The sequence below is a fragment of the Thermococcus camini genome, assembly GCF_904067545.1.
GTDB lineage: Archaea > Methanobacteriota_B > Thermococci > Thermococcales > Thermococcaceae > Thermococcus > Thermococcus camini.
This window is the reverse complement of the sequence record NZ_LR881183.1, coordinates 1-112,038: the sequence shown is the minus strand read 5'-3', so window position 1 is coordinate 112,038 and position 112,038 is coordinate 1. Positions and strand designations below refer to the sequence as shown.

The window sequence follows — 112,038 nt, the reverse complement described above, 5'->3', positions numbered from 1 at the left end:
AAGGTCGAACTGAGGAAGATCGAAGGGAGGTACTACCTCCTGATTCCCATGGACTCAAAGCTGGACTTTCTGGCCAGGAGGCTCCACGGGGAGTACAGGAGGATAGAGCTGGACGAGATAGGAGCATACACGTGGGAACTGTGCGACGGCAGGAGAACAGTGAAAGAGATAGGGAAGGCTCTGAAGGCCCGCTTTGGGGACGAAATTGAACCCCTCTACGAGCGCCTGGTGACGTTTCTTTTCGAGCTGGCGAAGAGATATTTGATTGAGTTTAAAAGAACGAATGAATTAGAATAGGGTGGTGGTAGCTATGAGCGAAGCCCTTGAGAAGGTCTCGCAGGAGATTGAGAAGCTCCAGGACGAGATGGTGGAAACCCTCGTCGAACTGATTAAAATCCCAGCCATAAGCCCGGACTACGGCTACGAGGGGGAATACGACAAGGCCCAGAAGCTGCTTGAGACAATCAGAGACTGGCCCTTTGACAAGGTTGAAGTCTACAACGCGCCCGATGAGAGGGCGAAAAATGGAGTCAGACCGAGCATTCTCGCCTACTACTACGGCCAGGACGGCGATAAAAGCCCTAGGATATGGATTCTCACCCATATAGACGTCGTTCCGCCCGGAGACCTGAGCAAGTGGACGGTCACGGAGCCATTCAAGCCGATCGTCAAGGATGGAAAGGTCTACGGGCGCGGAAGCGAGGACAACGGACAGAGCCTCGTCGCGAGCCTCTACGCTGTAAGGGCCATGATGAACCTCGGAATAAGGCCGAAGAGAACGGTCATTTTAGCTTTCGTCAGCGACGAGGAGACGGGCAGCAAGTACGGCGTCGAGTGGCTCATGAGGGAGCATCCGGAGCTGTTCAGGAAGGACGACCTGGTCCTCGTCCCGGACGGCGGAAACGAGGAAGGGACTTTCATCGAGGTGGCCGAGAAGAGCATCCTCTGGCTCAGGGTGAAGGTCAGGGGCAGGCAGGTTCACGCCAGCATGCCGGACAAGGGACTAAACGCCCACCGTGTAGCGCTCGACTTCGCCTACCACCTCGACAAACTCCTCCACGAGAAGTACGGCGAGAGGGACGAGCTCTTCGAGCCAGCGGAGAGCACCTTCGAGCCGACGATGGTTCACGGTCCGGCAGACAGTCCGAACATAGCACCGGGCGAGCATGAGGTGGTTTTCGACTGCAGGATTCTGCCGAGGTACAGTGTAGATGATATCCTCGCTGACGCAAAGGCCCTCGCCGAGGAGATTAAAGAGAAGTACAGAAAGGAGTTCGACGGCGAAGTTCTGCCTGAGATAGAGTTCGAGGTTCTCCAGCGCATGGACGCTCCAGAGCCAACTGATCCCAACAGCGAGATAGTGGTTCTTCTCAAAGAGGCCCTGAGGAAGCTCCGAGGAAAAGAAGCTAAGGTCGGGGGAATAGGCGGCGGAACCTTCGCGGCATACTTCAGGAAGCTCGGGATTCCCGCGGTTGTCTGGGCGACGCTCGACGAGATGGCCCACCAGCCCAACGAGTACGCCTGGATAAAGAACATGGTCGAAGATGCGAAGGTCATGGCGGCTTTAGCACTTCTCTGAGCGAAACTCTTTTCTTTTCCACACTTAATTTTCTCCATGCCAGCCTGGAAGGACGGAAAGCTGGGACTGCCGGTAAAGGAAGCCGTGAAGCTGTTTCCGGAGCTGAAGGACTACCTCGACGAGCGCGGAAGGCTCGACTTCTCGGACAGGGAAGCGAGGATACTCTACAACAGGGCGATAGCGAAAGCGGTCTTCGGGCTGGAGATAGAGTACCATCCCGGAGGGCTTGTGACCACCCCCGTCTCGCGCTACCTCTTTCTGAAGACATTCCTGCGCGGGGGAGAGAGGGTTCTGGAAATCGGAACCGGACACACTGCAATGATGGCCCTTCTGGCTGAGAAGCTCTTCAACTGCGACGTTACCGCGACGGAGCTCGACGAAGAGTTCTTTGAGTACGCGAGACGAAACATCAAGCGGAACCTCGCTAAGGTAAAGCTAATCAGGAGCAACGGTGGGATAATCAGGGGGGTAATTCCTGAGGGCGAGAAGTTTGATGTCGTGTTTTCAGCACCGCCTTACTATGAGAGACCAACGAAAGGAGTTTTAACCGAGCGTGAAGGGCTTGGTGGAGGAGAACACGGCGAGGCCTTTTCGGTGAGGCTCATTGAGGAGGCACGGGACTACCTGAACCCCAAGGGAAAGGTCGCCCTATTCCTGCCCGACAAGGAGCCTCTGATAGAGGCCATAACGGAAAAGGGAGAAGAACTGGGCTACTCCGTGAGGGACGTGAGGTTTCGGGTCGGAACGCGGTGGAGGCACAGCCTGATACTAAACCAGCCCTAAGAAGGCCCACCATGGAATCATCAGGAGGTTTTCCCTGGCATCGAACTCCCTTCCTATAACTATCCCAAATTCAGCCCCCGTTCTCTCCATGCTCCTTCTAACCTGAGCATAATCCTCCTTTCCAAGGCCAACCTCAACGACGTATCGTTTTCCCTTCCTCGTGAGAACGAAGTCAGCACCGCCCTTCCCAGGCTCGTACTCCAGGAGCCCTTCACCAGAAAGGTAGAGGGCAACCATGTCCTCGAGCAGGGAGGCGAGTTCAACTACCTCGAACTTCGAAAGGAGCGCGGCCCTCATAGAAGGTGCCGAGAACTTGAGCTTCGGACTTCTGCGAATTTTCTTTGAGAGACTCCCAATGGAGGGTATCTCAATAAGCAGCCCACTGGCAATGAAGGCCCTTACAAGTTCCATGACGGTGCTCTTTGATATTCCCAGCGCCTTCGAGAGCTTCTCGTAGCTGAAGCGCTCCGCCTTTGGGCCGGCGATTATTGTTAGAAGCCTCAGAGCGGAATCGAGGGTTGAGGCATCGAAGTTTCTGAACTCGGGAAGGTCCCGGTAGACTATCCTTTCGACGAGGGAAAACAGAGATTCGTAGGCCTCTCTCCCGTCAAGCTCAAGGGAAAGGGGAAGCGAACCAAGCTCAAGGTATTTCTCCGCGGTTTTAGCAAAATGAACAGTCCTTGAGAGTGCCCTTTCCAGCCCATCAACGTCGAATTCAAACAGCGCATCAAGACCCACCGGCTCGATGTCTTCCCCGATGAGGTGAAAGTATTCAATGAAGCTGAGCGGCTTCACCTCAACGTGGATAGCCCTCCTCGCGAGGTCGGGGCTTTCCTTCAGCTTTAAAGCGGATGAGCCTGTGGCGATCACAAGGGCCTTTCTCCTGTCGTGGAGAACCTTCAACGTCAGATCCCAGTTGGGGTCGTATTGAACCTCGTCGAGTAGAAGAACAGGCCTCTTCGGCCTGAAAACATCGAAATACCTCTCGATGACCTCATGAAGGGAAAATCCGAGGAGGTGAGCTTCATCAGCTGATATGTAAATCACATCGGAGGTCTTTGAAAGTGTGTGAAAGTATAGCTGACCGAGGAGGGTGGTTTTTCCAGTCCCCCTCAGGCCAGGGAGGAGGACGGTTTTTGGACTTTCACTCTCGATATAGTCATCGACGAGCCCGGAAAGTTTCTCAAAAAGGAAGCGCTTCCTCAGTCCTCTCGCGTAATCGAACCTCGATGGTAGCTCCGCGGAGAGTTTTAATAAGTAGTCCGTTAGCTCGACCATACATCCACCCATTTTGGTCGTTTGAACAACCAAATAGAAAAGAGTTTCGGTCGGTGGAGCGACCGGACTGGGACTCGGACCCTTTTTCTCATCATTCAGCTGCCGGGTTCAGTGGAGGTGCATTTTCGTCATCGTCCCATGCCGGGAGGAACGTGAACATCACTTAATATCCTCCACGTAGAGGAAGAGCGCCTTGAGGTACTCGGTGTCCTTCGAGGCCATCAGTATCGGGTGGTCCGGCGCCTGCGTCCTGTACGGCTCAAGGAGCTTAAGGAACTTGCCCGCCTTGGCCGCGGCCGCTATCACCATGTCCTTGAAGGCCTGCATGTCAACGTGCTGGGAGCACGATGCCGTGACGAGTATGCCCCCTTCCCTCACCAGCTGTAAACCCGCGTAGTTCACGTTGAAGTAAGCGCGGAGGCCTCTCTTCAGGTCCTTCTCGTGCTGAACGAAGGCCGGCGGATCGAGGATTACAACGTCGAACTTCTCGCCCCTCTTTATCATGTCCTCCATGACCTGGAACGCGCTCCCCACGACGTACTTCATCCTATCCTCAACCCCGTTGAGCTTGGCGTTCTCCTTCACCATGTTTATGGCCCAGGGGGACTTGTCCACTGCAACAACCTCGTCGGCGCCAGCCACTGCCGCGTGTATCGCGAAGCCGCCGGTGTAGGTGAAGACATCAAGAACCCTCATCCCGGGTTTGACGTACTTCTCAAGGGCTATTCTGTTCTCCCTCTGGTCGAGGAAGAAGCCCGTTTTTTGTCCCCTCATATCAACTATGAACTTGGCTTTGCCCTCCTCGATTACCGTCCTGTACTTCTCCCTGCCAAGCAAAACTCTCTCTATCTCGGGCAGCCCCTCCCTGCGCCTGCTCCGTCCGGTGTTCTTCTCGAAGACGGTCTCAATCTCGGGCTCGGCCTCCATTATGGCCTCGGCAACGTCGAACTTGAACCTCTCCATGCCGATGCTCGAAATCTGAAGCGAGGCAATCTCGTTGAAGCGGTCAACTATGAGGCCGGGCAGATAGTCCGCCTCGCCGTACACCATGCGGTATGCCTTGTCGTAGCCGAGAACCTTCTTGCGGTACTCGTTGGCCCTCCTGATCCTCTCGCGGAAGAGTTCCTTGTTAACCTCCGTGTGCTCGTCCTGGGTTATGAGCCTGACCATGATGTTGGAGTTCGGGTTGATGAATCCCCTGCCCAGAAACTTGCCCCCGCGCGTGTAGACCTCCGCTATGTCACCTGGTCTTATCTCTCCCTCGGTTCTCACGACTCCCTTCTTGAAAACTATCATCGCACCCTTGCCTATCGCTCTCGCAGCCTGAGCGTCAACTATAACCTTCGCCATCTCTCACCACCGGTGGAAGTTCGGCGATAGGTATATAACCCTTAGCGTCCTATACTATGCTGGTGATTCTATGCACTTCGAGGTAGTGAAGGAGTTTCTTGAGGAAACCGGGGCGGACTGGATAGAGATTGACGGCGAAATTCACCTCGAGCCGGAGGTCTTTTACGAGGTCTGGAAATACGTCGGCCAGCCGGACCTCGAAACGTACGTCATCGAGGACGAGGTCGTCGAGCCTGGTTCTTACGATCCGCCCGAGATGAAATACACCGACATGAAAAAGGTGAAGGTCAAAAAGGCCTACTTCACCACCCTCGACGGCAAGAAAATCGTGACCGACTACGTCGAGCTCCAGAGGATTCTGAAGGAGAAATCCGTCTGAACCTCCTTCCCCTTCTTATCCGATTATTATTGAGAGCATCAGCACCCCCATGCAGTTCGTTCTCTTGACCCCGAGCACCGCCGCCAGCAGTCCGATCATCACGCCTCCCAGGAGAAAGACCAAACCCGTGACACCATCAAAGAGATACGAAAGAACCACGAGAATCCCGGCAACCGCGGAGTTGAGCGCCCTGTAAGGAACCCGCCCGAGCAGACGGAGTATGAGAACGGCTAGGGGCTCGGCATAGAGGAGAACCGCCATCGAAACGAATAGAGCCACCAAGAGGTAGAAGTAGATATCACTCTCCGCAGCGGGCGCCATCAGGGCAACGATACCGTTTCGCCTCCTTCCAGTTGAGAGGAAATTGGCAAAGGAGAACATGAAGTTGGCCGTGTTCACTGAGAACACGATGGTCAGGAAGGAACGCTCGTCTTTCGAAAGGAAGGAACCGAGGAGAGCCGCCTGGGATGCCGTGAAGGCGGGAACCAGCGAAGCCGCCATACCCAGCGCCGTTCCCAGGGCCGAGAAGCCCAGGAAGCGGCCTTTATCCAGGCGAACCTCCCCGTCTCCGGCCCCTATCGGGCGCGTCCTCCCTTCCAGGGCCGAGAGCAGGATAACCGGAACCCCAAACAGGCCCGTGAAGAGGTGGTAGAAAGGCTGCGAGAGGCCGAGCCGGAAGGTCAGCATTCCAAGAATCCCGGAGAGAAAGAACACGAGAAGGGCGGAAAGCTTCTTCAGTCCTGGCTCCGTCAGCACCAGAAAAACCGCGAGCAGAAAAACGAGGAAGCGACCGGCGCCCGGGCGGTACAGCGGCGCGAGACGGAAGTACAGGGGCATCGATGGAATCGCCATCAGAACGGCCAGAAAACTCGCCCACAGAGCAATTCTAACAACCTCCATTGTCCGTCCCCTGAGAACGAGCCGGTGGGCTGGGAGGACACCAAGCGCAGTACCCTCGTCAGGAACCCCCAGGAAGGCGGAGGGGATGACGTCCAGGAAAGTGTGGGTCAGACCCATGGCGAAGAGGACGAGGTTATCGCGGATCCCGGCGCTCGAAAGAAACGCCGCCAGGGTATTGACGTGGATTCCAGGTGAAACGCCGCTGAGCGTTCCACCTGCTATACCCGTCAGCAGTTCCCGGAGCACACGTCATCACCCGAGGCAACCTCAAAGGCGAGCATGCCGCGATAGGTCGTGAAGAAGCCGTAGGCGGTGACTGTATCGTTTTCATCCAGCCTTATTCCCAGGGACTTCCTCAGCTTGAGGAGCACCCAGCAGTCCCCGGCAGTAATGTTGGCCAGGCCGAAGCCGTTTCTGTAAACCTTAACCCAGGAGACGTTTCCACTTATTCTGGCGAACATTCCTTCCGAAAAGGAGCAGATGCCATTTGGGAGCTCTTCCCTGGGCATGATAACAGAACAGTTAAGGCAGAGGAGGGAGGAACGGCGCCGCAGGGCCTCCATATGGATCACGTCGCCAACCCTGGCGGAGAAGCCGTAGAGCCTCAGGTCGGCGCAGTCAAGTTTGAGGGAGCGGCCCGTTCCGAGGACGGTGCAGTTGCCGACGGCCATATCTCCTATCGCCGCGTCCTGGAGGGGTCTTCTCTCCGCGAGCCCGAGCACCAGGATATCGTCCCGGGAATCAACAAAGAGAGAGATCCTGGAGTAGAGCCTGACGATTCCAAGAACACGGATCCTCAGGCCGGGCTCGAGTTCGACGCCGTAGGGAGGATAGACCGCTATCTCCTCGCTGCCGTTCCAGATGAGCGTCTGCCTGCCTGAGTAGATGACGGTTCCCTCCACCTCCCAGGGCATCCCATCAACGGGACCTTCATGGAGGCCAAGCCGCCGATAGTTGAGGGGGTAAAACTTTCCACCGTGCCAGAGACCCTCGACGCTGACCATCTCCCCCTTGGCGGCGTCTATCGGGAGTGCAAGCCGTATCTTTGCAGGTGTGAGGAGGTAGTATCCCCGCGAGGGCCAGTAAGCTCCGGTCAACGAGTCGATGGGGAACGTCGGTTCCGCGGGCTCCACCCTCTCGGGTCTCATCCTGAGGCCGGAGGTGGAGCTGTACAGGACGCCCGTAACCCGGTAGACCCGTCCAACGTCGAGTGAGGCATAGACCCCGACGCTCTCCGTGCCGTTGGTCAGGATGGAGAAGCCATCCCCTGAATAGACGCAGAGGCCGACGAACGCGCTGGATTGCTGCCGGCTTTCACCCATGGCCGCCAGCACAGTTAATACAATCACCAATCCGGCCATCAATACAACCGAAATTTTTTTGTTTGTAACCATGATTAAAGGTAATAACTGGACCTTAAAAACCTTACCCTATCCAGTGGTGCTACAGAAAAGAGGAAAGTTAGTAGACTTCGCCGCTCGGATAGACCACGATGCCCTTCTCGTTGATCTCGAAGGGGTACTTCTTCATCGAGTGCTTGGTCTCGCGCATCTTCCTTATCAGGAGGTAGCGCTTCAGCTCAACTTCCTTCTCAACGAAGTCGAGGAGGATGACACCCCTGGCTATGTACTCCTCTATGCCGTAGCGGCTTATCTTGCCCCTGCCCGGTTCTGGGGCCTCGGTGGTAAGTATCGAGGTAACCCCCATCTCAAGGAGAATCGTGTTGAGCTGAAGAAGAACCTCCCTGATTTCATTCTCCTTCCTGAGCCTGAACGCGATGGAAGGAATCGAGTCTATCACGAGCCTCTTGGCATCGATGGCCTTGACAACGCGGTATATGTAGCGGAGGAAGTCCTCTGCGTTGAGGTTGCCCTCAAGAACGTACTGCTCCTCGGAGGGAAGACCTACAACCGCGCTCACGCCGTCCACGATGGCTATCTTTCTCTCCCTCTCGTACTTCTCAAAGTCCCATCCAAAGGCGAGCATCTCCTTCCTGAGGTCCTGAGCCCTCTCCTCAAGGGTGACGATAACTCCAGGCTCATTGTAGAGCTCGGCACCTTTATAGACGAACTGGACACCAAAAGTAGTCTTGCCGCTTCCGGTAGGGCCGGTAACCAGAACCGTGGTTCCGCTGGGAAAGCCGCCCTCGATTAAATCATCAAAGCCAGGAATGCCACTTTTCAATCTTTCAACTGTGTATTTCGTGACCATACAGACCACCCTCTGGAGTTCTTTACGAACCCGCCGTTCTCCCTGGTATAACATGTAGCACCAAGAAGATATAAAACTTTTGGGGAAATTCCGTGCTTTCGCACCGGAATCGAAATGTATCCTGACGATAGCACCGGAAGAGTTCCAGATAAGACCAAATTTCCCGATGCACCTCGGAGCCTTTCCAAGGGGAAAACTGTTTTATGCTCAAACCAGCATCTATGTCTGAGAGGTGAAGCCATGCTGGATCCATTCGGGCCCGAGGCCAGGCGGCTCGTTAAAGATGAGTTCGGTGGAATAACCGAGCTGCTCATGATAATACCGTCGTACGTTGAGGTTGATGCCGCCCTCGAGAGGGTTAGCTGGATAAAGTCCGGTGAAATACCCGGGGACATCCTTGAGCTGGGCGGAATACGGGATCTGCTCACATTCTACGCACTCCTGGGAGCACTGGCCTTCTCACCGTACGGCCTTGAGAGGGAGGTCGTCAGGGAGGCCAACCTGAGGATATACCACAGGAGGATACTGCAGAAAGGAACGCTCGTGGGGGTTTCCACACCCCTCGAGGCGATTTCCGGCGGCGAAATCCCCGAGAGGGACAGAACCATACTCGAGAGAACCCACCACACGGAGCTGTCCCCCGACGAGAGGAGGAAGCTGCGGCTGGGATACAGGATACACCTGTCAAAGTTCCTGGAGCTTGGGGAGGGCTCCCTCAAAGAGGTCTACGTGCGGAACGGATACGCGTACCTTACGGAGGAAGGGGCCATTGAGCTGTGGAAGCGCTCCTTCGAGAGGAACTTCGACAGGGCCGTGAACCTGCTCTACGAGATAAGGGACGAGTTGCCCGACTACTACCTCAGGATCTACGAGAAGCTCGGCGAGATAGCGCGGGAGCACTACAAGGAGAGGCTGGAGCGGATGAGCTCCGCCAAGGCAGGGCCGCTGCGCTTCGACCTGTTCCCGCCGTGCGTCAAGATTGCCCTGGGCGGCGTTCCCTCGGGCCTCAGGAACTACGCTATAACCGTTCTCCTGACGAGCTTCCTGAGCTACGCCAGGCTCTGTCCCAATCCCCCCAGGAAGGACGTGAGGATAAGGGACTGCGTGAGCGACCTGGGCGTTGTGGAGAAGGAAATACTGCCCGTGATCATCGAGGCCGGCAACCGCTGTTCGCCGCCCCTCTTCGAGGACCAGCCCCACGAGGTAAAGAACATCTGGTACCACCTCGGCTTCGGCCTCACGGACAACCCTACCATTGAGGACAGCGGGAACTCGACCTGGTACTTCCCGCCCAACTGCTCCAAGATACGGGCCAACGCGCCAGAACTTTGCCGGCCGGACAGGGACTGCAGGAACATCAAGAACCCCCTGACGTACTACCTCAGGAAGCTTTACCTCGAAAACCGGCGGAAGGGAGAAGGCGAGAGCGGAGAAACGGACGGCGGTGAGGAAAATGGGTGAGCTCCTCAGGGAGATGACGAAGGAGGAGAGGGCGCTCTACTACAGACGGGAATGGAGCGCGAAGAGGCTGCCGGATTTCATCGTCAGAACCCTCGAGAACAGGGAGTTCGGATTCGACCACACCGGTGAGGGGCCGAGCGACAGGAAGAACGTCTTCCTCGACGTCCGCGACCTGGAGGACTACGTGAAGACAACCGCTCCCTACGCAATTTATTCCTCCGTCGCCCTCTACGAGGAGCCCAAGGAGATGGAGGGCTGGCTCGGGGCAGAGCTCGTTTTCGACATAGACGCGAAGGACCTGCCCCTGCGGAGGTGCTCCCACCTCCACGAGCACGGTCGGGTGTGCCCGATATGCCTCGAGGACGCGAAGGAGCTGGCGAGGGACACCCTCGTGGTTCTCAAGGAGGACTTCGGTTTTGAGAACGTCCACGTTATCTATTCCGGCAGGGGTTACCACATCCGCGTTCTGGATGACTGGGCGTTAAAGCTCGACAGCAAGGCCAGGGAAAAGGTTCTGGCCTACATCAGTGCCGCGGAGGAGATAACGTTCGATGATATCCAGAGCAGGAGGATAATGCTTTCCTCGGGCTATTACAGGGTCTTCCGGCTTAGATTCGGGTACTTTGTAAGGAGGGTGAACGAGAACCACCTGTTCAACATAGGCCTAAAAAAGGGCCAGGTTGAGAAGCTCCTGGATGGAAAGGAGGAAATATACGAGGGCTTCGTGCGGAAGGGACTCCTGACCGCGTTCCCTCAGGGGATAGGGTACAAAACCCTGACAAGGCTGTTTTCCCTTTCGAGTACGTTTTCAAAGGCATACTTTGACGGGAGGGTCACAGTTGACGTTAAAAGAATCCTCCGCCTGCCCTCGAGCCTGCACTCAAAGGTTGGACTCGTGACGACCTACATCGGCTCGAATGAAAGAAAGCTCGAAAGGTTCAACCCCTTCGAGGATGCCGTTCCCGGGTTCAGGAAGGGGGAGGTCAGGGAAGCCTACGAGGAATGGCTGGAAGAGCACGGGGATGTACTGTGAACGGAAGGATAAAAATCGCCACGGCGATGCTGATATGGGGCAGTGTGGGGATATTCGCACGCTTCTCAAACCTATCCGGGCTAGGAGTAGCATTCTTCAGGGTGTCCCTCGGCGCCCTCCTGCTCCTTGCCATCCTTGCGGGAAAGGATGAATGGCTTCAATCGCTCCCCCCACTCCTGAGGGCCAGATGGAAGCCCCTCCTGGCACTGGGCGTTTCCCTCGCCCTGAACTGGGTTTTCCTCTTCACGGCGTTCAACTACACCACCATAGCCAACGCGGTTCTCGTTTATTACATAGCGCCGATAATAGCGACGGTTATCTCGTGGCGCTTCCTCGGTGAGAGACTGAGCCTGAAGAGCTGGCTCCTCATAGGAACCGCATTCTCCGGGCTTATACTGATTATGAGCGGCCAGAAGGTCGATTTGGGCAACAGAGACTTCGTCGGAATCCTACTCGCACTGACGGCGGCCTTCTTCTACGCCCTAATACCGAACCTCGGGAGGTTCCTGCGTGGAATCGACGGCAAAACTCTGACTTTCCTCCAGCTCGCGATAGCATCTCTCGCCCTCGCCCCGTTTATGACGGTTTCAGGTGTTGGGGAACCCGTCTGGTGGGCGGTTCTCGTCCTCGTCGGGGTTCACACCGTTCTGGCGCTGTTCCTCTACATGGACGGGCTCAAGGAGGTGGAGGTCAACGAGGCGGCCCTACTGAGCTATCTGGACCCAATGAGCGCGGTGGTGTACGCGTTTCTGGTATTCGGAGAGGTTCCAGGGGCCAGAACAGCACTCGGAGGGGCCCTGATACTCCTCGCATCCCTGCTGGATATTAAGGCGAGGGGGCCGTAGCCCGCCTTCTGTCTCAAGGGGACATTCGACTGAGCGGCCTACCACGGGGCTCGCACCGGGACTTCATCGCCCCTCCCTCGGCCTTGCACCCCGCGGGACGGCCGTTTCACCGGTCCCCGACGGGTCGTCTGCGGGTTAGCTCGGGCACCGTCGCCGGGCCCTTCGCCGCTTTCATCCCCATATCCGCCGGGACGTGTCGTTTCTGCGCCGTTGCCCTCCCTCTCGAGAGGTGCCTCGCGGCACCGCGGCCCCGGTGAGGTGGGCGGAACTTCCTCGGGAGCACCCCGAGAGTCCCCGACCCCCTCGCCGTGGGAAGTTTAAACAACCGGAATAAAAAGGTTGGCATTTGGGCAATGAACGAAACAAAAAAGGAAGTGAAGGCTCACTTCTTCCTGGGAAGCTCCTTGTTCTCCTTAAACTCCGGCTTCTTGGGCCTCTTGAACCTGCCCAGGGGGGAGCGCCTCTTAGGTTTTGGTCTGACGCGCTTCTTCCGGGCCCCCTCCGCGCGGTTCAGGTAGTAGAAGGCACCCGCTGCCAGGAGGATGAAAGCCACCGCCACGAGGCCGATCCAGAGTCCCCTGGAGCCACCGCCACCGCCGATGGTAGTGGTGTTCGAGGGCGCGGTGGATGAGGTCGTGGTCGTGGGGGACGAAGTCGTGGTCGTCGGCGCAGGGGGCTCCAGGTAGAGCTCTCCCTTCGCGGTGCTCGTCTCCCCCGCCGCGGTGAGGGCAAACTCGTAATAGACGGTCTTCCCCACCGGAACCTCAAACTTCACCGTTATCTCGCTGGTCCCAGGGGGTATAGCTACCACCATGGAGTCCTTGTACAGTACCCCATCGTCCGAGGATATCCTGTAGGTGAGAACACCGTCCACACTCCCGTCACCGGGGTTTTCGACGGCGAGCTTGAAGAGCACCTCATCGTTGGCAGTCCTCTCATAGGAGACGTTTGCGAGCACTGGAGGAGCTGAAACGGTGTAGGTAACGTTGCCTTCCCCGATCAGGCGTTCGCCGAAGGTCAGTTTTATGACGGCCGTGATGGAGCCCGACACGTTCGTTGGGAGGGGAACTTCAAGAACCGTTGTACCCCCTCCAATCTCCTTTGGCTCCACGGCCCTCGATATAAGCTCCCCGTCACGGTACGCCTCGACCGTAAGGTTCATGCCGATGGACCTCTCGGAGAGAACCGTCACGTACGCCCTGTTGTCCTCGTTCACCTTCACCTCGTCGGATTTCAGGGAGACTCCAACCAGCGTGACCCCGAACTTTACGGGGAAGTCCTTGGAGTACCTGTAGGCGCCCCCATCGTACTGGAGGAGATAGTTGAGCCGGTACGTTCCTGGGGGAAGGTCGTATCCAATGGGAACCTCAAACCGGACGAGATTGTCCCCCGGAACGAAGGTCAGTGTCCTGTTCTCGAAGAAGTAGGTCTTTCCATCCTTGATCAGGGAGACCTGCCCCACCGCGGAGACGTTCCCGTGACCGATGTTGGTGACGTGGGAGAAGACGACTATGGTCTCCCCGTTCAGAACGTAGGATGAGCCGGGCCTGCCCTGAACGTAGGCCTCGGCAACGCCGAAGTTGAGGGGCTCGGAGATCACGTGAAGGGGTATCCTGGCGTAGAGTATGTACATAGAGCCATCGGACGTGAAGGCCAGGAACCTCATGAAGAGCGTGTAGGTGCCTCCCGAGACGTTGGAGGGACAGGTGATGTTATACGAGAAGGAATACCTGCCCTTAGGGGTCCAGTCGCTGAAGACATGGGGAGAGATGTTGAACGTGAAACCATCAATCCTATTCCCGGAGGAATCCTCGACCCAGAAACGCTGGTAGCTGACGACCTTGTAAGTGAACCCCCCTGCGTTTGTGAGCCAGATCGTTCCGGAACCGTAGTCCCCCCTGAGAACGGTTATTTCATCGCTTGTTTCGAGCTGATCAAACTGTGCGGAAGCCCCGGGAATTACTGAGACAAGCATCAGGAGCACGATAAACGCTATCACCATGTTCCGCATCCTTTTCACCACCAGTAATTGTACTTTTTTCAATATAAACCCTACCCCCCGTAGAACAGTATGATGATGCCTATCCCAATCAAACCCACGAAAAAAGCCATCATAAGCCGGTAGAGGGCACTGCCCGAGACGTGCGGGCGTATAATGAGGCCCAGTATCGTGAGCATGATTCCGTAAGCCACGGCAAAAAGCCCAAGGGCAACGTTAATCGGAACCCCCAGGATCATCATGACGCCCAAAATGGCCCCCGCCAGCACGGTGACGTGGGGCACCGTGAAGATCAGATAATCCTTGAGAACCTTGGTGTCCTCGTCCATGGTCATCACTCCGCTATGAACGCGTATGTTGTGGTGGTCGGGAGAACGCGTCTGATCCTCGGGAGCAGGTAGCGGGGATAAAGCTCCTCGTCCTTCTCCTCCAGGATGCTGTAGGTGCCCAGGATTTTATCTATGACCTTGACCTCCACGCGCCCCCTGACTCTGAAGTAGCCCCTGTGGAGGGTACTTATCTCCAGAACTATGGGCACTTTGAGGCGCTCGGGCTCATCATCGTCCACCAGGTCTCGCAGGTACTCAAGCTCGGAGCGCCGAAAGTAGTGATAGCTACCGTCGCGGAGTTTAACGCTCGGCTCTTCCTCCGCCAGGAGCTGGGAAAGGGTGGGACGGAGCGCAGGGAGGTGAAGGTTCACCCTCGCGATCTCCCGGTTCAGTATATCCTCCGCATTTGTCATGTTCATGGCTACGGCCGATGCACAAAAAGCTTTGTTTAACATTAAAATGTAAATTTCAGATGATTTTGACAATGGAATGGACATTTTGCTGTCAAAAGGTGGAAGTCCCGCATGCCCAGTCGTCATAGTGACAAAAATCCAGTGAAAAGACTTTTATTAGATTAATCGTTCAGTAATCTGGCATAAAAATTGAACGTTAAAACATTTAATGGTGATAAAAATGAACGAAATTTCCACGGTTGGAATTGGCCATAGGGCCGGGTCGCCGGGGTTCGTCCAGCTGGTCTTCGTCGACATCAACGGGGTCCCAAAGGGAATGGAGATACCTGGGGATAGATACGAAGACGCACTGACGGAGGGAATAGCCTTTGACGGCTCGTCCATATCAGGTTTCCAGAGGATAGAGGACAGCGACCTCGTTCTGAAGCCGGATCCGGCCACCTACACCGAGGTTCCGTGGGAGGGAATAGCGAGGGTCTACGGGTACATCTACAAAGACGGAAGCCCCTACGGTGCGGATCCGCGGGGGGTGCTCAGAGAGGCGATCGAGAGGCTCGAAAAAGAGGGCTTCAGGGCATACATCGGCCCGGAGCCGGAGTTCTACCTCTTCAAAAAGAACGGTTCCTGGGAGCTCCAGATACCAGACAGCGGCGGTTATTTCGACCTCGTCACCCTCGACAGGGCCCGCACCCTGCGGAGGGAGATAGCACTCTACATGCCCTCCTTCGGCCTCGTCCCGGAGGTCCTTCACCACGAGGTCGGGAAGTCCCAGCACGAGATAGACTTCCGCTACGATGATGCCCTCAAAACGGCGGACAACGTAGTCAGCTTCAAATACATCGTCAAGGCAGTGGCTGAAATGCGCGGTTTATACGCGACCTTCATGCCCAAGCCCATCCACGGATTTCCCGGGAACGGGATGCACCTCCACATAAGCCTCTGGAGGGACGGAGAGAACGCGTTCATCGGGGAGGATGGCCTCAGTGAGACCGCACTGCACTTTATAGCCGGGATACTGAAGCATGCGAAGGCTTTAGCTGCCGTTACCAACCCAACGGTGAACAGCTACAAGCGCCTCGTCCCCGGCTATGAGGCCCCGGTTTACATCAGCTGGGGCTACCGCAACAGGAGTACGCTTATAAGGGTCCCCGCGTTCTGGGGCAACGGGGCCAGGATAGAGTACCGCTGTCCTGACCCAAGCGCAAACCCCTACCTGGCGTTCGCGGCGGTTCTAATGGCAGGACTCGACGGAATAAAAAGAAGGCTGGAGCCGGAGGCATACACCGAGGCAAACGTCTACGAGATGAGCAGTGAGGAGAGGGCCAGACTCGGGATAGGTACCCTGCCCGGAAGCCTCGGGGAGGCCCTTGACGAGCTGAAGAGGGACCGGGTCGTCAGGGAGGCCCTGGGCGGTGCCTACGGGAACTTCGTGGAGTACAAAGAACGCGAGTGGGAGGACTACCTCGAGTACCTGGCCTCACGGGACATCCCCATGGAAACAAAGAAGGTGACGGAGTGGGAACTCGAGAGGTACTTCCACGTCTAGTGAGCTTCCTCCGGCCTCTCCTTCTCCCCCATGTGCACTATCATTGAGCCCCCTATGATCAGGGCGGCGCCGGCGAGCTGTGCCGCACTCAGCCTCTCGCCAAAGAGAACGAACGCCAGGACTATGGCAACCACGGGTTCTATGGTGGCAACTATGCTGGCCCTGCTGACCTCAACCTCCTTTAGCGCGTGGTTGTAGAGGATGTATCCGAGAAACGTCGGGAAGAGTGCCAGCGCGAAGAGATATGGAACCGCCCCAGCTGGAACGCTGAAATCCGTGAAGGGAAGGAGGAACAGGAGTCCAAACAGGAGGGTGTAGAAGAGGGCCTTCTCGGGCTCCTCCTTCCTCACCGCAAGCTTGGCCAGAACTCCGTAGAGGGCGTAGGTCAGTCCGGTCAGGAGGCCGAAGAGGAGCGCCCTGGTCGAGAACCCGGCCCCCGAACCGTTGACGAGAACCACCCCTGCCATGACCATGACGAGGGCGATGAGCTTCTCCCTCCTCAGGGGCTCTTTGAAGATCAACCTGCCCAGAACTATCGAGTACACGGGGGCGGTGTAGAGGAGTAGAACCGCGAAGGAGACCGATGAGATGGTCACGGTGTAGAAGTAGAGGGTGTAAAAGAGGAAGATGCTGAAGAATCCGTAGAGGGCGTAGAACTTCAGCCTCTCCCTTTCCAGGGACAGCCCAATTCCCCTGAGCTCAAGGTACGCACCGAGGAGCATCAGCGCGAAGAGAACGCGGTAAAAGACCATCGTGAACGGGCTGAGGCCGAAGCCGTCGAGGTACTTGGCGAATATGCCCAGCGTCCCCCACATGGAGGCGGCTAGAAAAACTAAGAGGTATCCCCTCCTCATGGGCTCACCTCAGAGGGTGGGGCCAACCGGTAAGCGACGCTTGTGCTCGCTGCTCCTCACAAGTCTCTCGACGTATTTGACCCTCTCGACGCTTATTCCAAGTTCCCTCGCTATTTCATCCTTCTCCATTCCAAGGTCAGCCATGCGCCAGAGTATCTCGTCGAGGAGGCGGTAGCTTATCCCGAGCTCGGCCTCGTCCGTCTGCCCCTCCCACAGCCCTGCTGAGGGCTTCTTTTCGATTATCCTCTCCGGAACTCCAAGGAGCTTCGCCACCTCCCAGACCTCGGTCTTGTAGAGGTTTATGAGTGGGGCGTAGTCGCTGGCACCGTCGCCCCATTTGGTGAAGTATCCCGTGAGAACCTCGCTCCTGTTGCTGGTTCCGAGGACGAGACGGTTCATGGCGTTGGCGTGGGCGTACAGCAGAACCATCCTCGTCCTGGCCATGATGTTCCCCCTGCTCCTGGTGTCGAGTCCTCCAACGGCCCTCTCGAACTCATCGACGATGGGCCTTATGTTGACCACCTTGTAGTCAATCCCCAGGCTTTCGCATACCAGCCGGGCGTCGTCAAGGTCGCGGTTCTCGTAGTAGGGCATTATCAGGCCGAGAACCCTCTCCTTTCCGAGGGCCTTCGCGGCGAGATATGCAACTGTGGCGCTGTCTATGCCCCCACTTATACCAACGACGACGCCCTCGGCGCCGGCCCCATCAACGCTCTCCCTTATGAACCCGGTTATCCTCTCAATGACGGCGCTGTAATCAAGCTCCCTCATCTCCTACCCTCCTTCACATCCCTCAGCAGCTGGGAGTAGCCCATGAAGGCCATAACGACCCCTACAAGCATCAGCACGAAGGCCACCACAGAGTAGATGGCGTAGGGGTAGTCAACGGCCGTCGCGCTGTAAGTATAGTTCACGCTCCCGTTAAAAACATATATCACAGGCCTCTCGCCCGGGTGGAGCGTTATCTCGCGGTTCACAAGCGTGTAGTTGGTCATTTCAGTCCCTTGAATCAGGGAGAGGTTGGCACCCGAAGAGGAGAGGATCAGCGTTCTGTTGTGGTACAGGTACTCGGTCTCGAACTTATCATCGCCCAGGTAGTGCATTCCCTCCCCCAGGGTTCCACTGGAGGAATAGACCTTGCCAACGCGGTAAAAACCAGCGGCGGATATAACGAGGGCAAGGACGAGCATTATCAGGCCGACCTTGAGAAGAGGGTACTCCATGGCATCCCTGAACGTTCCCATCGGCATCACCCAGAGTAAAGAAAAGAAGGGGGTCAGTACTTGCCGACGAGATGACACTCGGCGAAGTGGTTGTGCTCGTACTCGACGAGCTGCGGGTGTTTGGTGTCGCAGAGTCCCTTCTGGGCGTAGATGCACCTCGGGTGGAACCTACAGCCGGGCGGTATGTCAACGGCGTTGGGAACCTCACCCTTAATGGGCAGCTCCTTGATAACGTTCCTGCGCTCCGGTTTGGGCTCCGGAACGGCCGCTAAGAGGGCCCTTGTGTACGGGTGGAGCGGGTTGTCGATGACCTTCTCGACCGGCCCCATCTCGACTATTCTTCCGAGGTACATGACCGCCATCCAGTCGGCGAAGTACCTGGCGGTGGACATGTCGTGGGTGATGTAGAGGTAGGTGACGCCCATCTTCTCCTTGAGCTCCTTCATCAGCTCGAGGACCTCTGCACGGATGGACACGTCAAGCATCGAGACAGGCTCGTCGGCGACGACGAAGGTCGGGTTGAGGATGAGGGCCCTGGCTATAGCCACACGCTGCCTCTGACCGCCGGAGAGCATGTGCGGGAACCTGCCGACGTAGTCCTCCGGCGGGGTTATCTTGACCATCTCGAGGGCCTTGTAGATGAGTTCCTCGCGCTCGGCCTTGGTCTCACCGATGCCGTGTATGAGCAGCGGCTCCTCAAGGATGTCGAATATCCTGAACCTCGGGTTCATCGAGCTGAATGGGTCCTGGAATATCATCTGCACGTGCCTGCGGTAGTTGAGTATCTCCTCCTTGGTCTTGACGTGGGTGACGTCGTTGCCCTCGAGGTATATCCTTCCGTCCGTTGGCTCGAGGAGCTTGACGATGAGCTTTCCGGTGGTTGATTTACCACAGCCGCTCTCACCGACAAGGGCGAAGACCTGCTGCTTGTATATCTCGAAGCTTATGCCGTCAACGGCGTGAACCTTTTTCTGCGGGGCACCCTTGATCGTGTCTATGAATCCCCTCTTGATGGGGAAGTACTTCTTGAGGTTTTCAACTTTAAGTACCGGCTCGGCCATTTCTCACACCTCACAGCAGCCAGCATGCGGCGTAGTGGTCCTTATCAACTTCCTTCAGCTCGGGCTCCTGCTCCTTGCAGACCTGCATAACGTAGGGGCACCTCGGGTTGAAGCGGCATCCCTTCGGCGGGTTGATGAGGTTAGGCGGCTGTCCCGGAATGAACTCAAGCCTCTCAATGTCCTCGTGGAGCCTCGGTATGGCTGAGAGGAGCTTCTGGGTGTACGGGTGGGCCGGCTCGTAGTAGATCTTCTCGCTGTCTCCAATCTCAACGATCTTACCGGCGTACATGATGGCAACGCGGTCGCTGATCTCGGCGAGGATGCTGAGGTCGTGGGTGATGAATATCATGGAGAGACCGAGCTCCTTCTTGAGCTTCTTCAGAAGGTTGATGATCTGGGCCTGGACAACGACATCTAAAGCAGTTGTCGGCTCATCGGCTATGACCACCTCTGGCTCAAGCAGGAGGGCCGAGGCTATGATGACACGCTGCTTCATACCTCCAGAGAGCTCGTGGGGGTAGCGGTAGACGATCTCGGGGTCGAGACCCACGAGCTCGAGGTACTTCTGGGCCCTGTCAAGAGCATCGTCCTTGCTCATGCCCTTGTGAAGAAGGAGCGGCTCGATCATCTGGTGACCGACGGTGTAAACCGGGTTGAGGGCGTTCATGGCACCCTGGAATATCATGGCTATCTTCTGCCAGCGAACCTCCTTCCTGAGGACGTCCTCGGGAAGACCGACTATCTCCCTTCCATCGATCTTGATGCTGCCCCCGACTATCTTACCCGGTGCGGTGGGCATTCCCATAAGGGTAAAACCGAGGGAGGACTTGCCGCATCCGCTCTCACCGGCAAGCCCCAGCACCTCGCCCTTCTTGAGGTTAAAGGTGAGGTCATCGACGGCCTTGACGACACCCTTGTTAGTGAAGTAATACATCTTGAGGTTCTTAACTTCAAGTACGTTCTTGGCCATTTATACCACCTCACAGCTTCCTGAGCCTCGGGTTGAGTATCTTATCGAGGGCCGTACCTATGAGGACGAAGGTCAGGCCGACGACAGCTATACCGAGCCCGGGCGGGAGGACCCACCACCAGTAACCCTTGGTCGTCGCTGCCTGCGCCTGAGCCGCGTTGAGTATCTGTCCCCACGTAACAGCCGTCGGGTCTCCGATACCGAGGAAGCTCAGGGAAGCCTCCGCTATAACAGCACCCGGAACGCTGAGGGCTATGACGGCGAACGCGTAGGGCAGGAGCTGTGGCAGTATGTGCTTGAAGATTATCCTTCCGTTGCCGGCACCCAGGGCTTTGGCAGCCTCAACGTAGGTCTGCTCCTTGATCTGGAGGGCCATACTTCTCGCAATCCTCGCTATTCCCATCCATCCGAAGATGACCAGCAGTAGGACTATGAACATTAGGGTCACGTGTCCCACAGTGGCACCGATGAGGATGAGTATCGGAAGGCTCGGTATTGAGGCGAATATCTCGTTGATACGCATCATGAACTCGTCGGCGTTTCCACCGAGATACGCACTGGTAACTCCGTAGATGAGACCTATGACGGTGCTGAGGACGGAGACGAGTATGCCTATGACGAGTGAGACCCTGCTACCCCAGATGATGCCTGCCCAGAGGTCCCTGCCGAGGTAGTCGGTACCCATGGTTCCGTAGCTCCTTCCGAGGAAGGTGACCTTTATGTCATCGATAATGACCTTGTTCTGGTCTGGAGCAGGGTTGTCGATCTTGAGGACGAGTTTGTAGTCGCCCCAGAGCGGCTCGGGGTTGTTTATGATGTCCTGAGCCTTCATTCCGGGCTCGACCTTGGCGAAGGCCGTGGACACGAGGGTGTTGATGTTCATGATGACTATCGGGTCCATCTGCGCCTGGAGCGGGTCGAGCTCCCTGCCCTCAGTAACATTGACGAGCCAGACGTAGATGTTGGCTGAAATTGCCGCGTCCCTACCAACGGCTATGGTGGTGGAACTCGTGAGGGGCTTGTTGTCCACGAGGGAAACGGTCTTTCCGTCGGGCCTCTCAAGGTAAAGGCTGTACGTCGGGGCCTTGGAGGGCAGGTTCAGGGTCACGTTTATGTTCCTGATTATGATTCCCTGCGGGCCGAGGTAGTAACCATCCTTAAAGGTGTAGGGGGCCTCAATCAGGATCTCGGTGTTGTTCGGGTGGGTTATGGAGAGTTCATCGCTGTAGTAGGCCACCTGGGGAACGAGTTTCTGGGAGGTGAACATGTTGTACCAGGTTGGCGGAACGTTCTTGGGGTTGTCCTCCCAGTAAGCGGAGCTCCTCCACTTATCGGGGAGGTCAGGTATTGTTGTGTACGGGGCTGTAAGAGCGACGAGGACGAGGAGGATGAGGAGAACGACACCGGCTATGCCGGTCTTCTCCCTCTTAAACTCGTCAAGGAATTCCTTAAATCCTTCTTTGACGTCGACCCATCTCATCGTGAATCACCTCACATCTTGGCGGAAGCACCGACCTTGACACGCGGGTCGAGGAATCCGTAGATCATGTCCGCGATGACGACTCCCGCAAGGTAGAGCACCGTGAAGAAGTACGTCAGACCTATGAGGAGGTTGGTCTCGTTCTGCTGGAGGGCGACCCAGTAAAGCCTGCCCATTCCCGGGTAGTTGAAGACGAGCTCACTGATGATGGCACCGCCGAGGGAGCCAAGGAGGGCAAAGATGATCATGGTGACTATCGGCGGCGCTGCCGCGCGGAGGGCATGACCGTAGATGATCTTGTGCTCGGGGACACCCTTGGCCCTCGCCGCCATGATGAAGTCCTCCTGGAGGGTGCCTATCATGATGTTCCTGGTCGTCCAGGCCCAGCCACCGAAGGCGACGAAGACATAGGTGAGTACCGGGAGGGTAAGCTTGTAGAGAACATCCTTAACGTGCGCCCAGCCGGTGAGCTGCGGGTCAAACATCGAGCTGAGCGGGAACCAGCCGAGCTTGAAGGCGAAGATCAGGAGGAACATCATTCCGGTCCACCACATCGGCAGACTGTAGGTGAGCAGCGCGAAGATGGAGAGACCCCTGTCGAAGACGCTGCCGGCGTGCCTGGCGGCCCTGACTCCAAGGAAGATACCCAGAATGATGACTATTATCGTCGCGGTCGTGAAGAGCAGGATGCTCCTCGGAACGGCAACCTTGATGATGTCCGAGACGTTGTTGGTTCCGAAGATGGGCGTGGTGGTGGTTCCGAAATCAAGCTTCAGCGTGCGTACGGCTTTATTGTAAACCTTATGCCAGTACGGTAGGTTGAGTTCGTACTTCTCCCTCAGGAACTGCTCATGCTCGGCTTTCGCCTTCTCATAGGCGTCCTGACCCTGGGTTCTCAGGATATTCTGACCTGTGGTCCTGTCCCATTGCATCATCTCATCGTTCATCTTTGCCAGGTTGCTCTGTTCCGCGACCTTCACGAAGAGGGCCGCGATGATAAACGTCACAATCAGCAGAACGAGGATAGCGTTCAGAATCCTAAACACCAGATATTTTAGATACCCCATTTTTTCACCCCCACGTAGGTTGCTCGTGTTTAATGTATCTTTTTCAACATTGTAAAACTGGCTTTATATATCTTACTGCATTAATGTACACATTTTTCGAGAACGTCCACAAGAGAGCATTCCGATGAAAAAGTCACCACATGAGAACATAGAGGTCTTTATGGATAGAAAAATTCAAACAAAAAGGAAAGAAAACATGCCCCTTCACTTCTTCTTGGTGAAGTACCAGGCGGCCGCGGCGATGATGATTATCACCAGGCCGACGACAACGTAGGTGGTGGTGTTGCCTCCACCGCCACCAGTGGTGGTCGTGGTGGTCGGAGCGGTAGTAGTCGGACCGGTCTCGGTGGTGGTCGTGGTGCTGGTTATGTCGTCCCAGGTGAGGCCGGAGATCTTGAGGATGACCTTGGCGAGGTCATCGACGTGCTGCTTGGTGAGGAGGTCGAGCTGGAGGAGTCCCTCACCGCTGCTGCTGAAGGAGTACTTGCTGCTGGCGTCGTAGGCGTCGCCGTTGGCGACGAGCTCACCCATGGCCCAGTACATCTCCCACGGCATGCTCGGGTAGATGACGTAGTTGCCCGCGGTAATGTCGTCCGCGAACGGGTGGACGTAGTTACCGTAAACCACGTAACCGTTGTCGTTGAACTGGAAGCCGAGGTAGGTCTGGTAGGTGGCGGCAGTGTCACTGAGGGAGCTGTCGTAATACGGGTCGTCCGGAGTGTCCTTGTAAGCCCAGGTGTAGATGAAAGCTATGAAGTACTTGATGTCGTCAACGGTCATCTTCACGCCGTTCTGCCACTCACCCATGTCACAGGTGACGGTGACCTTAACCTTGGCCTTCTCGCCAGCGTGGGCGGCAATCCAGCCCTGGGTCTGGTTGTAGACGACCGCATCGTCCGGAACGGTGAACTCACCCTTCTCAAGGGTCCACTTGCACCTGTACGGGACGTAGAGACCGTCGAAGTTGATGGTTCCACCGGTGTCATGGATGAGGTTCCAGAGCCTGGTGCTGTAAACGTCGGTGATACCTCCAACCGGGTTGATAGCGCTCATGAAGAGGGCACCGGTTGAGGCGAACTGGGCGACCTTGAGGTGCTTGTCCGGGGTCTTGGCGCTCATTATGCTCCACCTGCTGGCGATACCAACGCTGTCATCACTAATGATGTCGGTGACCCTCTGCTTGTTGGTTGGATAGAACTCCCAGTTCTCAACGAGGAAGATCCTGACACTGTCCATGATACCAATGGTAATGCCGATCTTCTGGAGGTCCCAGTACTGGTCGGCGTTGTTGAGGACTATGGTGGTGTTGGTGGTCGGGTCGGTGTACTGGGTCATGAGCAGGAGGTAACCGATCTCCTTGGTGGTCCACTTGAGTATCGGGCCGAGGCTCTCCTCGCTGGTGTAGTACTTGGTCTGGAGCTTCTGGAGACCAGCGGTAACGCTGCCGTCGCCTATGAACTTGAGGGCGTCCTCAACGGTGACGTCCGGCTGGTGCCTGGGGTCCTGGAAGTTCGGGTAGTAGCCGAGCGGTGAGTACCAGTAGTAAATCTGCCAGTCAGGGTACATGCTTCCAAGACCACCAGCACCCCAACCACCAGTGTAGAGATTCCACTCGTAATTGCTAATCGGCTTCCTGAAAACAATCTCACTCGCCTTCTGCCTGTCAAGAAGCATCCTATCAACCTTGAAACCAACCTTCTTCTCGAGAAGGTCGGAGATGTAAAGGCCTATGTCCTTCCTCTCGTCCTCAGTACGGATAACGAACTTAACCTCAACCGGCTGACCGTCAAAGTACCAGAAACCATCGTCCCTCTTCTCAAGGGTGTGGCCGGCGGCAGCAACCTGCTGGGCAGCCTTCTGCATGGCGTCGCTTATCATCTTGAGGGCGAGGTCCTCGTTGCCGTCGGCGGTGAGGTGAAGGGCGTCGTAGACTGGGCCAAAGTACTTGGCGGCGGGGTCGCTCGGGGTGATGCCGCTGAGGGCGGCGGCACCGCTACCCTGGTAGATGTTCTGGATGATGTAGTTCCTGCTGATGAGCCAGTTCATGGCGAACCTAACTTCCCTGATGGCGAACGGGTTGAAGTAAACGTTGTCACCGACGGTGACGATCGGAAGGTCCTGATCCGGGTCCTTGTACGGGTTGATGCTCAGCTCGACGGAGGAGCTGGCGCTCTTGTAGAGGTTGAGGTTGGCGAGAACGTCGCTTCCGAGGCCCTGGTACTTGTTGGCGCCGAAGGCGAAGAGTCCAATGTCGAACTCACCCTTGGCGACCTGGAGGATTATGGTCTCCTCGTTCTGGACACCCTGGTACTCGATAACATCGGCATAACCATCCTTCGGGAGCTTGGGATCATCGTTGAAGATGTTCCTCTTACCATTGAACTTCTCAAGCTTGAGGTAGAGGTTCTCCGGGGAGTACATGTCAAGAATGTACGGACCGTTGCTGATAACGAAGTGGCCGTACTTGAGGTACCACTGGAGGTCGGCCTTGAACCTGTCCTTTGCCTCCTGGCTGTCCAGCGGTATGTCCTTCGGCGTGTAGTCCGCCGCACTGACGGAGTGGACGGCAAACAAACTAAACAACATCAAGCCCATAACAAACAATCCCAAAGCCTTCTTCATACTCCACTGCCTCCTTCACTTTTTGGCAATGTTGCCATATGTGGTGTATAATGGCATGGAGATATACATTGGAAGCCTATTTAAGGGTTACGTTCTTGTAAAAGTAACGTCAATGAAAACAAGGGGACATACGGCTAATCGTCTTCAATAAAGCTATCATATGGTCCCAGGCCAATTGTGCCACCGCACGCCAGCCTATTGCCACCAAAAAATAGTAAACCCAATAAAATTTCCAAAAAAGAGCACACAAACGTGGGGAAAGTCCAAAAAATCGTTAGCGGACTTTTTGATGGACTCCCTCTCATCGAGCGAAGCAAAAAACTTAAAATGGCAACGTATCCACCCCCAAGCGGGCACTATGTACGACCTGGTTCTGAAAGGGAAGCTCCTGACGGGTGAGAAACTGATAGGAGGAAGCATAGGGGTTTCTGACGGCAAGATTCTGCGCGTCTCAAAGGGCGAGCTGAGGGGAGAAGAAACCATTCAAATTGGTCGTGGAAAGGCCATACTCCCGGGCTTGATAGACGTACACGTCCATCTAAGGGATTTTGACCAGAGAAAAAAAGAGACCGTTGAAACCGGCACGATGGCAGCCCTACACGGGGGAATAACCACGGTCTTCGACATGCCCAACACCCAGCCGCCCATTTTGAACGCTGAGACGTTTGAACGGAGGAAAGCGCTGTTTGAAGGGAGAGCCTACGCCGACTACGCCCTGAGCTTTCTGATAAGAAACAACTGCGGGGATGCGGTGAAGGCCGGTGCGGACTTCTACAAAATCTTCATGGGGGCCTCAACGGGAGGAGTTTTTTCGGAGGATTTTAAAGGGGATTACTCCTGCACCCCCGGAATCGTAAGCGTCCACGCGGAGGACGCCGAAATTATCGCCCAAAATCCCGAAAGACCACCGGAAGCCGAAATCAGGGCAATAAACAGGGCATTGAACGCGGCGGAAAAGCTGGGGAAGCCCCTCAACATCTGCCATGTATCGACTGCCGATGGAATTTGGGCGATACTGGGGAGAAACCTTCCGTGGGTAAGCTTCGAGGTTACACCCCACCATCTTTTCCTGACGAAGAAGAACTACGAGAGGAACTCGCTCCTCAAGGTCTATCCCCCGCTGAGGGACGAAGAAGACCGGAGGGCACTCTGGAGGAACTTTTCCCGCATTCCACTCATAGCCAGCGACCACGCACCTCACACGCTTGAAGATAAGGAATCAGGGGCAGCAGGGATACCAGGACTGGAAACTGAGGTGGCACTTCTCCTCGACGCGGTGAACAGGGGGATGCTTGAGCTTTCCGACATCGTGGAGAAGATGCATGATAATCCTATTAGGATATTTGAAATAACGAACAAGGGGTTCGAGGTGGGAAAGGACGCGGACTTCACCGTGGTGGACCTCAAGAGGGAGTGGAAGGTTAAGCCGGAGGAGTTCTACACGAAGGCAAAATGGAGCCCCTGGGATGGCAGAAGACTGAGGGGAAAGGTGGTGATGACGATTCTTCGCGGAAAAGTCGTCATGGAGGAAGATGAAATCGTGGGAAAGCCGGAGGGGGTCAGGATAAATGCTGGAAAGGGTAGCGCTTAGGGAAGTTTGGGAGGTATCAAAGGACGTCAAGGCCTTCCGCTTCGATAAGAAGCTCGAATTCAATGCCGGACAGTTCATAATGGCATGGCTTCCGGGGGTTGGTGAGAAACCCTTCAGCCTGGCCTGGGGGGATTTGATAGTCGTCAAGAGGGTCGGCCCCTTCACCTCAAGGCTCTTCGAGCTGGCTGAGGGCGACTACCTCTGGATCCGCGGGCCGTACGGCAGGGGCTTCGAGCCGAAGGGGAAACGAGCGGTCCTCATCGGCGGCGGCATAGGGATTCCCCCGCTCTATGCCTTCGCGAGGCAGAACAGTGGGAGGTTCGAGGGGGTAACCCTAATCTACGGCGCCCGCTCGAAGGAAGAGCTGGCCCTGATGGACATTGAAGAATACGTGAACGAGGTGGTAATCACCACCGACGACGGCTCGGCCGGGAGGAAAGGCTTTCCAACCGATGTGCTGGCGGAGAGAAAGAACGAGTTCGACCAGGCCTACACCTGCGGCCCGGAGCCTATGCTGAAAGCGGTACTCAGAGTCATGAATTACGAAAACGTCCAGATATCGGCTGAGCGCTACATGAAGTGCGGAATCGGCGTCTGCGGCTCCTGCAACCTCGGGAAGTATCTCGTCTGCAGGGACGGGCCCGTTTTCGATGGTTTCCAGCTGAAGGGACTGCTCTGACCAATCACCTTTTTAAACCCCTTTTCTCTGCCTCCCCCGGTGAGAGAATGAAACGGATGAGCTGGGAGGAGTTCGCAAGGAGCATGGGTGTGGAGCCCCATATTCTTGAGAACGAGGAGGCGAGGCTGTTAAAGAAGTTCGTGATGGATTTGAAGTTCCCCACCCACTGTCAGGGCTGTCAGGGGCTCGATTTGAGCAACCCAAATCCCGTTCACCACCCGAGCTACGAGCTAACCCCAGCCTGCAACCACGACTGCATATTCTGCTACTCAAACGTTGCAGTAAAGCTCGGAAAGGCCCCAAAGCCCGGCTACTACGGCTGGGAGAGGCCATACGCCATAACCGTTTCACAGTACGGCGAGCCGCTCATAAGCCCGCGCATAGTTGAAGTAAACAGGATGCTCCGCGAGAGGTTTCCGGAGGCGAGGCTCGACCTGCAGACCAACGGCTCGCTTTTGACGGAGGAACTCTGGGAGAAGCTCGACTTCGACCTCGTGATGATAAGCCTCGACGCGGCAAGCAGGGAGAAGCACCTCAAAATCACCAACGCCGACACCTTCGATGCCGTCGTGAACGCCCTTAGAATAGTCGGCTCAGATAAAAGCGTCCGCTCGGTTGTAAGGACTATATTCATGCCCGGCATCAATGATGAGGAGGTACCGAGGATAGCCGAGTTGGCGGCTTCCCTCGGGATTGACGAGATGATGCTCCAGCCACTGACGATTCACGAGCTGAACGTTGAGAGGCTTAAGAAAGCCGGGCTGGATTTTGACAGGGCCGAGAGCATAAGGGAGTATCTGAAGGTGGCGATGGAGGCGAAGAAATACATAGATGTCCGCATAAGCGGCTGCCAGCTCGCAATCTACAGGACGATGGACCCGCTGACGCTCTTCAGCGCGAGGCGCGTTGCCAGGGACGTCGCACCGGCGATGAAGAGGGAGAGAGCCTAACCCCAATCACCATTTTTTACATCAAAATGTCCGAACACACCCAAATTTTTCAGTTTATTCACAGATGGAAAGCTTTTTAAGTGGGGAGAGTACTTTACCACGGTGCTCCAGGAATGAGATTCATTGGTAAAGTCCTGGAGAACGTAACACTGCTAATAATTGTTCTCATCATCACGGGCGTTCTAATCGCCCAGGCCGAGCACAAGATAAACTCGATCGAGATGAAGGAGCTCGGCGTTCCTGTGGAAGGGAAGATGGGGATAAGAGAAAGCCTGGAAAAAACCTACGAGTACGCCAACTTTTCGTTCGCCATCTTCAGCAGAAAGAACGGGACGGTCATCATCGTGAAGCAGGGTGACATGGAGGCCAGGCTATACAACCCCAGCCCCAGGGAGAGTTTCGAGGAGGCCTTCATGACGACGCCGGAAAAGGCTATCCTGACGACCTTCACCGTTCTCCTCCTGACTATGACCCTGGTGTTCCTGCTGGGCCTCTACTGGGGCTTGAAGGCTGGCTATCAGGGAGGCCAGTGGGACAAAGTTCTTTCCACCCTAGCACCGATATTCTCCGCAATTCCCGGCTGGTTCTGGGCAATATTTCTCCTGTGGACGCTCTGGTGGCGGCTGGATCTTTCCACGATAGACTACACGAGCTACATCGCCCGTGCCAAGGCTACCGGGGAAGTTAGCGTTTTTACCTATTTGAACGCCCTTCTCCTCCCGGTCCTGACGCTGACCTTCGCCAACGTCGTCATATACGCTTTCAACGTGAGAACCCTGGTGAGGAGGGAAACCCACGAGGAGCACTTCTTCGCGGACGTGCTCAAAGGCCTTCCCGACAAAAGGATAATGAAAAAGCTCCTCAGAACAGTCCTTCCATCTTTCCTAACCTTTACAAGCTACAACTTCCTCAGCCTCCTGATAAACGCGATGGCCGTCGAAAAGCTCTTCAACGTCAACGGCATAGGCTACGTTTTCGCCCGCTCCGCGGGAAAGAACTACTACCCATCACCCGGCGGCGAGATAACACAGACGTTCACCTTCAACGGCAGGTACATATTCTTCGTCGCCCTTGTCATGGTCCTGCTATACTTCATCAACTCGACGGTCATGGAGGCCCTCTACCTGAAGCTCGACCCCAGGGTGAGGCGGAATGTTTGAGAGAAACATCTCGACCCCGGCAGCAGTGGCGATAATCGTCTCCTTCCTCATCGTCTCCATCATCGGCCCCCTCACCCTGAACCGCGAGGACGTTGAGAACTGGGATAACCTGAGCTACTGGCGTCTTAACCCGACAGGCGTTCCCCCGGAATGGTACGGCGAGCTTGCAGGATTGCCGAGGACGGAGTGGCTCCAGGGGGAGCGTCAGGCTGGAGAGTTCGTCTTCACGTACGACTTCCACTACTCCTCAGCCCCATCAGACATCGTCCTTATCCCCAACTCCACTGGCGTCATGAGGGTAACCGTAATCGGACCAGACGGGCGGGAATACGTCCTCTGGGACGGCTACGTTTTCGGTGAGATACAATTCTCCAAGAACCCCAGCGTGTTCGTCAGAATAGCAGAGGAGAAGTGCAACGTAATGCCCGACGGCGGGAACCTGCTGTTCCACGACGCCTTTAACATAATATTCTCTAAGCCCACCGATGACTGCCTGGACCACCCGGAATTCCTGAAGGGAGAGTACAGGATAGTGATCGAAGGCCCGGAGAAAGAGCCGAAGATAAGGGTGCTCGGAAAGAGCTACGGTCTCCTGGGGACCGACACCGTCGGAAGAGACGTCTGGACGGGGTTCATATGGGGAATGAGAGAAACCATAACCATAGCTATCCTCGGCTCCCTCGCAACGGTTGGCCTAGCCCTGATTCTAGGAACGCTGAGCGTCCTCTCCAGCTGGGTGGGTAAGATAGCGGATTTCACCTCACGGCTCGTGACGGTAACCCCGGTTCTTCCGGTGGCGGTGTCCGCGGTGGTCCTGGTGGCGGCGATAGACAAGAACTACGTCATCAAAGCCAGCCCCCTAGCAATAGCCCTTATCGTAGGAGTTCTCATGATGGGGAACGTCTCGCGGAACGTCCGCTCGATGGTCGAGGAGGAGCTCAGAAAGGAGTACGTCGAATCGGCCAAAGCCTTGGGCGGTAGTTCCCTCTGGATTCTCCGGAAGCACGTCTCAAGGGTTCTGGTGCCCTACGCCATCTACCAGTTCGCCCTGGCCGTCCCCGGGACGATAGCATTTATAACCCTCCTGGGCTTCTTCAACATCGTGCCGGGCTTCAACTGGGGCACCATAATGAGCCAGACGATAAGGGAGGGAGCAACCTACAGGCTGGCGTGGTGGCAGGTGGTTCCGGTGGGCGTTTCCATAGGCCTTCTGGCGCTCTCCTTCGTGTCGCTGAGCAGGAAGATAGAGGAAGAGTTCCTGAAGCGCTGAGAGGAAGCGTTAAATAAGTGCTGAGCAAAATAAAACCAGAGGGACAGGGGGGATACCCCGTGCTGCGGGAGCTCTTTGCATTTCTCTTCCTGACGGCGTTTCTCTTCATCAACCTGTCCATGATGCTGATGAGGGCCTTTGGAAGCCTGACCGGAATGGCCTGGAGGAAGGTTTTCCGCCTCGAGGTTCCAGAGAACGAGAAGAAGGGCATCGAGAGGATTTACACGCTCGTCTGGATGGCTGTGGGAGCCTGGGCGTTCTGGAAGCTCTGGGGAACCAGCTGGAGCGCGGCACTCTTTGCCTTCCTCGCCTTCAGGAGCGGGGCAAACATCACGAGAACCCTCGTCTACGGCCTCCACGACCAGAGAATCATAGAGGAGTACACCGAGGACAGCACGGTTCTGGGAATAATCGGAATGGCGACCAAGCTGTCAATACTGCTCGAAACTATCTTCGTCGTCGCTTTTGCACTGGCGTACAAGGCGTTCTCGGTAACCCTCAGCCCCAACGGAATGAGCGCTAACACCTTCATTCTCTCCCTCTGGCTGGCGGGTCTAGCGTTTGGCCTGCTCTTTGGCTGGTTCATAGCCAGGAACAACCGTGGAATACTTCTGAGGAACGCCATAGCTACGGTGGGCTTTTTCGTCACCCGGAAGGGCAAGAAGAAGACAGACGAGACCGTGAAGAAGGCGAAGGAAACCACGAGGAAGCTCAAGTCCAAGGTGCCAAAACTGCCCAGATAAAGCTTTTAAGAGCTTTCCATTCCTTCCAATCATGCTCAAGTGCTCAATCTGCATTCACGACGAGAGGACGGCAAAGATAGACGTCATCGACGGGAAGCCCGTGTGCAGGGAGTGCCAGGTCTACATGAAGCACCCGGTAGACGCGGAGAAAATAAGGAGGGAACTCGAGGAGCTTATGAGGAACGTGGACCGGGCCATAGTAGCGTACTCCGGGGGAAAGGACAGCGTTGTTGCTCTCTACCTGGCGAAGGAGGTTTATAAGATTCCCAGCCTGGAGGCGGTCATGATAGACCACGGTCTCATGGCCGAGGAGGCCATAGAAAACGCCGCGAGGATCGCCGAGGCCCTCGGGGTTCCCTTTAAGATTCTCCGCTACGACTACTCCGACATCTTCCGCGAGGCCCTTTTGAAGGCCGAATCCCCCTGCAGACGCTGCTCCAGGAGAACGATGGAGAAGCTGAGGAAGTACGCCCTCAAAAACGGCTATAAGTACATCATCACCGGCCACGAGCTTCCCTTCGGCCACCATCCGTACAGGCTCATGAGCGGCGGGGTGACCCAGATAAGGCTCCTGTCCATGATGACCGAGAGGGAGAGGCTCGAAATTCTGAGAAAGCTCCCCTTCGAGTTTCCTGAGTTGCCTGGCTACACCACCAACTGCCTCGTCCTTGGTCCGGCCCTGGAGCGCTACTGGGAGGTTCACGGCCACAGCTTCGAGCACCGCAGAATAGCCGCCCTGGTTCGCTACGGCCTTATGGACCGGGAGAAGGCTGAGAGGGAGGTCTCAAAGCCAACGGTACTCGAGGAACAGAAAAGGCTCGTATACCGGAAACTGGGACTTGATACGCTCTTCCCGGAGTGATGGTTTAATTTCCCGGGAACCGTTGATTTATATTTCCTTCTTCTACCGGACGAAAATTACTCAAGTCCATAAATGTTTTAAATAGTACACCGACGTCAATCCAGGTGGGAACATGGCTAAAGCCGGAGCCGTTGCCAGGATAATCACGAGGAATCTTTTAATCCTGTTCCTCGCCCTTCTCGTGGTCGGAACCATTATAGCGGGTGGAGAACTGCGGATTGAAAGGAACGACCTCGGAAAGGTCTACAAGTTCTACCCGAAAAACGAGAGTAGCCTGCCCGACACTATAAGCAGCTACTTCTCCGCCACATGGAAGTTCCTGAGGGACCCGCCGGAGGTGAGGGGGGAGAGCTTGGATACCTTCGTCGTCAAGAGCTTCGCCCTCCTCGTGCTGACCGAGGTCTTTCTCCTTGCGATAGGGCTTTTCCTGGGGCTGAGGGCAGGCTACTACCGGGGGTGGGCGGATAAAGCCGTCTCAATCCTGGCCCCAACCTTCTCGGCCATGCCCTCCTGGTTCATAGGCGTGGTGTTCCTGTTCCTCTTCTACTGGAAGCTCTCCCTGTTCCCCATCAACTTCGAGGGCACCATCAACTGGGCGGAGGTGCATGGAACCCTATCCACGAGCACCTACCTCAGGGCCCTGGCCCTTCCGGTGCTCACGCTGGTGTTCTCGAGCCTGTGGGAGTACGCGTTCAACGTCAGGAACATGATAGTGAACGAACGCAACAATTCCTACGTGCTCTACGACGTCGCGAGGGGACTGCCGGAGGGGAGGATAATGCACAAACTCCTCAAGACGGCGCTCCCGGCGTTCCTAACCTTCACGACGTACAACTTCCTGGAGATACTGACAGGAATGATGCTCATCGAGGTTATATTCAACATACACGGCCTCGGCTATCTGATGGCGATTTCATTCGGGCTGACCCGCATTGGGGACGGGTTCGGTTTTGCCTACGCACCGGAACTCCTGTTCTTTGCGACGGCGGTTATGATGCTGTTCTACTTCATCAACGCCGTAGTCATGGAGGGCCTGTACCTCTACCTGGACCCGCGCTCGGGAGGGGAGATGCAATGAGAACCAACAAGCTCAGACTGGGAGTGGCTATCATAGTGATATACACCATCGCAGCGTTCCTAGCGCCTTACTTCGTGAACGAGGAGAAGATAGAGAACTGGTACAACGGCCTCTACTGGAAGGACAACCCTAAGCTCGTCCCGCCATCCTGGGTGAACCTCTTCGGAAAGAGCCTGCCTCCAACGGAGGAACTGGCCCCTGTAAAGAGTCAGCCGGGCCTTCAGGTCTTTGAGTACGACTTCAGGTACTCAAAGCCACCCCAGGACATAATAGTGAAGTTCAACAGAACCGAGGGAAGGCCCGTGACGGTAACGGTGACGACGCCCTCAGGGGAGAGCTACCAGTTCTACAGGGGGGCCTCCGATGAAGTCTCCCTCGCCTATCAGTGGCAGGTGCTGATGGAGATAGCTGAAGAGGGGGGAATGGAGTTCAGAATGGAGGACACGGCCTTTAGAATGGGACTCAAACCATTGTTCTTCGTGAACCGGAGCGGTGAAGTGGTTCCGGAGCACGGGGTTTACACGATAACCGTGAAAGGAGCGGCCAACTCAACGGTCAAAATAGTAGGCGCCACCTACGGTATCCTGGGAACCGACACCTACGGCAGGGACGTCGGTGCGGCGTTCCTCTGGGGTGCGAGGCAGACGGTGGTGCTTGTATACCTCACGGCCGTCGTGGCGGTCGTCCTGGGAACGCTCGCCGGCCTCGCCGCCTCACTGAGGGGAAAAGCCGGAACGGCCGTGGATTCCATATCGAAGCTCTCCACAATAATCCCCGTCATACCCTTCATGATAGCCCTCATACCCCTGACCGGGAGCGTGTCCTACAACGCCAGGATAACGATACCCATGTGGGCCTTCGTGCCGGCGCTGGCGTTTCTGCTCTTCGGGAAGATAGCTAGGAACGTGGGGGCGATAGTCAGGACCGAGCTCAACAAGGAGTACGTGGCCGCGGCCGAAAGTTTGGGCGCCGACAGGAAGTGGATACTCCTGAGGCACATACTGAAGATAGTCGGGCCGTACTCAATCTACCAGCTGTCGCTCTTTGCACCGAAGGTCATCGCGCTGATATCGATACTGGGCTTCTTCAGGGTCGCGCCTGGGTTCAACTGGGGAACGATGCTGGGAATGGTGCTGGGCCAGAACGCGATATACAGCATGGCATGGTGGATGATAGTGCCCATCGGTCTCGCCCTTGTGGTCTTCGCCCTCGCCTTCGTCCTGATAAACCGCGAGCTGGAGGAGAGGTTCCTGTCGAGGGGATAAAAGGAAACGTTAGGTCGAAAGCTTCCCCCTCAATTTTTCAAGGGCCAGCTCCAGAACCTCCTCCGGCGATGCTGCAAAGCCGCCTCCCCTTGCGAGCACTTCACTGCCACCTCCGCCGCCACCGGCCTCTGACAGAACCTCCCTGAGCAGCTCCTTCATCGAGATTCCCTCAACGCTCTCGTTCTTGGCAAATATCACGTAGTTCTCCCCGGCCACCAGGGCCACCGTGTTCGGGTTCTTGTCCACTAAGTAAACTACAAAGGCCTGGGCGTCCTTCATCGGTGCCTCTTCAATGTACGAGACGACTTTGATTCCGTTGATCTCCCTGGCCTCTTCCAGAAGTGCCTTAGCCTTCCACCTCCAGAGCTCCCTTCTGAGGTCGTCCTTTTCCTCCTCCAGGCGCTTTACCTCTGCCTTAAGCTCCCTCACCCGCTCGGCCAGGGGGCGGTTCTTGTTGGGCATCTCGTCCAGGGATCTCCAGTAGTCGCTCAGGAGTTCATCGAGGTACCCCAGCGCCCTGCCGCCGCAGACGAACTCTATCCTCCAGAGCTTCCTGCTCTTGCGGTAGAACCTGACGACCTTTATGATGCCCACCTCGCCGGTGTTCCGCACGTGGGTTCCGCCGCAGGGTATTACATCGACACCAGGGATCGAGACTATCCTTATGGGCGGCTTCACCTTATCAGACAGCTCCTTCCGAAGTTGCTTCCGGAGCTCTTCGGGGAGCTTCCGGTAAACCTCGACCTGAACCGGGAAGTTGCGCCATGCTACCTCGTTCGCCCTCCTCTCGGCTTCGAGAATCATCTCCCAAGTGAGCTCGCCGGGATAGTCAATCTCTATCTTGTTGTGGGTCCCGAATATCTGGAAGCCGGTCGTGTTGGCGTCGTAGAGTTCCTTGAGAACCGCGGAGAGTATGTGCTGTCCCGTGTGCTGGCGCATGTTCTCGTAACGCCAATCCCAATCGAGGAGCAGCCTCACGGATTCCCCGGGTTCGGGAAGGCGGCCTTCAAGCTTCCCCTCATGCCATACCTCCTCCTTGCCACTGACGCCCTCCACGAGAATCCTGAAGCCCTCGCCCACTATCGTTCCCCTGTCCGAGGGCTGGCCGCCGCCCTCGGGGTAGAATATCGTCCTGTCAAGGAGAATCCGGACCCTTCCCCTCTCAACTTCAACGTTCCTGATTACCGCCTCGGCCTCCCTGAGGTAAGCGTCGGCATAGAACAGCTTCTCAGTCATGTCATCACCGGAGAGAAAAGGGGAACTGGAAATAAAAGGTTGTTGCCTCAGGAGCCCTCGGCCTGGGTTCTGGCCTCGATGAGGGCCTTGACCCTCTTGAGCCTGAAGAAGTTCTCGCGCTCCATCTCGTCGAGGCGCTGCTTGATGAACTTCACCGTGGCCTCCATGCGCGGGATTATGATGTACTCAAGGGCATTGACGCGCCTCTTTGTGACCTCGATCTCCTTCGCGAGCCTCTTAAGGGTCTCCTCCACCTCGGCCAGGCGGACGGCCAGGTCAAGAACCTCCTCGAACTTCCCGGCGGCGAGGTCGACCTTGGCCGAGCTGGAAACGAAGGCGTAGCCTCTCTCGTCCGCGCTCCTCCTGAAGGACTCCGACTCGATGAGCGGAACCGGAACACCCATCACGTTCCTCCGCTTTATCTCGACCTCCCTGTTGGGCTCGACGCTGAGGCTTATCTCCTTGAGACGAAGCATTCCCACGTCTATCTCCGCCGCCTGAAGGGCTCTGAAAGCCTCGTCCATTTTCCTCCCAAGCTCCTCCCTGAGCTGGAGCGCCTCATCGTATATTGTGAAGAACTCCATGATGAGCGCATCCTGCTTGTCCTTGAGGAGCTTGTGACCCTTCTTGGCTAGCTTAATGCGCCTCTTGAGGTTCAGGAGCTCCATACGGGTGGGCTTGACGTTGAGCAGCTCTGCCATCTCGACCACCTAAAGATTGAGGGGAGGTCAGCCCTCCCTCTTCCTGTACTTGGGGTGGTACTTGAGGATGTACTCCTTCCTGACACGCTTGAGCTCGCTCTCCGGAAGCTCGGCAAGGAGCTCCCAGCCGAGGTCGAGGGTCTCCTCGATGCTCCTGTCCTCGTCGTAGCGCTGGGCGACGAACTCCTTCTCGAAGCGCTCGGCGAACTTGAGGTACTTCCTGTCGGTCTCGCTCAGAGCTTCTTCACCAACGACGGCGACGAGGTCCCTGAGCGACCTTCCTTCGGCGTAGGCCGCGTAGAGCTGCTGGCTGAGCTGCGGGTGATCGTCACGGGTCATGCCCTTACCGATACCGTCCTTCATCAGACGGCTGAGTGACGGAAGGACATCAATGGGCGGGTAGATACCCTTCCTGTGGAGGTCCCTGCTGAGGACTATCTGTCCCTCGGTGATGTAGCCGGTCAGATCCGGAATCGGGTGGGTTATGTCGTCGTCGGGCATCGTCAGGATGGGCACCTGGGTGATGGAACCCTTCCTGCCCCTGACGCGACCGGCGCGCTCGTAGATGGTAGCTAAGTCGGTGTACATGTAACCCGGATAACCGCGCCTGCCCGGAACCTCTTCTCTCGCCGCGGAAATCTCACGCAGGGCCTCGGCGTAGTTGGTCATGTCCGTGAGGATAACGAGCACCTGCATGTCGTAGTCGAAAGCGAGGTACTCAGCAACCGTCAGGGCCATACGCGGGGTGATGATGCGCTCGATGGCCGGGTCGTCGGCGAGGTTAAGGAACAGGACCGCCCTCTCGATAGCACCGGTCTCCTCGAAGCTCTTCTTGAAGAAGTTGGCTTCTTCGTAGGTGATACCCATGGCCGCGAAGACGACGGCGAACTGCTCCTCCTCACCAAGGACCTTCGCCTGCCTGGCTATCTGGGCCGCGAGCATGTTGTGCGGAAGACCGGAACCGCTGAAGATTGGTAACTTTTGACCGCGGATGAGGGTGTTCATTCCGTCTATGGCGGAGACACCTGTCTGGATGAAGTCCCTCGGGTAGGCACGGGCGACGGGGTTGAGGGGAGCACCGTGGACGTCGCGCCTGTCCTCAGGGATGATCTCCGGTCCGCCGTCGATCGGCTTTCCGATACCGTTGAAGACCCTTCCGAGCATGTCCATGCTGACCGGGACCTTGAGAGTCTCTCCGGTGAAGCGGACGCGGGTCGTTTTGACGTCGAGGTCTCTCGTTCCCTCGAAGACCTGGACGATGGCAAGGTTCTCCCTTGCCTCGAGGACCTGACCCTTCCTCTTCTCACCCCTCTCGGTTTCTATCTCAACGACCTCACCGTAGGCGACGCCCTTGACACCCTGGACTATCATGAGCGGCCCGTAAATCTTGCTAACGGTTGAGTACTCCATTCCCGGCATCGACATCACGCCCCGTACCTCTTGAAGAGCTCCTCAAACTGAGCGTTTGTCTCATCCATGAGAGCCCTGACCTTCTCAAGGTCGGGCTCGTACTTCATACGTCCTATCTTCTCCCTGACCGGGAGCTTGGCTATCTCGTCAACCGGAACGCCCCTGTCCACGGCCTCCATGGTCTTGTCATAGAAGTTGAGGATAACCCTCATCATGGTGACCTGCTTCTTCGGCGGGCAGTAGGTGTCAACCTCGTCGAAGGCGTCCTGCTGGAGGTAGTCCTCACGTATCATCCTGGTGACGATGAGCACCGCCTTCTCCCTGTCCGGGAGGGCGTCCGGACCAACGATCCTGACGATCTCCTGGAGCTCGGCCTCCTTCTGAAGGAGCTCCATGGCCCTGTCGCGCATGGCCTTCCATTCCGGATCAACGTTCTGGTGCCACCAGTCCTTGATGGAGTCCACGTAGAGCGAGTAGCTCCTGAGCCAGTTGATGGCCGGGAAGTGCCTCCTGCGAGCAAGGTCTGCATCGAGCGCCCAGAAGACCTTGACGACTCTCAAAGTGTTCTGGACGACCGGCTCGCTGAAGTCTCCACCGGGCGGCGAAACGGCACCTATGACCGAAACGCTTCCTACCCTCTCCTCGCTTCCAAGGGTCACGACACGACCGGCACGCTCGTAGAACTCTGCTATCTTGCTCGCGAGGTAAGCTGGATAACCCTCCTCACCGGGCATCTCCTCGAGACGGCCCGAAATCTCACGCAGAGCCTCCGCCCATCTGCTCGTGGAGTCGGCCATGAGAGCGACGTCGTAGCCCATGTCCCTGAAGTACTCGGCGATGGTGATTCCGGTGTAGATTGAAGCCTCCCTGGCCGCGACCGGCATGTTCGAGGTGTTGGCTATGAGAACGGTCCTCTCCATGAGCGGCTTTCCAGTCTTCGGGTCCTTGAGCTTCGGGAACTCCTCAAGCACATCCGTCATCTCGTTTCCGCGCTCACCGCAGCCTATGTAAACAACGATCTGAGCGTCACTCCACTTGGCGAGCTGGTGCTGGGTAACGGTCTTTCCACTTCCGAACGGGCCAGGAATGGCGGCGGTTCCACCCTTGGCCTGGCTGAAGAAGGTGTCTATGGTCCTCTGTCCCGTGATAAGCGGAACCTCCGGCGGGAGCTTGTTCTTGTAGGGCCTCTTAACACGGACGGGCCACTTGTGGTACATCTTGAGCTCCTCGATGCTCCCGTCCGGCTTCTTGACCTTGGCTATGACCTCCTCGACGGTGTAGTCGCCCTCCTCGGCTATCTCGACTATCTCTCCCTCAACCCACGGGGGAACGAGGATCTTGTGCTCGATGATGCTCGTCTCGGGAACGACACCGAGCACGTCGCCGCCAACAACCCTGTCGCCGACCTTGACCCTGGGCGTGAAGTGCCACTTCTTGTCCCTCGGAAGGGCCGGGGCGGTGAGACCTCTGGCTATGAAGTCTCCGCTGAGGTCCCTGAGGGCATCAAGCGGTCTCTGAATTCCATCGTACATGGCGGTGAGCAGTCCGGGACCGAGCTCAACGCTCAGGGAGGCACCGGTTCCCTCGACCGGCTCACCCGGTCTTATACCTGCGGTCTCCTCGTAGACCTGGATAACAGCCCTGTCACCCTCAAGGCGGATGATTTCTCCTATGAGACCCATTTCGCCGACGCGAACGACCTCGTACATCTTGGAACCCTTCATATCGTCGGCGACGACCAGGGGACCCGTAACACGAATTATCCTTCCCATTTCCTTTCACCTCTTCAGCTCAACACCAATTGCCCTCCTAACTATCTCCTTAATCGCCTCTTCGCCGAACCTAGAGCCGGACTTGTCCGGCACCTGAAGGATGATCGGAAGCGTAACCTCGGGTATCTCAACCCTCTGGGCGAACCTCTCCGTTATGAGTATTATTCCCACGTCGCCCCTCTCGATAAGCTCCCTGAGCTTGTTCCTGAGCCTCTCCAGCTCGAGAGGCGTGTCCTCAAAGGAATAAACCTCATGGGCGCCGGCGAGTTTGAACCCCAGCGCCGTGTCCCTGTCCCCGAGCACGGCTATCTTCATGCGGCATCACCCGCCATCTCCTTTATCCTCTCTGGCTCGAGGCCGTCGCTGATGAGCTTGGCTATGGCCCTGAGTCTCCTGACCTCGCGCTCCTTCTGGAGGACGTAGCCGAGCGGCGCGGCCACGCTGAGCGGGTAGAACCTGTTGAGCTCGTTCACGCGAGTGAGGATATGCCTCTCAAGGGCCCTCTCGAGGATGCTCAGGTCCCTCTCGACCTCCTCCCTGACGTCCCTGATGACCGGGCCGTACTTGGTGGAGTCAAGCTCGGCCAGCGCCATGCCCAGGTCGTCCACGTGCAGGAGTGGGTCGAGCCTGACGCTTCCGCCGGGTATGAGCATGGGCCTGATATCCTCTGCAGACATTCCAGCGGCCTTGGCCCTGAGGACGGTGAGGATGTTCAGTTTGTCTATCTTCAGCCTGACGAACTCTTCAAGGATGACGCGTTCATCCTCCTTCCTGGAGAGGGCATAGCTGAGCAGCTTGCCGTAGTGCATCCTGTAGAGCTCGGTCTCAAACTCCCTGGGGGTTATCTCCCCGAGGATGAGCTTCTGGTAGGGCTCCTCGTATGGGGTGCCCTCGAGCACGACGAGTATCTCCTCCATGGTCTTGGCCCCTGCAATGGCCTTGATCTTCGGGAGCATGGTTCCGATTTCGACGACGTAATCACTGGCCGGTTCGCCCGCGAGCTTGGCCTTGACGACGCTCGCCACGTTCCTGACGTCCCACTCCTCAAGCATGAGCCTGAAGAAGGGGGCGGACCTCTTCGGGAGGATTTTAATCATCAGCTCATAGGTTCCGGCCAGGGCTCTCTCCAGGGCCCTCTCTATGGACTCAACGTCGTAGCTGGAGAGATCGGAGAAGTAATCCCTGTAGTCGGTGTCCTCAAGACCGACGACGAAGTTCTGGAGCGTCCTGCTCTCGGCAAGCTCGTTGAACCTCTGCTCGGTGAGGAGCTTCGCCTCCATCGCCCTTATCCTGGCGTTCGGATAGGAGTAGGGCGTGTATTTCCAGATTATCCTGGCCGTTTTGTACCCCACCCACGTGAACACCACTGCAAGGGTAGTGTCCAGTATTCCGCTCACCGCTCCTGGTTCCATCGCCCTCACCCGAAGAGAGCCTTGGCTATCTCCGCCCTGAGCTCGCCTTCAAACCTCTCTATCCTGGCCTCGAAAGTGTTGTCAACCCTAACCGCGCCGTCGGGGGTCTCAACGACGAGGCCGCCTATGGTGCCGACTGGCTCCCCGAGGCTCACCTCGATCTCCCTGCCGAGCCTCTCGCCCAGGGATTTTCTGAACTCATCGGCCCTCTCTGAGAGGAGCTTCAGAGTCCTCTCGTTGGAGCGAACGACGACGCTCTCGGAACCGAGCTCCCCAACAGCCTGAACCGCAAGGTCAACGAGCATCGGGAAGTACTCCTCGTCGGGAAGCTCCGCAAGCCTCTCACGAAGCGCGGTGATGACCTCCTGGATGAGCTCCTCCTGAACGGCGAGCCTCTTCTTCCTGACCTCGAGGCGGGCGTTGGCTACTATCCTCTGCCTCTCTATCTCTGCCTGGGTCTGGGCCTTCCTCATTATCCACTCGGCCCTGGCCTCGGCCCTCTTCCGTGCTTCCTCCTTGATCTGCTCCGCTTCCTTCTGGGCCTCACTGAGGATGTACTGTATCTTCTGCTCCGCTTCCCTGTTTATCTCCTGAATGATCAGCTCTGCTCCATCCATCCTCCTTCCTCCTCGCTGCTATAAAGAAAGTTTTGGGCGGAGTCAGAAGCCGACTCCGGTAACTATCATGATCAGGGCACCGACGAGACCGAAGATGGCCATGGTCTCGGCCATAGCGGCGAAGATGATTCCCTGGGTGAAGGTCTTCGGGTTCTTGGCGACGGCACCGATACCGGCACTGGCGATGATACCCTGCGGGATGGCGGAGAGGCCGGTGAGACCAACCACGAGGCCGGCACCGAGGAGTATGGCGCTCTTAACGATGTTGTCCATGTTGCTCGGGTCGGTGAACTTGAAGCCGCCACCGAGGATTCCCGAGACCATCAGGATGAGGAACAGGGTAATGAGGCCGTATATACTCTGGGTCATTGGAAGACCCTCAAGGATGAGGGCGTTCTTGAAGTTCCTCTCGTCCTCGGCGACGACTCCAGCTGCCGCTGCACCTGCTATACCAACACCGAAGGCCGAAGCGGCTCCGGCGAGACCGGCCGCGAGGGCGGCTCCAAGGGATACGTAAACTATCGGGTCCATCTTTCATGCACCTCCTTAAGCTTCAAACTCCAACTCGGAAACTTCTCTTTTTGCCCTGAAGGGCTCGAAGGGTTTACCTTCACCTGAATAGAACGTTCCGAAAAATTCAACGTACTGCAGACGGAGCGAGTGGACGAACGCTCCGAGGGCGTTGATGGCGACCGAAAACAGCTGGCCGCCGGCAAAGAGTATGAGACCTATAACTATGCCTATTGGAACGGGGCCTATGCTCACACCCCAGACCATCTGCACGAGGATGTTGATGACCATCGCTATTCCCGCCGTCGCTAGGGCCAGCGCCATCAGCCTCGCGTAGCTGAGCCAGCTTCCCACGAAGCCGAAGAAGTCCGAGATTATCAGCAGCACCGCCAGCCCGCCGTTGTTGACTATCTCCCCTATGGCGAAGAGCACCAGACCTATCCCAAAGAGCGCCTTGCCGGCGGTTCCGGCGCTCGGGCTGTTGGTTCCAAGGACAAGGGTGACTATTCCCAGAATTATGAGCATCCATGACATCTGATCGAGTATAGCGCCTTTCCTGTCGCCGTTCTTGAACTTGACCACGAAGCCGAGGGTGTAGCCGAGGAACAGGTGGGCTATGCCTATCGCAAGTGCCAGCTGGAGCACCACGAGGGCATCCTGGAAGGTGTCCCAGACGCGCGGAACGGTGAATCCAGCGAGGTCGAGGGCGTTGCCGAAGTAGCTGCCGAAGATGGCGCCCATAATCATGGTGAAGAACGAACTGATGAGCAGGGTGTAGGAGAACTTGTAGGTGCCGTCGTTGAACTTCTTGTGCCCCTTGACGAGGAGGGCCGCTATTATGGCTATTATGAGGCCGTACATGAAGTCTGTGAGCATGAATCCGAAGAAGAACGAGTAGGTGAAGGTTATTATCGGGGTGGGGTCTATCTCGTCGTACTTTGGAACGCCGTACATCTCGGTGAGCATCTCAAATGGCCTGGCCCAGGATGGATTTTTCAGTTTTATCGGAATCTCGTCGAGCTCTTCTTTGCTTGGCTCGCGGACGTTGATATATGCCCTGTTCTCGGTAACCCTCTTTATCCCCTCGAGAACCCTGGGAACATCGGCTCTGGGGAGCCATCCGGTTAAAGCAAAGGTCATGTTGGTTCTGGCGAGCATCGGAAGCACGGTTGACTTGTCGCGCTCGTTCTCCATCAGCTCCTGGTAGAAGACGACATCGTCGTAGTACTTCTCTGCCAGCATCTCGGCGTCCTTCTTGGCGCTCTCAAGCTCTTCCTCCTTGGCGCGGAGCTTCTCCTCGTAAACCGATATGAGCTCCCTCGGCGTTCCCTCACCCTCTGGAACTTCGAGCCTTTCGAGGGAGTACTTGGCGAGTATCGGGTTGGCCTTCTCGTAGTCGCGCTTGAGGAAAGCGAAGACCGCCAGAATCTTGTCCTTGAACTCCCTGGAGACGACAACGGCCCTTCCATCGGTGGCCTTCCCGACCTCCTCAACGAGGGGCCTGAACTTGTTCCTGTCAACGGTTCCGACGATTATCTCGAGCATGTCGGTCGATTTGAGGTATGAAACGTCGAGGTTGATGGCCGAGAGGAGCTCAAGAATCGCGATGTCGTTCTTTATCCTCTCGATCTCGGTCTGGGTGGAGGTTATCTTGCCCTCAACTGCCTTTATCTCCGGCTCCACAGTGGCCAGGAACGCCTCAACGTCCTTGATGAGCTTTTCTATGCCCTCGTACCTGTACTTCTTCTTCGCCCTCTCACTCGGGAAGATGAACTCCCTTATGCCGCCCCCGGTCTGCTTCTTATGCACCTTGAGAAAATCGACGAGCCTGGATATGGTTATGCTGTACGAGGCGGCCTTCCTGTGGTACTCGTTCGGCGAGTCCTTCTGGGCCACGTCAACGCTGAGCTCCCTTATCTCGATCACGCCGTTCTCGTGGAGGTAGGTGAGAAGACTGTCCTTGTAGCGGTTGAGCGTGATGACCTCTATTTTGACCATCTCTTCAGGCTTGAACATCGTCAGCTCCCTCTCACGAGTGCTATACCAGCAGAGATGGCCCTCTCAAAGTTGTTGGTGGCCTTCACCTTGAGCTCCTCAATCTCAGCGTTGCCCTCCTCGAGGACCTTTTTGGCCTCTTCCTCGCCTTCGGCACGGGCCTTCTCGACGAGGGCTTCCGCCCGGGCCTCAGCGCCCCCTATAATCTCCCTCTCGAGAAGCCTGGCCTCCTCGCGGGCCTTAAGCACTATCTCCCTGGCGTCCTCTTTGGCCTTTTCAATGCGTGCCTCGGCCTGCTTCTCTGCATCAACAATCTGCTTGATGACGTCCTCCATGATTAGCCCCCCAATGACCCTGAAAACAGGTTTCCTCACACGTCGCTTTTGGCTTCCCTAACCGGTTTAAATAGTTTTTGGCACCCACGCCAAAGATATGACGAGGAAAGAACAGAAATGGACATGAAAGTTGAAAAAAATGTCATATTAACTTTCATTGTTGGGTTTTCTTCTCTCGAGGAGACCCTTCACGCTGTCCAGTATGCTGTTCTTGGCGAAGACTATGACCTGACCCCTCTCAGGGAGCTTCGTGTCGCCGGACGGAATTATCAGGTTGCCCTTCTCGTCGTAAACGGCTATCATGAGGGCGTCCCTGGGCAGTTTAAGGTCGCGGACGTACTTGCCCGCTATCTCGCTGTTTTCGTCGATGGTGAAGCGGACTATTTCAGCACCTTCCTTCGGGAAGAGCACCCTGTCGAAGCCCGGAGTGACTATGTTCCTGCTTATGTACTCCGCCGCTATCTCCTCAGGACTTATGACGAAGTCGAAATAGCGCTTGAGGTCCGTTACCTCCTCGAATATGCGCCTGTTTTTGGGGTTCCCCAGCCTGAGGGAGGTTTTCACCTTGGGGTTCAGGTGCTTCGCCAGTATGCAGGCGAGCAAATTAGCGTCGTCCTTGCCCGTCAAGGCCGCAAAGGCGTCCGCCTGCTTGATGTTGGCCTCCTCCAGCGTTTTCGGGTCGGTCGCATCGCCCTCGATAACCAGGCCGTTGATGAGGAGGGAGAGCTCCTTGGCCCTCGCCTTGTCCATCTCAATTATGGTGACGTCGTGGCCGTCCTCCTCGAGCATCTTGGCGACGAGGAAGCCGACCCTTCCTGCACCCATTATCACGACGAACATCAGTCCTCACCGAGCAGGTATTTGGCTATCTCGGCGTAGGCCGGCCTGGTGACGATGATTCCGATGAGGACGCCGAGTATCGTGGTGAAGGCGAATCCCTTGAGAGTTCCGACGAAGTAAACCAGCAGGAAGCTCATGGCAGCTATGGTCGTCGCCGCGGAGGCGAAGATGACAAAGAACGCCCTTCCCATCCTCCTGAGAACGCTGGCGCGCCTGGTTATCCTGGTGCTCCTCTCGCCGCTGAGCAGCTCGTCGGTTATGACTATCTGCTGATCGACGCCGGTACCAATCGCCGCGATGATACCGGCTATACTCGGCAGGTCGAGGTTCCAGTTTATCAGCGCGGCGAAGCCGAGGATTATCATAACCTCAAAGAGGCTGGTGCTCGCGACCGGTATGGCAATCCTCCAGTTCCTGTAGTGGAAGTACACGATCAGGAGCACCGCTATCAGGGCTGCTATTCCAGCGTAGAGGGCCTGAGTCCTGAAGTTCTCCCCGAGGCGCGGGGATATGAACTCCATGCCGACGACGTTGAGCTTGACCGGGAGCGAACCACTCTTGAGGACGGTGTATATCGTGCTCGCCTCCTGCTCCGCCGTGAGCCTGTCCGGGGCGGCTCCGGTGATCTGAACGTCCTGCTGGGGTTCACCGACCGTGAGGCCCTCACCGAGGGAGTAGGGGCCGTAGAGACCGAGAACCCTCACTATAAGCGCGTGATCTGTCTCACCGGGGGCCCTCGGAACATAGCGAACCGTAAGGTTCATTTCCTCGAGCTGGGTCTGCAGGTCCTGCGGGACGTCAACGAGAACTATCTTATCCTTGCCCTCCGCGAGTTTAGCTATCTCGTCGGCACTCTGGTTGGCGTAGGCGACGACGGTTACGTTGAAGGCCTTGCCGATCCTCTCCATGAGGGTCGGGGCGTTCGGGGCCTCTGCGTTGAAGTCCGTGCTGTTCATGAGCCTGTAGACCGAGTCCGGAACCACCATCAGGGAGTTGACCGGGGGATCGAGGAACATGTCAACGGGCCAGCCCTTCTTACCGTAGGCGAGCTCGGCAAATTTCTCGGCGGCAGATTTCGAAATCCTGAACGGAACTGCCCAGCTGTTGTCGGGCTTTATTTGATATATTCCAACATACTCAACATCCTCGCCGGTTCCGAACACGGTTCCGGTGAACTCCATGTAGAAAACACCCTGACTCTCGATGACGGACTTTATCTGGTTGGCCTCCTCCGCGGTGCTCACGTTAGCGACCTTGATAAGCACTATCTGGTCTCCCTGCGCCTCGACGGTGATGTCCCTCAGTCCAAGGGTGTTAAGCCTCTTCTGGAGCGAGCTGACGACGAGCTGCATCGTGTCACTGTCAACGGGGTGCTCCGTCTGGGCGACGAGGGCAACACCACCGGATATGTCGATTCCATACGTCAGGGGCTTGAAGGCCAGAGTAGCTACGGAGCCCACGAGGAACAGGATGAGCAGGATTATCCTCCAGTTGAGGAGAAGGTTCCTGGTTCTTCTCTTCATTCGCTACCCCCCCTTGCAGGGTTTGAGAGGTACCACTTCAGCACGCCGGCGTTAAGAATCCATGTGTTCATGAAGTCGGCGAGCAGACCAAAGATGAGGACGATGGCTATGTTGTCGATGGTCTGGCTGGTGGATATGATCCAGAGCACGAGCAGAGCGCCGAGGGTTGTGGTGCTCATAGTAAATCCTGTGGAGACCGCGGTCAGGTATGCCTCGTCCAGCGTGTCCTCCTTCCTTCTGAGGAGCTTGGTGGTCAGGAGGATGTTGCTGTCAACGGTGTAACCTATGAGCATAAGCAGAGCCGCTATCGTGGCCGTAGTCAGCTCGATGCCGAAGAGACCCATGAGGGCGACGGCTATCGTCATATCCGAGAGGGCCGAGAAGATTATCGTGAGCGATGGCACGAGGTTCCTGAAGAACAGGAAGACCACCACCGCCATTGCGAGGAACGCGAAGACGAGGGCCCTGATGCCCTGCTGCTGGGCGATTTTACCGAAGGTTGGCTGAACCTCACTGTGGGTGTACTCCGCGTTGGGATAGTCATGCTTCAGTGCGTTTATTATCTCCGTGGGGTCGGTACCGACGGGAGCGTAAACCCTGATGCCGCTGGTATCGACGCTGGTGAAGCTCTCGACCCTCACGTCCACGCCCAGCTGGGCGCTCAGGGTCTTGGCGAGCTCATCGGGGTTCGCATCGATTCCATAGGCGGTGACGACCACACCACCCTGGAGGTCTATTCCAAGCGTGGGGAAGTTAACCGCGAGCAGAATCAGAGCCACGAGGAATACCACCAACGGGTACAGGATCATTCTTTTGTATTCCATCTCAGCTAAAAAGCCAAGTGTTTTTCGTTTCCTTGCCCTCACGGCATCACCGGCCGTGGGCTTTGCCTTGGTTTTAGGCTTCGACATACCTTCACCCCGTCGTTAGTTTTTGCAAAACTTGTCGTTAGTTGGAAGCATGAGTTTTAAAATTAGTGGTTCATGCCTGGAAATGGCCAGCGATGAGCAGATCAAAAGGGGGCGGAGAGGAGGCTTAATTCATGAAATGGCCTTCAAATCGGAACTAAGCTTAATCCCCCAGGAGCTTTCGGAAAATTTCAATAACAGCCAGAACTTAACAGTTCAATGCATTCCAGACCAATTCAGAGCAGTTCAACGGCAGAACGGCCCGCCCATAGTTCCCCGCTCAAGGGCTTAACTTTAAAAAGGGTACGTAATAGGAGCAACAAGAGGTGAGAGGCCATGAGCGAGATAGAGACCATCGGGTTCCACTACGTTGTTGAAGCTGCCGGTTGCGATCCTGAGGTTCTGGGTGACGCTGACAGGATAAGGCAAATATTCCTCGACGCGGCGAAGGTAGGCAACATGGAGGTCAAGTCAAGCTATTTCTTCAAGTTCTCCCCGACCGGTGTCAGCGGCGTCGTCATAGTCGCTGAAAGCCACATCTCGGTTCACACCTGGCCGGAGAGGGGCTATGCTGCTCTGGACGTCTATACCTGCGGCACCAAGGCCGACCCGGAGAAGGCCGTCGATTACATACTCGAGCAGTTCAAGGCCAAGTACGCCCACGTTTCCGAGATCAAGAGGGGCATCGAAGAGGACGACGACACCTACACCCACATGATAATGACATGGGAAGAGGCCCTCAGAAAGAACGGGAAGGAGTAAGAGACCTCATAGAAGCTTTTCTATCTCTTTTACCCTATCCAGCGCGTCGTCCAGGATTTTCTTGACGTTCTCGAGCTTCGCAACCAGCTCGCGGTTCTTTTCCTCGAGAGTCTTGACTTTCTCCCTAAGCTCCTCGCACTCCTCAAGCCCAGCCGGCCTGCCGCCTTCGGCAAGGACCTCGATGTTTCTGACCAGTTCGTCGAGCTGGCCCTTCTTTATGAGCTCGTAGGTCTCCCTGACGAGCTGGCCGGCCTTGGTTTCACCCTTGAGGTGCTTCCTTATCGTTGCCTCCGTCCTGCCGAGCTCTTCCGCTATTTCCCCAACCGTCATCCCCGCCTTCTCCCTCGCTATCGCTCCAGCCGCCACTGCAAGACTGTCCACCCAGGTGAGCCTCTCGGCCGGGTCCTTGATGAGCTCTATGACCTCGGGCCTGAAGAGGGTCGCGAAGAGGAGTATGCTCTCAAGCCTGTGGATCTCCTCCCTTCCGAGCGGGTTGAGGGGAACCTCCACCTTCATCACCTCCCTTCATTTTTACTCAAGCTCAACTATAGCCTTCCTCTTCAGGACTTTGTCGGGGTAAACGACGATTCCCCTGTCCGTTATCTCGAAGGGATGCCTCCTCATGCTGTGGCTCGTTCCGCGCATCTTCCAGATGAGTAATGAGCGCTTGAGCTCGCCGTCAATCTCATCTAAATCAAGCCTTATTATGCCATCAACACCATGCTCAACGCCGGGCCCGCCGAAACCCCTCTCTCCAACGCTTATCTGGCTCACCAGTATGCTCGTGACGCCGAGGCCGGCGAGAACCCTCTTCAGCTGCATCACTACGCTCCTGGCCATGGCCGGCTTGTTGATGTAGAGCGTTGTTACCGAGTCGATGACGACTCTCTTGGCACCTAAGTCCTTGACTGCCGTTCTGAGGACGTCTATGAACTCCCTGATGTCGGTGAGGTCGTGAACTATGTACTTCTCGTACTCCTTGCTCTTGCCTATGCCGGCTGTGAAGGCATCGACCATCGCGAACAAACCATCCTCCTCGTACTTCCTGACGTCCCATCCGAACCCGGCCATGTTCCCCCTGACCTGAAGGGGGTGCTCTTCCAGAGCGACGTAGATTCCGGGTTCACTCATCTGGAGGCCGTTCCATATGAACTGCTGGCTGAAGATGGTCTTCCCCGTTCCCGGTCCACCGCTGAGAAGGACAACGTTTCGCTCCGGAATCCCGCCGTGGAGTATCTCGTCCATTCCAGGGATTCCAGTCTTGACGCGCTTGACCATGAGCGTCACCCCCTTTAGTTACTTTTTGTTATCATTATGCTCTACTCAAAAGGCCTTAAAAAGATTACGTTTGGTTAGAAAAGCTAGCGCTTCCTCCTTATGAACTCCCCCACATCAGTCACGTTCAGAATGAACTTTCTCCTGCTCTCAGGATTTATCCGCCCTATGCCGAGCAGAGTTCCGTTTTCATCGTAGATAACGAGCTTCTTCGTCCCCTGCCAGTCGTACCTCCTCACGCCGCTCCTCGGCACGTCCTTGCCTGTCGTGAAGAGAAAGCCCGCTTTTGGAGTGAGAACCGCGTAGTTCTTCTCAACATTAACGAAGTAGAAGAACTCCACGTTGGGGTAGAACTTCTCGACGAGGTTTCTGTCCACCTTTATCGTGCCGACAAAGGTCCCGTAGGCGTAGGGTTTGATGTTTAGACCCTCAATCTCGGCCCACACCCTCTCGTTAACGGCATAAACGTCCCTAAAGCGACCCTCAACTATCGCGAAGAAGTAGTGCTTCAACTCGCCATACTTCTCGGCCTCGCGGAGGATCAAATCGTATTCCCACGAGGAGGCGCGTCTGTATCTGAGTTCCCTCTCCATGATTCCAGCCTCGATACCGAGCTTAAAAGCTTAGCCCGTCCCGTTCGGAGGACTTACGTTTTCGGGGTAGGCCACGATAACGGTGGCGTTTTCGGGGATTTCCCCTATGTGAACGTGAGCGTAGTAGTCCTCAACGACCCACCCTGCGGTAGAGGCGCTGACGAGGGCCGATATGCCGAGGAGGATCATCGCCACGAGCGAAAGCTTCCACGAAACCTCGATTCCACGGAAAAGAAGGATCATTCCGAAGAGGGACAGCGCCAGCCAGAGGGCAAAAATGGCCGGAAGAAGGGGCGTCTCGTGAATGGAGTCCGAGAGAACCGCGACCGAGCCCAGCGCCCCGGCGCCGAAATACAAAAGCCCAAGAAGCCTTCCCCTGCGGACGCTGGAGGCGGAAAGGTAGTGGAGGGCCAGTATTCCAAGGGCAAAGTAGCAGAGTATAAGGAACGGCAGAGTCCAGGCCAGCTTTCCGTACAGGCTCTCGGGAATGACGACTGAAAACATGACCGCTGGAAAGCCGTAGAACACCATGTTAATCCCCGCCTGAATGAGAAAGAGGACAGGCAGCAGGTAGGGTTTCCAGTCGGCCATAATCAACGTTCGTCCCGGTAGGTATATTTACTTTTCCTTGTCCCTGAAAGACTCATCCACCGGGACGGAAGGGAGTCATCTTTCGAGTTCATCGAGCAGCTCAGCAAATCCTGCCATGTCCGTTCTCTCGAACTCCCTCTCAAACTTCAGGCCGAGCTTCGCTATTTCCTCTGGAGTTATCGTCGTTTCCGGCTCCTCCGCGTTTATCCCGGGACAGCTTTCATCGTAGTAGAGCCACAGCGTTTGGCCCTTGTGGTGGAACGGCTTTTCTCCCTCAACGCCGAGGGGCTTCCTGGAGACCATGAAAGGGTATATCCTGCAGATTATCGGGTTCGCATCGTGAACACAGCACTTTCCTGTCTCCGGGTCGTGGAAGACGCAGCCGAGATCCCACTCCCTTACAGCCAAAACGAAGCGGATTTTGTTTCCTTCCACGGAGAACGTCACGAACTCCTGCGGATCATGACCGGCATTCGCTATCCTTTCTATGTCATTCAACGTCAGATACACGTGCCTCCCCCTGCAGCAGTCAAGGCAGAACTCACACTTGAAGGACACCGGTTCCCTGAAGGGTTTGGGTTTGAATCTCATAGAGATACATTCAAAAAACCGGTTAAAAATGCACCGGATGTTTCCGAAAACTATTCGACGAAATGTTTTTATAAGTTTGAAGTGTACACTACATTTGCAAAAAAGAGTTTTGGAGGTAATACCCATGGACGAGATTAAAGAACCCGCAGGGGATGAGGAGAAGAAGCCGATGACCCCGGAGGAGTACAGGGATGAGATGACCCGGAAGCAGGTGGCCAGCCTGATGGCTCACTGGCAGTGGTACCTGGTTCTGGGAATCGTCCTGCTCGTTCTCGGTATCGTCGGTTTGGGCATACTGCCGTTCATCACCCTGGCAAGCATCGCAGTCTTTGGAGTGTTCCTCATAATTGGAGGCGTCATCCTGATAGCCGTTGCCCTGTTCACCAGCGGTGAGAGCGGGGGAACGAGGATATTTCAGCTTCTGCTGGCAGTGCTCTACATAATAGCGGGGGCCGCAATGCTGGAGGAGCCCCTCCTATCGGCCCAGATCCTGACGTTCATACTGGGCGGCGCGTACTTCATCTTCGGTATCGTCAAGGCCCTCATGGGATTCAAGACCGAAGGCGGGGGCATAGTGATCCTCTCGGGCGTCATCGACTTCTTCATAGGAGTCATGATACTCGCCAACTGGCCCGAGTGGAGCCCGTGGGTCATAGGTCTCTTTGTGGCGATTGAGCTTATAGTTGCAGGTGTGAGCTTCATAGCGCTGTCCCTCGGGGCAAGGTCGATGAAGAACAAGCCAGAGGCCCAGGCATGAGCCGGGGAAAAGCAAAAGAAACGATAAAGAACAAAACCGCTTCCTTTTCCCGTACCTTCTTTTGCCTCAGCCCTTTGGATAGGCCGCCTTAAAGGCCCCCCAGTCGGACTTCGGACCGTAGGTGACGGTGAAGTTAACCATCTCGTGGTCCTTTGGAACATCCCCCGGCTTGTAGAGTATCAGGTGATAGGAGCCGTCGAGGTACCAGTAGGAGCCTGGGGGTATGCGGAAGGTGTACCTGGATATCGTGACCTTCCTAACGCACTCCGCCTTCCTCGCATATGCAGCCCCGCTCCACACGACCACGTCCATGCACCAGCCGGGGGTCTTGAGCTCAAGAACCACGTAGTCCCCGTAGTCCTCGTCACCCTTCAGAACCAGGTTGTTGTACAGATCGACGGCGTTCTCCCATTCCATGCCGCCGAACGTAATGTTTTTCATCACCAGCAGCTGCCCTTTGGGCGATGCAACCCCGTACGGCACCGGGTTGTAGGATATTATTGGATAGTACACGATGTAGAATATCACCAGCCCGAAGAGCGAGGCTATGAGAAGAACCTTAAGACGAAAAGAGGTTTCGTAGGAGAGTTTCATAAAAAACCACCTCACGAGCTTTTAACAGACACTTTGAAAGCCCCCCAATCCGCTTCTCCCGCATAGGTCACGGTGAAGTTTACGAGCTCATATTTCTGAATCGGACCGTTTTTGCGGAAAACCAGAACGTATCCAGGTTCCAGGCTCCAGCTGGATATTTCCCTGGCCTCATGGGTGGGAACCCTGTTGAAGGCGTACTTGCTCAGCTGAAGCTCCCTCGCACAATCGTACTTCCTCACCCAACCGTTGGCCGAGCCTCCCCAGACCCACAGGTCAACGCACCACTGCGGTGTGGACACGGTAATCGTGAGAGTATCGTCCAGCTCATCTTTTCCCCCAAGGACAAGGGCGTTGTTCTCGGCAGTGAACGGAACGGCGTTCGTATATGTGACCCCCGAGATGGAGAAGTTCTGGGCGAGCAGTATCTGGCCCCTGGGAGACTCCACTTTAAATGGGTCGACCTGGTGGGAGATGATGGGGTAGTAGACTATCATGAATATAGCGATTCCAAAGATGAGGGCGAGAATGATAACCTTCACCCTGAAGGCTGCCTCATATGACATTCGGGGTTTATCGCCCTTCCCCATTCAAACACACCTCGGCTCATACTTGTTCAGCGGTGCTTAAAAGTTTTACTGAAGAGAAAAGGTTTTTCCTCAGAACTGGGCGATAAAATAAACTGATGTCAAGGAGGCATAAACCACCTTTCAGGTGTTCAGGTGCCCGTCGAAATGGCCTCCCGTCTCAAAGTCCGCGTAGCCCCTATCTAGCCGCTTTGCCACGTACGGCCCGTTCTTCCGGTAGCCGAACTTCCGGTAGTAGTTCCTGACTCCCACGCCGCTGATAACTAGCATCTTCCTGACGTCGAACTCCTCGCGAGCTATCCTCTCGGCCTCGCTCAAAAGCTCCCTTCCGTAGCCGCGGTGCTGCCATTCATACTTCGGCTTTCCGCCTATCGGCACGAGCGGGCCGTAAACGTGGAGCTCCCTGACTATGGCTGAGGGACAGCAGTTTATCTCCCTCCGGTGGGCCTTTTCACTCGGAATCCTCAGGCGAAGGAAGCCTATCAGGATGTCGTTCTTAGTGTCCTCAAAGCTCAGGAAGAGTTCCTTCCCACCAGCGGCATCATAATCCTCGCGGAGGAGCTTTATGTGCTCCACCTCCGGCTGGATTCCAAACTTCTCCATCATGTGGCCGACTTCCCTAAAGCGAATCTCCCTCGGCCTTATACCGCGCTTTATCAGCTCGTTGAAGACTAACTGACCCAAATTGGAGTGCTTGACGCCGTCAACGATTAGCTGAACCGGTATGTCGCGCTGGATTCTCATGACGCGAACCCACTTGGGGAAGAGCTTGTAGGCCTCGACGAGGAGCTCAACGGCTTCCTCCGTGCGGTAAGGGCGATATTTACCCTCTTTCCACCAGCGGTAGAGGGGAGCATCTGCGGTAACCAGGGTGGGGTACACCTTCAGCATGTCCGGGCGGAACCGGGGATCCTCAAAGATGGCACGGAAGGTGTAGAGGTCGCGCTCAAAGTTGCTTCCCGGAAGGCCGGGCATTATGTGGTAGTTAATTTTCAGTCCTGCGTCGCGGAGAAGCTGGGTGGCCTTGATTATCTCCTCGACGCCGTGCCCCCTTTTAGTCCGCTCGTGGATGAAGTTGAATATCGTCTGGACGCCGAGCTCGACCCTCGTGGTTCCGAGCTTCAGCATCCTGTCTATTTGCCTCTCAAAGGCCCAGTCCGGGCGGGTTTCAATGGTCAGGCCGACCATCCTGACCTTAGCCCTCTCGTTCTTCCTCTGCTCGTCTTCGAGGTAGTAGTAGGGCTTTGAGTGGGTTTTCTCCCATGCTTCCTTAAACTTCGGGTCCTCGTCAAAGACGGACTCATCTCCCTTAACAATTAGCCTGACGAGCTTCTCATCGAGGTTTTCTATATCCCTAAAGTGCGGGAAGTCGTTCATCGCTTTGAAGGCACACTTGACGAACCACTCCTGGTAGTCGAGATCAACCGCTGGAAAAGTACCTCCCTGGATGATGACCTCGACCTTGTCGACGTCGTGCCCTATGTCGGTGAGCTGCTTCAACCTGCGCATCATGATGATGTATGGATGATACGCGCTCTGGACGGCCCTTAAAGCTGAAGGCTCCCTTCCCGTGTAGCTCTGCGGAGAGCCAACGCTCGGCCCGCCGGGGCAGTAGATGCACCTGCCGTGTGGACACGGAAAGGGCTTGGTCATCATGGCGACCACAGCGACGCCGCTTATCGTTCTCGTCGGCTTTCTTTTGAGCAGTTCCCTGAACTCCTCGCGCCTGTCCTCAGGGATGGCCTTGAGGATGTCCGAGTTACCGGGAATCTTCGAGAGATGATACTTCCTGGATACGGCTATCTTGTACCTGTTGAGCTCCTCACGGCCCTTTATCTCGCCGTTCATAACGGCCCTCGCGAGCTCCTCAACGGCCTTCCTAAACTCATCCTCACCCATCTCAACACCTCTCGGCTGGAGTTGAGGCTCGGTTTTAAAAGGGTTTGCTGGACATATTCAGTTAGTGAATAATTCACCAGGTGAATAGAGGTGAGAAAATGAACCGCGACGAGCTGGTGGCGTTCCTTGACGAATACCTCAACGTTCAGGCTTACCCAGACAAGTCGAGCAACGGCCTCCAGGTGGAGGGAAAGGAGGAAGTTGAGAGAATAGCTTTTGCCGTCGATACGACGCTTAGAACCATAGAGCGGGCCGTTAAAGGAAAAGCCGACATGCTGGTTGTCCACCACGGCCTGATATGGGGCGGTCTGAACTACGTAACGGGAATCCACTACAGACGCCTGAAGGCCCTCATGGAGGGCGGAATAAACCTCTACGCCGCCCACCTGCCCCTAGATGCGCACCCAGAGGTCGGCAACAACGTCGAGCTGCTCCGCCTTCTTGGCATTGAGCCCAGGGGCCCCTTCGGCGGGTACAGGGGGCTGAGCGTGGGCTTCTATGGAGAGTTCGATGAGCCGCAGCCGATCGAGAAGGTGGCGCAGGTAATAGCGGAGAAGCTCGACACCACCGTCAAGACCTACGAGTTCGGGAAGCGCAAAATTAAAACCATTGGGGCAATAAGCGGCGCCGGGGCCTTCGCACTTGAGGAGGCGCACAGAAAGGGCATCGACCTGCTCGTAACGGGCGAGTTCACCCACGCGGATTATCTAACGGCCATCGACCTGCCGCAGAGCGTCCTCGTTGCCGGTCACTACAAGACCGAGACGCTCGGGGTTAAAGCGCTCATGGAGGTCGTGAGGGCAAAGCTTGGGTTGGACGTTTTCTTCATAGACGAGCCAACCGGGCTTTGAGCTTCTCCAAGACTTCTTTTTCCTTCAGAATTCTCAGGGTGATTCCGATCTCCGCGGCGTAGCTCAGGATCCAGCCGGGCTTCGAGTTGAAGTTCGAGACGACCCAGAGCTCCGGGAAACCCGCCCGGTGGGCCTTGACAACATCGTAGAGGAGCCTTTGAGGGAACCACTTAAAGGAAGCTTCAAGCTCTATCGCGAGGAGCTTTCGCCCATCCCGCAGGATCGCGATGTCTATCCTCGTGCCGTCGGGCGTTCGGTATTCCGTAACCGCATTCAAGCCGAGCCCCTCGGCGAGCGCGGCGATCTCTCTCGTGAGGGTTTTGACCTTGATGCAAATCACTCCCCTAATGGAAGAAGGGAAGAAAGAACCTGGCTCAGCTGAGCCTTCTCTTAACCTCTTCTATTGCCTCCTCCGCCTTCAGCGGGTTCTTCACCCTGCCCTGGGCGAGCTCCTTCCTTCCGCCACCACCACCGCCGGCGACGCTCGTTATCACCTTCGCCAGCTCGCCGGCCTTTACGTCCAGGCCATCTCCAACGGCAACGACGAAGTGGCCCTCCCTGCTGATGAGGACAACCACCCTGTTCTCCTTCCTGAGCTTGTTGGCGGCCTCGCGGAGGTCGTCCATCGCGCCCTCAACGACGGCTCCGATGAACTCAACCTCCCCAACCTTCTCAGCTTTGCCCTCGAGCTCGTAGACGAGGAGCTTGGCCAGCTCCTTCCTGAGCTTCTCGACCTCCTTTCTTGCCTCCTTCCACTCGCTGAAGAAGCGCTCGGCCGTCTCCGGCACCTTCTCGGGCGGAACGCGGAAGGTCTCGGCGGTTCTCTTGAGAAGCCTCTCGGTCTCCTGCATCCAGTCAACCGCGGCCTCTCCTGCGGCGAAGATTATCCTCTCAACACCGTCCTGTATGCGCTCGGTTCTCAGAATCTTGATCGGGCCTATAAGACCTGTGTTCGGCAGATGCGTTCCACCGCAGGCCTGGACGTCCCAGTCCTCAATCTTGAGCACCCTGATGACCCTTCCAGGAACCACTCCACCCTGGTAGAGCCTGAAGCCGTACTTCATCTCGGCCTCGGTCCTCGGAAGCCACTCCCAGGTCACCTTCCTGTTCTCCATGACGACGCGGTTCGCGAGGCGCTCGATTTCTCTGAGCTCGTCCTCAGTTATGCGCTTGTAGTGGGAAATATCTAACCTGGCCCAGTCGGTGTGGAGCTGGCTTCCAGCTTGCCAGACGTGCTTTCCGAGAACCCTTACGAGGGCACCCATAATGACGTGGGTTCCGGTGTGGTGGCGCATGTGCTGGATTCTCCTGTCCCAGTCGATCCTTCCGTGAACCTTCGCGCCGGGTTTGAAGAGCTCCGGCCTCTCGACCCTGTGGAGGATTACCTTCCCTATCTTCTGAACGTCTATGACCTTGACCTTCTCCTCCCCAACTTCGAGCTCACCGAGGTCGCACGGCTGACCGCCGCCCTCCGGATAGAAGGCGGTCTGGTTGAGAATTACCCAGTCGTCTATGACCCTGAGAACCTCGGCATCAAACTCCCTCATGAAGGGGTCTTCATAGTAGAGCGTCCTCGTGTCGGGCAAATCTTTGACCAGCTCAAAGTCAACGGCGTATTCAGCGGCGGCCTTCTTCTCCGCCTTCTCCGCCTCCTTAGCGACCAGCGTGTAGAAGTTGTCGGGGATCTCAACCCTGATTCCCTCTCTCTGAGCCACCTCCGCGACTATCTCAGGCGTTAAGCCGTGGCTCTCGTAGAACAGGAGGAGCCTTTCGAGCGGAATCTCATCCCTGCCGGCCTTCTTGAGCTTGGCCACCTCGCGCTTCACTAGGTCGCTTCCGCGCCTGAGGGTCTCCTGGTAGCGCCTCTCCTCGACGTTGATTATGTCGAGGATAACGTCTTCCATCTCCTTGAACTCGGGATAGGTCGGCGAGAGCTCCCTGATGTGCATCGCCACTATCTCCGCCAACGGAACCTCGAGGCCGAGCTCGCGGAGGTGCCTTATGCTCTTCCTTATGAGGAGCCTCGCCAGGTAGCCCGCCTTGACGTTGGACGGGATAACTCCATCCGCCAGCATGAAGGTTAAAGCCTTGGTGTGGTCCGCTATGGCATATATCAGCTCGTAGGGCCTCACAGCCTTTGTAAGCTCCTCGACGCTGATTCCGACGCGCCTGGCAACCTGCTCGCGGAGGTACCTCAGGTCGCCCATATCCTCTATGTCGAACATTCCTGCCAAACGGGAGTTCTCCATGAGGATGCGCTCATCTATCTTCTCCACACCCGCCATCCTCTTCAGGGGCTCAACGACGTAGCCGAGGACGGCGTCGTAGGCCGTTGGAGTACCGTGGCTCATCCAGACGAGCCTCTCGAGGCCGTAGCCAGTATCCACAACCCTCGTCTCCATCGGGACGTAGTAGTCACCCTTGATCTCCACAACCTGAGTCGGGTCGGCGTCCTTTGGCGCCTTCTTGTACTGCATGAAGACGAGTGTGGCAACCTCAAGACCGCGGTAGAGCACCTCGAAGGCCGGGCCCGCGTTTCCACCGCCGGCCCACGGGTTCTCCTTGAAGGTTATGTCCTCGGCCTTCATCCCGAGCTCCTTGGTGAAGAACTCGAAGGCAAGCTCCACAGTCTCGTCCATCCAGTAAATCGGCCTGTCCGGGTAGTTGAATGCATGATGAGCCATCATCTCGAATATCGTGAAGTGCCTGCCCGTGATTCCGACGTTGTCAATGTCGGTGAACCTTATTGAGGGCTGGCTTATCGTGAGGGGGTTGGCCGGCGGGTCCGCTTCACCGCTTATGACCCATGGCTGGAAGTCCATTATGCTCGCTCCAACAAGAAGAACGTCATCGCGCCAGCGGGGAAGAACCGGGAAGCGCTTCACCCTCCCGTGGCCGTGCTTCTCGAAGAAGCTCAGGAACTTCTCGCGCATCTCCTCCAGGGTGTACTTCTTTGGTATCCCCGGCTTTCCGATGAACGAGTACTCGTCACACGGCGGGTCTCCGCAGGTCTTCCTATCCGGGTCGAGCGTCCAGAAGAACTTTCCGCACTTGGGGCACTGCTTCCTTATCCACCCCTCCTCCTTAAACATCCTCGTGGTCATGTCCATGCTCATTAGCCTCACCTCTTAAACTGAAGTAGAAAAGGAAGTTGGGCTATTAAGGTTTTCCTCAGTCCTTCGAATCGGGGCCCAGGTCCACATCCACGTCCTCGAACCGCTCCTCGTCGATGTATATCAGGGGGATCTTCAACTTCCGGAGGAACTCAGCCAGCCGTTTCTCGCGCCGCTCCATCATCTCGATCCTGTGCCTCAGGCTTGCGTTCTCTATGGCAAGCCTGTTGGCCTCGTCCACCTTGAGGTTCAGCTGCATACGGAGTTCTATCAGCTCATCCTCCAGCTCCCGGAGCGAGCGCTCCAGCCGGTCGATTTCCTCCAGGTACTCCCGACAGAGGCGTTCCCTTATCATCTCGGTCAGCCCCGCGAAACCTCCTCACCGATCAGGGGGCTCCAGACTCATCATCCCAATCACCCAGGGTAAGAGGAGGACGTTAAAAGGTTTCACCCGCTAAAGATTTAAGGCGTATTCTCCCACGACCATCCATGCGGTCAAAAGTGTACCTCCTGGCAATACTGGTGGCGGTAATGCTCGTAACTTCCGGATGTCTCGGAAGCACGTCAACCCTGAAAGCCACCTCGGAAAAAACCACCACCCTGGGAAAAACCAGAACGGTCACCGAAACCATCACCGTGACAGAGACCAGGTACATCGTAAACCACAGCGCCGAGACGGAGCTGAGGAAAAACCTAACAGCCTGCCTGGAGAATCTAAGGCTTTTGAACACGACGCTGGACAGGACGAGCGAGAGCTTAGATGAACTCCGCGAGAAGTACCGCGACTGCCTGCTGGAGAAGTCAAAGGCCGGGGAAAAATCTCCTCCAGTAGAAATACTGGTGGACGACGCGTATTACAGGAGCGTCATCGAAGACATACGCGGTGCGCGGGAGAGCGTTTACGTCACGATGTTCCTGATGAAGTACGACCCCACCGACAGCTACGACCACGCCAACGACCTGATAAGGGCGCTGGTGGAGGCAAGAAGAAGGGGAGTGAGCGTCCACGTGATACTCGAAAACGGCATCGAGGACAACAGGGCCACCTACGACTATCTCCGCTCCAACGGGGTCGATGTGGTCTTTGATTCCCCCTCGGTAACCCTCCACACAAAGATGGTGGTGATAGACGGGGGGGTGGTTTACATCGGAAGCCACAACTGGAGCGAGGCCGCGCTGGACTGGAATCACGAGGTGAGCGTTAGAATCGAGTCCCAGGAGATTGCGGAGTCGCTCTTGGAGTACTTCGAGGAGATTAGGAGAGGATATTAGGTGGTAAAAATGCTGGAGAGGCTGAAGAAGGCCTACCTGCACTGGCGCTCCCGCTGCCCGTTCGTGAGGAAGCTCGAGGAGTGGAGAATGAGGAGGAAGGCGAAGGAGTTCGGGGTTGAGTTGAAGAGATAGGTTTTGCTGTTTCCCAAGCTCTTTTTCCATAAGCCCTTTTTGATACCTCCAAACGGGGCTTGAGAAGGTAGTGCTTCATGTCTCCCCGTGCAGTTTCCGTTTTTTGCATACCATTTAGTATAGTGTGTCAAATTTGAATAGGAAAATCTTTTAAATTCTAACTTTTATTAGTACTATGGTGAAATCTCAATGAGGAAGGCAGTAGGAGTGTTGTTGATAATCCTCCTGCTCGGATCGATAGTGGCTGCAGCAGGAGGCACAGCCTACGCCACTAGCGTTGAAGCCCAGAACGACCCGTACGAGAAATTCTGGGAGATACTCAACAAGGAAGCCGAACTCGTTGTCAAACTCAACCACTCTGGACCTTACAATCTCCTGGTTCAAAGCATTGCCGTGGAACTGATTCAAAACTCTCGCCTTGGTGCTGAGAATGCCGCAAACATTTCAGCCTTAATCTGGCAGGCTCTGGAGGAATTGAAGGGTTCCGGCGTGAAGACGTACTACACTGCGGAAGAGTTAAAGGAAATGGCTCAAAACATCAGCCAGAATGGCCTCCCCCAGGAGACTGTGGAAGCTTTGAAGGCTCAAGGATGGACTGATGAGCAGATTCAGGCGTTGGAAGATTACATCGTCAAGAACGCTGACGAGATTAACGAGGACTTCAACATGACGGCCTTTCTTGAAAACTTCTCCATGGCTTTCATTGATGTTGCCTTCAAATACAACGAGTACGAAACATGGACGCTCAAAAAAATGGAAGTGGACTCGTTCTGCCGAATTCCAGCAGACCAGTGGCAATGAGATAATAAACCCAACACTCGCCAAAGGCTGGCTTGAATTCTATAAATCTTACTCCTCCAGGAATTACAAGGAGATGGAGAAGAAAGCTCGTCAGTTGAGAGATTCAATGTATGAACTGCTGACTGGTGTAAAAATATCCGGTAATCTGACCTTCCTCAAAGATGAGAAAGTTGTAACCCAAACAGGAATGATCAAGAGTGTCAACCATACCACAAACGGTTCCTTAGTCTTCACAGTGCTAGTTACTATTCCAGATGGCGATTATCTAATCTGGAATACTACTACTTATTACTGGCACAATGCATTAAATACCTACAAATTACTGGATAATGTTCTCACATTGGCAACCGCAATAGCGTCTGGAAACGAAAATTGGGAAACTGAGAGTATGTTACACCAGAAAGTTGCCGAATTAAAAGATTCTCTAAAGGTCGTAATAGTCAAAAGCGAGAATTATAGAACTAGAAAAAAAGATGAACCAATAAAACCCATAGAGCCGATATATCCAATAAACCCGAAACTCCCTGTACAGCCAGTATATGCAGGCTCTACAGAAGAGCCCACAATATCAACAGAACCCTTTACTAGCATAGTCACAATAACCCCTGCTGATGAAATCACCACAATAGCCCTGAATCCAGAAGACAATCAGAAAATCTTAGAGATAAACCATATAGCGATCACTCCAGTCGAAGTATCAACAGACTATGCAACATACAAGGTCTCCATGGACATCACGGTTAGTGGAGCAAGCGCCACAAACGTAACGGTAGATATCAAAGGAACGGAACTTAAGTACTCCAAAAACATCGGAGCTATAAACAACGGGGAAACCATCACAGTTGAGAGTACAATCAGCGGAAGAGTTTATGGGGATTACGAAGTGGAAGTCAGCGGAAAGATTAAGGTGACGTATCAGTTCACCACAGAATATCGCACCAACTCAAAAAGCGGCTTAAATCCAGATGATACTTCCTCAAAATATTCAATACGCCAAGCCGTTGAGGGGTACTCCTCAACGATAAAGCTTCAATACGACCCCACAAAGAACATAGACGTTGAAGTCACAACAATCCCTCAGAGCGGAAATATTGAAGAGGGTGACTCCGTCCAATTCAAAATAAAAGTTAGCAACCTCAATCCCTTCAGCGTTACTGGCAACTATTCTCTGAAAGTTGAAGTACCGTACATAGTCGAAAATAACCTTATAGAAAGTAAATTCAAAGAGTTCACCGGTTCTCTTTCGCTTCAGGGATTCGACTACTCGACCGTGTACATTGAACGCATCAATTATCCCAAGCAGGGAACTTACAAGTACGAGGGCTACTTCAAGGTGGGACAGTACTACAAGAAGTTCAACGGTACCATAGAAGTCAAACCTAGCCCAGATGGGGACTCTCCAAGAATCAAAATCACCCCACTGGACTGGCCATCAACTGCCCGCAGAGGAAATACCGTCAGCTTTAAGGTACAGCTCGACAGCACATACGATGATGACAGAGATGCAAAAGTAGAACTGATAATCGACGACAAACTCCCTCCGGTTCAAACGATTGAGACGTATGTCAAAGGAGGGTCAAGCACCGTGTTGACGCTCACCTGGAACGTTCCAAGCGCCTTTCCTATAGGTGAGCACAGTATAAAAGTGAAGGTCACTTCAAGACCCGCTAACTCAAACAACCCATGGGACCTCGAAGCCAGCGAGACAAAGTCGATTATAATCCAAAACTTTAATGACAGGTTCGGTATTAAGTTGGCCGCTTACCCGACTGAGCTTGAGGGTGGTGGAGAAGTGTATCTCCAAGTGAAGGCATGGAATTACGATGGGTCATCAATTACAGTTAAAGGATTCATTGAATTCGGAAATGAGTCTATAGGCATCGAAGCCAAGATCCCAGCAAACGCTAACGGTGATTCCATAATAACGCCCAGACGGAACATCGTTGGAGTCGGCACTCACACGATCAAGCTCTTCCTAGACAATTACGATGGAAAACCCAACGGAAAAGGAGAAGAACACTGGAGTGAAGTGAGGGTGGAAGTGAAACCGATGAACGGGACGGAGTTAAAGCAAGTGGGCTTTGAATGCGATGATGCTAAATTTAACTGGAATGGTATAGAATACAAGGCCACATTAGTGTGCAGGGCATTTGTTTATAACCCCACACAAGAGAATATCTACTTGAACTCTGGGGGTGTTAAGGAATGGCATGTTGACAACCTAGATTTTGCGGACACTCTCAGTTCCTCATGGGAAGTTGAGTATCCCAACTTAGTGCAGAGTTCCGAGACTGCCACAATAATCTTTAGGAACACAGCACGCACAGGACTAATGACCCTTGAAAAAGACTTGTCTGGAGCCTATGTCTCGATATCACTGAAATACATAATATCCCCACAGAACGGAAATGACATTACATTTACAGGCACTGACATAATAAACATAAAGCAGGACAGCAAAGACGTGATAGTGGACGTTGGAACGAATGTCATACTCGTTGGAGCAGATATTAAGGCGGGAATAACAATACTAAGACTAGCACGCAATGGTGAAGTCGTAAGTGCTTTAAAAAACTCATGGCCCTATATAGTTAGTTTCTTTAGATGGACTTGGCCAAAACTCCAAAATTGATGGGGGGATGAACATGTTAGGCGAGAAGCTACTGATTCTTTCTATCTTAGTTTTTTCCGGTATTTATGGAGTATTTACATATCACGGGGACACTACAAAAGGATTCAAGGTGTCCATTACCTTTTTGCTTTCATTGTACATAGCAGGAAAAATACTCTTAGTCTCTGATTCCAAGCTATGGGGATTGTTAGTACCAGTGTTGGTATTTTATCTCACGAGTGTTGGGTACTACTCATTAATAGATATAGACGGACGTCTTGATGACTTCCTTTCAGGAAGAAAGAGACAAGACTGGAACCCGAGAAACATTCTCGCCCTAACTCTGTTACTAATTTTGTTTGAGGTTGTTCCATTGATTGCGGTGTACCTTGCCACTCACAGTGTTCTCCTTTCTATTACAGTTGGACTGGGCACGGGTCTTTTCTTTTTCACTTTGTCGAATTTCAAAAAAGCGGTGTTCAAATTTGTGTTTAACATATACACAATCTTGACAGTCGTGACGACAGTATTACTAGTTTCAGGATTGTGCGTATAGTTAGAGGTGATGTAAATGCCAGCAGTTAAGAACAGATTTGTGATCCCTGCTTTTATGTTTTTTATCTCTCTAGCAATTACGTTTTATCACACAAAGTACTTAATCCCACAATTTATAATAACCACTTATATTGTTGGATTCCTTGCCGTATATTGGAAGAAAAAGCTACCCTTTGAGGAGAAAACCATGATAGTCATTGTAGTTAGCTTTCCACGATATTTCCTTCCAGAATGGGCAGTGACAGATAACATTACTCTCGCTCTCTCCCTCGGAACATTATGGAGTGTCTCCACAAGCTGGGGAATTCATACAATACTACCGAAGATGCTAGATGACAATCGAATACAATAAAGTGGCAGCTAGGTGTCATTTAGATTAGCTTCGGGTTTTACTATGACAGAGAACCCAACGGAAAAGGAGAAGAACACTGGAGCGAAGTGAAAGTGGAAGTGAAAACTGGCGATCAACTCAAACATGTAACATCAGAATGTGATCCAATACACTTCAAGTACAATATGGGAAACTATGAGGCAACCCTCACTTGTCGATTAACGATTTACAACGGATACAGTTACGACTTAAAAGTGACAGGAAACATCGTTTCGGATATTAATGTTTCAATATTAAACAAGTATCTGCAATTGCCATCAGGAAGCTCTTCACCAGTGGTCAGTTACATTGATCCCAAAACAATACCCGCCGGAGGTTACGCCACCATAACTTCCACCGCACACTTCAAAATATCAAAACCCGATATCTTTCTCATTGGGGACATATTCCCCTATTGGGAAGATGCGCGGAATGATATTCAGGTGGAGGGGATTTATGGAGCAAGGGTTCCAGTAAAAATAATTCACGACGTACCTTTTGATAAACTTGGGATTCGGCGCTTCACTCTTCAAAGCAGTGCCTACGTGGAAGTAGACCACATAGCAGTAGTTGCAGACATTGCTGCCGATACATACTTAACGTACAAACTTGGATCAAAAGTTCAGCCTATTGCTAATATCAAGTTTATCGAAGATGCCCTCAATAAGCTTCCACCAGGAGTCAAGGAGAAGGTAAAACCAATAATCGGACAGATAAGTGTCAATTGGCTTGCCAATTGGATGAAAGAGTATGCTATAACATGGTGGAGGGGATGATGAATGTCAGAAAGGGTATCATCCAGGGGGATATGGAAGTCCCTCTTTTTATTTATTCTTTCACAGTTAGGAATTGCAATTCTCTTGCATCATGAAGGTGCTCATTCAACCAAAGTTCTAGGATTGCTGACAATGCCTGTAATTCTAATCCTGTTTTTCTTAGTATACGTTGGGGATGATCCCAAGTTTGCAGGGTTCTTCTTTTATTGGTTAGGTTTTTTGATGGCCGCAAGCATAAAAGCCTCACTTCCTGTTAGGATACTTATTTTTGTCGGTTTGCCGGCATTCTGGTTTTTCGTGTATTTGGATTTAAGGAACGTACGCTGGACTTTGCTCTTGGAAATGGTTTTCAATATGGGTAAAGTTGCCCCTTTGCTTCTTGCGATAATAGCCATCGTAAGCCTTGTGGGGATTAATTACAAACTGTTCGTCATCTCAGAGGCATCTGTGTATAGGATTTTCCTCATTATCTGTGAAGTGATAGTATTTGTTGTCCTTTACAAATTAGCTAGCTCACAAAATGAATCTACCAAGAAGAAAATCATCAAACTCACACCGTGGGTTTATATATTCTTGTACATCCAATTAGTTCCGACTACAGTGGACCTTTGGGCAGGCCTTTTACTGCTGATTGTCGGCCCCATTGTATGGGCACTACTCTTAACACTTGTGATGATGACATCACTAAGAACAAAAGACGTCGAAGGAGGCGGAACATGAAGGGATTGCTCAGATACATTCCAGCTATTATCGGCCTGCTCTCTCTGGTTTATTTATTTTACACCGGCGACTGTTACGCTGAAACTGCTTATCCGTTGCTTCAGCTGAACCTGTATTTGACGGCGCTGGTTATAATGCTCCCTTGGTGGGAGGATGAGCGTTTTGGATTTGAACTAAAGGTGTTTGCCCCGTTATGGTTGTCAATGGCGGCAGTGATGGCGGGAATGGAGTTCTTGGGAGGTCTTGCAGCAATTCTGTGGTTGGCATGGCTATTCCTGCCACTCTTCAAGATTGATAGTGTGCTTATCTTCCTAAAGGAATTAACGGAGGACCTAAAGCTAAAGGAGAGTCCGATAAAAGCATTATCAATGGTGTTAATCCCACCGCTATCCATTGTAACGTGGTACCATGTAATTTTCGGGATACAAGCGGTTATCTTAATTGCCATATATATTACTTATCTCCTCCCAACAGAACTCAGGAGGTCCAAAAATATGGAGAAAGAGAAAGTAAGCAAAAAGTGATGACGATGATAAGGATAATTGAAGCCAAAATTCCAGCAAATGCTAATGGTGACTCAATACTAACGCTCGCGTATAATCTTCCCGGAGTTAGTAATCATGCGTTTAAACTCTTCCTTGACAATTTGGTTACCTTGACTACATTACGGGGTGATTGCGAATGGACGTCATTCACCTTATCTTTCTCATTCCGATTTTAGGACTCATGGCCTATCCTGACTGGAAGAGAGTACTTCAGCTTTCTTTTGCTTTTTCGCTGCTATCTCTGGAAGTACTAACACTTAGCAAGTCCTTTGAGGTTCCTCTTATAGGCTTAGGATTTGGAATTCTCTCATTTGGGATACCCTATTCTCTGATTAGAACCCAAAACAAGAAAAGCAAAAGATCTCCAAGTGATCACATTATTGTACTTCTCGTCTGGTTTATTGAAGTAAGCTACATGGTAATCAAAGGGAATGCCAAAGACTTTACCACTGTCCTCAAGGTAGCATCTATAGCCCTGCTGGACGGACTGGGAATAATCTCCTTACGCCAAAAGCCTGGAAGAGCCGATATAATGATCACACTATTGGGACTTTGGGCCCTAATAGCGGTTATTAGGAATCACACAACAGTAATTTTAGGAGTGATAACTACCGCACTATACATTGCTTATATCAACACTACAACAAAGAGCCAAACTGAACAAAAGAAGAACACCGGAGCGAAGTGAAGTGGAAGTAAAAACTGGCGATCAACTTAAACAGGCAACATCGGGCAGGCCGTTGGTGGAAGAAAGCTCCCAGAAACGATGAACGGCTACGACATGGTGTATCTCATCGAGGAAACCATTGAGTACGGTCGGCCGGACTTTGATGGGAACTACGTGGTGATAGCGTACTACCTGCCTATTATCAGTACAGGGAATACGGAATAAGCGAAATAAAAGTCATTCTCGAAAGGGATTACTACCACGGACACGTTTACTACGAGGTCGTAACCGCCTACCCCACCTACGGCCCAGACGTCGCCGTCTACCTGGACCATCACTGGGTTAATTGAGAAATAAAAAATTCAGAATCCGAGAAGCTCAATCAGCTCCCCGACAACGTTCTCTTTTTTCACAAACCTCTGCTCTCCGCTCTCCATGTCCCTTACCGTGACCTTTCCTTCCGCCAGGTCCTTCTTCCCAACGAGGACGACGTACGGAACCCCGAGCTTTCCAGCGTAATCGAGTGCCTTCCTGAGCTTTCTTCCGGTTAGTTCGCAGTCGGTTTTGACGCCTGCGGCCCTCAGGGCGCTCGTTATCTCCGCGGCGGCCCTCCTCAGCTCGGCGTCCTTCCCTATGGGCACGACGTAGACGTCGGGCCTGAGCTTCGGCTCCGGGATGAGCCCCTTCCACTCGAGTATCGGAATGAGGCGCTCGATTCCAATCGCAAAGCCCGTCGCCGGGGTTGGCTTTCCGCCGAAGACGGATATAAGGTTGTCGTACCTGCCACCGCCTCCAATCGAGCCGATTCCGAGGTCGTTCGGTGCTATTGCCTCGAAGACGACGCTGGTGTAGTAGTCGAAGCCCCTAGCTATGCCGAGGTCTATCCTTATCCACTTCAAGACGCCGTAGGCGTCGAGCAAATCGACCAGCTCGTAGAGGCGCTTGATTTCCTCCCTAGCTTTCTCGCCCGTGAAGAGCTCTTCCGCCCTCGGAAGAACCTCTTCGGGGAGGCCCTTTATCTCCACCAGCGCCATGACTTTCTCGACGCCATCATCGTCCAGCCCGAACTCCCTCAGGGCGACGGCGAAGTCCCCCCTGCTCATCTTGTCCTTCTTGTCTATGAGCCTCATCAGGCCTATGTCATCTTTAACGCCGAGCATCTTGGCAAACTCGTCGAGGAGAACGCGGTCGCCTATGTTCACGGTGAAGTCCTCAAGGCCGGTCGCCAGGTAGCTCTCAACGAAGAGCGCTATGACCTCCGCATCTGCCTCAACTTTATCGCTCCCGAGGAGCTCTACCCCGGCCTGCCAGAACTCGCGGTAACGACCGCTCTGGGGTTCCTCATAGCGGAACATGTTGGCCATGTAATACCATTTAACGGGCTTCGGGGCGTTCTGGAAGCCGTTGACGTAGAGCCTCGCGACGCTGGACGTCATGTCCGGTCTGAGCGAGAGGTTCCGTCCGCCCTTGTCGTCGAAGGCGTAGAGCTGTTCCACAACCTCCTCACCGCTCCTCAGCTTGAAGAGCTCGGTGTACTCAAAGGTGGGAGTGAGAACCTCATGAAAGTTATACCTCTCGAAGACCTCGCGGATTCTCTCGAAGACCCATCTCCTCTTCGCCATCTCCTCCGGAAGCAGGTCTCGCGTTCCCTTAACTTTTTCAAGCCGTACCTTCATTCTCAACCCTCCTTTCCTGGAAAAAGCGGAAGGGGTTAAAAGTTTAGCCCAGGAGTTTTGGCCTCGCCCGTTCACCGGGCAGTGGGCCGAAAGACCGTCAGACAGCAGACGTCATCAGGAGGTAAATCCCCACAACGCCCTGGACCATCATCTGAGCTCCGATGGCCATCGTGAACATACCGATTATCCTTATGAAGACGCCGAGGGTCGTTTTGCTGACGTTCTTGACGACGTAGAGGGTAATGAACATCGTGAGGGCCGTGAAGACTATGGCAAGGAACACCGCCGCGGTCGCGTGGTACAAGCCCTTTTCGGCGGTGAGGGTTATTGCGGTCGTTATCGCGGCCGGGCCGGCTATCAGAGGGGTCGCAACCGGAACCGCTGCAAGGGCGAGTATGTTCTTCTCCCTCTTGAGGGTCAGCATTCCACCGCTTTCGAGGGCCTCGAGGCCTATCTTGAAGAGCACGAAACCGCCGGCAACGCGGAGGGCGTTTATGTCTATGTGGAATATGTCCTGGAGAATTATCTGGCCCGAGACCGCAAAGAGGAACAGGAGGAGGAAGCCTATCAGGTTCGCCCGGACGATAAGCGTTCTAATGTCCTCTATGTGGAAGTCCTCCCTCAGGAGGCTGACCAGGAGTATCTTGTCGCTTGGGTCTATCATGATGAGCATGAAGAGTGCCGAACTGAGTATCGAAAGCCACTCGCTCATGTTCGCCACTGCGGTGATGGTTTTATAAAGCTATGCCACAAAGTGTGCACTCGGGTTACCGGGTGTAGAGGGACTTGAGTAGGGGCGGCGTTATCACCGTCGTGACGAATACCATGAGGATCGCCACCGTCAGGGCGTCGGGGCCGACTACACCGCTGGCTATGGCAACGGCCAGCATCGCCAGCTCCACACCCAGCCTGGGTATCATGCCGACGCCTATCCTGAGGGAGGAGTTCCAGTCGAACCCGGAGACCCTCGCACCGAGACCACAGCCGAGTACCTTACTGAGCACGGCCGCGAGGGTGTAGAGAACCGCAAAGGCCCCCGCGTGGAGGATGTAGCCCAGTTCTATCCTCATGCCGACCTCGACAAAGAACAGCGGGATGAAGAGGGAGTACCCCAGGACGTTCATATGGTCCATTATCGACTTTTTCTTGGAGCTCTGGCCCAGGGCGAGGCCCGTGAGGTAGGCGCCGAGTATCGATGCGAGGTTCAGGTGCTCCGCAAGGAAGGCGAAGGCTATCAGAAATATCAGGGCGAAAGCAGTCTCGGCCTCGGGCAGGTCTATGCGCGAGATGAAGCGGAACGCCCTGTCGGCGAGGCCGGGTCCGAAGTAGAGAAAGAAGAAAAGGAGGAGCGAGACCGAGATCAGAACCTCAAAGAGGGCCGCGTAGTTGACCGCGCCACCCTTGATCATGGATATCGCAATGGTGAGGATGAGGATGCCGAGGACGTCGTCAACCACGGCAGCAGCTAAAATCGTCGTCCCCTCGCGGGTGTTGAGCCTCCTGAGCTCCATGAGAACCTTGACGGTTATGCTGACGCTCGTCGGGGTCATCATGGCGCCGTAGAGAACCGCCTCGTGGAGAGGGACGAAAAAGTAAGCAACTGAGAACCCGAAGATGAACGCCACAAGGACTCCCAGACCCGCGACCACCACGCTCTGCCTCCCAACCCGCTTGAACTCCTCCAGCTCACTCTCGAGGCCCGCTATAAAGAGGAGGAGCAGGACGCCCAGGTTGGCGAACTGGCCAATAACCGGGTTGGTGTCAAAGAATATCCCGATGAGAAGGCCCCCGAATATCTGCCCCAGCACCACCGGCTGACCAATGCGCTCGAAGAGATAGCCTATGAGTTTGGCCGTTGCCAGCATGAGGGCCATCAGGAGGAGTATCTCCATATCACTCCCTCGAGAACGCCCACTTGAGGAGGAAAGGCGTTACAAGCGTTGTTATTATCACCATGCTGACCGGTATCGAAAACGTCCCCCTGTCGAACACACCCTCCCTCAGTCCGATGTTGGCCATTATGAGCGCGACCTCCATCCTCGGAACCATGCCCATTCCAATCTGCAGGGCCTCTCTGCCCTTGAACCTGGTCATCAGTCCACCGATGCCGCAGCCGACTATCTTTCCGGCTATTGCCAGAACCGCGTAAAGCGCCGCGAACGCCCCGATGTGGGCCAGAACGTGGATGTCTGTCTCGACACCTATGCTGACGAGGAAAACGGGAATGAAGAGGGAGTAACCGATGGTCAGTGTCTTGCTCGTCACCTCCCTTGCCTCGGCACTGCCCGCCACGATGAGGCCGGCTAAGTAGGCGCCTGTTATTCCAGCGAGCTGGAACCGCTCGGCTATGGAGGCGAAGATGAGCATTATGGCTATCGCGAAGGCCGTTATGGTCTCGGGCAGATTTATCCTCTCGGACGCGCGGAGGGCTTCCTTCACCGCCGGACTGCCGAGGAGGAGGCCGAGGATAAAGAACAGGGTGACCTCACCGAGGATTATGAGGACATCCACCGGATAGACGCTGCCCTTCGTGTTCATCGCCACGAGAACCGTCAGAATTATGATGCCGAGGACGTCGTCAACTACGGCAGCAGCTAAAATCGTCGTTCCCACACGGCTCCTCAGCTTCTTCATCTCCATGAGTATGCTCGTGGTGAGGCCGACGCTCGTAGCCGTGAGGATTCCACCGAGAAAGAGAGCCTGGATGTCGGAGTAGCCCCAGGCTAAAGCGCCAATGTAGCCGAGAATGAACGGTATTATGACGCCGAGAACGGCAACTATGAAGGCCGAGAGGCCGACGTGCTTGAACTCCTCAATGTCGGTCTCAAGGCCGGCCAGGAAGAGGAGCATGACAACTCCAAGCTCGGCAACGAGCCTCACTCCCTCATCGTAGGCCACCAGGTCAAGCAGGGACGGCCCTATGAGGATTCCACCGAGGAGCTGTCCGAGGGCCGCTGGAAATCCGAGGCGAAGGGTGAGGTAGCCGAACAGCTTCGCAACCACTAGTATCAGCGCCAGCTCCAGGAATACGTCCATGATTATCATCCCTCAGACTCTTTGGATTCGAGCGTTCACGAAGACACTATGCGTATCAGGCGGATTATGTCCTTGACCTCCAGGACGCCGTGGACGCGGTTTTCATCGTCAACGACGGGCAGGTGGTGCTTCCCGGTCTCTATCATAACCTTTATCGCCCTGCCGAGGTTCTCATCGACGTGGATCGTTACAGGCCTCCTGACCATTATGTCGGCAACGTTGGAGGCACGGTTTACGGAGTACTTCTTCAGGAGACCAACGCCAACTATGGAGTACCGCCGGGGGGGTTCGAAAAAGTGGAGGAGGTCCTTCATCGTGATGAAGCCCATGAGGCGCCCTTCCTCGTCAGTAACGACCGCAGAGCTTTCTTCCCCTCTGAGCTCCTGGACGAGCCTGGAGAGGGGATCACCCGGATGGAGAACGAGGAAATCCCGATCCATGACGATTCTCACCGGGACCTTGGAGATGTAGCGAATGTTGTGACTTAGCTCCTCCTTCCTCTTGAGCTGAAGGAGCCTCCTTTTGCTGTGGATTATCCGTATCTTCTTCGCTTTGGCCTCATGGGATTTTTCCCCGGCATTCAAAGTGTTCATACGCCCCACGGTTAAACACTAATGTGCGAAAGTGTTTAAAGATTTCGGGGATTCTTTTGAGTGTTACGTGTCAAAAGTATCGCACGTCCTGAACAGGTTAACCAAAAACTTGCCAAAAACTTTTTAAGGAGCCGCTCAGAGACATCGGCAAGGGAAATATGGTTTCTGAAGTGGGAAACGGAAAGACCTACGATGTCGTGATTATAGGAGCAGGCCCCGCTGGCCTCTTTGCGGCCTACGAGCTGGCGGAAAAGAGCGATTTTAGGATTCTGGTGATAGAGGAAGGCTGCAACGTCGAGCAGAGGATCTGCCCGATGTACGAGCTTGGCTACTGCATCGGCTGCCAGCCCTGCCACATAATGAGTGGTGTCGGCGGGGCAGGCGGCCTAAGCGACGGCACGATAAACCTCCGCCCGGACATAGGAGGTGACTTAAGCGAGCTGACCGACGATGAGAACTACGCCTGGCAGCTCGTCTGGGAAGTCGATAGGATTTTCCTGCGCCACAGGTCACCCAGAAACCTCTTCAAGGGCAACGCGGAGGAGATCCGCTACTGGGAGCAGAGGGCGGCACAGGCGGGTGTGAAGTTCATCCCCATAATCCAGAGGCACATAGGCTCGGACAGAACCCCTGAGGTCATAGCCGACATAAAGAGGCACCTCGAGGGCAAAGGCGTCGAGTTTCTCCTCTGGACCAAAGCTTTGGAGTTCGGGAAAGGCTGGGTGAAGGTGAAGCGGGGAAAGAAGGTCTTCACGATCAACGCCCGCTACATAATCGTCGCTCCCGGAAGGGGCGGGGCGGACTGGTTCCACGACGTGGCCAAGAAGATAGGGCTTGAGGCGAGGCACGGGCCGATTGATGTAGGCGTTCGCGTCGAGGTTCCCGCGATAGTGATGGAGCCGATAACGAGCATAAACCACGACCCCAAGTTCCACATCTATACAGATACCTACGACGATTTTGTTAGAACCTTCTGCACCAATCCAAACGGCTTCGTCGTCGAGGAGAAGTACGACTCCTATGTCGGCGTCAACGGACACTCGATGCACGAGAAGAAGAGCAATAACACCAACTTCGCCTTCCTGACGAGGATAGAGCTGACAGAGCCGGTTGAGGACACCACAGCCTACGGGAAGAGCATAGCACAGCTGGCAACGACGATAGGCGGCGGCAAACCACTCCTCCAGCGCCTCGGCGACCTCAGGAGGGGCAGGAGGAGCACGTGGGCGAGAATACGGAGAAGCGACGTCGAACCGACCCTGAGACACGTCACGCCGGGGGACATAGCGATGGCTTTACCGCATCGCGTCGTGACCAACATCATAGAGGGGCTTGAAAAGCTCGACCGCGTTCTCCCGGGCGTTGCGAGCGACCACACCCTGCTCTACGCGCCCGAGATCAAGTACTACGCCATGAAGGTTGAGGTTAACGAGAACCTTGAGACGAGCATAGAGGGGATTTTTGCGGCCGGCGACGGTGCAGGTTTGAGCAGGGACATAGTGAACGCGGCCGCAACCGGCCTTTTAGCGGCGAGGGGCATACTCAAGAAAGAAGGCATCTACACGGAGAGGGATTTCAGGAAGCCGGGGAACTGGAAAGCAAAAATTGAAGAGATGGGGGTGTGAGGGACTACCTCGCCACCTCCATCACCATCAGCAGTTCAGGAAAAGTTAATGAATCGCCGGTGTGTGTTACAATGCTTGTGCCATTTCCCGTGAATCCGATTTTCAGGTAGTAGGCATCACATTTCTTTAAGATGTCCTCCCAGTCACCACCCCCAAATCCCGGGCCCGGCCAATAATAGCGGACGAGCTTTTCGGCCAGCAGGGGGTGGTAGTAGAGTGAGAAACTGCCGGATCCCCAGCTCAGATACCACCCCTCGGTGAAGCCGTACGGGAGGTAGGTGTCAGCCCCTTCCCCCGTTTCAACTATGGATTCAAAGTACCTATCAACGTTCTCCGCAAGGCGAGCGTCCCTGTGGTAGGCCGGATACTTTTCCAGGAGGTACTCCTCGGTAAGACTCTCAATCAGCTTAACGTCGTCCTCAGTCATCCTGTAAGCCATATTCCCAATCTCATCTCCGCTCCATGTCCAGTTATCCACAACGACCTCGCCGCTTTCATCGAGGGACACTCTGTAAACCGTCACGTTCTCAATCTCACCCATTCCGGAGTATATCAAGTACCAGTAGTAGTTCCCAAGGGGTATTGGTGGGAGCCTCTGGTCAAGGACGAAGTAAGTGTTATTGACCTCGATGGCAACGGTGGCGTGGCCTATCGTCTGATTCCAGTAGTCTATGCTCAGGACATAGACCGGGCTGACATTGGCTTCCAGGAGAAGTCCAGCAGTTAGGAGGGCGTAATCCGTGCATATGCCGCTCCGAAGGGAATACGCGGTGTCGTTGATGGCCTGAACCCTGGTTAGGTTGGCGTACATCTCCCTCGCAGTTTCATTGAGGGAGTCCCATAAGGAAACGCTGAGGTTCACGTACTCTGCCTTGGTGTGGTTGTAGGCTATGTTCTCACCGACCCACCCCAGGACGGCCCAGGCTCTGTCAAGAACCGGCCCGCTGGAAAAATTGCCGGCCAGACCTGATACACTTCTCCTCAAAAGCGCACTGAGTCCTGCCCGAAGGGTTTCCTCCCCAAAACCGTACCTCCAGTCGAAGGCTGGATCGGTGCCGATGCTCACCTCGTAACCGTCGGGGAGGTAGTCGCGATCCGTGTCCCCTCTCAAGGGATCCGTCCGATAAGTAAGGACTTCCGCACCATCAAGCAGCCCATCACCGTCGGTATCGTTCACAAGGGGATCGGTCAGGTAGATGAAGACCTCATCACCGTCCACGAGGCCGTCACCATCGGTATCATCAATGCGGGGATCAGTGCCGTTTGACAGCTCCACCGGATCAAAGAGACCATCACCATCGGTGTCGGCGAGAGTGGGACTGGTGTTGAGTAGAAGGACTTCATTGTAGTCAGGGAGGCCGTCCCGGTCGGTGTCGTTGCTGAGAGGATCCGTAAGGTATGAGAGAACCTCGTCCCCATCGTCCAGACCATCACCGTCTGTGTCGTTTGAGCGGGGATCAGTACCGTAGATGTAAACTTCGTCCCCGTCACCCAGACCATCGCCGTCGGTATCTTCCATTGCAGGGGATGTGTTGTAAACGTTTACCTCAACGCCATCGTCCAGACCATCACCGTCGCTGTCCCTTAGATTTGGATCCGTTCCGTATTGGGCTTCCTCCGCGTCGGGTATTCCATCACCATCAACCGCAACCTCTGTCCCACTTGACCGGGTCGAATTGACCCGTTCTCCCCCTATGCATCCGGCGGAAAACACGGAAAGCAGGAGCAGTAGACATGTCAGGGAAGCTAGGAAAACCCTGCGCATACGGCTCACCAGAACAGCCGATACGAACTGACTATTTAAGGTTTTATCTCATGACATGATACTTTCTCACCCTGTGAGAAAAGAAGGGAAAAATTTCTAATATCAGTGAGACAGCTTAAATGGGTGATCCTGTGGAAGCGCTCGCCATGGTGATAGGCTCGGCGGTTGCATATCTCTTTCTCTCGGGAAGGAAGGAAAGGGAATGGGAGGAGGAGCTTGAGCTCAGCAGGGGCCTCAACATCGTCAGAACCTTCAAGGACCCGGACTACAACATAACTCCCAAGAACCGGCAGAATACCAAGGTCGCGGTCAAACACGCAGTCAAGATAAACAAACGCGCCCTTCTGGATGGCATACCAAAGAGTGCGACACTGATTATCGTGGACAGCGCAGGGAGGGCCTACGCGGGCAAGTTCGGGGGAATCGAATATGAAAGGAGGGGCCTGATCCTCAAGAGAGACGTCCCGAAGATCAAGATACGAACAGCAAAGCAGGGACGGCCGGTCGTGAGGGAGTACGACGACATCCAGGATGTGTACATCAAGCTTATGAAGAGCACCGAGGACGTGGCAAACGAGTGGAGAAAGGACAAGTTCTACTACGCCGCCATCGTGGCGAAAAAGAAGGGCACGTATCCGTTTAAGATAAAGAGAGGATAACGTTAAAAGCCCTCACCCTCTTCTATTTTCGGTGAGAGAAATGCCCATGAGGTGCAAGTTCTGCGAGAGGCCGGCGTTTATAAAACTCCACTACCCAAAGATGTACCTGTGCCCAGAACACTTCACCGAGTACTTCGAGAGGAAGGTAAAGCGGACCATAGAGCGCTACAAGCTGATAAAACCGGGCGAGAGGATTCTGGTCGTGGTGAGCGGGGGAAAGGACTCGGCCGTTACAGCCTTTGTGCTCAAGAAGCTCGGCTACGACATCGAGTGCCTCCACATCAACCTGGGCATCGGAGAGTATTCGGAGAAGAGCGAGGAGTACGCCAGAAGGCAGTGCGAGGCTTTGGGAGTTCCCCTCCACATCGTCCGCGTTAAGGAGCTGCTCGGAAAGGGCATCGGCGAGGTGAGAACGAGAAGGCCAACATGCTCCTACTGCGGGCTGACGAAGAGGTACATCTTCAACAAGTTCGCATACGACAACGGCTTCGATGCCGTCGCCACCGGCCACAACCTTGACGACGAGGCGGGCTTTATCCTGGCGAACCTCCTGAACTGGAACACGCAGTACCTGGCCAAACAGGGACCGATAACTCCTGCGCAGTTCAACGGAAAGCTCGTGAAGAAGATAAAGCCCCTCTACGAGCTGACCGAGAGGGAGGTTGTGGCTTATGCCCTCGCCAACGGCATAGAGTACCACATCGAGGAATGCCCCCACGCGGTTGGGGCCACGACGATAGAGGTCAAGGGCATACTCAACGAGATGGAGGAGAAGAGGCCGGGAACGAAGATAAACTTCGTGAAGGGCTACCTCAGGAAGAAGGAACTCTTCGAGGGGGAGCTCCAGGAGACCGACCTCAGAGAGTGCAGGGTCTGCGGCATGCCCGCCAGCGGCGAGGTCTGTTCTTTCTGCCGGTTCTGGCGCAGGGAGGAGCCATTAAACTTCAGACTCTGACTCTTTCCCTTCGAATGGCAGTTTTCGAGAGAAAAAAGTAAGACAGAAGACTATTTAAATCCAGTCGGAATATTTTCTTACATCATCTACACCACAAGTAGCAGGGTGATAAAAATGAGCGTACCCGACGGCCTCATGGTGAACCTCTGGGAATCACTGAGGATGGGCGAGATAGTCCTCATGGAGAGGACGGACAGCGGGGATCAGTACTTCGGCTTCTACCAGGTTGTGAGCTGGGGCAGGGGCAGGGGATACAAGGTTGTGGTCATCGACATCCTGGACTCACTCCATATCCTGAAGGCCAAGGCGCGGCTCGCGGGCCTGGATGAAGGGGCTCTGGACAGCGTGAAGGTCATCAAGATAGGTGGCACAATAGAAACCGGGGAAGTCGTTGGATGGATAAGGGACATCTCCGAGCCGGTTATTCTAGCAAAGAAGTTCATGGAGATATACACCCGGCTCCTGGAGTCCGAGGGGCCGACTCTCACTGCAGTGGTGGGCCTTGAGAAGCTCTTTGTAGCATCTGAGTTCTCGCCGAAGAACGTTCAGGTCATACTCAGCGCCATATCCAAATACGTCGGCGACGAGAGGAGGCTATCAGTCCAGTTCCTGAAGGCCAACGTCATAGAATGCACCAGAGAACCGGTCGTCAGGCTCCTGGAGGACCTCGCGACCACTGTAATCCAGATATCGAGAAAGGACAGGGCTACTGAGTTCAAGATACTGAAGTCGGTGGACCCGAAACTCGAGGGAATGACGATAAAAATATGAGGCTCAGAGCTCCCTGAACCTCAGCCTGAACCTCAGCTCCCCATCCACCGGGAACAGCAGAGTATAGCTGACGCCCTGCTGCACGAAGTCCCAGCCGGCTTCGCTCTGGCTGAGGGTCTTTATCGGGTACTTCCAGACCTTTGCCTTTTTGTCGAGCTCTATCCCTACCTTTCCGATGCCATACGGGTCGTTCACCTCGAACTTCTCGGCCTCGAACTCTTCCGGCTGTTCCATGACGCTGTGGACGGCCAGGTTCAGCTCAACGCCGAAGAGGGCTTTGACTTCACTCCCCACGGTGTAATCCACGATAAAGCCGTCCTCTGCCAGGCGGAAGGACTTTTCCACCCTCGCCGGCCTTCCGGAGACGGTTCCGTCCCTTTCGAGGGTGACGCCGCCCTCAAAAAGGCTGTAGTCATAGGCACCCGTCACGAAGTCCCCGAGCTCGATGTGCCTGTTGAGGCGATACTCCTCGAGTGCCGTCTCCGGGTCGAGGAAGTGGTCCTGCAGGATGGCCCTCATGCGGTCGTCGTAGGCAAGTTCACGTCTTATCTCGTCCGGGATTTTCCTGCCGACCTCGTGTATGCTCGCCACGCCATCCCCGTCTTCCTCCTCTGGAGTGGCCGCCTCGGGAACCTCGTGGTAGTGCTCCCAGCGCCTCGCGAGAACGTCGTTGTAGTTTACCGCCTTTTTCTTTGAGCTGAGCTCGAAAAGGGCTCCCCCGTAGGCTGGCTTGAAGACCGCGTAGAAGTTCTCGTCCTCGATGAATACCTCATCACGACCGTCAAAGTCTATGTCGCGGACGAAGCTGCCTGTGGAGGCGAAGCCGTTGGCCCTTATTATGTTCTCCCAGACAGCCCTGCGGAGGTGCGGGAGGTAGACCCCCCCGAAGACCCCGTGCCAGTAGGCGTCGTTGCACTGGGCCCTGAGGATGAACCTCCTAGCCTCTGGGTTGTCCCTCACAAGCTTGCTCACCATGAGCATCCTCTTGTGCATGTAGTTGCTCTCAGGATACTTGAAGAAGAAGTTCTTCCATATCCCACCCCTGACGAAGACGCGGTACTTCTCGAACTGGCCCTGTCCCTTGAGCTTTTCAACGAACTCCACGAAGAGCTTCGCCTGCTTTGCGGGCAAGGACCACTCACTCATCTCGAAGTAGGAGGCTATCGGGAGGTAAACCAGCCCGCGGGGCTTGAACCTCGCGAGGTACTCGGAGTAAAGCGTTAGATTTATTCTCTCATCGCTCGAAATCCTGTCAAAGAACTCCCTGAGCCAGCCCTTCTCGTAGACCCACTCGTACGTCCCCGGCCAGACACCGAACTTCTCACCGTCGTCGTGGAACACCGCGACCCTGCTCTCGTCACCGTTGTCAATGCTGTGGAGGTACTCAACGGTCTTCTCAACCGGGCGGAACGGGATGAGGTAGCGGAGCTTCTCGTCTATCGGGAAGACCGCAATGACCTCCCCGCCATCCTCGGTGTAGTACGGCCAGTACAGCTCCTCCTTGCTCAGGCCGGCACTCATGAAGTGGTAGTCATCGACGATGACGTACTCGATTCCCGCCTCGCGGAGGCTCTTGACGAGTTCGGGCTGCCAGACGCGCTCGGTGAGCCAGACGCCCCTGGCGTCGTAGCCGAGTTTCTTCGCAAAGTCCTTCAGAAGGGTTATCTGTTCAATCCTGTCATCCTTTGGAATGGCGGCCAGGACGGGCTCGTAGAAGCCCGCCACGACTATCTCCAGCTGCCCCTTCTTCACCAGTGAGCGGATTAGCTCGATGTGCTCGGGCTTGTTCTCGGCCAGCCACTCAAGGAGCGGGCCGCTTATGTGGACCGCGGCCTTCATGTTCGGATACTCCTCCAGTGTCTCCATGAAGGGCCTGTAGGAGCGGTCGTAGGCGCTCTCGAAGACCCAGCCGAAGTTTCCGAGGGGCTGATGGTTGTGAATCCCGAAGATGAAGTTCACCATTGGCAACCACCCACCAAAGCTGTTATCACTAGCGGTGATATGGAAAGAAAGGCATATAAACCTTTTTCTCATAATACTCACTACGGGTGACTACCGTACACCCCTGGGGATTTATCCCCCAATGGAGGTGGATGATGTGAAGAAAACGGCGGCAGTTATGTTAACCTTCGTTCTGTTGCTCGGTTTAGTGCCCACGTTTAGCGGCCTCGTCAGCGCCATGTACGGCACTAAAATCATAGACGGAAGCCTCAGCGACTGGACTTCCGCTGACCTCATAGCCGCTGGAAAGGACAACGGACAGGCCGGAGCCAACCTCGACAGGCTCTATGTTTCATGGGACGACCAGTACCTGTACATAGCCATCAAGACCAACAACACCGGAAGCTGGGACGTCGCTTACGGAATAGGAATAGACATCGACCCCGGAACCGGCAACGGTTACGTTTCCGGAGGAGATTCCTGGGGAAGAAGCGTTGAGTTCTCGAACGGCTTTGCTCCAGACTATGAGATTTACTTCTGGTGGGGCTGGGACAGCGGAATGGGAACTGATAACTTCAACACCTACACCGGAAGCGGCTGGAACTACAACAGCATCTCCGGCGTCGGTGGGAGCTTCGCCTACACCGGCGACACATCGACCGGCCTCCAAACGGTCGAGATAAAGATACCGTGGAGCGCCCTGGGAGGAAAGCCGGAGAAGGTAGCGGTGATGGCATGGGTCACTGGAAGCGGCGGCTCAGCGGTGGACAGCCTCCCCGTTGATCCGGCCATAGACTACACCGACATCGGAAACGAGTGGGGGGACACCGACACCTTCACCAGCATGGCGGTTCTCTACGTCGCTCCCAAGACCATAGACGGCAACCTGAGCGACTGGAGCGATGCCGACCTCGTGGCCGTTGGAAGGGACAACGGGCAGGATGGAGCGAACCTCGACAAGATGTACGTCTCCTGGGACGACCAGTACCTCTACATAGCCATCAAGACCAACAACACGGGAAGCTGGAACGTCGCTTATGGAATAGGAATAGACGTCGACCCTGGAACTGGCAACGGATACACGAGCGGCGGCGATTCATGGGGAAGGAACGTCGAGTTCGCCAACGGATTCGCCGTTGATTACGAACTCTACTTCTGGTGGGGCTGGGACAGCGGAATGGGAACTGATAACTTCAACACCTACACCGGAAGCGGCTGGAACTACAACAGCATCTCCGGCGTCGGTGGGAGCTTCGCCTACACCGGCGACACCTCAACGGGCCTTCAGACCCTTGAGATAGCCATTCCTTGGAGCGCCCTTGGAGGAAAGCGCTCCAGGTTCGCCGTTATGTCCTGGATAACCGGAAGCAGCGGCTCGGCCGTAGACAGCCTCCCCGTTGATCCGGCCATAGACTACACCGACATCGGAAACGAGTGGGGGGACACCGACACCTTCACCAGCATGCTCGTCGGCGAGTGGTTCCTGATGGCAGACCTGACCGTCGGCATGAGCGGACCCGGCGTGGTCGGCCTCAACAGGAACGCCGTCTACAACGTCACCGTCAGGAACGAGGGCTCCCTGCCTGCCCAGAACGCCAGCGTTGCCGTGTACGTGAACGACACCCTCGCGGCCAACTGGACGATAAGCCTTGGAGCCGGCGAGAGCAGGTGGTTCACCTTCACATGGAAGCCGAACGCCACCGGGCTCTACACGATAAGGGCCGTCGTGGACAGGGAGAACGCCATACCCGAGGCCAGCGAGAGCAACAACGAGTTCACCATGAACGTACAGGTCGTCTGGGTGGGCAACATAGACGTGGACGGCAACCCGGACGACTGGGTAAGCCCCGATATCACCCCCAATTCCTACACCGTCCAAGATGGGTACTTCATCTGGAGGGACGCCGAGAACGACCAGAAGACCGACAAAGACCCGTACCTTCCGGGCGGAAGCTCCTCCCACGCTGACCTCACCGAGGTCGGCGTCACCAAGGACGACCGCTACGTCTACTTCCTCTTCAAGTTCAAGGACATGAGCAACATCAAGATAGGCGACAACGGGGCGACCTTCATAGCGGTGCCGATAGACTACAAGAAGGGCGGGGGCGAGACCTTCGCGGGCAGAATGGACACCAGGACGGTCATAGCCTGGGACATTCAGATGGCAATCAACCTCGGAGGAAAGCAGTACGTCGGCCAGACCAAAGCGACCGCTCCAGCCGGGGACAGCCTGACCTCGCTGCTCTACTTCATCGACCCGAGCGGAAAGGTCGTGAAGGTCGATGGGGCGATGGTTGGAATAGACCTCGAGGAGAACGCCATTGAGGTAAGGGTCCCGGTCAGCGTCTTTGAGGGCGCGAAGGAGTTCAGCTTCCAGGTCGCGACCGGCTTCAGCTACGGCGAGGGCGTCTGGAACTTCGGAAACGACTTCGCGGACGACGGAATAAGCGACATCGTCGATACAATAAGCACCGAATCCACAGTCAAGGAGCTCGCCGACAACGTGCCCGACTACTACGTCCGCATAAGAATGGACAACATCATCGAGGGCGGAAGCGTCGTCTCCGTCAAGCTCCAGAGGCTCATGGCCTTCCAGAACGCTTTCGTGATGCACAACAGGTACTACGGAGTCAGGCACTTCGAGAAGGACTACGGCAGGTACACCGAACTCGACGGCCAGCTCAAGAACATGCCCCTGACCGATGACATGACGAAGAGGCTCAACGAACTCGAGAACGAGGTTATGGACCTTCTCAGGCTCTACAATGAGGGCAAGGAGCTCATAGACAGCCCGAACTACGCATTCGGAGCCTCACTCAAGATATACCGCGCCTACACCGGCCTCAAGAAGGTCGTCAGCGAGATGGAGGCCATGCTGGAGAAGGCCCAGAGTGGGGAGCTGGAGAGGGAGAAGTACATGCAGGAGCTCGCCAAGAACCTAACCAAGACCATAGACGGAAACCTCGACGACTGGAGCGTCCAGCCGGTGGCGGTCGATGAGACCGGCTACGGCCAGGACGGAGCGAACCTCAAGGCCCTCTACGTCGATTACGACGACCAGTTCCTCTACATCGCGATAACCACCGAGAACAAGGCCTCCTGGAGGATCGCCTACGGCATAGCCCTCGACTACAAGGACGGCGGCTACACTACCGGCCAGGACAGCTGGGCCAGGAAGGTGAGCTTCAGCAGGGGCGTCGATGCACAGCTCTACTTCTTCTGGAACGGCGAGTTCTTCGGCGACAAGGGAACGGGCAACATAACCAGCGCCCAGTTCATGCTCTGGAACGACGGAAGCTGGAAGTACGAGGAGCTCAAGTGGGTGGGCTTCTACGCCTACACCGGCGGGGCCGAGAACGGACTGCAGACGCTCGAGATAGCGATCCCGTGGAAGGCCCTCGGCGTCAAGCCCGGAGAGATAAACGTGGTCGCCTACGTCACAGGACAGGGTGCCGGCGATTCCGCCGTCGATTCACTGCCGCTCCAGGACGCGGTCAAGGACACCGACCCCGGACAGGAGTGGGGCGACGCAGATACCTTCACCCAGTTCGCGACGGTCACCATAGAGTGACCGCCCGTTTCTCCCTTTTCTGGATTTTAGCCCGTCAGATGAGTAACCCAGCCAGGTAAACGGCTAAGGCCACCGCCAGCTGGTTGGAGAAGTTGTCGTCGGGCGGTAGGTTGTAGAACTCGGCGACGGTTCCAGCTATAGAGCCCACCAGGGCCAGGGGGAGGCCAACGAGGGGCCAGAGTACGGCAACCCCGGCTAGGAAGTAGGCCAGACTGCCCTCGAGGCTCTTGCCGTTGGAGAAGCGGTGTCTCCCGAGGGACTTGCCCACTATGGCCGCCAGGGCATCTCCGACGGTCGCGACCGTTATGGCACCCACCGCCACCTCCATCGGGAAGAAGTACACCACTATGAACGAGGCAGCTGCAAAGTAGATGTGAGCCGCGACACGGTAGCGCTCGTGAGAGCGGGTTATCTCGTCTATGTGCTTTTCCAGAACCTCAACCCTTCCGATGACGTCCTCATCGACGTATATCCTAAGCCTCCTCTTTATGTTGTCCCTGAGCTCCTCTATTATCCTGAAGGGCTCAAGGACGACGAAGAGGAAAAACGAGATGCCTATGAGAGTGAGGGTAAGCTCCCTGCCGAACAGGTGGTAGGAGAGCGGAACGAGAAGGCCGGTCATGTGGAGGGATTTACGCTTCAGCTCGCTTTTCATGCTCACGCTTTATCACCTCCAGGGCCTCTAGGAGGTCTTTAACCACGTAGTCGGCGTGCCTGGCGAGCCTCCTACTGAAATAACCCCTCTGAACCAGTATCGTCGTCGCCCCAATCTCCTTCCCCCCGCGCATGTCGGTGTCATCCCTGTCCCCGACCATGTAAACTTCATCATCTGGGAAGAGCCTGCGGGCAAGCCTGAAATTGTGAGATTCGAGCTTGCTGTGGCCGGTTTCACCGCTTATTATGAGGGCGTCGAAATATTCCTTTATCCCGAGGTACTCCAGCTTCTTCCTCTGCCACTTGGTCGATGAGTCCGTAATGAGAACGAGCCTCGCACCCATAGCTTTGAGACTCCTCAGGAAGGGAACGGCGTCCGGGTAAAGCTTCAGATTGGAGAAGAACACCCTATCAACCAGCTCTGTTATCTCATCCAGCTCGTCCGGGCTGATTTTGGCGTAGACCTTGCTCATCACCCTCTCAATGAGCTTATCGAAGTCGAGGGTGTGGAGTTCCCTCGACTGCTCCAGCTCCCTGTAGCGGGCCGTGAGAATGTAGAAGAACGCCCTAAACTTCCTCCGTCTGAGCAGATAGGGTATCAGGCGGAGAACGCTGTACCTGCCGGCCTCCCAGGTGTTGCAGAGCGTGTCGTCGAGGTCAACGAGCACAAGCATATTACAGAATCCCCACGGGTCGTTTTAACCCTTTGGGTTTGACGCTAAGTTTTAAAAGGTGAAAGGGAAGCCCATACCGTATGGACGGGAAAACGCTGATACTGAGCGGGATGGCGCTTATATTCCTCGGCTTCCTGTTAGTTTTCATTGGAACCCTCGTTTCTGCCCTCGGCGGAGAGGCAGACGTTGAGGGGGGCGGGGTGATAATGATAGGGCCGGTTCCGATAATATTCGGAACAGGCAGGGGGGCCGCTGGAACCGCGGCCGTACTGGCGATAATACTCATGGCGCTCTGGCTGCTTGCGGCCCTGCTGACGAGGGGGGAGTGAAGTGGACTTCCTGGCGGCGCTCGCGATTCTTCTCGTCACCGCAAAGAGCATAGAGTGGCTCTTTGAGAGAGTGGAGGTACACCCCATAATAGCCCACGTCCTCACTGGAATACTCCTGGGGCCCTTCGTCCTCGGAGTTATCGAACCGACGGATGACCTGAGGGTCCTCGCCGAGTTCGGGCTGATAATGATGATGCTCTACATGGGACTCACCAGCAACTTCTCCGCCATAGCCCAGAACACCAAGAAGGCGGTGGTCGTTGCGGCCCTTGGCGTCGCCTTTTCCTTCCTGCTGGGATTCCTCACGGTGGAGGCCTTCGGCAAGGGAACCACGGCAGCGATATTCATAGGCGTCACCCTCGGAAACACCGCAATAGAGGTAACCAGCGGCGTCCTCGTGAAGGAACGTGTTAAGCGGGAGGTCTCATCGATACTCATGGGGGCAGCATTTGCCGACGACATAATGGCGGTTTACCTCATAGGTATAATCACTGCTCTGGCGGGAGGGGGGCTCGACGCGGCTTCCTTTGGAATACTGACGGTCAAGATATTCGCATTCATAGCCGCAACGCTTCTGGTATCGGAGTACATATTCAAGAGGGCCAGATGGTTCTACTCCATCGTCAGGAACCTCAACGTATTCTTCACCTTCACGCTCATCCTGACCTTCACCCTGGCCATAATAGCCCAGTGGGCAGGCCTCAACCAGATAATAGGCGCCTACCTCGCGGGTCTCACCATAAGCCGCCTCCGCGAGAGGAAGGACCCGCTCGTTGTGACGAGGATAAAGCTCAACGAACTCATAAACGACCTCCAGGTCGTTCTCACCGAGTTCTTCATACCCCTGTTCTTCATCTACGTTGGACTGATGTTCAACCCGCCCCTTGCCGACATAAGCCTGGCCCTCATAGCGGCGCTCTACCTCGCGGCGGTGATGGGCAAGCTCATCGGCTGCGGTCTCGGTGCGAGGCTCTTTGGTCTGAACTGGAGAGACTCGATAACGATAGGTATCGGAATGGGCGGCAGGGGAAGTCTCGAGCTGGCCATACTCACGTTCGGCCTCTCCGCGGGCCTCATAGACCAGGTTCTCTTCGCGAGCGTCATAGCGGTCTCCATGCTCACCGCACTGACAACACCGGTGTTCTTCAAGGGCTACCTGAAGAGGGCAAAGGCTTAAATTCGGGGGATAAAACTAGGGGCAGGCTGGTGAGACCATGTTCCCGAAGAAAGGAGCGAGCGAAGAGGAAGTTCTGGCGGAGCTGGAGGAGAAGACGTCGGAGGACCTGACCTTTGATTCAGGCAGGATCCTCGGCTCAATGTGCACCCATCCACATCCATTCGCCGCGGAGGTGGTGCGGCGTTACATAGACAGAAATCTGGGCGACCCCGGGCTGCACGTTGGAAGCCAGAGGGTGGAGAGAGAGGCAATAGCAATGCTGTCCAGCCTTCTTGGCCTCGAAAAGGGCTACGGGAACATAGTCTCAGGGGGGACGGAGGCCAACATTCTCGCCGTGAGGGCGTTCCGCAACCTGGCGGATGTGGAAAGGCCGGAGCTCATACTCCCCAGGAGCGCCCACTTCTCCTTCATCAAGGCCGGCGAGATGCTCGGGGTTAAACTCGTCTGGGCAGACCTGCGGGAGGACCACTCCGTCGACGTAAGGGATGTTGAGGAAAAGATAACCTCCAACACGATAGGCATCGTTGGAATCGCCGGAACCACCGGCCTGGGAGTTGTGGACGACATCCCGGCCCTGAGCGATCTGGCCCTGGAGTATGGCATTCCCCTCCACGTGGATGCCGCCTTTGGAGGTTTTGTCATTCCCTTCGCCAAGGCTCTGGGCTACGATATCCCCGACTTCGATTTCAGGCTGAGGGGCGTCAAGAGCATAACCATAGACCCCCACAAGATGGGGATGGTTCCCATCCCTGCGGGAGGGATAATATTCCGCGAGAAGCGGTTCCTGGAGGCGATAAGCGTTCCCGCGCCGTACCTCGCTGGCGGCAAGGTCTGGCAGGCAACGATAACGGGTACGAGACCCGGAGCACAGGCGCTGGCAGTGTGGGCGATGATAAAGCACCTCGGATTCGAGGGCTACACCGAGATCGTCAAGCGGGCCATGGAGCTGAGCAGGTGGTTCGCGGGCGAGCTCAAGAGGATCCCGGGAGTTCACCTCATCCGTGAGCCGGTTCTCAACATAGTGTCCTTCGGGGCAAAGAATCTGGAAAAGGTCGAGGAGGAGCTTAAGAAGCGCGGCTGGGGTGTCAGCGCCCACCGGGGATACATCAGGATCGTCATGATGCCCCACGTCAGGAGGGAGCATCTAGAGGCGTTTTTGAAGGATTTAAGGGAGGCAGTCGGGGCACGATAACGCGATCCGTGACGGGGGTTCTGCTACTCCGTAACCCCCTTTATGTCCACGTGAACGAAGGCGACCTCAACCTCGGGGAGGCTCTCTATAACCCTCTTCACCTCCTCGCTGACGTCGTGGGCCTCTTTGAGGCTCAGCTCTGGGGGGACCTCTATGTGGAGCTCGACATGCAGTTTGCTGCCGACGTAGTGGGCCCTCAAATCGTGGACGCCGAGAACGTTCGGGACGCCCAGGGCAAGCTCCTTTATTCTCTCACAGACCTCAAAGGGCGGGGCCTGTCCCGTCAGATAGCGGACGTTCTCAAGGATTATCCCTATCGAGACCTTTACAAGAAACGCGGCTACCATCAGGCCGGCAAGGGAATCACCGTACCGGAAGCCGAGTTTTTGGGCTCCGAGACCAACGAGAACCGCAACGCTGCTCAGCGCGTCGCTCCTGTGGTGGTAAGCGTCAGCTACGAGTATCTGACTGTTGAGCTTCCTGCCAACGTGGACTGAATAGCGGAACATGGCCTCCTTGGAGAGAATGGACAGAACCGTGACACCGAGCATTATGGAGTTGATCTCTATTGTTCCACCTTCAATGATTCTGTAAACGGCATCCCTACCTATCTCGTAGGCGACTATGAGGAGCGCCTCACCGATCAGGAAAGCGACCAGAGGTTCAAAGCGGGAATGCCCAAAGGGATGATCCCTATCAGGCGGTTTTGATGAGACCTTCAACCCCACATAGCCTATGATGCTCGTGATAACGTCGCTTAATGAATGGACACCGTCGGATATTAGAGCTATGCTGGAGTAGAGGAAGCCGATTATGAGCTTGAGGACTGCAAGGAGGACGTTGCCGACTATACTCACCCAGATGGGCCTGTATATCTCCTTCATCTTACCACCACAATTTTGTGCATATGCACATGACGTTTAAGGCTTTCGACAGTTCCATTAGGATTCCAAACTTTATTAGGATTTCCAATTTTATTAGGCTAACAAAAAATAAGGGGCGGTCAGTCCGTCACTCCATCATCACGAGCCTCAGGCAAGGCTGAACTCATCATCCCGAAAAAAGTTGAAGATGGACTTTAAAAAATTAATTCAAAAAGCAAGCACGAGCTGACAAAAACGTTATTTATCATTGCCTCCGTAATCTAATGTGGTGGGAGAATGGGAAAGGTAACGGTCGAGCTTAACATTCCCGACGAGATCCTCAGGAGTATTGACATGGCCAGAATAAAACGAATCGTCGAAAGGGAAATAGAAATCGAATACGCGGCCAAGAAACTTCATGGGAGATTTAAAGGAATTGACCTCAGGAAGATCCTCAGAGAGGTAGAGGACGAATGGACGGTTTGAGTGCCTTTGTGGACACAAACGTGATTATAGAACACTTAACGGGCAACCTCGACATTTTAGAGGTAAGGGAGAGGTTTGATGTTCTGTACTCAAATAGCATTGTCTTCAGCAAATCACTCATGGTGTACCTCAGAGCCTTGACAGGGGAAAGGCCGTATACCCTCAAGCACAAACCTGAACTCGTTAGGACTCATCAAACTGAACTCAAGGACTTTTTAAAATTCTTTGAAATTTTCACAGAGCTTGAGATAAACCGAAGCGTCGAGACGCTCGCCGTCGAATATATGGCGAAATACGGCCTACTACCAAACGATGCCCTTATTCTAGCAACTTGCAAGTTTTATGGAGTTAAGTATCTTATTTCCCTTGACAGCGATTTTGCAGAAGCGTGCAGTGGAGAGGGAATAGTTCTACTAAGCTCACTTGAAGAGATCTCAAAAATCACCGAAGAGAGGGAAGAAACTTAAACTGCTCAGCGATCACCTTTCCTTCCTCACCGGTCGGTTCGCCCATCACTCATCATCGCGTTGTGAAATTGTCGAAGAGCCTTAAAACGATTGTCATCTAAAGGCCTTCAAACATTCCCACAAGAAATGGAAATCTTTAAATATTCGAAGCCCTTTTAATTAAATGTCATTAAATATCATTAAAACTGGAGGTGCTGGCGATGGCTGAGGAGAAGAAGTACACCACCGTTTCCATACCAAAGCCCCTCTACGATAAGATAAAGGCCAGGATAGAGGGCACGGGCTTCACTTCGGTTTCGGACTACGTCACCTACGTCCTCCGCGAGGTTCTGGCGAGCCTCGAAGAGGAGGAAAAGGAGGAGGTCTTCACCGAGGAGGAGGAAGAGAAGGTCAAGGAGAGGCTTCGCGCCCTCGGCTACCTCGACTGAGGTCTTTCCTTTTTGAGGTGATACTATGGTCTCAAAGCCGCACGGTGGAAGGCTTGTCAGAAGGCTCGTTGCCGAGAGGACCCGCGAGAGGATTCTGAGCGAGCAGAAAGAATACCCCCGCGTCCAGATCGAGCATGGTCGCGCTATAGACCTCGAGAACATCGCCCACGGCGTTTACTCGCCGCTCAAAGGCTTCCTCACGAGCGACGACTTCGAGAGCGTCCTCGACCACATGCGCCTGAGCGACGACACGCCCTGGACCATTCCGATAGTCCTTGATGTGAGGGAGAAAACTTTCGACGAGGGCGACGCGATACTCCTGTATTACGACGACCTGCCGGTAGCGAGAATGCACGTCGCGGAGATTTACACCTACGACAGGAAGGAATTCGCGGTCAAGGTCTTCAAGACGGACGACCCCAACCACCCCGGCGTCGCCAGGGTAATGGGTATGGGGGACTACCTCATCGGCGGAGAGATAGAGCTCCTCAACGAGCTCCCGAACCCCTTCGCCAAGTACACCCTCAGGCCGGTCGAGACGAGGGTTCTCTTCAAGGAGCGTGGCTGGAAGACCATCGTTGCGTTCCAGACGAGGAATGTTCCCCACCTCGGTCACGAGTACGTGCAGAAAGCGGCACTGACCTTCGTTGATGGTCTCTTCATCAACCCCGTTCTCGGAAGGAAGAAGAAGGGTGACTACCGCGATGAGGTCATAATCAAGGCCTATGAGGCGCTCTTCGAGCACTACTATCCCAAAGATGCGGCAACTTTGGCAACCGTCCGCTACGAGATGCGCTATGCCGGGCCAAGAGAAGCCGTTCACCACGCGATAATGAGGAAGAACTTCGGTGCGACGCACTTCATCGTGGGAAGGGACCATGCAGGCGTTGGAGACTACTACGGACCCTACGAGGCATGGGATCTCTTCGGAGAGTTCCCTGACCTGGGAATAACTCCGATGTTCATCCGCGAGTCCTTCTACTGCAGGAAGTGCGGAGGCATGGTCAACGCGAAGATATGCCCCCACAGCAAAGAGTTCCACGTCCACATAAGCGGCACCAAGCTCAGGAAGATGATAATGACCGGTGAAAAGCCGCCGGAGTACATGATGAGGCCTGAGGTCTTTGAGGTCGTGAGGAGCTTCGAGAACCCGTTCGTTGAGTGACTTTCCATTATTTTTGCGAGGTGAGTTAGGTGAACCTAATCGTCCACCACTGGGACACCGATGGGATAACCTCGGCGGCGCTTCTCATAAGGGCACTGAAGATGGAAGGGTTCACCAACATGACGGCACCGATAGGTGAGTTCCGCTTCGACGGGAGGATATGGGAGGCCATTGAGAGGGCCGAAAGACTCTACGTACTGGATTTCAACGTCCCGGGCGAGGTCGAGAAGGTTAAGATCCCGACCCTCTTCATCGACCACCACACCCAGCCGAGAATCGGGAATTCGCTCGTCGAGCAGGTAAACCCTTCGCTGGAAGGGGAGTACTGGCCGGCTAACTCCTTCGTCGTCTCGGAGCACTTCGGAATATGGAACGCCTGGAGCGCCCTCGGCGTCGTTGGGGATGTGGGCGAGAAGGCCTTCGAGCTGGAGAGGGTCAGAAAGCTCCTGGAAAGTGAGGGAATCTCGCGGAAAGAGGCTTTAAGGCTCGTCGAGCTCATCGACTCCAACTATATCGCCATGGACCGGGAGGCGGTTGAGGGAGCTGTTAAAGTGCTTTTGAACTATCCCGTTATGGAGCTCCTCGAATACGAGCCGTGGGTGAAGAAGGCGGAAGCCATAAAGGAGGCCATCGAGGGGGCGGTTTCAAACGCCGAGGAGCGGAACGGCTTCGCCATTGTTCACTTCGAGAGCCCCTTCAACATTATCTCAAAGGTTGCCAGAAAGCTCGTCTGGGAGCTCGGTTACAGGGGCGCAGTAGCTATCAACGGGAACTTCCACGGAAAGGCACAGCTTTACTTCAGGATTTCCGGCGAGGAAGCGGGGAGGATAAACATGGCCGAGGTCATCGAACGCATTAAATCCCTCGGAACCAACGCCGGCGGCAAGAGGGAAGTCCTCGGCTGCGTCTGCGAGAGGGATAAAATCGAAGACGCACTCAAGATCGTTGAAGAATACCTGAGGTGAGGAGAATGGAGTTTGAAAGGAAAGTTAAGGAGGGAATGGAGCGGACGAAGAAAGTCCTCGTCATAGGCCTCGACTCCGCCCCGCCGGAGCTGCTGTTCAACCGCTTCATCGACGACATGCCCAACGTGAAGAAGCTCCTCGAAAAATCCGTCTACGGTCCGATGCAGACCGGCATTCCGGCGATAACCATCCCCATGTGGATGGTGATGGTTACTGGAAAAACGCCGGGTGAGCTCGGCCTCTACGGCTTCAGGCACAGGACCGGCTATTCCTACACCGACTACTGGATAGCCCACAGCAGGAAGGTGAGAGAAAAGACGCTCTGGGACTACCTCGGCGAGCGCGGAAAGAAGTCGATAATAGTGGGCGTTCCTCCGACATACCCGCCGAAGCCGATCAACGGCCACCTCGTGAGCTGCTTCATAACGCCAGATGCAAGCGTGGACTACACGTACCCGAAGGAGCTGAAGGACGAGATTGAGAGGCTTGTTGGGGAGTACATCTTCGACGTCCCATTCAGGAGAGAAGCCAAGGACGAGGTCAAGGAAGGCATCTGGGAGATGACGGAGAAGAGGTTCGAGGTAATACGCTACCTCATCCAGGAGAAGGAGTGGGACTACTTCCACTTCGTTGAGATTGGCCTCGACAGGCTCCACCATGCATTCTGGCGCTACTTTGATGAAAACCACCACCTCTACCCGGGTAAGGGGAACAGGTACGAGAACGTCATCCCTGACTACTACAGACTCCTTGACAGGGAGATAGGAGAGACCCTCAAGCTCATAGACCTCGACGAGACCGCTGTCTTCATCGTCTCCGACCACGGGATAAAGGCCATGCACGGCAACTTCGCGGTCAACCAGTGGCTGGCCGAGGAGGGCCTGCTGAAGGTGAAGAACCCCGAGGTTCTCCACGACGGAAAGGTCAAGCGCTTTGAGAGCCTTGAGGTCGACTGGAAGGAAACCACCGCCTGGGGCTGGGGCGGCTACTACTCAAGGGTCTTCCTCAACGTCCTCGGCAGGGAGAAGGAAGGAAAGATACCGCTGTCCAGGTTCGAGAAGGTAAGGGACGAGGTTGCCGAGCAGATAAAGTCAATACGCGGCCCGAACGGCGAGAGGTGGGACACGAAGGTGTTCTACCCCGAGGACATCTACCCGGTGACAAAGGGAAGCAAGCCGGACATAATGGTCTACTTCGACAACCTCAACTGGCGCGCGGCGGGAACCGTCGGCCACCCGAGCAACTACCTGCCCGAGAACGACACCGGGCCGGACGATGCGAACCACTCCGAGTTCGGAGTGTTCTCGATGTATCTGCCCGGCTTTGACGAGAGCAGGGCAACGCAGCTGACCATCTATGACTTTGCCCCAACCATGCTCAGACTCTTCGGGGTAGAGGAGCCTCTCGCCAGTATGCACGGGAGGAGTATCCTCTGACTTTCAATCTTTCACCCTCCAATCAACCGCTGAAACGAGGTGGTAGAATGAACGAGCTGAAGAACCTTGAAAAAGGATTCACCATCTGGCTCACGGGGCCGAGCGGTGCTGGAAAGACGACTCTGGCTGTAAAGCTCGCGAGGAAGCTCAGGGAGATGGGCTACCGCGTTGAGATACTCGACGGGGACACGATAAGGAAAACCCTCTATCCGAACCTCGGATTTTCCAAGGAAGCCAGGGAGATGCACAACCGCGTTGTTATCCACATGGCCAAACTCCTCAGCAGGAACGGGGTAATAGCAATAGTCTCGCTGATCTCGCCCTACAGGGCCGTCAGGGAGTACGCGAGGAAGGAGATAGGAAACTTCATGGAGGTCTACGTCTACGCTCCCCTCGAGGTGAGGATCCAGCGCGACCCCAAGGGGCTTTACGCCAAAGCCCTTAGGGGAGAGATAAAGGGCCTGACCGGCTACGATGGAATTTACGAGGAGCCTGAAAATCCCGAGGTAAAGGTGGACAGCTCGAAGATGACGCCGGAGGAAGAGGTCGAGGCGGTAATAGAGAAGGCCAGGGAGCTTGGTTACCTACCGTGAACGGGGGGTAAAGCCTTGAATCCGCCGACCTTCGTAGGACTGGGCCTCCTCGTCGGCTTTCTCGTGGGCCTCACGGGGGTCGGCGGCGGGGCTTTAATGACCCCTTCCCTAATCTTCCTCGGTGTTGAACCCCTAACCGCCGTCGGAACAGACCTGCTCTACGCCACCGTCACTAGGGTCTTCGGCGTTTTCTTCCACGGAAGAAAGGGCAGGATAAGGTATGACATAGCAACGAGGCTCTTCGCCGGTAGCGTTCCTGCGATAGTTCTCGGCAGGATAATCCTCAGGGAGATGGACCGGAACACCCTCAACGACCACCTTACCGTGCTCTTGGGGGCAATACTCGTTGTCAGCGCGGTTCTAAGCCTTCTCAAGGGCGAATTCCGCGTTCCGGTGAGGCCAAGGTGGGCCTACGTTTACCTCCTCGGCTTCATAGTTGGGCTGACCGTTCAGTTCACCTCCGTCGGTGCAGGGGTCATCGTCAGCTTCGCCCTCATGAACGTCGCCAAGCTCAACCCGAGGGACGTCGTTGGGGTGACGATAACCTACGGCCTGGCTCTGTCGGCGTTCAGCTTCATAAACTACGCGGGCATGGGCAGTGCGGACTACCAGCTGGCGGGGGCCCTTATCCTGGGAGCCATCCCAGGGGTGTATCTCGGCACCCACGTCAACCAAAGGGCGGACAGGGAGAAGCTTAAAAGGGCCATGAACGTGATAATCCTGCTGATTGGACTGTTCACACTGCTAGGCGGGTGAAGGGGTTGGGCGATACGGGAAACGCGCTCCATAAAGTCGCCAGGGGTATGGGGATAGTCCTCGCCGGGACCATAGCCTCGATGTTCCTGACGTTTCTAAGCAGGGCCATCATAGCGAGGCACTTCGATAGGTATCAGTACGGCTCCTTCACCCTGACGATGACGGTACTCAGCATAGCTATGACTGTGGCTCTCCTCGGCCTCCAGAGCGGCCTCCCCAGGGAGATATCTCACCACCTGAGGGAGAGAAAGGGCAAGATTCCGGTTCTCGTTTCCACGGGGCTCACTATGGCTCTGGTCGCCTCGATGGTGATGACGGCCGCGACGGTTCTCCTGGCGCCTTACATCGCCCCCCTCCTGAACGATAGGTACCTAGATACGACCCTCCCCCTGGCGGCCCCCGCACTCCCTTTCATGGTGCTCACGATGCTCCTCATCGCCGTTTCGAGGGGGCACGGCAGGGTGAGGGAGAACCTCTATTACAGAAACCTCCTGCCGCCCCTGCTGTTTTTGATAATCCTCACGGCGGGACTGCTGGCCGGGGCGGGCTACACCTTCATCTTCATCGCATACGTGACGGCCCAGGTGCTCTCCTCGGCCCTTCTCGTCCGCGAGTCCCTTCGTCTCGGCCTGCTCCCGAGGAGGCTCTACCTGAGCAGGGAGCTCGCAAGGGAACTGTTCCTGTTCTCCCTCCCACTAATGCTCACCGGAATCCTCGATTACGTGATGGGCTGGACGGATTCTCTGATGCTCGGCTACTACTTCGATCCCGACACAGTTGGCCTCTACAACGGCGCGGCGCCGATAGCGAGGCTTTTACCGCTGTTCCTAAACTCGATGGGCTTCCTCTACATGCCCATAGCAACGGCCTTCTTCACCGGTGGTGACATCGATGGGCTTAGGAAGCTGTACCGCACAACCACCAGGTGGGTCTTCATTCTCACGTTCCCAGTGTTCTTCTTCGTCTTTGTCTTTCCCGAGAGCGCCATCAACCTGTTCTTCGGATCCAAGTACACAGATGCCGCCACCGCCCTCAGGATACTCTCGGCAGGCTTCATGTTCCACGTGATGATGGGCCTCAACGGAATGAGCCTAATATCCGTTGGCGAGCCCTCCGCCAACCTGACCGGTAACCTCTTCGCATCGGCCGCCAACGTGGCCCTAAACATCGTCCTCATACCCATCTACGGCATAGAGGGTGCAGCGGTGGCGACTTCCGTGTCGTACGTCACCGCCAACCTGTACAGAACCTGGTGGCTCCACAGGAAGACGGGGATACATCCGTTTGGAGGAAATTACCTCAAAACACTCCTTCCAGGTCTCGGGTTGGTAGGGGTGACCGCACTCCTGGGGATTAACGGGGGCCTTCTTATCGCAGTGGCAGTGACCCTCGTCGTTTATGCGGGCTATGCCATCCTGATACTCCTGCTTAGAACGGCCGAAAAGGAGGACATCGAGCTTCTCGATGCCATTGAAGCCAGGACGGGGGTAAGCCTTGGACCGGTCAAGAGACTCCTCTCCCGCTTCCTTTCAGATGAGTGAGGCGCCTCCTGTGGGAAGCGGACAGTATGAGGATTATCCAACGGCCACGCCCCACCTAGCCAGCGCGTCGTAATCCGGTTCAGGCTCGGTGGTGTAGAAGTCCAGGCCGAACCACGAGGCCACCTCGAGTATCTCCTTAACCTGTCTCTCGCTCAGCTTCTCGCGCCACTTGAGGAGCTGTTTGGGGGTTCCTATGTACTCCTTTCCGTAGCTCCTCCTCGTGACCATGCTTGGCCTGCCGACCCGCTCCCAGGCCGCCCCGGGAACCTCTTCCCCGACGTGGGCAAAGAGGGCCGGGAGTTCCTCCTCGGGCTCGCTCACGAGCCTCTCGTAGACCACGGTGTACCAGGCCTTCTCCTTCGATGCAAGGGAAACGTAGTTCTCAAAGGCCCAAACCGCGGCGAGGCGGCCTATCTCAGTGTTCAAGTCGGCAACGCGCCCGGCCAGTTCCTCCAGGCCCTCCACCTTGCGCACCTCATTGGCCAGCTGTTCCGGGGTTATCCTTGAATAGTAGCCCGTTGCAATCTGGGACGCTATGGTGGCGCAGGGGTGGCGGATTATGAAGTAGGTAGCCCGCAGATTGAACGTGTTTGCTATCCATGGAAGCATTGTGTTTGCCCTGACAAACTTAACAATGAGCTTGGATGCCTTGAAACGGCGGGTTATGGTCCCCAATCTAAGATACTGCCTGTGGGGGAATTGGGCTCCCACCCGACCGGTAAAAACCTTCTCCAAATATGCCCTCAGCTTCGGGTAATCCTCCGATGTGGGAACGTAGGGGTCGTAGGGTATGCCAAGCTTCCTGAACTCGGGATACCATGAGGGGTGAAATGGCTCGAAGACGGATTTGTATTCTGGAAGGGACTCCAGAAGCTCCATGAGCCACGTGGAGCCAGAACGGGGAGTTCCAGAGATTACTATGGTGTCCTCGATTCTAAAATCGTGTAGGCGTGCGGTGATTAAATCAAGGGCATAATTGATTCTAGAAGCAAGGAACGAGAGCGGTCCCATCAGCTTTCTCCCTCCGATGACACTCGAAACATACGTTAACGTGGGCTACTTAAATAGTTTGCGACATCCGCTTAGCTATCTTTTTAAATCGTTCCAGGGTTCTCATTTTGATAGTGATGTCCATGTCCGTATCAGTTATCATATCAACACTCTACAAACGTCCCAGAGAGTTCAAAGAGTGCCTTGAGTCCATAATTGAACAGACAGTTCATCCTACGGAGATTATCATCCTCAACGGCAGCTTCGATGGCTCGTGGGAGAATGTGAAGGAGGAGTTCGATGACATCTTCAAGAAAATGCGAGACGCCGGAATCGCCGTGAAGCATATTACCTCCCTTGGTGCCAGCCTGCCCCATGCCAGAAACACGGGAGCAAAGCTCGGAAAGGGGGAGATACTCCTCTTCCTAGACGACGACGTCGTTCTTGAGAGAGACTACATAAAGAACCTCCTCAAAGTGTATGAGGAGCACCCCAACGCCATGGGCGTCCAGGGGTTCATAACCAACAGGGTCAGCGGGAACAACCCCCTCATCAGGTTCGGTTTTCTGAAGTTCATCTGGTGGCTCCTCCAGCGCGGCTACTACGAGGTGGACGAGCACAGACAGCTCGTTTCCCTCTTCGAGGTCCTTCCCTACAGGCTCACGAGGACGATAAACCGGGAGAGCTTCAGCGGAACGAACATGTCCTACCGGAAGGAAGTCTTTAAAAGCCTCGAATTCGACGAGCGCCTCAAGAGGTACGCAATAGGGGAGGACAAGGACTTCTCCTACAGGCTCCACAAGCTCTTCCCGGGCTCACTCTACCAGACTCCTCATGCGAGGCTCGTGCATCAGGAAGCCCCGGCGGGAAGGCTCCCATCAAAGCAGTTCGAGACCATGAAGCAGGTCTATCACCTCTATCTGTTCTACAAGCTCTTCGAGCAGAACGCTAGAAACAAGACCGTCTACGTTCTTGGCAGGATTGGAGACCTCCTGCTTCACTCCATACTCTTCATGACTTCCGGCTTCAAGAAGGAGAAAGCCCTCAAAGTCACCTACATGATTGAAGCCATGTGGCTCGCCCTCTCAAACCGAAACAGGATTAAGAAGGGAGAAGTAAACTTCTGGACGAGGGAGATGCAAAAAATAACATGATGGAACACACAATGCACGGGTTTACTTTATAAAATATCGGAGGGGAGGAAGTGAAGCCGAGGAGCTCGAAAACCCGGGGCTACCTGCTCGTCACCCCAGCAAAGAACGAAGAGGCGAACCTGCCCCTTCTGGCGAGGAGCGTTGTGAACCAGAGCCTCAGGCCAAGGCTGTGGGTGATAGTGAACGACAACAGCTCCGACGGGACGGGGAAGATAGCTGATGAGTTAGCGAGAAGGCACGACTGGATAGAGGTTCTCCACCTGAAGGGTGGCGGCGGCTACGACCTGAAGTACCGCTACTCCAAGGTGGTCAGGGCGGGCTTCGAGAGGGCGCTCTCGCTGGCCATTGGGAGGGGCATACCCTTCGGCTACATAGGAGTTCTAGATGCTGACTTCATACTGGAGCGCAGGTTTTTCGAAAAACTTGTGGAGGCCTTTAGAAGGGACCCCCGGCTTGGAATCGTGAGTGGCGGCGGCTACTATCTGAAGGGAAAACGACTCGTCTGGGAGGGAACCGACCCCGAGAGGCCGAAGGGCAGTCCAAGGCTCTTCAGGAGGGAGTGCTTCAGGGAGGTCGGTGGGTACCGCGAGGGTCCAAGCCCTGACACCGTCTCACACTACCTCGCAAGGTTCCTCGGGTGGAGAACCGGGCAGGTGGTCGATGCCATAGCGGTTCAGCTCAGGGAGACGGAGGGACGCTTCGGTCACCTGAGGGGCTACGAGATGCTGGGCTGGTCCAACTACAAGCTCGGCGCGTCTTTCACGTCGGTCCTTGCCAGAGCAGGATTTCTGATGCTTCAGAACCCGGTCAAGGGCTACGCCCTCGTTGCCGGATACCTCAAAGCGTTTAAGGAAAGAGAGAGGAGAATAGAGAACGGGGACCTCAGGGAGATGATACGGAGCGACCTGACCCTGGGGAGCAACCTCCGCAAGCTCAAGAGGATAAGGGACGCGAGAAAGCTGGTGCCGGTTCGGGAGAGTGATGTCCGTGGGTAAGCCAAACGTCATACTCATCGTCCTCGACACCCTGAGGAAGGACCACTCTAAGGGCATAGAGAGGCTCCTCACGAGGGACTTCGGGTTCACGAGCATCGAAAACGCGATAGCGACGTCACCCTGGACGATACCCAGCCACGCCTCGATGTTCACCGGCCTCTATCCCCTCTACCACGGGGTTCACGAGGGCAGGAAGAGAAAGGTGCCCGACGTGAGGTTCCGGGAGGACGGGACGTACCTCCACGAGGTTTTGGCATCTCTCGGGTACACCACCTACCTCCTCACGGCCAACTTTTTCATCGGCCCAGACTTCGGCATAAAATCCTTTGACGAGTTCAGGGACACCCTCAGGCCCCTCATCGAGGACAGAGACCGGGAGGAGCTGAACGAGGTGCTCAGGAAGCACGAGCCGGGGAACGCCCTCGAGCTGACGTGGGCGCTGGTGAAGGAGAGGAAGTTCACCCTGCCGTTCAAGATTTTCCTGAGGATAGTGGGCAGGTACGGCGAAGGGTGGCCCAGGGACAAGGGGGCGAAGGTGACGGAGAGGCTCCTATCAGAGATGGAGCTGAAGAGGCCGGTTTACACCTTCATCAACCTCATGGAGGTTCACGAGCCGTATTCCATCTTCGAGGGCTTCACCGACGCCCCGGTCGTGAACAGGCTTCTCGGCGAGGAGCCTGAGCTCGTCGAAAAGTGGAGGAAGGGCTATCCAAGGCAGGTGGAATACCTGGAGAAGAGGCTCAGGGAGATGATGGAGATCCTCGAGGACAGGAACCTGATGGAGAGCTCTGTCATCGTCGTCACGAGCGACCACGGACAGTTGCTCGGGGAGGACAACAGGCTGGGACACGGGGTTTTCCTGGACGACGAGCTCCTTAGGGTGCCCCTCCTGATAAGGGCCCCGCGCGAGATTGGCGAGGTGGAGGGCTACGTGAGCCTCGCGAGGATAAAGCCCTTTATCCTGAGCCAGGTTGAGGGGAAGGACTTCCAGCTGGCCTCGGAGTACGCCCTGGCAGAGAGCTTCGGAACCCACTATCCCTACCCCAACCTGCCCGAGGAGAAGCTCGAGGCCGTGAAGGAGCTCGAGAAGTACAGGATAAAGCTCTACCACAGGGAGGGCACCGCGGTCTTCAACGTCGATGACTGGAAGCTCGAGGAGGTCGAGTCAGGTAACGGGGAGTTCGAGAGGAAGGCGAGGAAGCTGATACTCAGGCACCTAAGCCTCTTCACCGGAGGGAGGGTGGCCGGGTGAGGCCGGCTGTTTCGGTCATAATCCCAACCTACAACAGGGACGAGCTCCTCAGGAGGGCAATAGAGAGCGTATTAAACCAGAGTTTCGACGACTTCGAGGTGCTCGTGGTGGACGGCGCCAGGAGCGAATCGACGAGGGAACTCATCAGGTCTTTCGGGGACGGTAGGATAAGATACGTTCCCCAGCGGGGAAAGGGCATAGCCAACGCCCGCAACCTCGGCGTTTTGAAGGCCCGGGGGAAGTTCATAGCCTTCCTCGACGATGACGACCGGTGGAGGAGGGACAAGCTCGAGCTCCAGATGGAGGCCTTCAGGGAGCTCCCCAGGGACTACGGGCTAATCTACACGGCGTTTACATACTACTACCTGGAGCGGGGAAGGATTCTGGGGATAAAGCACCCCCGGGCAAGCGGGGACGTCTACAGACACATGCTGAGGGACAACATAACCGGAACGTCCACGATAATTGTGAGGCGTGAGTGCTTCAAGAAGGCGGGACTTTTCAGGGAGAGCTTCCCGACCTGCGAGGACTGGGACATGTGGTTGAGGATGTCAAAGATATGCCGCTTCGGAGCGATAGACGAGCCTCTGGTTGACTACTCAATCCACTCCGGCCAGTTCTCCTTCGCCAAGTACCTGGCGGGGAGGTACAGAATGATAGAGGAGCACGGGGACATAAGGCACGATCCCCGGGTTCTGAGCTATCACCTCCTCCAGATAGGGATTCTCAAGCTCTTTGGAGGCGACAGAAGCGGGGCCAGAGAGGTGCTGACCGCGTTCAGGCTGAACCCGACGATGAGAGGCAACCTGTCCGACGTTATCCGCTCCCTCCTCGACGTCAGGACGAAGGTGTACATACTCAAGTTCCTGGGGAGGCTCTAGCCCGATTAATTTTTAAACTCCATCCATGAAAGCGCTATTAGGTGGCCCAAATGAACAGCACCCTGGTGGCAGTCATCGCGGGAATCATCGGCTTCTGGCTCGTCCTCTATGCCATCTTCGGAAGGAGAGAGGAGAGGGAAGAGGGCCTCACCGTGGACATGTTCATCGCCATGTGGAGAACGAAGAGACTGCTCGGGTTCATTGATGGTCTCTCGCGCAGGAACAGACGCTTCTGGAAGGTCTACGCGGATGTTGGAATCGCCCTCGGCTTTATGGGCATGGTTTACGTCTTCTATGCACTCCTGAGAACTGCACTGAGGACCATCCAGAGCGGAGGAACAGGCGGAGGTGTACAGCTCGTTATCCCCGGAATAACTATACCCCTCTGGTACGGCCTGATAGCCCTCGCCGTCGTCATGGTAGTCCACGAGCTGAGCCACGGAATAGTGGCGAGGGCCGAGAACCTGCCGCTGAAATCTGTGGGTCTGGTTCTCCTCGCCGTCATACCCGGCGCCTTCGTCGAGCCGGACGAGGAGGAGCTTGAGAGGGCCTCCCTGCGCACCAGGCTGAGGGTTTACGGGGCCGGCTCACTCGCCAACGTCACAACGGCGTTCCTGGCGGTTCTGATACTCAACTTCGCCATATCCCCAGTCCTTCAGCCCTCGGGAATCCTCGTGTCCGGCGTGCTGGAGGACGGCCCGGCCTATGGAATCCTTCAGAAGGGGGATGTTATAGTCGCCATGGATGGGGAAAAGATAACCGATATGGAGAGCTTCATAAACTTCATGAACGGAACGAAGCCGGGTCAGATGGTCACGCTCACGGTCCTCAGGGGAGGTCAGGAGCTGAACCTCCAACTGAAGCTCGGGACACATCCGGATAACCCCGAGAAGGGCTACATAGGAATCTACCCCGCGCAGAACGTGGTCTCAAAGGTTGGAGCCGACTGGCTGGTGCTGCCGCTGTTTTTCACCTTCTACTGGATATACGTTCTCAACATAGGCATTGGACTTATGAACCTCTTCCCGCTTGTCCCGCTGGACGGGGGGAGGATGCTCGACGACGTGTTCAAACGCTACCTGCCGGAGAGTGTCGCGAAGCCGGTCAGGTACTTCACCATAGGGGTGGGCCTCTTCCTGCTGGCTCTCAACATCCTCCCCGCGATAATGAACCTCGCGGGATAGCGCCCCCATCTTTTTCCTGTTGCTTGAAGCCAACCTTTTTAAGAGGGTTTCCCACCCCCCTCCGGTGAGAGGATGAAGTGTTCAAAGTGCGGCCGTGATGCAGTCTATCATGCGAGATACACCGGGCGGTACTACTGCAGGAAACACTTCAACGAGATGGTAGAGAAGAAGTTCAAGGAGACGGTGAAGAAGTACCGCCTCATCGAGAAGGGTGAGAGGATAGCCGTTGGTGTGAGCGGCGGGAAGGACAGCGTCGTTCTCATGCATCTCCTGACGAAGCTGCGCGAGAAGTTCCCCTTCGAGCTGGTTGCTATAACGATAGATGAAGGCATAGCCGGTTACAGGCCTCCCAGCGTTGAGATAGCCAGAAGGAACGCCGAGAAGCTGGGGGTAGAGCATCGCATCTACTCCTTCAAAGAATACATCGGCTTCACGCTGGATGAGACCGTCGAGATAATGGGGAGCTTCGAGAAGGGGGAAAGAGTCGGTGCCTGTTCTTACTGTGGCGTCTGGAGACGGTGGCTTCTGAACTACGCGGCTAAAGACGTCGGAGCTGATAAATTAGCTGTCGGCCACAACTTAGATGACGAAGTCCAGATGTTCATAATGAACATCCTGAGGGGGGACATAGCCCGACTGGGCAGGACGGGCCCATACTACGAGGAGATACACCCCGAGCTTGTCCCCAGGATAAAGCCCCTCCGTGAGATTCCCGAGAAGGAGATAGTTCTCTACGCGGTCCTCAACAACATAGAGGTTGATTTCAGCGAGTGCCCCTACGCGGTCGAAGCCTTCCGTGCCGAAATCCGCGACTGGCTCAACGAGATGGAAGAAAAACACCCCGGCACCAAATACCAGATCCTCAGGAGCTACGACAAGCTCTTCCCGCTGATAGCGAAGACCTACACCAAAAAGACGAGCGAACTGAACCGCTGTAAGATATGCGGCCAGCCGACAACGGGAGAGATATGCAAGGCCTGTGCCTTTAGACTTCAGGTGGGGAGGAAGGCCAGGGAGAAGGGATTAACTTTCAGGGTTGAGTGACAAAGGTTTAGAGAAATAAAGCCCAGCTACTCTTGTATTTAATATCAAGTAGGTAGTATAAAACGATGGCTTTTTATCCCATTGTGATAGACTACGCTTAGGTGAGGGCTGTGGAGGAAAGACTCGTAGAAAGCATTGTGAGAAGAACCATTGACACGGCGGAGGCAAGGCTTAGAAAGTATGTATTTACCCCAACTGGAGAAAAAAGACCTGAAAGGAAACCTCTCACGGATCTTAAAGAGGAAGTCGAGTTATTCCTTAAAATCCGGGAGAACAAACTTTTGGTTCTCTACGGTCTTCGTGGTGTTGGAAAGACCACCATGCTTGCCCAGATGTATTTCAAGCTTCTCCCCCAAATTCCAAGGGAGAGACTCGTTTACGTCTCCCTCGACAAGCTTCGTCCGTTGGGAATAAGTCTGAACGACTTCCTTCAGGCCTACGAGCGTCTCCTCGGCGAAAGAATCGAAGAGCTCAGCCAGCCAACCTTCCTGTTCATTGACGAAGCCCATTATGATGAGAACTTTGGGACTACGGTGAAAGACCTCCATGACTCCGCGAGCAATCTCATGATTGTGGTTACCGGATCTTCCTCACTCCCCCTTAAGCTTGACCCCGACTTGATGAGAAGGGCCAAGAAGCTCAGGGTGCCACCTCTTACCTTCACCGAGTACCTGCTTCTGAAAAAGGGGATAAGAATTCCCGGGGAGCTTAGTATGGCTTTAAAGCGCGCATTTCTCAACTGTGATTTCTCCGGAATCCAGGAGAAGCTTAGGGGAGTACTGCTAAAGTTCACTGAAAGAGACGTTGAGGATTACCTCATTCAAGGCTCGCTACCCATTTACCTAACTTCCGGGAATCCGCTTGAAGATGCTTATGAGATACTGAGAAAGATTGTTGAAGTTGATTTAGTGAGAGAAGGGCTTTCTGAGACGACACGGGAAAAGGTTCTTGGTCTGTTACTTCTTCTTGCCTCCGGCGAAAGCTTAGCATACGATGACTTGAGCTCAACTTTGGGGCTTGCCAAGGCGACTGTAGAAAAAATGATTGAGAAGCTTGAGGACCTCGAAGTCATCTTCCCGGTAAGGGCCTACGGTTCTTTGGGCAAAGTCGCTCGAAAGACTCCGAAGTATAAGTTTCTGGCACCAATGCTCAGGAGTGCGGTGCTTTACGAGTTTGGACTCTTTGAAAGGGATTCAAAAACACTCGGCATGCTTCTTGAGGATGCCGTAGCGCTTTATCTTCACCTGCTTGCCAAGGAGAAGAAATTGGGGCTTCACTACGATGCCCAAAAAGGCGGTGCGGACTTTATCTTGAAGGGACACACTACAGGAGTTGTGGTTGAGGTCGGCTGGGGGAGAAAGAGCGTCCGTCAAGTTGTCAAGACCATGAAGAAGACGGGGTTAACCTGCGGTATTGTGGTATACAATGGTCCTTTGAAAAAGAAGGACGATGTATGGTTTGTACCGAGGGAGCTCCTTTTACTGATGCTCTAACATCTTCTTTTGAACACTCTGGAGGTTCCTCCTTGAGGATTGTTGAAACGCCAATTCCCCTCAGCGAGCTCGAGGAAATACGCGAGAAGAGCGGGGCAGAGGTTAAGCTTGCCTTCCTTGGAAAAATCGAGAGGAACGGTATAACCCTCAACAGGGTTCTGGTAGAGGGAAGTCCTGAGGAAATCGAGCGCTTCATGGAAAAACTTAGACTCGCAAGGGCCGGGGGTTAGCTCTGAAGTTCAGAGAAAGACCCGGATATAAATAGCAGAACGCCCTATTCTCAACTGGTGAAGTACATGGAGGACGTAAGGGAGCTGAAGAACGTTTTAGAGAGAGTCGAGGGCAAGCTCATAGCGGCGGGAAAGCTGTACGGGGCGATGAACTTCGCGGTGTGGCTCGTTATCATGAGCCTCTACTACGTCATAATGGGCATACTGGACCTGCCGTGGCAGTTCAACCTGGTCTACTGGCCGGCGGCGTTTATAGTTGCGATGAAGTTCACGGGCAGCGTGTGGAAGAGGTACGTAAGACTGGCCGGGATAACGGGGAATTCCTGGAAGGAGGGGATGGCGATAATGGGGGTCTGGGTCGCGGGCCTGCTCCTCGGATGGGTCGCGGTGCCGCTGGCTCTAAACAAGCCGGTCGATACCGAGATCGGGGTTGCCCTGCTCACTTTCATCTCGTTCTCCGTGGGGGGTATGTTCGCACTTACGAGAGAGCGGGAAATGATCCCGGCCTTTGGGATACCAGCCATCCTAATACCCTTCGCCTACAGCGCCGTCTCCAACGCAACCGTGCTGGCGGCCTTTGGAATCGCCTTGGGCTTCAGCCTCACAACCCTCTGGTACCTCCACTCGGCCTTCAGAGCAATAGAGCGGTGATACCATGGAGGCCCTGCGAGAGCTAAGCAGGAACCACACACTCGGAAACCCGGTTAGGTTAGGTGTGATGCTCTACCTGCTTCCCCGGGGGAGGGTGCTCTTCCGGGACCTCCTGGAGGTCCTGGAGGTAACGCCAGGCAATCTTGACTCGCACCTTAAGGCACTCGAAAAAGCAGGCTACATCAAGATTTACAAGGTGATAGCGGACAGACCGAGAACGGCCGTAAGGATAACGGAGAAGGGGGCGAAAGAAACCGGCGATTATTTGAGGGCGCTGAAGGAAGCGCTATCGCTCATTCCCGCGGAAGACTGAACGGGTAATTCTTTCTTCTCAACATCCAGAGGCCGAATAAGGCCCCCAGGGTGTCCATCACCAGATCCCTGAGTTTATTGGCCGCTGTCTCGTGAATGAACGTTATCGAACCCTCACTTAGCTTTTCGGCAACTTCCCAGCCAATGGCAAGGGTATAGAAAACCACAAAGGAGTAAACAACGACCTCCCTCCTGGAAACCCTCATCCAGCCCGCGCTCAGCTCACCCAACACCTCGGTTATTATCAACCAGAGGGTAAGCCCACCGAGGAAGTGGCTGATCATGTCCGCGTTTCTCCAGTCCCTGTGAAAGAGGTCGTAGTGCGTGAAGGGAACGTTGACGAGGGAAACATGAACCGCTATGAAGACCGCAAGGATCATCATGGTGCCCTCGTTGTATACTGGGGCAAGAAACGGGCGAAGTCTTTCCGGCGGATCGGGAACCTTGACCGGCAAGATTAGGGGAATAGAGAGCCCAACGATAGCAACCCCAGTCCGGTAGATGTGGTCGGTCCTGCCGTTCATAACAGCTGTGATCAGACCAAGGAAAACGAGGAAAATCGAGGCCATGATGATTTTTCTCTCGCTCCCGATCCTGCTCACCCTACCGTCTTTCGATGCCAAAACTAAAAAATCTACCTATGCTTGCTTTCCCCCTCGGCCCTTCTCCTCAGCTCCTTCATGCGCTCTATTCTGTACTCTTCCACCAGGCGGAGGAGCCTCTCTGCCTCCTCCTCTTTATCCTCTTCTTCCCATCTGGCGAGCAGTTCGTCAATGGCCTTTTCGAGGGTCTCCCGCTCGACTACAGCGAACTCATCGACGCGCTTGACGTCGAGTTCATCGCCAGTGAAAAATGGAACGTGGGCCTCCCTGAGAACCACCCGAACTGATTCGGGCAGAGGTTTTTCCGTTATCAGCGCCCGGATCCCCTTCTCCACCAGCTCCTCCGCTATGGCCCTCCCGGCACCGGCGGGATTCACCACGAACAGGACATCGCCCCGCTTTACACCTATCTCGCGCTCCAGTCTTTCGAGCTCGCGCCAGCTGAGGACGTTCATGACCTTTAGAGGGACGGCGGAGCCTCGAATCTCAACCACGTTCATCCTCTTTACCTGGACAAGGTCCCTGCTCAGCCTCTCTATCACGGCCTTTGCTTCGTGGAGCTGCTTCTCAAGGGCCTCTATGCGCTTTACCTTTGCCTCAAGCTCCCTCTCGCGGAGGACCTTCCTCCTGACTTCCTCGTCGTAGTCCGCTATTCTTCTCTCAAGCCTGCCTATAGTCTTCCGCTGCTCCTTTATTATCTCTCTCAGTTCGGCGTTCTCCCTCTCAAGGAACCCTATCCTCCGTTCAAGCTCGTGGATTCTCCTGAGGTACTGCTCAACGTCCGGGCCCTGCCTTCTGGCCTCTTCGGGCTTCTCCTCCGCCCTCGACCTCTCGCGGAGCGCCACCCTCTGCATGGCCTCTCCGAGGTTGTAGCCCTGAATGACCAGGGCCTTGACTTCGTCCGCCTTCTTGCTAAGCCCGGCCTCACGCAGTCTGGCATCCACGTGCTCAAGCTTCGGCTTCAGCCGGAGGTAGGCCTTGTAAGCGGCCGCTAAAGCGTCGCGCTGGTGGTCGTCATCAACGCTTACCCCCAGGTCCCTCAGGAGCTCGTTCTTGTCCTGGACGCGGAGGCTCTCCCGGGGGACAAAGAGGTTGGCCTTGAAGGAGCGGGCTATCTTCTCCACGAAGCCCGGGGCTGGCGAGACGTCGGTGGCAACCACAAGGGGGTGGCCGATCTCGCTTATGAACCTGAAGACCTCGCCGACCGGCATGTTCCTCTCGCTGTGAAGGGCCACTATGTTTCCACTCAGGTCTATCACGGCTATGCCCACCGTTATGCCGGGGTCTATGCCGACGATTATGCTCCGCCTCTCTCTTATCGCCTCCTCGCCCCTGAGCGGAGCGAAGCCCAGCTCGGCCCTCTCGACGGGCTGAATCCTCACCTCAACGTCACCGCCGCGCATGGGCCTTATCAGCCCTGCCAGCTCCTCCCTGGCCGCGTAGACTCGGAACTCTCCCCTGGCCAGACCGTAGTCCCGCTCCTCCGTTTCGAGGTCAAAGGGTATATCCGCCCTTCTGAGCCCCTCCTCTATCTCCCTCACCTTATCCCTGACGAGGTTGTGGACGCGCTTTCTATAGCGGTCCTGGCTCCAGCCGCCCTTGCCGTGACTCCTTCCCCGGGTTACCTTGATTATAACCTCATCCTCAAAAGCTAAAACCTCGTAGCCAACACCCTTGCTCGCGAGAAGGGCGGAGAGCTTGGCCTCCTCGTAGGGGTCAAACCTATCGAAGGTTCTTATCCCGTGCTCCTTGGCTAAACTCTGGAGGCTTCTCTGTTCCCCTGGCCTTCCGGTCACCTGGACGAGCTTCGTCCCGCTCGGAAGGGCTCGAAGAAACTTCCGCAAATCATCGCCGAGCTCAGTGACGCTGTCAAGAGCTATTATATCCGGCCTCTTGGACTGGATGAAGCGGATTAACCTGTAGAGGGTGAACTCACCCTTTCTCTCAAGCCTGCCGTTGAACCAGCTCACCACCGCGAACTTCTTCGGATTCTCACTTATCACATCAATGCCGAGGATTAGAATAGGCCTCACCCTCATGGGCTTTGTAGGGGGTAGGAAAGAGGATTTAAAAAGGTTTCAGACCTCAAGCGAGGTTCTAACGGCGACCTCAAATGCCCGCGTTATGGTTTCCAGGGCCATAGAGGGCCTCGGCTTTTCCAGGGCCTGCTCGGGGATAAAGGGCACGTGGATGAAGCCAGCCCTGGTTTCCATTCCAGCGACGGCTATCGTGTGGAGCGCCGTGAACATGGCAGCGTTGCAGACGTACGTTCCTGCAGTGTTGGAGACCGCTGCCGGTATGTTCTCCCCCCTAAGGGCAGCAACGATGGCCTTTACCGGGAGGGTCGCAAAGTACGCGGCAGGAGCGCCCTCAAATACTGGCTCATCTTCCGGGGCAAACCCCTCGTTATCGGGCATCGTGCTGTCCATGACGTTTATCGCAACGCGCTCGACGGTTATGTTCGGCCTCCCTCCGGCCTGGCCCGTCAGGATAACCACGTCCGGACTCTCCTTGACAATCAGCCTCGGCAGAATCTCTCTGACGCCCCTGAAGGTCACCGGCAGCCTGCGCTTAACTATCTTCGCCCCCCCAATTTCCTCAGGAAGCCGTTCAACTGCCTTCCATGACGGGTTTATCTCCTCTCCCCCAAAGGGTTCAAAACCGGTTATGAGAACCTTCACCCCACTCACCGGGAAGGTTAGGTTTTTAGGGTTTAAAAACTACTTCGAACGAGGGGTGAGGATGAAGTACGATGTTCTCATCATTGGTGGCGGGCCCGCGGGCAACTACCTTGCGAACCTGCTCGCCAGGGACTTCAGAGTCGCTGTAGTCGAGAAGAAGGGTGCGTTTGGAGGTAAAGCCTGCACGGGCATCATCGGAGCGGCGAACTACGAGAGGCTGGGCCTTCCCGAGGATGCCGTTCTCAACGAACTCCGCGGTGCGGCCTTCTACTCACGGATCCAGAGCTTTGAGATAGAGAGGAAGACCCCCCAGGCATACCTGGTGGACAGGAAAGCCCTGGAGAAGAGCCTGGCCGAAAGGGCCGCCCGGAGGGGCGTGGATTACTACATGGCGACGACTTTCAAGGGGTTCAGGAACGGGAAGGCGGTACTCCAGCACCTGGGAGAGACCCTCGAAGTTGAGGCAAGCTTCTACGTTGGGGCGGACGGCGTTAACAGTTCCGTTGCCAAAGCTATCGGGGCCAGGACGGACGCGGAGTTCCTGAGCGGCTATGAAGTAGAGGTCGTTGGAGAGTTCAGGGAGGATTTCGTTGAGGTCTGGGTGAACAAGGACATGAACGAGGATTTCTTCATGTGGGTGGCGCCGGTGAACGAGGGGCTGGCGAGGGTCGGAACCCTCGGGAGCATCGAGGCCCTCAACCGCTTCCTCAGGGTGAGGATGCTCAAGCCGACGTCGATAGTTGAGTTCAAGGCCGGAACGGTGGGACTTGGAATCAGAAAACCCTGGGTGAGGGGTAACGTGGCACTGCTCGGGGACGCGGCGCTGCAGATAAAACCGACCACCGCAGGGGGAATAGTCTTCGGGATGCTCTGCGCCCGTGCCCTCAGGGAAGCCCTGATGGTGGGGAAGCCGGCCGAATACGAGAGGATCTGCCGGGAAATACGGAATCAA

Annotated in this window: 114 protein-coding genes and 1 other RNA gene (1 of these 115 only partly in view); 60 read left to right on the top strand and 55 right to left on the bottom strand. The window is 55.4% G+C overall.

What is annotated here, in order from left to right; genetic code table 11:
* The 3 genes in view from TIRI35C_RS00560 to TIRI35C_RS00550 are tightly spaced (at most 36 nt apart) and all read left to right on the top strand, a layout consistent with a single transcriptional unit that may run on beyond the window.
* Positions 1–297: the 3' portion of a PqqD family protein gene (locus TIRI35C_RS00560; protein WP_188201351.1), read on the top strand. 39 nt of this gene lie to the left of the window's left edge; 297 of the gene's 336 nt are visible here — the last part of the coding sequence; its start codon lies beyond the left edge, outside the window; its stop codon occupies positions 295–297.
* Positions 298–310: 13 nt separating this feature from the next.
* A complete protein-coding gene (locus TIRI35C_RS00555; RefSeq protein ID WP_188202889.1) occupies positions 311–1,579 on the top strand; it encodes a M20 family metallo-hydrolase in 1,269 nt (422 codons plus the stop codon).
* A 36-nt stretch (positions 1,580–1,615) separates the two neighbouring features.
* Complete coding sequence (locus tag TIRI35C_RS00550) at positions 1,616–2,362, top strand: RlmF-related methyltransferase (protein ID WP_188201350.1); 747 nt, start codon at positions 1,616–1,618, stop codon at positions 2,360–2,362.
* On the opposite strand, the gene TIRI35C_RS00545 is transcribed toward TIRI35C_RS00550, so the two are convergent.
* Together TIRI35C_RS00545 and TIRI35C_RS00540 are read right to left on the bottom strand one after the other, a co-directional pair.
* Positions 2,348–3,640 (bottom strand): ATP-binding protein, encoded by a 1,293-nt coding sequence (locus TIRI35C_RS00545; RefSeq protein ID WP_188201349.1) that lies wholly within the window; start codon positions 3,638–3,640, stop codon positions 2,348–2,350. The genes TIRI35C_RS00550 and TIRI35C_RS00545 overlap by 15 nt on opposite strands.
* Positions 3,641–3,799: 159 nt before the next feature.
* The gene (locus tag TIRI35C_RS00540) at positions 3,800–4,990 is read right to left on the bottom strand and encodes a class I SAM-dependent rRNA methyltransferase (RefSeq protein ID WP_188201348.1); all 1,191 of its coding nucleotides are present in this window, start codon (positions 4,988–4,990) and stop codon (positions 3,800–3,802) included.
* Between the two features lie 70 nt (positions 4,991–5,060).
* Here TIRI35C_RS00540 and TIRI35C_RS00535 point away from each other — a divergent pair, with 70 nt between their 5' ends.
* On the top strand, positions 5,061–5,369 hold the full coding sequence (locus TIRI35C_RS00535; protein WP_188201347.1) for a DUF5748 family protein: 309 nt from the start codon (positions 5,061–5,063) through the stop codon (positions 5,367–5,369).
* Between the two features lie 15 nt (positions 5,370–5,384).
* Here the strand turns inward: TIRI35C_RS00535 and TIRI35C_RS00530 are convergent, their stop codons facing one another.
* The 3 genes from TIRI35C_RS00530 to TIRI35C_RS00520 all read right to left on the bottom strand — a co-directional run bounded on the left by TIRI35C_RS00530 (position 5,385) and on the right by TIRI35C_RS00520 (position 8,480).
* Complete coding sequence (locus tag TIRI35C_RS00530) at positions 5,385–6,515, bottom strand: tripartite tricarboxylate transporter permease (RefSeq protein ID WP_188201346.1); 1,131 nt, start codon at positions 6,513–6,515, stop codon at positions 5,385–5,387.
* Complete coding sequence (locus TIRI35C_RS00525) at positions 6,497–7,663, bottom strand: hypothetical protein (RefSeq protein WP_188201345.1); 1,167 nt, start codon at positions 7,661–7,663, stop codon at positions 6,497–6,499. The genes TIRI35C_RS00530 and TIRI35C_RS00525 overlap by 19 nt, the downstream gene beginning before the upstream one ends.
* 67 nt (positions 7,664–7,730) lie before the next feature.
* Positions 7,731–8,480, bottom strand: coding sequence for an ATPase domain-containing protein (locus TIRI35C_RS00520; protein WP_188201344.1), 750 nt, complete (start codon positions 8,478–8,480; stop codon positions 7,731–7,733).
* Positions 8,481–8,720: 240 nt separating this feature from the next.
* Between TIRI35C_RS00520 and priL the strand changes: the two genes are divergently transcribed.
* The 3 genes from priL to TIRI35C_RS00505 are packed head-to-tail and all read left to right on the top strand — an operon-like array spanning position 8,721 to position 11,819.
* Complete coding sequence (gene priL / locus TIRI35C_RS00515) at positions 8,721–9,941, top strand: DNA primase large subunit PriL (RefSeq protein WP_188201343.1); 1,221 nt, start codon at positions 8,721–8,723, stop codon at positions 9,939–9,941.
* On the top strand, positions 9,934–10,974 hold the full coding sequence (gene priS / locus TIRI35C_RS00510; RefSeq protein ID WP_188201342.1) for a DNA primase catalytic subunit PriS: 1,041 nt from the start codon (positions 9,934–9,936) through the stop codon (positions 10,972–10,974). The genes priL and priS overlap by 8 nt, the downstream gene beginning before the upstream one ends.
* A complete protein-coding gene (locus TIRI35C_RS00505) occupies positions 10,971–11,819 on the top strand; it encodes a DMT family transporter (RefSeq protein ID WP_188201341.1) in 849 nt (282 codons plus the stop codon). The genes priS and TIRI35C_RS00505 overlap by 4 nt, the downstream gene beginning before the upstream one ends.
* On the opposite strand, the gene rnpB is transcribed toward TIRI35C_RS00505, so the two are convergent.
* The 4 genes from rnpB to TIRI35C_RS00485 all read right to left on the bottom strand — a co-directional run bounded on the left by rnpB (position 11,805) and on the right by TIRI35C_RS00485 (position 14,560).
* Positions 11,805–12,126: RNase P RNA component (gene rnpB / locus TIRI35C_RS00500), an RNA gene on the bottom strand. The genes TIRI35C_RS00505 and rnpB overlap by 15 nt on opposite strands.
* A 75-nt stretch (positions 12,127–12,201) precedes the next feature.
* A complete protein-coding gene (locus TIRI35C_RS00495; RefSeq protein ID WP_197971666.1) occupies positions 12,202–13,830 on the bottom strand; it encodes a COG1470 family protein in 1,629 nt (542 codons plus the stop codon).
* Between the two features lie 41 nt (positions 13,831–13,871).
* Positions 13,872–14,153: a hypothetical protein gene (locus TIRI35C_RS00490; protein WP_246454627.1), complete on the bottom strand. Its 282-nt coding sequence runs from the start codon at positions 14,151–14,153 to the stop codon at positions 13,872–13,874.
* Entirely contained in the window at positions 14,153–14,560 is a 408-nt protein-coding gene (locus TIRI35C_RS00485) for a DUF61 family protein (RefSeq protein ID WP_188201339.1), read from the bottom strand. The genes TIRI35C_RS00490 and TIRI35C_RS00485 overlap by 1 nt, the downstream gene beginning before the upstream one ends.
* 220 nt (positions 14,561–14,780) lie before the next feature.
* On the opposite strand from TIRI35C_RS00485, the gene glnA reads away from it, so the two are divergent.
* The gene (gene glnA, locus TIRI35C_RS00480; RefSeq protein ID WP_188201338.1) at positions 14,781–16,106 is read left to right on the top strand and encodes a type I glutamate--ammonia ligase; all 1,326 of its coding nucleotides are present in this window, start codon (positions 14,781–14,783) and stop codon (positions 16,104–16,106) included.
* Here the strand turns inward: glnA and TIRI35C_RS00475 are convergent.
* The 8 genes from TIRI35C_RS00475 to TIRI35C_RS00440 form a co-directional block, all read right to left on the bottom strand.
* Positions 16,103–16,960, bottom strand: coding sequence for an EamA family transporter (locus tag TIRI35C_RS00475; protein ID WP_188201337.1), 858 nt, complete (start codon positions 16,958–16,960; stop codon positions 16,103–16,105). The two genes, glnA and TIRI35C_RS00475, sit on opposite strands and share 4 nt — an antisense overlap.
* 9 nt (positions 16,961–16,969) lie before the next feature.
* The gene (locus TIRI35C_RS00470; protein WP_188201336.1) at positions 16,970–17,731 is read right to left on the bottom strand and encodes an NAD+ synthase; all 762 of its coding nucleotides are present in this window, start codon (positions 17,729–17,731) and stop codon (positions 16,970–16,972) included.
* The gene (locus tag TIRI35C_RS00465) at positions 17,728–18,210 is read right to left on the bottom strand and encodes a hypothetical protein (protein WP_246454626.1); all 483 of its coding nucleotides are present in this window, start codon (positions 18,208–18,210) and stop codon (positions 17,728–17,730) included. Before TIRI35C_RS00465 ends, TIRI35C_RS00470 begins: the two co-directional genes overlap by 4 nt.
* A gap of 26 nt (positions 18,211–18,236) precedes the next feature.
* The gene (locus TIRI35C_RS00460; protein ID WP_188201335.1) at positions 18,237–19,244 is read right to left on the bottom strand and encodes an ABC transporter ATP-binding protein; all 1,008 of its coding nucleotides are present in this window, start codon (positions 19,242–19,244) and stop codon (positions 18,237–18,239) included.
* Between the two features lie 10 nt (positions 19,245–19,254).
* Positions 19,255–20,214, bottom strand: coding sequence for an ABC transporter ATP-binding protein (locus TIRI35C_RS00455; protein WP_167890027.1), 960 nt, complete (start codon positions 20,212–20,214; stop codon positions 19,255–19,257).
* Between the two features lie 10 nt (positions 20,215–20,224).
* Positions 20,225–21,694 carry an ABC transporter permease gene (locus tag TIRI35C_RS00450; RefSeq protein WP_188201334.1) on the bottom strand — a complete coding sequence of 490 codons (1,470 nt, stop codon included), beginning with the start codon at positions 21,692–21,694 and terminating at the stop codon, positions 20,225–20,227.
* A gap of 11 nt (positions 21,695–21,705) precedes the next feature.
* Positions 21,706–22,761 carry an ABC transporter permease gene (locus TIRI35C_RS00445; RefSeq protein WP_188201333.1) on the bottom strand — a complete coding sequence of 352 codons (1,056 nt, stop codon included), beginning with the start codon at positions 22,759–22,761 and terminating at the stop codon, positions 21,706–21,708.
* A 204-nt stretch (positions 22,762–22,965) separates the two neighbouring features.
* The gene (locus tag TIRI35C_RS00440) at positions 22,966–25,347 is read right to left on the bottom strand and encodes an ABC transporter substrate-binding protein (protein WP_246454625.1); all 2,382 of its coding nucleotides are present in this window, start codon (positions 25,345–25,347) and stop codon (positions 22,966–22,968) included.
* A 394-nt stretch (positions 25,348–25,741) separates the two neighbouring features.
* Between TIRI35C_RS00440 and TIRI35C_RS00435 the strand changes: the two genes are divergently transcribed.
* The 9 genes from TIRI35C_RS00435 (at position 25,742) to TIRI35C_RS00395 (ending at position 34,981) form a co-directional block, all read left to right on the top strand.
* Positions 25,742–26,974 carry a dihydroorotase gene (locus TIRI35C_RS00435; protein ID WP_188201331.1) on the top strand — a complete coding sequence of 411 codons (1,233 nt, stop codon included), beginning with the start codon at positions 25,742–25,744 and terminating at the stop codon, positions 26,972–26,974.
* A complete protein-coding gene (locus tag TIRI35C_RS00430; protein ID WP_188201330.1) occupies positions 26,952–27,653 on the top strand; it encodes a dihydroorotate dehydrogenase electron transfer subunit in 702 nt (233 codons plus the stop codon). Before TIRI35C_RS00435 ends, TIRI35C_RS00430 begins: the two co-directional genes overlap by 23 nt.
* A gap of 47 nt (positions 27,654–27,700) precedes the next feature.
* Positions 27,701–28,603, top strand: a complete 903-nt coding sequence (locus TIRI35C_RS00425; protein ID WP_188201329.1) for a radical SAM protein — start codon at positions 27,701–27,703, stop codon at positions 28,601–28,603.
* Between the two features lie 113 nt (positions 28,604–28,716).
* Positions 28,717–29,763 (top strand): ABC transporter permease subunit, encoded by a 1,047-nt coding sequence (locus TIRI35C_RS00420; protein WP_188201328.1) that lies wholly within the window; start codon positions 28,717–28,719, stop codon positions 29,761–29,763.
* On the top strand, positions 29,756–31,033 hold the full coding sequence (locus TIRI35C_RS00415) for an ABC transporter permease (RefSeq protein WP_188201327.1): 1,278 nt from the start codon (positions 29,756–29,758) through the stop codon (positions 31,031–31,033). The genes TIRI35C_RS00420 and TIRI35C_RS00415 overlap by 8 nt, the downstream gene beginning before the upstream one ends.
* Positions 31,034–31,050: 17 nt before the next feature.
* Positions 31,051–31,776 (top strand): hypothetical protein, encoded by a 726-nt coding sequence (locus TIRI35C_RS00410; protein ID WP_246454624.1) that lies wholly within the window; start codon positions 31,051–31,053, stop codon positions 31,774–31,776.
* Between the two features lie 31 nt (positions 31,777–31,807).
* Entirely contained in the window at positions 31,808–32,638 is an 831-nt protein-coding gene (locus tag TIRI35C_RS00405) for a Dph6-related ATP pyrophosphatase (protein WP_188201326.1), read from the top strand.
* Between the two features lie 112 nt (positions 32,639–32,750).
* Entirely contained in the window at positions 32,751–33,716 is a 966-nt protein-coding gene (locus TIRI35C_RS00400; RefSeq protein ID WP_188201325.1) for an ABC transporter permease subunit, read from the top strand.
* Positions 33,713–34,981: an ABC transporter permease gene (locus tag TIRI35C_RS00395; protein ID WP_188201324.1), complete on the top strand. Its 1,269-nt coding sequence runs from the start codon at positions 33,713–33,715 to the stop codon at positions 34,979–34,981. The genes TIRI35C_RS00400 and TIRI35C_RS00395 overlap by 4 nt, the downstream gene beginning before the upstream one ends.
* 9 nt (positions 34,982–34,990) lie before the next feature.
* On the opposite strand, the gene TIRI35C_RS00390 is transcribed toward TIRI35C_RS00395, so the two are convergent.
* The 13 genes from TIRI35C_RS00390 to TIRI35C_RS00330 form a co-directional block, all read right to left on the bottom strand.
* On the bottom strand, positions 34,991–36,217 hold the full coding sequence (locus TIRI35C_RS00390; protein WP_188201323.1) for an alanyl-tRNA editing protein: 1,227 nt from the start codon (positions 36,215–36,217) through the stop codon (positions 34,991–34,993).
* Between the two features lie 47 nt (positions 36,218–36,264).
* Positions 36,265–36,918, bottom strand: a complete 654-nt coding sequence (locus tag TIRI35C_RS00385) for a V-type ATP synthase subunit D (protein WP_188201322.1) — start codon at positions 36,916–36,918, stop codon at positions 36,265–36,267.
* A 27-nt stretch (positions 36,919–36,945) separates the two neighbouring features.
* On the bottom strand, positions 36,946–38,337 hold the full coding sequence (locus tag TIRI35C_RS00380) for an ATP synthase subunit B (RefSeq protein ID WP_188202885.1): 1,392 nt from the start codon (positions 38,335–38,337) through the stop codon (positions 36,946–36,948).
* A gap of 5 nt (positions 38,338–38,342) precedes the next feature.
* A complete protein-coding gene (locus TIRI35C_RS00375; RefSeq protein WP_188201321.1) occupies positions 38,343–40,100 on the bottom strand; it encodes an ATP synthase subunit A in 1,758 nt (585 codons plus the stop codon).
* A 6-nt stretch (positions 40,101–40,106) separates the two neighbouring features.
* Positions 40,107–40,415 (bottom strand): V-type ATP synthase subunit F, encoded by a 309-nt coding sequence (locus TIRI35C_RS00370; protein ID WP_139679916.1) that lies wholly within the window; start codon positions 40,413–40,415, stop codon positions 40,107–40,109.
* Positions 40,412–41,512 carry a V-type ATP synthase subunit C gene (locus tag TIRI35C_RS00365; RefSeq protein WP_188201320.1) on the bottom strand — a complete coding sequence of 367 codons (1,101 nt, stop codon included), beginning with the start codon at positions 41,510–41,512 and terminating at the stop codon, positions 40,412–40,414. Before TIRI35C_RS00365 ends, TIRI35C_RS00370 begins: the two co-directional genes overlap by 4 nt.
* Before the next feature lie 5 nt (positions 41,513–41,517).
* Positions 41,518–42,129 carry a V-type ATP synthase subunit E gene (locus tag TIRI35C_RS00360; RefSeq protein ID WP_188201319.1) on the bottom strand — a complete coding sequence of 204 codons (612 nt, stop codon included), beginning with the start codon at positions 42,127–42,129 and terminating at the stop codon, positions 41,518–41,520.
* 42 nt (positions 42,130–42,171) lie between these two features.
* A complete protein-coding gene (locus TIRI35C_RS00355; RefSeq protein ID WP_188201318.1) occupies positions 42,172–42,660 on the bottom strand; it encodes a V-type ATP synthase subunit K in 489 nt (162 codons plus the stop codon).
* A 15-nt stretch (positions 42,661–42,675) separates the two neighbouring features.
* Positions 42,676–44,655: a V-type ATP synthase subunit I gene (locus TIRI35C_RS00350; RefSeq protein WP_188201317.1), complete on the bottom strand. Its 1,980-nt coding sequence runs from the start codon at positions 44,653–44,655 to the stop codon at positions 42,676–42,678.
* A 2-nt stretch (positions 44,656–44,657) separates the two neighbouring features.
* The gene (locus tag TIRI35C_RS00345) at positions 44,658–44,969 is read right to left on the bottom strand and encodes a V-type ATP synthase subunit H (RefSeq protein WP_188202884.1); all 312 of its coding nucleotides are present in this window, start codon (positions 44,967–44,969) and stop codon (positions 44,658–44,660) included.
* Positions 44,970–45,116: 147 nt separating this feature from the next.
* The gene (locus TIRI35C_RS00340) at positions 45,117–45,809 is read right to left on the bottom strand and encodes a potassium channel family protein (protein ID WP_139679911.1); all 693 of its coding nucleotides are present in this window, start codon (positions 45,807–45,809) and stop codon (positions 45,117–45,119) included.
* Positions 45,809–47,332 carry a preprotein translocase subunit SecD gene (locus TIRI35C_RS00335; RefSeq protein WP_188201316.1) on the bottom strand — a complete coding sequence of 508 codons (1,524 nt, stop codon included), beginning with the start codon at positions 47,330–47,332 and terminating at the stop codon, positions 45,809–45,811. Before TIRI35C_RS00335 ends, TIRI35C_RS00340 begins: the two co-directional genes overlap by 1 nt.
* Complete coding sequence (locus tag TIRI35C_RS00330; protein ID WP_188201315.1) at positions 47,329–48,243, bottom strand: protein translocase subunit SecF; 915 nt, start codon at positions 48,241–48,243, stop codon at positions 47,329–47,331. The genes TIRI35C_RS00335 and TIRI35C_RS00330 overlap by 4 nt, the downstream gene beginning before the upstream one ends.
* An 82-nt stretch (positions 48,244–48,325) precedes the next feature.
* Between TIRI35C_RS00330 and TIRI35C_RS00325 the strand changes: the two genes are divergently transcribed.
* Positions 48,326–48,532, top strand: coding sequence for a hypothetical protein (locus TIRI35C_RS00325; protein ID WP_188201314.1), 207 nt, complete (start codon positions 48,326–48,328; stop codon positions 48,530–48,532).
* 44 nt (positions 48,533–48,576) lie between these two features.
* Positions 48,577–49,002 carry an adenosylmethionine decarboxylase gene (gene speD, locus TIRI35C_RS00320; protein ID WP_188201313.1) on the top strand — a complete coding sequence of 142 codons (426 nt, stop codon included), beginning with the start codon at positions 48,577–48,579 and terminating at the stop codon, positions 49,000–49,002.
* Between the two features lie 6 nt (positions 49,003–49,008).
* Here the strand turns inward: speD and TIRI35C_RS00315 are convergent, their stop codons facing one another.
* From TIRI35C_RS00315 to TIRI35C_RS00295, 5 genes are all read right to left on the bottom strand, one after another.
* A complete protein-coding gene (locus tag TIRI35C_RS00315; RefSeq protein WP_188202883.1) occupies positions 49,009–49,512 on the bottom strand; it encodes a hypothetical protein in 504 nt (167 codons plus the stop codon).
* 21 nt (positions 49,513–49,533) lie between these two features.
* Positions 49,534–50,280 (bottom strand): KaiC domain-containing protein, encoded by a 747-nt coding sequence (locus tag TIRI35C_RS00310; RefSeq protein ID WP_188201312.1) that lies wholly within the window; start codon positions 50,278–50,280, stop codon positions 49,534–49,536.
* Between the two features lie 83 nt (positions 50,281–50,363).
* Complete coding sequence (locus TIRI35C_RS00305) at positions 50,364–50,870, bottom strand: PUA domain-containing protein (RefSeq protein WP_188201311.1); 507 nt, start codon at positions 50,868–50,870, stop codon at positions 50,364–50,366.
* 30 nt (positions 50,871–50,900) lie between these two features.
* A complete protein-coding gene (locus TIRI35C_RS00300) occupies positions 50,901–51,461 on the bottom strand; it encodes a hypothetical protein (protein WP_188201310.1) in 561 nt (186 codons plus the stop codon).
* 75 nt (positions 51,462–51,536) lie between these two features.
* Positions 51,537–52,052: a YkgJ family cysteine cluster protein gene (locus TIRI35C_RS00295; RefSeq protein ID WP_188201309.1), complete on the bottom strand. Its 516-nt coding sequence runs from the start codon at positions 52,050–52,052 to the stop codon at positions 51,537–51,539.
* A 124-nt stretch (positions 52,053–52,176) separates the two neighbouring features.
* Here TIRI35C_RS00295 and TIRI35C_RS00290 point away from each other — a divergent pair, with 124 nt between their 5' ends.
* Positions 52,177–52,809, top strand: a complete 633-nt coding sequence (locus tag TIRI35C_RS00290; RefSeq protein ID WP_188201308.1) for an HdeD family acid-resistance protein — start codon at positions 52,177–52,179, stop codon at positions 52,807–52,809.
* Between the two features lie 66 nt (positions 52,810–52,875).
* Here TIRI35C_RS00290 and TIRI35C_RS00285 read toward each other — a convergent pair whose 3' ends face one another.
* The 3 genes from TIRI35C_RS00285 to TIRI35C_RS00275 form a co-directional block, all read right to left on the bottom strand.
* Positions 52,876–53,403 (bottom strand): hypothetical protein, encoded by a 528-nt coding sequence (locus tag TIRI35C_RS00285; protein ID WP_188201307.1) that lies wholly within the window; start codon positions 53,401–53,403, stop codon positions 52,876–52,878.
* An 11-nt stretch (positions 53,404–53,414) separates the two neighbouring features.
* The gene (locus TIRI35C_RS00280; RefSeq protein WP_246454623.1) at positions 53,415–53,990 is read right to left on the bottom strand and encodes a hypothetical protein; all 576 of its coding nucleotides are present in this window, start codon (positions 53,988–53,990) and stop codon (positions 53,415–53,417) included.
* A 120-nt stretch (positions 53,991–54,110) separates the two neighbouring features.
* A complete protein-coding gene (locus TIRI35C_RS00275; protein WP_188201306.1) occupies positions 54,111–55,886 on the bottom strand; it encodes a tRNA uridine(34) 5-carboxymethylaminomethyl modification radical SAM/GNAT enzyme Elp3 in 1,776 nt (591 codons plus the stop codon).
* A gap of 98 nt (positions 55,887–55,984) precedes the next feature.
* Between TIRI35C_RS00275 and TIRI35C_RS00270 the strand changes: the two genes are divergently transcribed.
* Positions 55,985–56,737, top strand: a complete 753-nt coding sequence (locus tag TIRI35C_RS00270) for a Nif3-like dinuclear metal center hexameric protein (RefSeq protein WP_188201305.1) — start codon at positions 55,985–55,987, stop codon at positions 56,735–56,737.
* On the opposite strand, the gene TIRI35C_RS00265 is transcribed toward TIRI35C_RS00270, so the two are convergent.
* Genes TIRI35C_RS00265 through TIRI35C_RS00255 form a run of 3 tightly spaced genes read right to left on the bottom strand, consistent with a single transcriptional unit; the run spans position 56,712 to position 60,205 of the window.
* Positions 56,712–57,077 carry a hypothetical protein gene (locus TIRI35C_RS00265; RefSeq protein WP_188201304.1) on the bottom strand — a complete coding sequence of 122 codons (366 nt, stop codon included), beginning with the start codon at positions 57,075–57,077 and terminating at the stop codon, positions 56,712–56,714. The genes TIRI35C_RS00270 and TIRI35C_RS00265 overlap by 26 nt on opposite strands.
* A gap of 34 nt (positions 57,078–57,111) precedes the next feature.
* Complete coding sequence (alaS, locus tag TIRI35C_RS00260) at positions 57,112–59,853, bottom strand: alanine--tRNA ligase (protein WP_188201303.1); 2,742 nt, start codon at positions 59,851–59,853, stop codon at positions 57,112–57,114.
* A gap of 55 nt (positions 59,854–59,908) precedes the next feature.
* The gene (locus tag TIRI35C_RS00255) at positions 59,909–60,205 is read right to left on the bottom strand and encodes a hypothetical protein (RefSeq protein WP_188201302.1); all 297 of its coding nucleotides are present in this window, start codon (positions 60,203–60,205) and stop codon (positions 59,909–59,911) included.
* A 134-nt stretch (positions 60,206–60,339) separates the two neighbouring features.
* Between TIRI35C_RS00255 and TIRI35C_RS00250 the strand changes: the two genes are divergently transcribed.
* The 11 genes from TIRI35C_RS00250 to TIRI35C_RS11180 all read left to right on the top strand — a co-directional run bounded on the left by TIRI35C_RS00250 (position 60,340) and on the right by TIRI35C_RS11180 (position 68,524).
* Complete coding sequence (locus TIRI35C_RS00250; RefSeq protein ID WP_246454622.1) at positions 60,340–61,122, top strand: phospholipase D-like domain-containing protein; 783 nt, start codon at positions 60,340–60,342, stop codon at positions 61,120–61,122.
* Positions 61,123–61,131: 9 nt separating this feature from the next.
* Positions 61,132–61,254, top strand: a complete 123-nt coding sequence (locus TIRI35C_RS11185) for a hypothetical protein (RefSeq protein WP_281400296.1) — start codon at positions 61,132–61,134, stop codon at positions 61,252–61,254.
* Between the two features lie 189 nt (positions 61,255–61,443).
* A complete protein-coding gene (locus tag TIRI35C_RS11095; RefSeq protein WP_246454621.1) occupies positions 61,444–62,055 on the top strand; it encodes a hypothetical protein in 612 nt (203 codons plus the stop codon).
* A gap of 73 nt (positions 62,056–62,128) precedes the next feature.
* Entirely contained in the window at positions 62,129–64,687 is a 2,559-nt protein-coding gene (locus TIRI35C_RS00245) for a hypothetical protein (RefSeq protein ID WP_246454620.1), read from the top strand.
* Positions 64,688–64,700: 13 nt separating this feature from the next.
* Entirely contained in the window at positions 64,701–65,222 is a 522-nt protein-coding gene (locus TIRI35C_RS00240) for a hypothetical protein (protein WP_188201301.1), read from the top strand.
* A gap of 15 nt (positions 65,223–65,237) precedes the next feature.
* Entirely contained in the window at positions 65,238–65,573 is a 336-nt protein-coding gene (locus TIRI35C_RS00235; protein ID WP_188201300.1) for a hypothetical protein, read from the top strand.
* Positions 65,574–65,665: 92 nt separating this feature from the next.
* Positions 65,666–66,367 (top strand): hypothetical protein, encoded by a 702-nt coding sequence (locus tag TIRI35C_RS00230; RefSeq protein WP_188201299.1) that lies wholly within the window; start codon positions 65,666–65,668, stop codon positions 66,365–66,367.
* A 3-nt stretch (positions 66,368–66,370) separates the two neighbouring features.
* On the top strand, positions 66,371–67,087 hold the full coding sequence (locus TIRI35C_RS00225) for a hypothetical protein (protein WP_188201298.1): 717 nt from the start codon (positions 66,371–66,373) through the stop codon (positions 67,085–67,087).
* Complete coding sequence (locus tag TIRI35C_RS00220; protein WP_188201297.1) at positions 67,084–67,611, top strand: hypothetical protein; 528 nt, start codon at positions 67,084–67,086, stop codon at positions 67,609–67,611. The genes TIRI35C_RS00225 and TIRI35C_RS00220 overlap by 4 nt, the downstream gene beginning before the upstream one ends.
* Before the next feature lie 157 nt (positions 67,612–67,768).
* Positions 67,769–68,320 carry a hypothetical protein gene (locus TIRI35C_RS00215; protein ID WP_188201296.1) on the top strand — a complete coding sequence of 184 codons (552 nt, stop codon included), beginning with the start codon at positions 67,769–67,771 and terminating at the stop codon, positions 68,318–68,320.
* Between the two features lie 78 nt (positions 68,321–68,398).
* Complete coding sequence (locus tag TIRI35C_RS11180; RefSeq protein ID WP_281400295.1) at positions 68,399–68,524, top strand: hypothetical protein; 126 nt, start codon at positions 68,399–68,401, stop codon at positions 68,522–68,524.
* Positions 68,525–68,661: 137 nt separating this feature from the next.
* Here TIRI35C_RS11180 and hisS read toward each other — a convergent pair whose 3' ends face one another.
* The 5 genes from hisS to TIRI35C_RS00190 all read right to left on the bottom strand — a co-directional run bounded on the left by hisS (position 68,662) and on the right by TIRI35C_RS00190 (position 73,604).
* Complete coding sequence (gene hisS, locus TIRI35C_RS00210) at positions 68,662–69,975, bottom strand: histidine--tRNA ligase (protein WP_188202880.1); 1,314 nt, start codon at positions 69,973–69,975, stop codon at positions 68,662–68,664.
* Positions 69,976–70,072: 97 nt separating this feature from the next.
* Complete coding sequence (locus TIRI35C_RS00205; RefSeq protein WP_188201295.1) at positions 70,073–70,687, bottom strand: MarC family protein; 615 nt, start codon at positions 70,685–70,687, stop codon at positions 70,073–70,075.
* 55 nt (positions 70,688–70,742) lie between these two features.
* On the bottom strand, positions 70,743–71,867 hold the full coding sequence (locus tag TIRI35C_RS00200; RefSeq protein WP_188201294.1) for a cation:proton antiporter: 1,125 nt from the start codon (positions 71,865–71,867) through the stop codon (positions 70,743–70,745).
* 1 nt (position 71,868) lies between these two features.
* Positions 71,869–73,011, bottom strand: a complete 1,143-nt coding sequence (locus TIRI35C_RS00195) for a cation:proton antiporter (protein WP_188201293.1) — start codon at positions 73,009–73,011, stop codon at positions 71,869–71,871.
* A 35-nt stretch (positions 73,012–73,046) separates the two neighbouring features.
* The gene (locus TIRI35C_RS00190) at positions 73,047–73,604 is read right to left on the bottom strand and encodes a CBS domain-containing protein (protein WP_188202879.1); all 558 of its coding nucleotides are present in this window, start codon (positions 73,602–73,604) and stop codon (positions 73,047–73,049) included.
* A 158-nt stretch (positions 73,605–73,762) separates the two neighbouring features.
* On the opposite strand from TIRI35C_RS00190, the gene TIRI35C_RS00185 reads away from it, so the two are divergent.
* On the top strand, positions 73,763–75,229 hold the full coding sequence (locus tag TIRI35C_RS00185; protein ID WP_188201292.1) for an NAD(P)/FAD-dependent oxidoreductase: 1,467 nt from the start codon (positions 73,763–73,765) through the stop codon (positions 75,227–75,229).
* A 4-nt stretch (positions 75,230–75,233) separates the two neighbouring features.
* Here the strand turns inward: TIRI35C_RS00185 and TIRI35C_RS00180 are convergent, their stop codons facing one another.
* Positions 75,234–76,994 carry a transglutaminase-like domain-containing protein gene (locus tag TIRI35C_RS00180; RefSeq protein ID WP_188202878.1) on the bottom strand — a complete coding sequence of 587 codons (1,761 nt, stop codon included), beginning with the start codon at positions 76,992–76,994 and terminating at the stop codon, positions 75,234–75,236.
* A 131-nt stretch (positions 76,995–77,125) separates the two neighbouring features.
* On the opposite strand from TIRI35C_RS00180, the gene TIRI35C_RS00175 reads away from it, so the two are divergent.
* The 3 genes from TIRI35C_RS00175 (at position 77,126) to TIRI35C_RS00165 (ending at position 79,379) form a co-directional block, all read left to right on the top strand.
* Complete coding sequence (locus TIRI35C_RS00175; RefSeq protein ID WP_246454617.1) at positions 77,126–77,653, top strand: hypothetical protein; 528 nt, start codon at positions 77,126–77,128, stop codon at positions 77,651–77,653.
* A gap of 40 nt (positions 77,654–77,693) precedes the next feature.
* A complete protein-coding gene (gene ttuA, locus TIRI35C_RS00170) occupies positions 77,694–78,608 on the top strand; it encodes a tRNA-5-methyluridine(54) 2-sulfurtransferase (protein ID WP_246454779.1) in 915 nt (304 codons plus the stop codon).
* A 114-nt stretch (positions 78,609–78,722) separates the two neighbouring features.
* Positions 78,723–79,379, top strand: coding sequence for a DUF257 family protein (locus tag TIRI35C_RS00165; protein WP_188201291.1), 657 nt, complete (start codon positions 78,723–78,725; stop codon positions 79,377–79,379).
* Positions 79,380–79,382: 3 nt separating this feature from the next.
* Here the strand turns inward: TIRI35C_RS00165 and TIRI35C_RS00160 are convergent, their stop codons facing one another.
* Positions 79,383–81,347, bottom strand: a complete 1,965-nt coding sequence (locus TIRI35C_RS00160) for an alpha-amylase/4-alpha-glucanotransferase domain-containing protein (protein ID WP_188201290.1) — start codon at positions 81,345–81,347, stop codon at positions 79,383–79,385.
* Between the two features lie 151 nt (positions 81,348–81,498).
* Here TIRI35C_RS00160 and TIRI35C_RS00155 point away from each other — a divergent pair, with 151 nt between their 5' ends.
* The gene (locus TIRI35C_RS00155; protein ID WP_394354776.1) at positions 81,499–84,891 is read left to right on the top strand and encodes a CARDB domain-containing protein; all 3,393 of its coding nucleotides are present in this window, start codon (positions 81,499–81,501) and stop codon (positions 84,889–84,891) included.
* Positions 84,892–84,925: 34 nt separating this feature from the next.
* Here TIRI35C_RS00155 and TIRI35C_RS00150 read toward each other — a convergent pair whose 3' ends face one another.
* Together TIRI35C_RS00150 and TIRI35C_RS00145 are read right to left on the bottom strand one after the other, a co-directional pair.
* On the bottom strand, positions 84,926–85,552 hold the full coding sequence (locus TIRI35C_RS00150; RefSeq protein WP_188201288.1) for a diacylglycerol/polyprenol kinase family protein: 627 nt from the start codon (positions 85,550–85,552) through the stop codon (positions 84,926–84,928).
* On the bottom strand, positions 85,524–86,219 hold the full coding sequence (locus tag TIRI35C_RS00145) for an HAD family hydrolase (RefSeq protein ID WP_188201287.1): 696 nt from the start codon (positions 86,217–86,219) through the stop codon (positions 85,524–85,526). The genes TIRI35C_RS00150 and TIRI35C_RS00145 overlap by 29 nt, the downstream gene beginning before the upstream one ends.
* An 80-nt stretch (positions 86,220–86,299) precedes the next feature.
* Between TIRI35C_RS00145 and TIRI35C_RS00140 the strand changes: the two genes are divergently transcribed.
* The 3 genes from TIRI35C_RS00140 to mfnA are packed head-to-tail and all read left to right on the top strand — an operon-like array spanning position 86,300 to position 88,917.
* Positions 86,300–86,548 carry a TIGR00304 family membrane protein gene (locus TIRI35C_RS00140; protein WP_188201286.1) on the top strand — a complete coding sequence of 83 codons (249 nt, stop codon included), beginning with the start codon at positions 86,300–86,302 and terminating at the stop codon, positions 86,546–86,548.
* 1 nt (position 86,549) lies between these two features.
* Positions 86,550–87,725 (top strand): cation:proton antiporter, encoded by a 1,176-nt coding sequence (locus TIRI35C_RS00135; RefSeq protein WP_188201285.1) that lies wholly within the window; start codon positions 86,550–86,552, stop codon positions 87,723–87,725.
* Positions 87,726–87,762: 37 nt separating this feature from the next.
* Complete coding sequence (gene mfnA / locus TIRI35C_RS00130; protein WP_188201284.1) at positions 87,763–88,917, top strand: tyrosine decarboxylase MfnA; 1,155 nt, start codon at positions 87,763–87,765, stop codon at positions 88,915–88,917.
* 23 nt (positions 88,918–88,940) lie between these two features.
* On the opposite strand, the gene TIRI35C_RS00125 is transcribed toward mfnA, so the two are convergent.
* Positions 88,941–89,801, bottom strand: coding sequence for a cation diffusion facilitator family transporter (locus TIRI35C_RS00125; RefSeq protein ID WP_188201283.1), 861 nt, complete (start codon positions 89,799–89,801; stop codon positions 88,941–88,943).
* 276 nt (positions 89,802–90,077) lie between these two features.
* Here TIRI35C_RS00125 and TIRI35C_RS00120 point away from each other — a divergent pair, with 276 nt between their 5' ends.
* The 9 genes from TIRI35C_RS00120 to TIRI35C_RS00080 all read left to right on the top strand — a co-directional run bounded on the left by TIRI35C_RS00120 (position 90,078) and on the right by TIRI35C_RS00080 (position 97,617).
* Positions 90,078–90,266, top strand: coding sequence for a hypothetical protein (locus TIRI35C_RS00120; protein ID WP_188201282.1), 189 nt, complete (start codon positions 90,078–90,080; stop codon positions 90,264–90,266).
* Complete coding sequence (locus tag TIRI35C_RS00115) at positions 90,254–90,733, top strand: type II toxin-antitoxin system VapC family toxin (protein WP_188201281.1); 480 nt, start codon at positions 90,254–90,256, stop codon at positions 90,731–90,733. The genes TIRI35C_RS00120 and TIRI35C_RS00115 overlap by 13 nt, the downstream gene beginning before the upstream one ends.
* A 200-nt stretch (positions 90,734–90,933) precedes the next feature.
* Positions 90,934–91,161, top strand: coding sequence for a ribbon-helix-helix domain-containing protein (locus TIRI35C_RS00110; RefSeq protein WP_014788819.1), 228 nt, complete (start codon positions 90,934–90,936; stop codon positions 91,159–91,161).
* Positions 91,162–91,186: 25 nt separating this feature from the next.
* The gene (sat, locus tag TIRI35C_RS00105) at positions 91,187–92,326 is read left to right on the top strand and encodes a sulfate adenylyltransferase (RefSeq protein WP_188201280.1); all 1,140 of its coding nucleotides are present in this window, start codon (positions 91,187–91,189) and stop codon (positions 92,324–92,326) included.
* Positions 92,327–92,355: 29 nt separating this feature from the next.
* Entirely contained in the window at positions 92,356–93,291 is a 936-nt protein-coding gene (locus tag TIRI35C_RS00100; RefSeq protein WP_188201279.1) for a DHH family phosphoesterase, read from the top strand.
* A gap of 5 nt (positions 93,292–93,296) precedes the next feature.
* Complete coding sequence (locus tag TIRI35C_RS00095; RefSeq protein ID WP_188201278.1) at positions 93,297–94,727, top strand: alkaline phosphatase family protein; 1,431 nt, start codon at positions 93,297–93,299, stop codon at positions 94,725–94,727.
* A 47-nt stretch (positions 94,728–94,774) separates the two neighbouring features.
* On the top strand, positions 94,775–95,320 hold the full coding sequence (gene cysC / locus TIRI35C_RS00090; protein WP_188201277.1) for an adenylyl-sulfate kinase: 546 nt from the start codon (positions 94,775–94,777) through the stop codon (positions 95,318–95,320).
* 15 nt (positions 95,321–95,335) lie between these two features.
* Positions 95,336–96,076 (top strand): sulfite exporter TauE/SafE family protein, encoded by a 741-nt coding sequence (locus tag TIRI35C_RS00085; protein WP_188201276.1) that lies wholly within the window; start codon positions 95,336–95,338, stop codon positions 96,074–96,076.
* A complete protein-coding gene (locus TIRI35C_RS00080; RefSeq protein ID WP_394354740.1) occupies positions 96,073–97,617 on the top strand; it encodes a flippase in 1,545 nt (514 codons plus the stop codon). The genes TIRI35C_RS00085 and TIRI35C_RS00080 overlap by 4 nt, the downstream gene beginning before the upstream one ends.
* Before the next feature lie 33 nt (positions 97,618–97,650).
* Here TIRI35C_RS00080 and TIRI35C_RS00075 read toward each other — a convergent pair whose 3' ends face one another.
* A complete protein-coding gene (locus TIRI35C_RS00075) occupies positions 97,651–98,628 on the bottom strand; it encodes a sulfotransferase (RefSeq protein ID WP_188201274.1) in 978 nt (325 codons plus the stop codon).
* A gap of 116 nt (positions 98,629–98,744) precedes the next feature.
* On the opposite strand from TIRI35C_RS00075, the gene TIRI35C_RS00070 reads away from it, so the two are divergent.
* From TIRI35C_RS00070 to TIRI35C_RS00025, 10 genes are all read left to right on the top strand, one after another.
* Positions 98,745–99,761 (top strand): glycosyltransferase family 2 protein, encoded by a 1,017-nt coding sequence (locus tag TIRI35C_RS00070; protein ID WP_188201273.1) that lies wholly within the window; start codon positions 98,745–98,747, stop codon positions 99,759–99,761.
* Between the two features lie 50 nt (positions 99,762–99,811).
* Positions 99,812–100,756: a glycosyltransferase family 2 protein gene (locus TIRI35C_RS00065; RefSeq protein WP_188201272.1), complete on the top strand. Its 945-nt coding sequence runs from the start codon at positions 99,812–99,814 to the stop codon at positions 100,754–100,756.
* Positions 100,743–102,008 (top strand): sulfatase-like hydrolase/transferase, encoded by a 1,266-nt coding sequence (locus TIRI35C_RS00060; RefSeq protein WP_188201271.1) that lies wholly within the window; start codon positions 100,743–100,745, stop codon positions 102,006–102,008. The genes TIRI35C_RS00065 and TIRI35C_RS00060 overlap by 14 nt, the downstream gene beginning before the upstream one ends.
* Positions 102,005–102,889: a glycosyltransferase gene (locus TIRI35C_RS00055; protein ID WP_188201270.1), complete on the top strand. Its 885-nt coding sequence runs from the start codon at positions 102,005–102,007 to the stop codon at positions 102,887–102,889. Before TIRI35C_RS00060 ends, TIRI35C_RS00055 begins: the two co-directional genes overlap by 4 nt.
* Before the next feature lie 50 nt (positions 102,890–102,939).
* Positions 102,940–104,073 carry a site-2 protease family protein gene (locus TIRI35C_RS00050; protein ID WP_188201269.1) on the top strand — a complete coding sequence of 378 codons (1,134 nt, stop codon included), beginning with the start codon at positions 102,940–102,942 and terminating at the stop codon, positions 104,071–104,073.
* 72 nt (positions 104,074–104,145) lie between these two features.
* The gene (locus TIRI35C_RS00045) at positions 104,146–105,117 is read left to right on the top strand and encodes a TIGR00269 family protein (protein ID WP_188201268.1); all 972 of its coding nucleotides are present in this window, start codon (positions 104,146–104,148) and stop codon (positions 105,115–105,117) included.
* A 101-nt stretch (positions 105,118–105,218) separates the two neighbouring features.
* Positions 105,219–106,610 carry an ATP-binding protein gene (locus TIRI35C_RS00040; protein ID WP_246454614.1) on the top strand — a complete coding sequence of 464 codons (1,392 nt, stop codon included), beginning with the start codon at positions 105,219–105,221 and terminating at the stop codon, positions 106,608–106,610.
* Positions 106,611–106,642: 32 nt separating this feature from the next.
* Complete coding sequence (locus TIRI35C_RS00035; RefSeq protein WP_246454611.1) at positions 106,643–106,840, top strand: TIGR04140 family protein; 198 nt, start codon at positions 106,643–106,645, stop codon at positions 106,838–106,840.
* Between the two features lie 66 nt (positions 106,841–106,906).
* Positions 106,907–107,491, top strand: a complete 585-nt coding sequence (locus TIRI35C_RS00030) for a hypothetical protein (protein WP_188201266.1) — start codon at positions 106,907–106,909, stop codon at positions 107,489–107,491.
* Between the two features lie 4 nt (positions 107,492–107,495).
* Positions 107,496–107,804: a transcriptional regulator gene (locus TIRI35C_RS00025; RefSeq protein WP_188201265.1), complete on the top strand. Its 309-nt coding sequence runs from the start codon at positions 107,496–107,498 to the stop codon at positions 107,802–107,804.
* Here TIRI35C_RS00025 and TIRI35C_RS00020 read toward each other — a convergent pair.
* From TIRI35C_RS00020 to pcp, 3 genes are read right to left on the bottom strand one after another with little or no spacing between them, the layout of a single operon-like run.
* On the bottom strand, positions 107,785–108,405 hold the full coding sequence (locus TIRI35C_RS00020) for a hypothetical protein (protein ID WP_246454609.1): 621 nt from the start codon (positions 108,403–108,405) through the stop codon (positions 107,785–107,787). The genes TIRI35C_RS00025 and TIRI35C_RS00020 overlap by 20 nt on opposite strands.
* A gap of 32 nt (positions 108,406–108,437) precedes the next feature.
* Entirely contained in the window at positions 108,438–110,444 is a 2,007-nt protein-coding gene (locus tag TIRI35C_RS00015) for a DUF460 domain-containing protein (RefSeq protein WP_188201264.1), read from the bottom strand.
* Between the two features lie 39 nt (positions 110,445–110,483).
* On the bottom strand, positions 110,484–111,086 hold the full coding sequence (gene pcp / locus TIRI35C_RS00010) for a pyroglutamyl-peptidase I (RefSeq protein WP_188201263.1): 603 nt from the start codon (positions 111,084–111,086) through the stop codon (positions 110,484–110,486).
* 61 nt (positions 111,087–111,147) lie between these two features.
* Between pcp and TIRI35C_RS00005 the strand changes: the two genes are divergently transcribed.
* A partial coding sequence (locus TIRI35C_RS00005; protein WP_188202873.1) for a geranylgeranyl reductase family protein occupies positions 111,148–112,038 on the top strand: 891 nt, incomplete at its 3' end.

What these genes read in the sequence shown, in the direction of transcription:
- TIRI35C_RS00235 (WP_188201300.1), top strand. Translation starts at nt 65,238, where the DNA reads ATGCCAGCAGTTAAGAACAGATTTGTGATCCCTGCTTTTATGTTTTTT.
- TIRI35C_RS00340 (WP_139679911.1), bottom strand. Translation starts at nt 45,809, where the DNA reads ATGTTCGTCGTGATAATGGGTGCAGGAAGGGTCGGCTTCCTCGTCGCC.
- TIRI35C_RS00195 (WP_188201293.1), bottom strand. Translation starts at nt 73,011, where the DNA reads ATGGACGTATTCCTGGAGCTGGCGCTGATACTAGTGGTTGCGAAGCTG.
- TIRI35C_RS00470 (WP_188201336.1), bottom strand. Translation starts at nt 17,731, where the DNA reads ATGAGGGAGCTTGATTACAGCGCCGTCATTGAGAGGATAACCGGGTTC.
- TIRI35C_RS00430 (WP_188201330.1), top strand. Translation starts at nt 26,952, where the DNA reads ATGCTGGAAAGGGTAGCGCTTAGGGAAGTTTGGGAGGTATCAAAGGAC.
- TIRI35C_RS00550 (WP_188201350.1), top strand. Translation starts at nt 1,616, where the DNA reads ATGCCAGCCTGGAAGGACGGAAAGCTGGGACTGCCGGTAAAGGAAGCC.
- TIRI35C_RS00400 (WP_188201325.1), top strand. Translation starts at nt 32,751, where the DNA reads ATGGCTAAAGCCGGAGCCGTTGCCAGGATAATCACGAGGAATCTTTTA.
- TIRI35C_RS00050 (WP_188201269.1), top strand. Translation starts at nt 102,940, where the DNA reads ATGAACAGCACCCTGGTGGCAGTCATCGCGGGAATCATCGGCTTCTGG.
- ttuA (WP_246454779.1), top strand. Translation starts at nt 77,694, where the DNA reads ATGCCCATGAGGTGCAAGTTCTGCGAGAGGCCGGCGTTTATAAAACTC.
- TIRI35C_RS00365 (WP_188201320.1), bottom strand. Translation starts at nt 41,512, where the DNA reads ATGGAACCAGGAGCGGTGAGCGGAATACTGGACACTACCCTTGCAGTG.
- TIRI35C_RS00250 (WP_246454622.1), top strand. Translation starts at nt 60,340, where the DNA reads ATGCGGTCAAAAGTGTACCTCCTGGCAATACTGGTGGCGGTAATGCTC.
- TIRI35C_RS00275 (WP_188201306.1), bottom strand. Translation starts at nt 55,886, where the DNA reads ATGGGTGAGGATGAGTTTAGGAAGGCCGTTGAGGAGCTCGCGAGGGCC.
- TIRI35C_RS00075 (WP_188201274.1), bottom strand. Translation starts at nt 98,628, where the DNA reads ATGGGACCGCTCTCGTTCCTTGCTTCTAGAATCAATTATGCCCTTGAT.
- TIRI35C_RS00380 (WP_188202885.1), bottom strand. Translation starts at nt 38,337, where the DNA reads ATGCCGGGAATGGAGTACTCAACCGTTAGCAAGATTTACGGGCCGCTC.
- TIRI35C_RS00425 (WP_188201329.1), top strand. Translation starts at nt 27,701, where the DNA reads ATGAAACGGATGAGCTGGGAGGAGTTCGCAAGGAGCATGGGTGTGGAG.
- TIRI35C_RS00370 (WP_139679916.1), bottom strand. Translation starts at nt 40,415, where the DNA reads ATGAAGATAGCCGTGCTCGGGGACAGGGACACGGCGCTGGGGTTCAAA.
- TIRI35C_RS00330 (WP_188201315.1), bottom strand. Translation starts at nt 48,243, where the DNA reads ATGTCGAAGCCTAAAACCAAGGCAAAGCCCACGGCCGGTGATGCCGTG.
- TIRI35C_RS00215 (WP_188201296.1), top strand. Translation starts at nt 67,769, where the DNA reads ATGGACGTCATTCACCTTATCTTTCTCATTCCGATTTTAGGACTCATG.
- TIRI35C_RS00280 (WP_246454623.1), bottom strand. Translation starts at nt 53,990, where the DNA reads ATGGGGAAGGGCGATAAACCCCGAATGTCATATGAGGCAGCCTTCAGG.
- TIRI35C_RS00450 (WP_188201334.1), bottom strand. Translation starts at nt 21,694, where the DNA reads ATGAGATGGGTCGACGTCAAAGAAGGATTTAAGGAATTCCTTGACGAG.
- TIRI35C_RS00095 (WP_188201278.1), top strand. Translation starts at nt 93,297, where the DNA reads ATGGAGTTTGAAAGGAAAGTTAAGGAGGGAATGGAGCGGACGAAGAAA.
- TIRI35C_RS00225 (WP_188201298.1), top strand. Translation starts at nt 66,371, where the DNA reads ATGTCAGAAAGGGTATCATCCAGGGGGATATGGAAGTCCCTCTTTTTA.
- TIRI35C_RS00015 (WP_188201264.1), bottom strand. Translation starts at nt 110,444, where the DNA reads ATGAGGGTGAGGCCTATTCTAATCCTCGGCATTGATGTGATAAGTGAG.
- TIRI35C_RS00350 (WP_188201317.1), bottom strand. Translation starts at nt 44,655, where the DNA reads ATGTTCAAGCCTGAAGAGATGGTCAAAATAGAGGTCATCACGCTCAAC.
- TIRI35C_RS00205 (WP_188201295.1), bottom strand. Translation starts at nt 70,687, where the DNA reads ATGAGCGAGTGGCTTTCGATACTCAGTTCGGCACTCTTCATGCTCATC.
- TIRI35C_RS00360 (WP_188201319.1), bottom strand. Translation starts at nt 42,129, where the DNA reads ATGGATGGAGCAGAGCTGATCATTCAGGAGATAAACAGGGAAGCGGAG.
- TIRI35C_RS00155 (WP_394354776.1), top strand. Translation starts at nt 81,499, where the DNA reads ATGTTAACCTTCGTTCTGTTGCTCGGTTTAGTGCCCACGTTTAGCGGC.
- TIRI35C_RS00025 (WP_188201265.1), top strand. Translation starts at nt 107,496, where the DNA reads ATGGAGGCCCTGCGAGAGCTAAGCAGGAACCACACACTCGGAAACCCG.
- TIRI35C_RS00465 (WP_246454626.1), bottom strand. Translation starts at nt 18,210, where the DNA reads ATGCCGATGGGAACGTTCAGGGATGCCATGGAGTACCCTCTTCTCAAG.
- TIRI35C_RS00185 (WP_188201292.1), top strand. Translation starts at nt 73,763, where the DNA reads ATGGTTTCTGAAGTGGGAAACGGAAAGACCTACGATGTCGTGATTATA.
- TIRI35C_RS00385 (WP_188201322.1), bottom strand. Translation starts at nt 36,918, where the DNA reads ATGGCAGAGCTGCTCAACGTCAAGCCCACCCGTATGGAGCTCCTGAAC.
- TIRI35C_RS00060 (WP_188201271.1), top strand. Translation starts at nt 100,743, where the DNA reads ATGTCCGTGGGTAAGCCAAACGTCATACTCATCGTCCTCGACACCCTG.
- TIRI35C_RS00145 (WP_188201287.1), bottom strand. Translation starts at nt 86,219, where the DNA reads ATGCTTGTGCTCGTTGACCTCGACGACACGCTCTGCAACACCTGGGAG.
- TIRI35C_RS00545 (WP_188201349.1), bottom strand. Translation starts at nt 3,640, where the DNA reads ATGGTCGAGCTAACGGACTACTTATTAAAACTCTCCGCGGAGCTACCA.
- TIRI35C_RS00200 (WP_188201294.1), bottom strand. Translation starts at nt 71,867, where the DNA reads ATGGAGATACTCCTCCTGATGGCCCTCATGCTGGCAACGGCCAAACTC.
- TIRI35C_RS00240 (WP_188201301.1), top strand. Translation starts at nt 64,701, where the DNA reads ATGTTAGGCGAGAAGCTACTGATTCTTTCTATCTTAGTTTTTTCCGGT.
- TIRI35C_RS00520 (WP_188201344.1), bottom strand. Translation starts at nt 8,480, where the DNA reads ATGGTCACGAAATACACAGTTGAAAGATTGAAAAGTGGCATTCCTGGC.
- TIRI35C_RS00030 (WP_188201266.1), top strand. Translation starts at nt 106,907, where the DNA reads ATGGAGGACGTAAGGGAGCTGAAGAACGTTTTAGAGAGAGTCGAGGGC.
- TIRI35C_RS00165 (WP_188201291.1), top strand. Translation starts at nt 78,723, where the DNA reads ATGAGCGTACCCGACGGCCTCATGGTGAACCTCTGGGAATCACTGAGG.
- TIRI35C_RS00405 (WP_188201326.1), top strand. Translation starts at nt 31,808, where the DNA reads ATGCTCAAGTGCTCAATCTGCATTCACGACGAGAGGACGGCAAAGATA.
- TIRI35C_RS00455 (WP_167890027.1), bottom strand. Translation starts at nt 20,214, where the DNA reads ATGGCCAAGAACGTACTTGAAGTTAAGAACCTCAAGATGTATTACTTC.
- glnA (WP_188201338.1), top strand. Translation starts at nt 14,781, where the DNA reads ATGAACGAAATTTCCACGGTTGGAATTGGCCATAGGGCCGGGTCGCCG.
- TIRI35C_RS00445 (WP_188201333.1), bottom strand. Translation starts at nt 22,761, where the DNA reads ATGGGGTATCTAAAATATCTGGTGTTTAGGATTCTGAACGCTATCCTC.
- mfnA (WP_188201284.1), top strand. Translation starts at nt 87,763, where the DNA reads ATGTTCCCGAAGAAAGGAGCGAGCGAAGAGGAAGTTCTGGCGGAGCTG.
- TIRI35C_RS00395 (WP_188201324.1), top strand. Translation starts at nt 33,713, where the DNA reads ATGAGAACCAACAAGCTCAGACTGGGAGTGGCTATCATAGTGATATAC.
- TIRI35C_RS00290 (WP_188201308.1), top strand. Translation starts at nt 52,177, where the DNA reads ATGGACGAGATTAAAGAACCCGCAGGGGATGAGGAGAAGAAGCCGATG.
- TIRI35C_RS00420 (WP_188201328.1), top strand. Translation starts at nt 28,717, where the DNA reads ATGAGATTCATTGGTAAAGTCCTGGAGAACGTAACACTGCTAATAATT.
- TIRI35C_RS00460 (WP_188201335.1), bottom strand. Translation starts at nt 19,244, where the DNA reads ATGGCCGAGCCGGTACTTAAAGTTGAAAACCTCAAGAAGTACTTCCCC.
- TIRI35C_RS00325 (WP_188201314.1), top strand. Translation starts at nt 48,326, where the DNA reads ATGGCCAGCGATGAGCAGATCAAAAGGGGGCGGAGAGGAGGCTTAATT.
- TIRI35C_RS00255 (WP_188201302.1), bottom strand. Translation starts at nt 60,205, where the DNA reads ATGATAAGGGAACGCCTCTGTCGGGAGTACCTGGAGGAAATCGACCGG.
- sat (WP_188201280.1), top strand. Translation starts at nt 91,187, where the DNA reads ATGGTCTCAAAGCCGCACGGTGGAAGGCTTGTCAGAAGGCTCGTTGCC.
- TIRI35C_RS00305 (WP_188201311.1), bottom strand. Translation starts at nt 50,870, where the DNA reads ATGGAGAGGGAACTCAGATACAGACGCGCCTCCTCGTGGGAATACGAT.
- TIRI35C_RS11180 (WP_281400295.1), top strand. Translation starts at nt 68,399, where the DNA reads ATGAACGGCTACGACATGGTGTATCTCATCGAGGAAACCATTGAGTAC.
- TIRI35C_RS00045 (WP_188201268.1), top strand. Translation starts at nt 104,146, where the DNA reads ATGAAGTGTTCAAAGTGCGGCCGTGATGCAGTCTATCATGCGAGATAC.
- TIRI35C_RS00535 (WP_188201347.1), top strand. Translation starts at nt 5,061, where the DNA reads ATGCACTTCGAGGTAGTGAAGGAGTTTCTTGAGGAAACCGGGGCGGAC.
- cysC (WP_188201277.1), top strand. Translation starts at nt 94,775, where the DNA reads ATGAACGAGCTGAAGAACCTTGAAAAAGGATTCACCATCTGGCTCACG.
- TIRI35C_RS00180 (WP_188202878.1), bottom strand. Translation starts at nt 76,994, where the DNA reads ATGCGCAGGGTTTTCCTAGCTTCCCTGACATGTCTACTGCTCCTGCTT.
- alaS (WP_188201303.1), bottom strand. Translation starts at nt 59,853, where the DNA reads ATGAGCATGGACATGACCACGAGGATGTTTAAGGAGGAGGGGTGGATA.
- TIRI35C_RS00475 (WP_188201337.1), bottom strand. Translation starts at nt 16,960, where the DNA reads ATGAGGAGGGGATACCTCTTAGTTTTTCTAGCCGCCTCCATGTGGGGG.
- TIRI35C_RS00070 (WP_188201273.1), top strand. Translation starts at nt 98,745, where the DNA reads ATGTCCATGTCCGTATCAGTTATCATATCAACACTCTACAAACGTCCC.
- TIRI35C_RS00115 (WP_188201281.1), top strand. Translation starts at nt 90,254, where the DNA reads ATGGACGGTTTGAGTGCCTTTGTGGACACAAACGTGATTATAGAACAC.
- TIRI35C_RS00140 (WP_188201286.1), top strand. Translation starts at nt 86,300, where the DNA reads ATGGACGGGAAAACGCTGATACTGAGCGGGATGGCGCTTATATTCCTC.
- TIRI35C_RS00270 (WP_188201305.1), top strand. Translation starts at nt 55,985, where the DNA reads ATGAACCGCGACGAGCTGGTGGCGTTCCTTGACGAATACCTCAACGTT.
- TIRI35C_RS00285 (WP_188201307.1), bottom strand. Translation starts at nt 53,403, where the DNA reads ATGAAACTCTCCTACGAAACCTCTTTTCGTCTTAAGGTTCTTCTCATA.
- TIRI35C_RS11095 (WP_246454621.1), top strand. Translation starts at nt 61,444, where the DNA reads ATGAGGAAGGCAGTAGGAGTGTTGTTGATAATCCTCCTGCTCGGATCG.
- TIRI35C_RS11185 (WP_281400296.1), top strand. Translation starts at nt 61,132, where the DNA reads ATGCTGGAGAGGCTGAAGAAGGCCTACCTGCACTGGCGCTCCCGCTGC.
- TIRI35C_RS00390 (WP_188201323.1), bottom strand. Translation starts at nt 36,217, where the DNA reads ATGACTGAGAAGCTGTTCTATGCCGACGCTTACCTCAGGGAGGCCGAG.
- TIRI35C_RS00485 (WP_188201339.1), bottom strand. Translation starts at nt 14,560, where the DNA reads ATGACAAATGCGGAGGATATACTGAACCGGGAGATCGCGAGGGTGAAC.
- TIRI35C_RS00310 (WP_188201312.1), bottom strand. Translation starts at nt 50,280, where the DNA reads ATGGTCAAGCGCGTCAAGACTGGAATCCCTGGAATGGACGAGATACTC.
- TIRI35C_RS00125 (WP_188201283.1), bottom strand. Translation starts at nt 89,801, where the DNA reads ATGAAGGAGATATACAGGCCCATCTGGGTGAGTATAGTCGGCAACGTC.
- priL (WP_188201343.1), top strand. Translation starts at nt 8,721, where the DNA reads ATGCTGGATCCATTCGGGCCCGAGGCCAGGCGGCTCGTTAAAGATGAG.
- TIRI35C_RS00490 (WP_246454627.1), bottom strand. Translation starts at nt 14,153, where the DNA reads ATGACCATGGACGAGGACACCAAGGTTCTCAAGGATTATCTGATCTTC.
- TIRI35C_RS00120 (WP_188201282.1), top strand. Translation starts at nt 90,078, where the DNA reads ATGGGAAAGGTAACGGTCGAGCTTAACATTCCCGACGAGATCCTCAGG.
- TIRI35C_RS00300 (WP_188201310.1), bottom strand. Translation starts at nt 51,461, where the DNA reads ATGGCCGACTGGAAACCCTACCTGCTGCCTGTCCTCTTTCTCATTCAG.
- TIRI35C_RS00525 (WP_188201345.1), bottom strand. Translation starts at nt 7,663, where the DNA reads ATGGTTACAAACAAAAAAATTTCGGTTGTATTGATGGCCGGATTGGTG.
- TIRI35C_RS00355 (WP_188201318.1), bottom strand. Translation starts at nt 42,660, where the DNA reads ATGGACCCGATAGTTTACGTATCCCTTGGAGCCGCCCTCGCGGCCGGT.
- TIRI35C_RS00220 (WP_188201297.1), top strand. Translation starts at nt 67,084, where the DNA reads ATGAAGGGATTGCTCAGATACATTCCAGCTATTATCGGCCTGCTCTCT.
- priS (WP_188201342.1), top strand. Translation starts at nt 9,934, where the DNA reads ATGGGTGAGCTCCTCAGGGAGATGACGAAGGAGGAGAGGGCGCTCTAC.
- TIRI35C_RS00555 (WP_188202889.1), top strand. Translation starts at nt 311, where the DNA reads ATGAGCGAAGCCCTTGAGAAGGTCTCGCAGGAGATTGAGAAGCTCCAG.
- TIRI35C_RS00435 (WP_188201331.1), top strand. Translation starts at nt 25,742, where the DNA reads ATGTACGACCTGGTTCTGAAAGGGAAGCTCCTGACGGGTGAGAAACTG.
- TIRI35C_RS00375 (WP_188201321.1), bottom strand. Translation starts at nt 40,100, where the DNA reads ATGGGAAGGATAATTCGTGTTACGGGTCCCCTGGTCGTCGCCGACGAT.
- TIRI35C_RS00110 (WP_014788819.1), top strand. Translation starts at nt 90,934, where the DNA reads ATGGCTGAGGAGAAGAAGTACACCACCGTTTCCATACCAAAGCCCCTC.
- TIRI35C_RS00415 (WP_188201327.1), top strand. Translation starts at nt 29,756, where the DNA reads ATGTTTGAGAGAAACATCTCGACCCCGGCAGCAGTGGCGATAATCGTC.
- TIRI35C_RS00245 (WP_246454620.1), top strand. Translation starts at nt 62,129, where the DNA reads ATGGAGAAGAAAGCTCGTCAGTTGAGAGATTCAATGTATGAACTGCTG.
- TIRI35C_RS00440 (WP_246454625.1), bottom strand. Translation starts at nt 25,347, where the DNA reads ATGTTGTTTAGTTTGTTTGCCGTCCACTCCGTCAGTGCGGCGGACTAC.
- TIRI35C_RS00190 (WP_188202879.1), bottom strand. Translation starts at nt 73,604, where the DNA reads ATGAACACTTTGAATGCCGGGGAAAAATCCCATGAGGCCAAAGCGAAG.
- TIRI35C_RS00495 (WP_197971666.1), bottom strand. Translation starts at nt 13,830, where the DNA reads ATGCGGAACATGGTGATAGCGTTTATCGTGCTCCTGATGCTTGTCTCA.
- hisS (WP_188202880.1), bottom strand. Translation starts at nt 69,975, where the DNA reads ATGAAGGTACGGCTTGAAAAAGTTAAGGGAACGCGAGACCTGCTTCCG.
- TIRI35C_RS00295 (WP_188201309.1), bottom strand. Translation starts at nt 52,052, where the DNA reads ATGAGATTCAAACCCAAACCCTTCAGGGAACCGGTGTCCTTCAAGTGT.
- speD (WP_188201313.1), top strand. Translation starts at nt 48,577, where the DNA reads ATGAGCGAGATAGAGACCATCGGGTTCCACTACGTTGTTGAAGCTGCC.
- TIRI35C_RS00345 (WP_188202884.1), bottom strand. Translation starts at nt 44,969, where the DNA reads ATGGAGGACGTCATCAAGCAGATTGTTGATGCAGAGAAGCAGGCCGAG.
- TIRI35C_RS00540 (WP_188201348.1), bottom strand. Translation starts at nt 4,990, where the DNA reads ATGGCGAAGGTTATAGTTGACGCTCAGGCTGCGAGAGCGATAGGCAAG.
- TIRI35C_RS00335 (WP_188201316.1), bottom strand. Translation starts at nt 47,332, where the DNA reads ATGAAGAGAAGAACCAGGAACCTTCTCCTCAACTGGAGGATAATCCTG.